Below are 113794 nucleotides of genomic sequence, written 5' to 3' on the forward strand. Positions count from 1 at the left end.
CGGCGCTCGTCGCCGAGCTCGAGTCCGAGCGGGCCGGCAGCGCGCACTTCGTCGCCGCCGACGTGCGCGACGAGACGCAGGTCCAGGCCGCCGTCGACAAGGCCACCTCGCTCGGCGAGCTGCGCATCGCCGTCAACTGCGCCGGGGTCGCGACGCCGGGGCGGGTCCTCGGCCGTGGCGGGCCGCTGTCGCTCGACACCTTCCGGACGGTCGTCGACATCAACCTCGTCGGGTCGTTCAACGTGATGCGCCTCGCCGCAGCGGCGATGCTGGCCAACGAGCCCGTCGACGGCGACCGCGGCGTCATCGTCAACACCGCGAGCATCGCCGCCTACGACGGTCAGATCGGGCAGGCCGCGTATGCCGCGAGCAAGGGCGGCATCGTCGGGCTCACCCTGTCGGCCGCCCGCGACCTCGCCGACAAGGCGATCCGCGTCATGACGATCGCGCCCGGCACGTTCGAGACGCCGATGCTCGCCGGGCTGCCCGGTGAGGTCAAGGAGATCCTCGAGAAGCAGGTGCCGCACCCGTCGCGCCTCGGCAACCCGACCGAGTACGCCTCGCTCGTGCGCCACATCATCGACAACCCGATGCTCAACGGTGAGGTCATCCGCCTCGACGGCGCCCTCCGCATGCCCCCTCGCTGACCCGGCTGAGACCACCCCCGCATCCACCCCAGGAAGTGGGCACTCGACCCTCGAGTGCCCACTTCCCGACGCCCCACCCGTCGAGTGCCCACTTCCCGACGCCCCACCCGTCGAGTGCCCTCTTCCCGACACAATGGGAGCGTGAGCGAGCCGGGCGGAGACCTCGTCCTCGCCGACGGCCCCGGTCTGCGGCGCGGGCTCGTCATACCCGCCTCCGAGCTCCTCGAGCGGTTCAGCCGGGCGTCGGGACCTGGCGGCCAGGGGGTCAACACGGCCGACAGCCGGGTCGAGCTCGTCTACGAGCCGGGCACGTCCGTCGCCCTCTCTGCGGCACAGCGTGAGCGCGCCCTCGCAAACCTCGGCCCTCGTCTCGTCGGAGGCCGGGTCACGGTGGTCGCCAGCGAGCACCGGTCGCAGCTGCGCAACCGCGCCGCCGCCCGCGAGCGCCTCGCCGACCTCCTCCGTGAGGCTCTGGCTCCCCCGCCACCGCCGCGCCGCGCGACGAAGCCGACCAAGGGATCACAACACCGCAGGCTGGCGGGCAAGAAACGGCGCTCCGACGTCAAGTCCGGGCGGGGGCGCATACACCCGGACTGATCTCGGCCGTCGGGGACGGGCACTCGACGGGAAGGGTCGCCTCGGGAACTCGGCACCCGACGGGAAAGGTCGCCTCGGGAAGTGTGCACTCGACGAGGACCTGGTGTCGGGACCTGGGCACTCGACCCGGGAGGCGAGGGGTGCTTGCCGAGTCAGGCGTCGTGGGGTGGCGGGAGGACGGTGGTGTCGACGACGGCGTCGACGTCGATGGGGCCGTAGACGTGGGGGAACGTCTCGCCCGTCGCCGGGTCACCGACCTCGTGCACCACTTCAGGTGTCAGGCGTGACTCGTCGATGTGCAGCAGCACGAGCGGCCCGGCCACGTCGGCGTAGAACCGCGACCGCACGACCGGCCACTGCTGCTCCGACGACGCGTGGATGAAGCCCTCCTCCTCGAGCGAGACCCCGCGCGTCGAGCGCGTGTAGCTGCCGTCGCGCCGGGCCTGCTCCCAGTCGGCCTCCTCGGCCAGGTGGTAGATCATCCGCCAAGCCTGCACCCTTGGGGCCCGGCCGCAGGACACTGGGGAGAGATCTGTCGGCGGACGACAACCTCGGCGCGCCCTCACCGCGTTGAGAGTGCGTCCATCCACGTCGACCCAGGGGGTGTCCGGTGGGAAACATCGATCGCGAGGCCGACTTCTCGGCGTACGTGCGAGCGCGTCAGAAGTCCTTCGCCCGCTTCGCCTACCTGCTCACGGGTGACGCGCATGCCGCCGAGGACCTCGTGCAGTCGGCCCTCGCCAAGGCGTACGCGAAGTGGGACCACATCAGCGGCGTCGAGTCACCCGACGCGTACGTCCGCAAGATCATGGTCAACGAGCACACGTCGTGGTGGCGACGCACGTGGCGCCACCGCGAGCGGACCGACAGCGAGCTGATCCGCGTCATGGACCCGGCGGCGATCGACGCCCCGGCGCATGACAACGAGCTGTGGGCGCACGTGCGCTCGCTCGCTCCGCAGCAGCGGGCCGCCGTCGTCCTGCGTTACTACGAGGACCTCAGCGAGGCCCAGACCGCGGAGATCCTCGGATGCTCCGTCGGCACCGTCAAGAGCCACACGAGCCGCGCGATCCGATCGCTGCGCAGCACGATGAAGGAGGTCACGCCGTGAACACCCACGACCGGGAGCACGAGCTCCAGACCCTGCTGCGGCAGGAGGCCGACCGCGTCGAGGTGCCCGGGGACTTCGCCCCCGTCGCCATCGCCCGACGCCGTCGCGACCAGCGCACCCGCGCCCTCGTCGGCGCGACCGTCGCGGTGGCGGCCATCGCCATCGCGGTGCCGACCGTCTGGTCCGGCCGGGGCAACGCACCGGTGCCGGCCGTCCCCTCGACGACCACGTCGGTGCCGTCGCTTACCGGCTCCGTGTCGACGCCGCCCACCTCGCCGCCGCGGAGCGGCGCACCGGTCCGAGCCGTCGCGACGCGCTCCAACACGTATGCCGTGGACGACACGATCCGCGTCGGCGACACCGTCATCCGTCTCGAGAAGGGCACCGTCGTCGAGAGCTTCGCGGTGCTGGGCAACGGCGGTTTCGTGCTCATGTCGCGGCTGTCGACACCGAACGCGCAGACCGAGCTCGAGATCCTGTCGCCCACGGGCAAGACGGTGCGCGCCGTCCGCGACGGCGGCTCGTACGTCGTGTCGCCCGACGGCTCACGGGTGCTCGTCAAGAGCGGCACGTCGAACGCGGTCGCGGTCTACGCCGCGGACGGGTCGGTCGTGGCGCAGCGCCAGGACCAGCGCGAGGCCGGCGCGGTCGTCGGCGACGTCGCGTACCTGAACGGCGACGAGACCCAGGGCTCGCTCGAGTGGAACCTCACCACCGGCGCCACCCGCAGGCTCCCCGCGCACATCGTGGCGGTCTCGGCCGACCGCAGCCGGGCAGCGCTGTCGTGGAACGTCGCCAGCGACACGTTCGAGGACTTCTGTTGGGCCGTCGTCGACCTGACGCGGCCGGACTTCCCGAAGACGATCGAGCGCTGCGGGCAGAAGGGCAACCCGTCGATGTTCCAGCCGACGGCGTTCTCGAGCCGGGGCACCTACCTCGTCGGGTCGCACTACGTCGACGGCGGGTTCTGGTTCAGCGCCGGTGTCGTGCGGGTCAGCGACGGAGCCGTGGTCGTCGGCGGCGGCGACGCCGCGCGGCTCGTGTCAGGCTGGAGCTGGCACCTCGAGGCCGACGAGTCGACCTTCGTCATCTCGCGCAACACCTCCACCCCGGTGTCCCCGGCGACGCAGAACACCCTCCAGCGCTGCTCGCTCTCGATGCAGTGCCAGCAGGCGCAGCCGCCCCTGCCGGTCAAGGACCCGAACGGGTTCACGGAGCCGCGGTACGTGGTCCCCCGCTGACGACAGTGATCCCGTGCCGACCCGTCCGGCGAACTGAGCACTCGACGGGGGCCGGCCGCTCGGACAACTCGAGGACGTATGCCGTCCGCCCACCTCGGGCGGACGGCATACGCACGCTGTCGTGAGGTCTCAGGCGGTGGCGCGGCGCTCGCGCATCCCGACGAGCGTGAAGGCCAGGGCGCCGAGCGCGACGAGGCACAGCAGCGCCAGGCCGAAGCCGTAGCCGCCGAAGACCTTCTCGTAGGTGGCGCCCATGACGAGCGGCGGGAAGTAGCCGCCGAGACCACCGGCCGCGCCGACGAGACCGGTGACGGTTCCGACCCGCTCGGGCGGCGCGAGCCGCGCGACCCAGGCGAAGACGCCGCCCGTGCCGAGGCCGAGGAAGAACGCGATGGCGACGAAGGCGATGCCGGCGGGGAGCTCGAGCGGCGGCCGCAGGGCGAGCACCACGGCGAGGGCGGCGGTGCCGGCGAGCGAGATGGCGAGCACCGTCCGCGGGCCGATGCGGTCGCTGAGGATGCCGCCGAGCGGACGCGCGACGACCGCGGCGATGGCGAAGCCGGCGGTGCGCGTGCCCGCTGCCGTCAGGTCGAAGGAGTAGATGTCCTTGAGGTAGGTCGGCAGGTAGGTGGAGAAGGCGACGAACCCACCGAAGGCGACGGCGTACAGGAACGACATGCGCCACGTGACCGGCAGCTTGAGGGCGGCGGTCAGCTTCGGCACCACGGGGTCGGTGTTCGGCTTCCACACCGGCGAGTTGCGCATGCCGAACCAGCAGATCGCGGCGGTCGCGACGAGGGCGAGCGACATGATGATGTGCGTCGCCGTGTAGCCGAACCACGTCACGAACCGCGGCGTGAAGAAGGCCGAGAGCGCCGTGCCGCCCATCCCTGCGCCGAACACGCCGGTCGCGAACCCGCGCCGGGCGGGCGCGAACCACGCGTTGACGAAGGGGATGCCCACGGCGAAGGTCGTGCCCGCGATCCCGAGGAAGAAGCCGAAGACGAGCAGCAGCGCGAACGACTTGACGTTGCCGGCGAGTGCGACGAGCAGCACGAAGGGCACCGAGAGCAGCGTGAGCACCGGGAACATGAGACGCCCGCCGAACCGGTCGGTGAGAGCTCCGACGGGGATGCGCCCCAGGGACCCGACGAGCACCGGAGTCGCGACGAGCAGCGCCTTCTGGCTGCCCGACAACCCCAGCTGCTGGGTGTAGCGCACACCGAGCGGCCCGATGAGGTTCCACGCCCAGAAGGTCACGGCGAAGGCGAACGTGGCGAGGGCGAGGTTGCGGGTGTGGCCGGTCAACGGGGTGGTGGCCGTCGACGCGGCGGTGGTGCTGGCACTCATGAGTTCTCCTGTGAGCGATGGTTCGAGGTGGTCATCGGCGTTCCCGGTCGCTCGTGCCGACGCCGGACCAGCCCGGGCGGCTCGCACGCGAGCCGGTGCCGCGGGCGTCGCGCGAGCGGTAGACGATGTAGGGCCGGAAGAGGTAGTGCAGCGGTGCCGTGAAGGCGTGCACCAGCCGGGTGAACGGCCACAGCGCGAAGAGCAGCATCCCGACGATCGCGTGGACGTGGAACTGGATCGGCGCCTCCTCCATGGCGGCGACGTCGGGCTGCAGCAGGAACACCGAGCGGAACCACGGCGACACGGTCTCGCGGTAGTTGTGCGCCTCGCTGCCCGCACCGACGCTCACGAGCGTCGTCCACAGCCCGAGCACGATGGCCGCCACGAGGAAGACGTACATCAGCTTGTCGTTCTTCGTCGTCGCCATGAAGACCGGGCCGGTGCGGCGCCGCCGGTAGACGAGGATGAGGATGCCGACGAGGGTGCAGACGCCGGCGAGGCCGCCGAAGAGCAACGCGTTGAAGTGGTAGAGCCCCTCGCTGACGCCGACCGCCTCGGTCCACGCCTCGGGGATGACGAGCCCACCGACGTGCCCGACGAAGACGAGCAGGATGCCGAAGTGGAAGAGCGGCGAGCCGATGCGCAGCAGCCGGGACTCGTAGAGCTGTGACGAGCGCGTGGTCCAGCCGAACTTGTCGTAGCGGTAGCGCCAGATCGTGCCGCCGACGAGGCTCGCGATGCAGAGGTAGGGCAGCACGCCCCAGAGGAAGGTGCTCATGCTCGTGCCTCCTGGGGTGGGCTCGACGAGACCGGTTGCAGCGGGAGGAGTCTCGGGTCGTACGGCTCCAGCCCGACGCTCTCGGCCGGCTGCGGGCCCGTCATGCCGACCATCGCCATCACAGCCGCGCGGTCGGCCGGGGACTCGCCGGGCAGGGTGGCGCACACGCCTGTGGCCGCGGCGGCATACGGGCTCTGCCTCTCCTGCAGGGCGATCCGCAGCAGCTCGATGCTGGCGCGGTACTCCTGCAGCAGGGCGGCTCCGGCCTCCGCGTCGGCGCACGCTGCGAACTCGAGCACCATCGGCAGGTAGTCGGGCAGCTCCCCGTGCGTGTCGACGAGGAAGCCGCTGCGCCGGTATGCCGTCTTGAACCGTCCCAGCACCTCGCCGCGTCGCCGCGTGTCGCCGTCGGTCCAGTAGGACAGGTAGAGCGCGTGCTTGCGGCTCAGGTCGAACGTGTCGACGTACGCGCGCTGCAGCGACTCGAGCGGCTGCGACCCCAAGTGATCGACGAGGGTCACCAGCTCGCGCGCACCCGGCGAGCCCGCCTGCTCTGCAAGGGCATCGGCCAGCATCGGCAGTGCTGCGAGGAGGTCGCCGGTCGGGTAGTCGAGGCAGCGGGACGCGACGAGGTGCACGACCCGGTGGTCCGCGGACCGGACGCGCCGCTCCTCCGCGCGGCGGGCCCTCGAACGCAGGCCGATCACGGCGCCACCTCCCGCTCGGTGCCGCGATCGGTGCCACGCTCGTTCCCGCGCTCGTTCCCGCGCTCGTTGCCGGGGAAGAGGCCCGGCGGGGTGCCGTTGCCGTCCCAGTTGAGCAGGTTGACGCGGCCCCGCAGCTCCTCGCTCGACGTCGCCGAGTCCGTCGTCTGGCGCTGCTTGAGGGCGTTGAACGTCTCGACCGCGACCGGCGCGGGCCGGCCGCTCGCCTCGCCGAACGGCCCTGACTCGTACATGCCGGGCCCCTCGTCGTAGTCGAGCGAGCAGCCGAGCTCCTCGAGCTCGTGCGCGCGCTCGACGTGCGCGGTCGGGATGACGTAGCGATCGTCGTACTTGGCGATCGCCATGAGGCGGTACATCTCGTAGAGGGTCTCCTCCTCGAGCCCGACCGCGGCCGGGATGGACGGGTCGCCGTCGCGGCCCAGCGACACGTCGCGCATGTAGGCGCGCATCGCGGCGAGCTTGCGCAGCACACCGGTCACGATGTCGGCGCGACCCGCCGTGAACAGCTCGGCGAGGTACTCGACGGGGATGCGCAGCGCCTCGATGGCCCCGAAGAGCACGTCGCGGCTCTCGGCGTCATGGCCTTGTGACGCAAGCAGATCCACGACGGGCGACAGCGGCGGGACGTACCAGACCATCGGCATGGTGCGGTACTCCGGGTGCAGGGGCAGCGCGACGCGGTACTTCTTGGCCAGGGCGTAGACGGGCGAGCGCCGCGCCGCGTCCATCCAGTCGTCCGGTATGCCGTCGCGCCGGGCCGCCGCGACCACCTCTGGGTCGTTGGGGTCGAGCATGAGGTCGAGCTGCGCCTCGTAGAGGTCGCCCTCGTCGGGCGTCGCTGCTGCCGCCGTGACGCGGTCGGCGTCGTAGAGGAAGAGGCCGAGATAGCGCAGCCGGCCCACGCACGTCTCGGAGCAGACGGTCGGCAGGCCCACCTCGATGCGCGGGTAGCAGAAGGTGCACTTCTCTGCCTTGCCGCTCTTGTGGTTGAAGTAGATCTTCTTGTACGGGCAGCCGGTGATGCACTGGCGCCAGCCGCGGCACCGGTCCTGGTCGACGAGGACGATGCCGTCCTCCTCGCGCTTGTAGATCGCACCGGACGGGCACGACGCCATGCACGACGGGTTGAGGCAGTGCTCGCAGATCCGGGGGAGGTAGAACATGAAGGTCTGCTCGAGCTCGAAGCGGATCTTGTCCTCCGACTGGCGGCGCACCTTCTCGACGAGCGGGTCGAGGTGTCCGAGCTGGCTCGTGCCGCCGAGGTTGTCGTCCCAGTTCGCCGACCAGGTGACCTTGGTGTTCTCGCCCGTGATGAGCGACTTGGGCCGCGCCACCGGGAAGTCGTCGCCGAGGGGCGCCTCGACGAGCGTCTGGTAGTCGTAGGTCCACGGCTCGTAGTAGTCGGCGAGCTTGGGCTGCACGGGGCTGGCGAAGATGCCGACCAGCTTCTGCACGCGGCCGCCGGCCTTGAGCTTGAGGTTGCCCCGGCTCGTGAGGGTCCAGCCGCCGCGCCACGTCTCCTGGTCCTCGTAGCGGCGCGGGTAGCCCTGTCCGGGGCGGGTCTCGACGTTGTTGAACCAGACGTACTCGGTGCCGGCGCGGTTGGTCCACGCCTGCTTGCACGTGACCGAGCACGTGTGGCAGCCGATGCACTTGTCGAGGTTCATCACCATGCCCATCTGGGCCATGACACGCATCAGTACGTCACCTCCTGCGAGCGCTTGCGCACGGTCGAGACCATGTCGCGTTGGTTGCCGGTGGGGCCGAGGTAGTTGAAGGTGTAGGACAGCTGGGCGTAGCCGCCGATGAGGTGGGTCGGCTTGACCAGCAGGCGGGTCACCGAGTTGTGGATGCCGCCGCGCCGGCCGGTCGCCTCGGACTTGGGGACGTCGATGGTGCGCTCCTGCGCGTGGTGCACGTAGACGACGCCCTCCGGCATCCGGTGACTGACGATGGCGCGCGCGACGAGCACGCCGTTGGCGTTGGTGCACTCGACCCAGTCGTTGTCGCTGACGTCGATCGAGCCGGCGTCCTGCGGGCTCATCCACACCGTCGGGCCACCGCGCGACAGGGAGAGCATGAGCAGGTTGTCCTGGTACTCCGAGTGGATCGACCACTTGCTGTGCGGGGTCAGGTAGCGCACCGTCACCTGCTTCGCGCCGTCCGGTCCGAGCTTCGGCTCACCGAAGAGCCGGTGCATGTCGAGCGGTGGCCGGTAGATCGGCAGGGCCTCCCCGACGTCCAGCATCCAGTCGTGGTCGAGGTAGAAGTGCATCCGTCCCGTCAGTGTGTGGAAGGGCTTGAGCCTCTCGATGTTGACGGTGAACGGCGCGTAGCGTCGGCCGCCGGTCTCGGAGCCCGACCACTCGGGTGAGGTGATGACGGGGACGGGCTGGACCTGCGTGTCGGCGAAGGAGATCCGCTTCTCCTCGGCACCCTCGGCGAGGTCGACGAGCTTCTTGCCGACCCGCTCCTCGAGGGTCTTGAAGCCCTGCACGGCGAGGTGCCCGTTGGTCGTTCCCGAGAAGGTGAGGATGGCCTCGGCGAGCTTCTCGTCGGTGTCGATCGCGGGCCGCCCGTCGCCGGCGCCGCCGAGCATGACGCCGTTCTTCCTGGCGAGCCGCTGGGCCTCCTCGGCGACCTTGAACGTGACGTTCTTGACGGTGAAGCCGAGGGTGTCGGCGAGCGGGCCCACCGTCGCGAGCTTCTCGGCGATCGCGGTGTAGTCGCGCTCGACCACGTGGAAGACCGGCATGGTGCGCCCCGGCGTGCCCGGCTCCCCGGTGCTGCGCCAGTCGACGACGCGACCGCCCGGCTGGGCGGTCTCGCCGGGGGTGTCGTGCATGAGCGGCACGCTGACGAGGTCCTTGACCGTGCCCAGGTGCGTCTTCGCGAGGTCCGAGAACTTCTGCGCCAGGAGGTGGAAGAGGTCGAAGTCGCTCTTGGCCTCCCACGGCGGGTCGATCGCCGGCGTGAAGGCGTGCACGAACGGGTGCATGTCGGTCGAGCTGAGGTCGTGCTTCTCGTACCAGGTCGCCGCGGGCAGCACGATGTCCGAGAGCAGTGTCGTGGAGGTCATCCGGAAGTCGGCCGACAGGAGGAGGTCGAGCTTGCCCTGTGGTGCCTCGTCGTGCCACTTCACGTCGGCCGGCCTTGGTGTCACGGGGTTCTCGCTACCGAGGACGTTGTGGTGCGTTCCGAGCAGGTTGCGCAGGAAGTACTCGTTGCCCTTGGCGGAGCTGCCCATGAGGTTGCTGCGCCAGAGCACGAGGGTGCGCGGCCAGTTCTCGGGGGCATCGACGTCCTCGATGGAGGCCTTGAGGGTGCCGTCGTGGAGCGCACCGGCCACGTATGCCGCCGCGCTGGGGGCGGTGCCCGCCTCGACGGCGGCCTCGGCGTCCTCGGCGACCTGGATCGGGTTCGTGCCGAACTGCGGGTAGAAGGGCATCCACCCGAGACGCGCCGACTCCGCGATCGTGTCGGCCGTGTGCTTGCCCGCGAGGTGGCCCTTCGCGAGGGGTGACGCGAGCGAGTCGGCGGAGTACCCGTCGTTGCGCCACTGGTCGGTGTGCATGTACCAGTACGCCGTGCCGATCATGGTGCGCGGCGGCCGGCTCCAGTCGAGCGCGTTGGCGAGACTGATCCAGCCGGTGATGGGGCGGCACTTCTCCTGCCCGACGTAGTGCGCCCACCCGCCGCCGTTGCGGCCCATGCAGCCGGTGAGGATCAGCAGCGACAGGATCGAGCGGTAGGTCGCATCGCCGTGGAACCACTGGCAGATGCCGGCGCCCATGATGATCATCGAGCGGCCTTGTGACTGTTCGGAGTTCGTCGCGAACTCGCGCGCCACCCGGATGCACTGCTCGGCCGGGACACCGGTGATCTCGGCCTGCCACGCGGGCGTGTAGGGCGTGGCGACGTCGTCGTAGCCGGTGGGCCACTCCCCCGGCAGCCCGTCGCGAGCCACGCCGTACTGGGCGAGCATGAGGTCGAAGACGGTCGTGACGAGGTGTCCACCGACCCGGCGCGCGGGGACGCCACGGCGCAGGACCGACCCCGACCCGTCGGCCTCGAGGAAGGCCGGCAGCAGCACCTCGACCTGCTCGGCGCCCGGGCCGGCCATCGTCAGGGCGGGATGCACCCCGTCGAGGTCGAGGTTCCAGCGGCCCTTGCCGGAGTCCGCGTAGCGGAACCCCATCGAGCCGTTCGGGACGACCGGCTGGCCGGTCGCCTCGTCGAGCAGCACTGTCTTCCAAGCGTCCTCGTCGGGCGGCGATGCCGGAGAAGCCCCAGCCGCCAGGTCGGTCGCCGTCAGGAACTTGCCCGGCACCGACCGTGGCGCCGCCGTGTCACCCGACCCGGCGGCATACGCCCCCTCGGCGGGGTCGAGGCGGATGAGGAAGGGCAGGTCGGTGTAGGTGCGCACGTAGTCGGTGAAGAAGGGCACCTCGCGCTCGACGAAGAACTCCTTGAGCAGCACGTGGCCCATCGCCATGGCGAGGGCGGCGTCGGTGCCGGCCTGCGCTGGCATCCACTCGTCGGCGAACTTCGTGTTGTCGGCGTAGTCGGGGCTGACCGTGACGACCTTCGTCCCGCGGTAGCGGACCTCGGCCATCCAGTGCGCGTCGGGGGTGCGCGTGACGGGGACGTTGGAGCCCCACATCATGAGGTAGGTCGCGTCCCACCAGTCGCCCGACTCGGGCACGTCGGTCTGGTCGCCGAAGACCTGCGGGCTCGCGACGGGCAGGTCGGCGTACCAGTCGTAGAAGCTCGTCATGACGCCGCCGATGAGCTGGATGAAGCGGGTGCCGACGCAGTGCGACACCATCGACATCGCCGGGATGGGCGAGAAGCCGGCGACGCGGTCGGGGCCGTACTCCTTGATGGTGTGCACGTGTGCGGCGGCGGCGATCTCGACGGCCTCGCCCCACGATGCCCGTACGAGGCCGCCCTTGCCCCGGGCGCTCTGGTAGCGGCGGCGCTTCTCGGGGTCGGTGGTGATCTCGTGCCACGCGGCGACCGGGTCGCCGAGACGCGCCTTCGCGTCGCGGTACATCTCGAGCAGCACACCGCGGACGTACGGGTAGCGCACCCGTGTGGGCGAGTAGGTGTACCAGGAGAAGGCCGCGCCACGCGGGCAGCCGCGCGGTTCGTACTCCGGCCGGTCGGGGCCGACGGAGGGGTAGTCGGTCTGCTGCGTCTCCCACGTGATGATCCCGTCCTTGACGTAGACCTTCCACGAGCAGGAGCCGGTGCAGTTGACACCGTGCGTGGAGCGGACGACCTTGTCGTGGCTCCACCGGTCGCGGTAGAACACGTCGCCGGCGCGGCCGCCCTCCCGGAATACCGCTCTGCCGTCAGCGGACTCGTCCCACCGGGTGAAGAACCGGCCGGCCTTGAGCAAGGCGGCCGACGCGGGGCCGTCGATGCCGGGGGCTCTGGGACCGGGCACGCTCGTGCGTTCTCCGCTCGCCGTGGTCGCTCTCTCAGTCACAGGTCGCACTCCCTTGCGCTCCGTTGCTGGCACACGCCACCCCCGGGGGGCGTCGTCACGAGCACCCTGTCACGGGTGTGGCCTGTGTGACTAGGGCTACGACCCGATGTGGTTTCCACCTGATACTCCTCCTCGAGAGCGGGTGAGGGTGTCGACTTCGGCCCACTCGGGGCCACCGAGATGGATCGCCGCGGCCGGGAAGAGCCCGTTGTCCTCGCGGTCGATGTGCTCGCGCAGCAGCTTCTCGAAGCGGGCGAACTGTTCGACCTGGCCCGACCCGATGCGGGAGAGCAGGTCATCGAGCTCGTCGTGCTCGTCGCAGAGGGCGCCGATGTGGTCGGTGAAGAGCTCGTCGCGCGCCATGACCGTGAAGAGGCCGGCCTCCTCCGACGCCACGTGCGGGTCGAGGTGGGCGGCCAGCTGCTCGACCGCCGCGCACCGGCGAGGCTCGTCGTCGAGCGAGCGCCGGAGCTCGCCGAGGTGGTTGACGATGTGCTCGTGCTCGGCCATGAACCGGCCGATCACCTCGAGGTCGGCACAACCGCAGTAGCTGCACATCATCGGCTCCCGTCGAGAGCGGCGGTCTCGGTCGTGGTCTGTGTGGTCACGGGCGCACCTGCACGACGCCGTGCGCCCCACGTTCGGCGTCGGCCATGACGTGGCTGACGAAGGGGTAGTGGCCGGCCTCGTCGAAGACGGTCCCGACGAACCCGCCCTGGCCCGGGCCGAGCGAGAGCGACTGGCTGCCGCCGCGGGCGGTTCCGGGCCGCAGCAGCCAGGCGCCTTCGGCGTAGGCCGTGTCGAACTGCGCGCCGACGACGTGGAAGCTCGTGGGGCGGTTCGGCCCGGCGTCCAGCACCCAGAGGCGAACTCGCTCGCCGACGCGCGCGTCCAGCGGTGACGTGTCGTACTGTTTCGCGACCCCGTTGAAGGCGAGGAGGTCGGGCGCGTCGGCCTGCGCCTTGGCTGCGTCGACCTCGGCGGCAGACCCGCGGGAGGTGTCCGCGCCGAGGTAGAGCTCCGACTGCACGAGAACGTAGGAGCGGTCGACGGCGGGCAGGCCGGGCGGTTCGATGACGACCGCGCCCACGAGACCCGCGGCGATGTGGGCCGACATCGGCATGGTCGAGCAGTGGTACATCCAGATGCCGGCCCGGCTCGCGGTGAACCGGTAGACGAGGCTGCCTCCGGGCGGCACCGTGCGCATCACGTCGTCGGGCGCCCGCGAGCCCGCGTGGAAGTCGACCGAGTGGCCGATGGAGGCGTGGTTGACGAGGGTGACCTCGAAGACGTCGCCCACGCGCCCGTGCAAGGTGGGTCCCGGACTCGATCCGTTGAACGTCCACCGCCGCTGCCACCGTCCCGGCGCCACCTCCTGCTCGGCCTCTCCGACGGTGATGGTCACGCGGTGGAGGCGCTCGCTCGTCAAGGGCGGCAGCGCGGGGTCGTATGCCGTGTGGCCCGGTGACAGGGCCCCGGTCGCCGGCCCGGAGGTCGGGTTCGCCGTCGCCGCGTGGTCGTGGGGGCCCGCGGCGTCCGCCGGCGACACGTCACCGGAGACGATGACCTGTAGGAGCATTCCCATCTGCCGGTGGCCGACCACGGAGCACCAGCCCTCGAGAGGCCCGCTGACGACACCCGCGTCCAACGTCGCGGAGGCGCCAGGCGCGAGCCGCGGCGTGCGGTGACCGCCGGCCAGCACGAGGTCGTGCGTGGTGGTGCGGTCGCGGTTGGTCAGGCGGATGACGAGCCGGTCCCCGCGCGGCACGGTCACCGCCGAGGGGCTGAACGCCATGCCGTCCGCCGCGACGTCGACGGTGGTCGTGTGCCCGGTGGGCGTCACGGTGTCTCCGGTCCCAGCGCCCGTGGCCGTCCCGCCGAGACCCAGACTCGCGGCGACCACGAGGGCGACGAGGGAGACCGCAGCCGGCAGCTGCGTCGAGGACCAGAACGGCCTCTCCCCCAAGGGAGCTCGTGTCACGCCGGCCGGCGCGGCGGCCGTGGCGGCGGTGTCGGCGGCGGTGTCGGCGGCCCGGCGCGAGCGCACGCTCGCCAGCACGGCGAGCACCGTGAGCGGCAGGAAGGCCGCGACCGAGACACCCACGAGCACCGCAGCAGCCACCCGAGTGGCCGCGGGCAGGGGCAGCAGCCACAGGACGAGGCCGAGGTTGAGCGCGGCGACCCGTGTCGGCGCGGCCCGCTCGAACCAGCCGAGACCGGCGCGGACGGCGGTCGGACCACCTCCGAGGACGCTCGGCACGAGATGGCTCAGGGCCGCGAGCACGAGCTGGAGCGCGAAGCCGACGGCCACCGCGGCGGCGACGCGGTCGTAGCCGTCGCCCACCTGGGGCCAGTCGGTCGCACGAGCGACGAGCACGGCGACACCGACCACGCTCGCGACGAACCACGCGAGCGCGCAGGAGGCGGAGACCGTGGCGAAGCGGCGCGGCGGGTTCCTCCGCGCGGGGGCGAGGAGGGCGCGGGCCCACCAGCCCAGCCCGGCGGCATACGCAAGGAGTGCGGTCGACGTGAGCGCCCGCGAGCCGAGGAGGGCACCGGCTGCGGCCGTGAGCACGGCGAGTGTCAGCACCGGAAGCGCTCGGCGCGACAGCGATTCCGCGCGATCGTCCATGCGCGCACGCAGCATCGTGGGCCAGAGCGTGACGAGCGTGCCCGCCACGGTGAGTCCGAGCCAGCCGAGCGCCATGGTCATCGAGTGGGCGACGAGCAGGCGCGTGTGCCACGGGTCGGCGGGGTGTCGCGCCAGCAGGACGCCGAAGGTCGCTCCGACGGGCATGCACGCGGCGGCCACGAGGTAGTAGCGGATGGTGACCCGGAAGCGGCCGGGCAGCGCGATGCGGAGCCGGCGCCAGAGCTGCGCGCCGTGCCAGGCGACGGCGGCCGCAGCCGTCACGGCGCCGGCGAGCGTGACCCACCACCAGCCGGTCGGCACGCCGACGAGGACGAGGAACGAGCCGAGGAGCAGCATCGCGAGCCGGCGCCCCTGCTCCCTGCGGCCGTCGACGGTCGGGGGCGTCTTCAGCAGGGCCTGCGCGAAGTGCGTGCTCCACACCATCACGGCGTGGGTGACCGCCCCGAGGAGCACGAGGTGGACGACGAGCCAGTCGGCGGCGGGCAGGGCACGGCCGAACGCGGCGACGACGAGAGCGGCGGTCAGCCACAGGGTCGTCGGGTGGTCACGCAGGGCCCAGGCGCCGCGGCCGGGCAGGGCGCCGACCGGTGGGCGCTGGGACGTCGCCGTGGTCGTCTGCGGGTCGGTGGTCGTCACGGGCGGTCGTGGGCTGTCGTGGGCGGTCGCGGTGCGTGGTCGGGCGTCAGGCGCGGCGGCTGAGCCGGAGCGTCCAGGCCTCGGGCCCGCGCTCGAGGTAGGTGACCTCGACGGCCTCACCCTCGCGACCGGCGATCTGGGCGAGCAACGGCTTCGGGTCGTGGGGTGCGACGAGTCGCATGGACGACCCGGCCGGCACGGCTGCCAGGGCGCCGAAGACCGTGCCGTGGCGCAGGGCGTGCGGGATGGCGCGGACGTCGAGCTCGGGCTCACCGCTGTCGGCGCACCCGCAGCCGCACGCGGGCTTGCTGACGTCGGAGACGGGAAGGGGGGCGGGCACGGTCACGGTGAGCTCCTGGGATTGCGTGGGGCCATGTATTTATTACACTGCTTGTGTGAAAACTAGCCGACGGGACGGAGCCGCGCCAGTGAGGGTGCCCTTCCCTGCCGTCCGGCATGCTGGACCGATGGCCGAGCGAACGGGACCCACTCCTCTGCCCGAGGTGTCGTCGGCGAGGGGCAAGGTGCTCTCGGCCCTCGCCACCCACGAGGACGGCGGGCGCCCGGCCACCATCGCCGAGCTCGCCGAGTCGCTCGGCGGGCACCCGAACACGACCCGCGCCCACCTCGGCCGACTCGTCGACGACAGCCTCGTCGAGAGGGTCGGCATCGAGAGCGGCGCACGCGGGAGGCCGGCGCACGGCCACCGGCTCACCCAGCGAGGGCGACTGGCGCTGGAGGCCGCACGCGACGCGCGGCCCGTGTCCACCGACGAGCTGGTCCTGGCGATGGCCGAGCACCTCGCCACGACACCGGACGCCGAGCTGCACGCCCGGGCCATCGGGCGGCACTGGGCGGCCCAGCTCGCCGACGAGGACGCGACCGCCGGCGCCCCCCTCGACCAGGTCGTCTCGCTGCTCACGACCGCCGGCTTCTCGCCGGAGGTCGACGCGACCGGCGACGTCGCCCTGCGCACCTGCCCGGTGCTGCGCTCCGCGCGGGAGCACCCGGAGGTCGTGTGCACCATGCACGCGGAGATGCTGCGCGCCACGCTCGAGCGATCGGGGGGCGGCGACATCGAGGTCGGGCTCGTCCCCTTCGCCCGTGAGGGCGCCTGCCTGGTGAGGCTCACGAGCGCCGCCGGCCAACCGCTCGACCAGGTCGGCAGCGTCGACCGGTAAGAACGAGCTCGCGCGCTGCCGCCAACAGGTCGTGGCCACGTCGGCCACCTGACAGGAGGCACGACATGACCCGCACGAGAACGTTTCGGCGACAGATGATCTCGCTGGTGGCTCTCCTCCTCGGAGCCCTGCTCGGCACGGTCCTGGCATCCGGCATGGTGTCGGCCAGGGCGGGAGACACGACCGTCACGTCCGTCACGGCCCATGCGTCGCATGCGGCCGTCGCCACGACACCGAGGACGTCGCGAGCCGCCTTCCACGACCAGATGCGCAAGCTCTGGGAGGACCACGTGACCTGGACGCGCCTCGCGATCGTGACCTTCGCCGCCGGGTCGGCGGGCTTCGACGCCACGGCCGCCCGCCTGCTCCAGAACCAGCGCGACATCGGCAACGCCATCGCGCCGTACTACGGGACCGCAGCCGGCAACCGGCTCACCGCCCTGCTGCACGACCACATCACCATCGCCGTCGAGGTGCTGCGGGCCGCCAAGGCCGGCGACACGGCCGCGTTCACCGCCGCCGACGCCCGCTGGTACGCCAACGCGAACGACATCGCCGACTTCCTCGCCGCCGCGAACCCGCGGTCCTGGCCCAGGGCCGTCATGCGCGCCGACATGCAGGCGCACCTCGACCAGACCCTCGCCGAGGCGGCTCACGAGCTCGGCGGGCAGTACGCCGCGAGCGTCACCGACTACGAGGCGGTGCACGCCCACATCCTGATGATGGCCGACCAGCTGAGCGCCGGCATCATCGCCCAGTTCCCGTCCCGCTTCCGCTGACGTCACCGGGACCGGAACGCCGCCCTCCGCCCCCTTCTCTCCCTTTCATCGAGAAAGCAATCCGTCCGCGGACGGATTGCTTTCTCGATGAAGAGGGAAGGGACTCACGGGGTGAGATCGGCGGTGCGGAGCTGGTGCACGAGGATGGCCAGCCGGGGCTCGACCCGCAGCAGGCGCACCTTCGACCACGTGTGCAGCAGTGCCGTGAGGAGGTCGATGGTCTCCCACAGCAGCACCCGTGGCTGGGTGACCGGCGCGTGCCCGCGGTACGCGTCGACGAAGAGGTCGCAGAGGTCGTCGAGCAGCTCGAGCCGGTCGGCGAGCAGGTCGGCGCGGTAGCCCTCGGGAGCCGTCGCGAGCGCCGTGACCCCGATGTCGCGCAGCTTGCCGCGGAAGCGTCCGAGGTCGAGTGCCGGCTCGGCCATCGCCGCCCCGTCGAAGTCGATGAAGCCCGGCCGACCGCCGCCGAGGAGCACCTGGGCCGGCCTGAAGTCGTGGTGCGCGCTGACGAGCGGGTCGGGCCCCGTGGCGCGGTCGAGCGCCTCGAGCCGGGTGAGCATCGGCTCCCCCGCCTCCCGCAGGCCGGGGACGGTGAGCGACAGGCGGTCCAGGACCTCGCGCGTCTCGGCGACCTCGTCGGTCCACGCGACCGAGCGGCTGTAGCGGGCGCCGCTGGTGTGCAGTACCGCCAGGGCTTTCGCCGTGCGGCGCAGCTGGGCCCGCAGGTCCTCCAACAGGGCGGGGTCGCTGCGCTCGAAGGCCAGCCGCGCCAGCTCCTTGAGCGTCTGGTCCTCCGGGACGGGACCCTGGAGCAGCACCCGCTCGTCGGGCAGGTAGCCCAGGGGTTCGGCGAGCAGCACCTCGTCGCCACGGGCGAGCCCGGTCTGCCAGAGCGCGGTCATCGCCTCGTGCGCGACCGCTCCCTTGTCGCCTTGGTGCGTCTTCGCGACGACGGGGTTCGGGAACCGGCTGGAGGGCGGGTCGTAGGCGAGGTCGTAGAGGATGGTGCACCGGCTGCCCGGCTTGTAGCGCACGACGTTCGGCGTGCTGGAGGCCACGGTCGCGGTCGGGTAGGCGCCTGCCCGGAGCATCCGCTGGATGATGCGGGCCGAGGCGCCCGGTTGGGTCAGGGCGCCGAGGCTCGGCAGCCCGGGGTCCTCGTCCTCGGTGCGCAGCCGGAGACGCAGGTCGGGCAGGAAGAGCTCGTAGCCCGGCTGCCCGAAGCCGACCCTCTCCGTCGACGTCGCCGGCTGCGCTGGCTGTGACGGCGCCGGGTCGGGTCGCGTCGGCGGGAAGAGCTCGCCCACGAGCACGACCTCGACGGGCTCGCTCTCCTCGGTGGGGCCGCCCGGCTCTGTCGGCGCGCTCGCGGGCGCGACGACGGCTCGGCAGCGAGCGAGCCAGCTCGCCTCCTTGGCACGCAGCCGGTCGGCGCGGCACTCGAGCAGCGCCAGCCGCCCATCTCGGAGCTCGGGCACGTGGGCGCGCAGCGACGCCTCGAGGCGGCCGGGAACCATGAGCGCGGCCAGCCAGTCGGGCAGCTGGGCGAAGGGCCCGAGGGCGTCGACGGCCTCGTCACGGGTGGTCGTGGTCATGGGTGCCTCCCTGGGGCGAGGTCGTTCGGCGGGCCGGTGCTGTCGGGTCGGTGCTGTCGTCGTCGAGCAGGTCGAGCGCCAGCGCGGACCGGGCGCCCTTGATTCGTCGAGCCGCCCGCAGGGCGATGAGCGCGAGGTCGAGCCGGCGGTGGGCTCGGACGCGCGCGTCCAGCGCGCTCGGGTCGGTCGCACCGGTCAGGGGGCCGTATGCCGTGAGGAAGGCAGCGTGCGCCCGTGCCGTCACCGACGCCCACCTCGAGGCCGTCGAGGACTCGGAGGTCAGGGAGGTCTCGGAGGACTCGGAGGACTCGGAGCGGGCCGTCCGGACGTGCTCGTAGGCGAGGAACCTGCCGATGTCGCCGGCCGGGTCGCCGAGCGCCACGGTGTCGAGGTCGAGCAGGCCCAGGCCCCCTGGCACCCTGACGAGCTGGCCCGGCGTGTAGTCGCCGTGGCACAGCACCGCATCGGCGGGGTCGGGCGCGTGCTCGTCGAGCACCGCGGCCGCTCTCCGGATGGCGTCGTCGACGCGTTCGGCCAGCGCGGGCCACAGCGTCCCGACGAGTCGCTGCTCGGCGCGCACGCGGCTCACGTGCTCGGTCGCCGTCACCCTCGGGAGGCGGCCCGACGGGTGATGATCGTGGAAGGCGCGCAGGGCGGTCGCGACATCATCGACCGTCAAGGGCAGCGCCGTGGCCGGGCGATCGTCCGGTGCACCGGCGGGAGCCTCGGGTGCCGAGAGGGACTCGAGGAGGACGGTCCGCAGCGCGGCGTCGACCGCGAGCACCCTCGGCAGGCGCACGACGAGCCCGACGGACGCGAGGAGGCGATCGACGCCGACGGCACGCAGTCTCTGCGCAGCCGTCGTGGCCGCGTCCGCACGCGCGTACACCTTGGCGTACGCCTCCGTGTCGCCCACCTGAACGCGCAGCACGCAGGCCCCCTCGCGGGGGTGGTGCACGACCGTCGCGCGGTAGCCTGATCCCGTTGCGCCGGAACGGGGTCCGAGGCCGGCGGTTCGTAGCAGCGGCTCGAGTGCGCCACCCCTCAGCAGTGCAGCGAGGCTCGGCAGCAGCGGGTCGTCGGGGAGCTCCGAGACCGACCGCGCGCCGCCCTCGTCGTGGACGAGCAGCGTCAGCTCCTCCGCCGGGCCGAATCCGTCGAGCTCGACGCCGACCCGCCACGTCAGGTCGCCGGGTCCCCGGTGGAGCGCGGAGTGGGTGCGCACGTGCGACACCGTGCGCCCGGGGTGGTGCTCGGCGACCCAGTCTGCCGCCAACCGCTCACCCGTCCACGGATCGAGGGCGCCCGTCGTCGACGGCGGCGGAGCCATGGCCGCCCATCGGGGAGGCGTCGACGGCCCGGCGGTGGTCACGTCGGCTCCCCGCCGACGTCGCCGAAGAGGTCGGCGAACGCCCCCGGACTGCGGGCCAGCACGGCCGGACTGCCCTGCTGGACGAGCCGGCCGTCGTCGAGCACGAGGATGCGGTCGGCGCACCGCACGAGGTCGATGTCGTGGGAGATGATGATCGTCGTCGTGCCCTCGATGAGGGTGCGCAGGGCCTCGATGACCTGCGCCGACGCCTCGGGGTCGAGTCCGGTCGTCGGCTCGTCGAGCACGAGCACCGGCGCTTCGCGGATGAAGGCGCGGGCGATGGCGAGCCGCTGCCGCTGGCCGCCCGACAGGGTCGAGGCCCGCTCGCCGAGCACGGTCGCGTAGCCGAGGGGCAGCTGCTCGATGAACTCGTGGGCCTGCGCCAGCCGCGCCGCCCTCTCGATGCGCTGCGGGTCGGGGTCGTCGATGCCGTACGCGATGTTCTCGGCGACGGTGCCGGTGAGCAGCAGGGTCTCCTGCAGCACGAGGCTGACCTGGCTGCGCAGCGAGGCCAGCGTGAACTCCCGGACGTCCGTCCCGTCGATCGCCACGACCCCCGAGTCCGGGTCGTAGAGCCGGGGCACGAGCTGGGCGATGGTGCTCTTGCCGGCGCCGCTGGGCCCGACGAGCGCCACGACCTCGCCCGGGTCGGCCGTGAAGCTGATGCCGCGCAGCACGGTTCGCTGGTCGGCGCGCCGGCCGGTCGCGGTGGCCGTCTCGGACTCCGCCTCGGACTCGGCGGCCTCCGACCGGTAGCTGAAGACGACGTCCGAGAAGCTCAGCCGGCCGGCGAGCCTCGGGGCGGGCGTCGACAGCAGGGTGTCCTCGACCGTGGGCTGCCGCTCGAGCAGCTCGGCGATGCGTTCGGTGCTGGCGATGAGCTTGCCGACCTTGTACCACTCGCTGACGATCTTGCGGGAGGGCTTGAACATGTTCTGGATGAGCAGCACGAAGAGCACGAGCGTGCCCGGGCTGATCACGCCCCCCTCGACGAGCCAGAAGCTGAGCCACAGCACCCCCGCGATGGTCAGGCCCTCGAAGACCGCGATGGCGAAGCTGAACTGCGCCTGGACGGTGGCGATGCGCAGCGAGGCCCGCATGCTCTGGTCGCTCTGTCGTGAGAAGTTCTCGAGGTCGACGTGCCCGCGGCCGTAGCTCTGGACGAGACGGATCGACGAGAGCATCTCCTGGGCCGTCGAGGCGAGGTCGCCCTCCTTGGCCCGCTGCTCCTTGGAGAAGCGCTTGAGCCGCAGCGAGAACCAGTTGGCGACGAGCGCGAGCACCGGCACGACGACGGCCGCGATGATGGCGACCTGCCACGACCGGAGCAGGAGCGCGACGAACGAGCCGACGAGCAGCAGGGCACTGGCCACGAAGTTGCTGAGCGAGGCGACGATGAACTCCTCGACGACGAGCACGTCGCCGGTGACACGGGTGAGCACGTCGCCCGTGCGGCGCTTGTCGTGGAAGGCCATCGACAGCTTCTGCAGCCGGTCGTACATCGTGACGCGGATGTTGTAGCCGAGCTCGCGGCCGCCGCGGGCGAGGAAGACCTCCGAGAGCGAGTCGGCGCCCTTGTTGACCGCGGCGATGAGGATGATGGCGATCCCGAGCAGCAGGATGGTCTCGACCCGCTCGTCGGTGAGGAACGCCGGGAACCCGCGGTCGCGCAGGTTCGGCTCGCGGCCCGTCACGAAGTCGAGGGCGTAGGCGATGGGGAACGGCTCGAGCACGGCCGTCGCCGCCTCGAGGACGAGCAGGAGCAGGCCGACGACGTACGGACGGTTGCTGCCGTGGTAGCGCCTGATGAGCGCGAAGGCACGTGCCGTGTCGGATCGCTTGGCGTGACGGGGCGCCCGTCGTCGACGGGTGCGCTCGGGCGGCGCATCCACCCTCGTGTCAATGGCGACCATCGGCCCTCCCGAGCTCGTCCACGGCCTTCCGGGCGTCGTCCGCGAGCTGCCGGGGCAGGGACGAGACCGGCGACCGCGCCCAGGCGCGCAGCGCCTTGCGCACCATCGAGACGACGGCGTAGTAGCGGATCCTGGCCGTCAGCTCCTGCGTCCGCGCAGGTCGGGCGCTGTCGAGGTATGCCGTCACGAACGTCGCGCCGAGCGCCTCGGCCGCGCGCGCAGCCTCCTTCGCAGGCACGCCACCCGAGCCTGACGCTCGCACCGCTGCTTGGCGCAACGAGGCGACGAAGTTACCCACGTCGTAGGAGGGTTCGGCGATGCCGCAGTGGTCGAGGTCCAGCAGCGCGACCCGGTCGCGGTCCATGAGGAACTGGCTGGGCTTGCAGTCGCCGTGCACGAGCGAGACCGGTCCGGGCGCCGGCCGGAGTCCGAGCACGTCGTGGGCCAGTGCGAGGAGCACGTCGCCGGTCACCGGGTCGACGCTCCGGATGGCCGTCGCGCGGTCGACGAAGCGGCGTAGCTCCCGCTCGACCGGCCGGGGGCGGCCCGCCGGGACCGTCCCGCGGTGCAGCGCGGCGAGCGCCTGCGCCGCCCGGGTGACGTGTGTGCCGTGCCGTGTCCCGACCGTCGGGTCGGCGAGGTCGATCACGAGGTCGCGGCCCGGCAGGTGACGCTGGACGACCACCGCGAGGTCGGGCAGGTGCGCCACGACCGGCGCGAGCACGAGGGGCGGGGGCAGTCGCAGTGCCTGCAGCGCCCGGCCCTCCGCCGCGACGGCGGCCGCCTTGGCGTCGTCGTGGTAGACCTTCGCGACGTACGTCGCCGACCCCGCGGGCCCCGCCGACACCCCGCCCACCGAGACGAGGAGGGTGGCGCGACGACCGGGGCGGTAGCGCAGCAGCCGGGTCGCGACCGGGGAGCCGTCGGGCAGGCCGAGCGCCTGGCCCAGGGCGGCACCGAACCGGGCGGGGTCGAGCACGGTGGAAAGGCTGGGCAGGCCGGGGTCGATCGGGAAGCGCCTGACACCGATGCCGTTCGGCAGCAGCGCCTCACCCCCTGCGACCCCACCCGGCGCGGGGACCGTGACGTGCACGAGACCCGCGCCGAGCAGGTAGAGCACCGTTGCGGTTCGGCCTGGCTCGTACTTGGCGTCGGCGACCAGGCAGGGCGTGTCCGGGTCCTCGCCGAGCGCGACGGCGAGCGCCGGACCAGTCCTGGCGGCGTCGAGCGCCTCCACGACGAGGGCGTGCTGGGCGTGCAGATCGACGTGCTGGTCGGACTGCGGGAGGGCGTGCCGGTCACCCAGGACGACGGTTGCCCGGGGGGTCCGGCCGGTCATGAGGTCACCTCCGCGACGCCGAAGACCTGCACCAGCTGCTCGGCCGCACGGTTCACGTCGAAGGCCCGCTCGGCCGTCTCGCGTGCTCTCGCCCCCATCATCCGTCGTCGCGGTGGGTCGCGCAGCAGGCTCGCGAGGTGCTCGGCGACCGCAGCGACGTCGTGGGCTGGGGCGAGCAGGCCGTTGCGGCCGTGCACGACCGCCTCGGCGACCCCGCCGACGTCGGTGGCGACGACGGGAAGCCCCGCTGCGAGTGCCTCGACGACGACGTTGGGCACGCCGTCGCGGTCGCCGTCCGCGGTGACGAACGGGGTGAGGGCGAAGACATCGGCGTCGCGCAGGGCGTCGACGACGGCGGCGCTGTCCCGCTCGCCGGCGAAGGTCACGGCGTCGTCGAGCCGGAGGTCGCGGCACACGGCCTCGAGCTCGCCACGCATCGGGCCGTCGCCGAAGACGGTGAGGTGGAAGGGTGCGACTCCCCTCAGCCGGGCGCAGGCCCGTAGCAGGTCGGGGAAGCCCTTCTTCTCGACGAGCCGACCGATGGTGACGATGCGGACCACCGGGTCCTCGCGCGGCTCACCGGGCACGAACTGGTCGAGGTCGATGCCGTGGTGGATCACGCGTACCTTGCCCATCGACTCCGGATCGAGCTGCGCGGCAAGGTAGTCCACGTTCGCGGCGCAGCAGGTGAGCACGCTCGTCGACGCGGCGACCCGGGCGACCAGGCTGGCCCGGGGGATCTGGTAGAGGTCGCGGGCGTGGGCGGTGATGCTGTAGCCGACCCCGGTGAGAAGGTGCACGAGGAGGGCGACGAGGGCGGGGTCGTGCGCGAAGTGGGCGTGCAGGTGCGCGACGCGGGTGCCGTCGGCCTCGCTGCGCGCCATCCGTGCGGCCAGCTGGACGGCCACCTCGAAGCACTCGGTCGTGGTGGCGTTCGCGTAGCCGCTGGACAGCTCGGGGCGCTCCTGGGCGAGGCGTGCCGTGTCGGCGTACTGGTGGGGTGCCAGCCCGGCGACGAGCGTGTGGTCGGCGGCCGACGCGACCTGCGCGGGGTGCGAGACGGCGGCGCGGACCCGCGCCACCTGCGGCTGGCGCACCCGCTCCCCCGACGGCGCCATCGCCCAGAGGTCCAGGTCGACGCCGAGGCGCTCGAGGGCCAGCACCTCGTTGACGATGAAGGTCTGCGAGAGCCTCGGCCAGCTCCGCGTCAGGTACATCACCCGCGCAGCCATGCCGCCCCCTGACCGAGCCGCCACCGGGCCACGCCGACGAGCTCGTCGGTGACCTGCCCTGCGAGCGCCTGCCGGGTGATCTTCAGCAGGGTGTAGGCGGTGAAGAAGGCCAGACGGTGCTCGGCGTCGGGTCCGGGCACGGCGCCGTACGCGTCGAGGAACGAGCGCGCGGCGCGGTCCACCGAGGCCGAACGGGCTTCCGCCGCATAGGCGCAGAGGTGCGCCACGTCGAGGGCAGGATCGCCCATCCGCGCCTCGTCGAGGTCGATGACGGTGACCCGGCCGCCCTCTCCCACGAGGACGTGCCCGAGGTGGAGGTCCTTGTGGATGAGCGAGTCGCCCACGGTCGGCAGCCGCTCGGCGTGGGCCTCCAGGAGGTCGGCCAGCTCGCGCGCGGGGGCGAGCAGCCGCGCGTCCACCCGGCCCACCCGCTCGGCCCAGAGGGAGCAGTTCGCGACCTCGTGGACGACGTCGAGCCGGCGGGCGGCCCCCGTGCCCGCCGCGTGGACCGAGCGCAGCCAGCGGCCGAGGTGCCCCGCTGCGATGACGACGTCGTCGTCGGCGAGCGGGCTGTCGTGGCGCGGCACCGCCGCGGCGGCCGGGGTGCGGCGGGGCCCGCCGGGCGACGCGGTCACCGGCTGTCCGGGCGCAGACCGGCACAGCACGATGCCGAGGTGCGGGTGCACGCCGATCGGCCGCTGCGTGCCACACCGGACCGCGGGATCGCGGAGCCTGTCGAAGAGGACGAGGTTCTCGTGGGCCATGACCGCCCGCCCGTGCTCCGCGTACGCCTTGGCGATGACCTCGACCGGGCCGTCGGCGCCGCCGGCCACGCGGTAGCGCACGACGACCCTCCGGCCCGGGGCGAGCCGCAGCGTCTCTGCCGCGACGATGCGGCCGCCTTCGAGCCCACCGGCCCGCAGCTGCTCGCGCAGGAGCGCGGTCATCGAGCGAGGGTCGGTGATCGCGGGCGAGCGCTGCGGGCGCCGGGCGGCCACGGACCGCCGCAGGCTCCGGTCACGCCGTCGCTCGAGCACGCCTGAGGCCGCGGCGACGAGCGACGGCACGGCGTCCCAGTGCGTCACGTCGAGGCTGCGGAAACGGCGCCCACCGATCTTCAGCAGCGATGCGGCGTGCCACCAGTCCACCGAGTCGGGGTCGGCCCGGCCGCCGGCGTCGGCGTAGCCCGCGAGGAGGGCGCCGACGAGGTCGGGCGTGCGGGCAGATCCGGTGCGCAGGCGCTGCCAGTCGAGGTATGCCGTCGCGTTGCCGAGGTCCCTCGCCGGGTCTGCCAGCCCGGCACCGTCGAGGTCGAGCACCGCGAGGCGGTCGTCGTCGACCACGACCTGGCCGGCGCGGAACGACCCGTGGCTGAACACGAGCGACCACTCCTTCGGGGGCTTGTCACCCAGACGGTCCAGCGCCCAGCCGAGCGAGAGCGCCGTCGGCGGGTCGGCGTGCCACGCCGCGGGGAGGTACGAGACGAGCTCGTGGAGCGCCTCGGCGGGCCCGTGCGAGCGGGCCGCGGCCCGGGGTGCGGGTGCGGTGCCGTGGATGTCGGCGAGCAGCCGCCCGAGTGCTGCTGCGAGCCGCAGGCGGTCCCGCACCGGGGTCGACGGGTCGGCCAGCACGGTGGACGCCGTCGGACCCGGCACCCCGGCGGTGACGACGGCCCCGAGGTCCGTCCAGCAGCCCACCAGCGCCGGGACGACGGCGCCGCCGCCACGCCCGCCGGCGAGGCTCCGGAGGCTCTCCACGTAGTCGCCGCTGCCGTCGGCGAGCACCTTGACGAAGACCGTGCGCCGACCCGAGGGCAGGCTCGCGTCGCAGCGGACGACGCAGCGAGACCCGGGCCGGTAGCTGACCGGTGTCACGGTGCAGTCGCCCACCGGGCGGCGGAAGAGCTGTTCGAGCCGGGCCGCCACGCCCACGGGGTCGAGGATCGCCGCGACGCCCGCGAGTGCCGGGTCCTCGCCCAGGCTTGTGCGGTGCAGCGAGCCAGGCCGCGCCTCGTACACGACGACGTCGCCGTCGCGATGGTCGAACGTGACCCTCGTCGACCGCTCCGGCTCCCAACGGATCTGGTGGACGCCGCCCGGTCGGCCCTCACCCTCGACCACCGGCTGGACGAGACCCACGAGCGGGTCGACCTCGGTCCAGACCCACCCGGCGGGTGGGGTCGGCCACGCCGTCGTCATCGCGCCCTCGCCCCCAGCACCCGGCGCGTCTGCCGCGTCGCCTCGCCCGAGCAGCCTCGGGCGCTGTCCGCCGCGGCGGCGAGCCTCTCGTCGACGGCGGCGGACCAGCCGGGCTCGTGCAGTGGGATGCGCCGCCCCAGCGCCCGCAGCTGGAAGAGCACGTCGTAGAGCAGCGCCCGGGTCAGCCGCGTGGGCGGGCACGGGCCGTAGCCGTAGAGGAAGGCGTCCACGAGAGCCGTGGGGCTGCGCCCGGCAATCCGCGACCACCAGCGCAGGTCGGCCAGGAGCTTGCCGAGGTCCAGGGCCGGGTCACCGACCGTGACGCGGTCGAAGTCGAGGAGGACGAGCCGGTCGTCCGTCACGAGGAGGTTGTCGCACTTGTAGTCGCCGTGCAGCAGGCGGCCCGTCTCGTCGGGCAGCTCGGTCAGCCGCGCGACCGTCTCGGAGAGCAGGGACTCGAGCGCCCCTGCGGAGCCGGGCGCGAGGGCAGCCACGTGCTCGAGCGACCGGCGCGTCGTAGCCGCCTCGGCCTCCGGGTCCGACCGATGCCGGCCGTCCCGGGTCGTGGAGGTGCCGTCGTGGACGGCTCGGAGGGCGGCGCCGGCGCGCCCCGCGTGGGCCTGCTGGACGGACGTCCTGACCGCCTCGTCGACGAGGACGTGCGACAGCGACGGCCCCTCGTCACCGTGCCACAGCACGAGTCCGTGAGAGGGCACGTGACCAGCCACCCGGGCGGTCCCGGCGGGTGCGTTGTTCCGTGAGAGTGCCTCTGCCACAGTCCGACTCGCGTGGACCACCTCAGCGCCGGAGCCGTCGCGGTAGCACTTGGCGAACAGCCTGACCTGTCGGTCGAGGCTCTCGACGACCAGGACGTGCCGCTGCCCCGGGCGGTAGCGGAGAGGGATGACCCGGAGGCCGTCCTCGAACCCGGTCACGCCCGCGTCACCGAGGATGCCGCCGAGCCGGGCCGGGTCGTAGACGTCGACGAGCAGGGGAAAGGCGGGGTCGGCCGGCGCCGCGACGACACTGGGCCGCGCACCCGGCACCCAGGTGACGGTGGCGGGGCGTTCTTCCCCGCCGCCGGCCACGGCCACGCTCACCGTCAGCTTGCGACCTGGCTTGAGCTTGCTGCGCGTCACCCGGACCTGCACGGACCCCGCACGGTCGGGACGCTGTCCCTCCAGCACGTCAGCGACCGTCACGGGCACGACCTCGGTCAGGAAGCGGCACACGTCGTCGGGACCACGGCGACCGGCCACCACCTCCTGCACGTCCGTGTCCACGTCCACGGCCTCGCCGGCCGGGCCCGCCGACTGCGCGGCGGTCGCCACCGGCGGCACGGTCATGTGCCGACCGACTCGAGCTCGAGCTTGGGCCAGCTCTCCAGCTGGCTCGTCAGCCGGGACACGGCGGTCTTGCGACCGGCCAGGTCCGGGCTCCGCGAGGGGCACGGCGGGTCGGTCAGCGCCCCGACCACCGCGTCGGCCACCGCGCCGGTGCCGAGCAGGTCGGGGTCGAGCCAGTGAACCCAGTCCCGCTGGCCGAAGAGACTCGCGCGGATGCGCTGCTCCGCGCTCGGGCCGCTGCGCGGGATGAGCAGCGCCGGCGTTCCGTCGTTGAGCAGCTCGATCGTCGTGTTGTAGCCCGCCATCGACACGACGAGGTCCGCTCGGGCGACGCGCCCGCGCCCGTGGATGCGACGCCGCACCTCGACCATCGAGAGGTGCCTCGCCCTCCGTCTCAGCTCTGCGACCCTCGCGCCCGGCATGAACGGGCCGGTGACGAAGAGGAGCTCGGCGCCGGTCTGCCGGTGCACGTCCGCGGCGGCCTCGATCACGCCCGACATCATCGGGTACGCGTCGGCGCCTCCCCCGGCGACCACGAGGACCTGCGGGGCTCCGGGGGTGCGCGGCTGCCCGGCGCCGTCGCGGTTGCCGGCTCCCTGGTCGCCCACCACCGCGAGCCGTCTGGCCCTGCGGTGCGGCTTGGCACACACGTAGCCGGCGTAGGTCAGCCGGTGGGCGGGGCCCTTGGGCCAGGCGTACTCGTGCGCCACGTCGAGCACCTCACGGGAGCCGTAGACGAGCACCTCGTCGTAGTACTCCTCGAGCGCCTCGTACGCGCCCTCCGCCGTCCAGCGGCGCCGCACGACCTCAGGGTGGTCGATGATGTCACGCAGCCCTAGCACCACGTGGGTGCGGTGCCCCCGCAGCTTGCGGAGCGCCGGCACCAGCTCGCCCATCGCGCCGTGCGGCATGTGGTCGACGAGCAGGACGTCCGGGTCGAACTCACGCACCGCGCTCGCGATGAGGCGCCGGCGCAGCGCGAGCACGTCGCGGAAGGACGCCGAGAGCGAGACGGCCTCCCACTCCCCCGGCCCGCTCTTGCGGATGCTCGGCAGCTTGAGGAAGTCGTGCCCCGGCGCCGTGGCGAAGAACTGCCCCAGGGGCGAGTCCGAGATCGTGAGGGCGCTCGCGCCCGGCATCTGGCGCAGGAACTCGGCCGCGAGCAGCGAGGTGCGCCGCATGTGGCCCAGCCCCAGGCCGTCCTGCGAGTAGATGAGCATCCTCGGTTCGTGGCTCACCGGGGCCACCCGCCCTGCGACGTCGCCGGCTGGAGCGGTTGGAGCGGCTGGACTCCCCGTCCGGCCCCGTCGGGGGGCGCCACGCCCTCCTGCTCGGGGTGCTCACGCAGCCTCCGGTGCCAGGCCACCTGGTGCTTGAGGCCGAGCCGGAGGTCGGTCGCGGCCCGCCAGCCGAGGGCCGCCGCGGCAGCCCTGCTGTCGCCGTGGGTCTGCTCGGTGTCGCCGGCCCGGTGCGGCAGCCTGGCCACGGTGGCCTCGCCGTGCACCTCCTCCTCGAGCAGGCGCAGCACCTCCGGCACGGCGACCGGCGCGCCACGCGCGATGTTGAGGACGGTGCCCGCCGGCACCGGCGCCGTGGCCGCAGCCACGACCGCACGGGCGACGTCGCCCACGTACGTGAAGTCGCGCAGCTGCACCTGGTCGCCGAAGACCGACACCTCCCGACCGTCGAGCAGTGCCTCCGTGAAGCGGTGGATCGCCATGTCGGGGCGTTGGCGCGGGCCGTAGACGGAGAAGAAGCGCAACGACACGGTGGGCACCCCGCGCTGGTGGGCGTACGCCCCGACCAGGCACTCGCCCGCCAGCTTGCTCACCCCGTACGGGCTGAGCGGCGCCAACCGGCTCGTCTCGTGCATCGTCTCGAGCGTGGGCCCGTAGACCGACGAGCTCGACGCGTAGACGATGCGCGGCGCATGGGCGACGGCTGCCGCCTCGAGCAGCCTTTGCGTCGCGAGGATGTTGCGCTCCACGTAGGTCGAGAACGCCTCTCCCCACGACGTGCTCACGCCCGGCTCGGCGGCGAGGTGGATCACCGCGTCGACGTCCTCGACGAGAGGCGCGAGGTCCGTCGTCGTCAGGTCCTCGTGCACGAGCGAGAACGCCGGGTTGTGGCGCATGCCCGAGACGTTGCGCAGCTTCGCAGCGGGATCGTAGTTCTCCGTGAGGGCATCGACCCCACGGACATGCCAGCCGTCGCTGAGCAACAGTTCGGCGACGTGGCTTCCGATGAATCCTGCTGCACCGGTAACCAGTGCAAATTTCACGAGACCCCCCCTGGGTCGCGTCAGTCAGGGCTCACGGCCCCGCCCCCAGGTCCCGTGACGTTCAGTTCTCGGTCCAGTGTGGCACCGGTGAATTCCAGATGTCACTCAAATGAACGAACTCGGTGCGAACCGACCCGACCCGCGCCTATCCTGTCGGCACTACAGAGGGGGGAAGATGGATGCGACGTGGTTCGAGCGCGGCGTTCGTCCCGACAGCGTCTCGTCCGCGCTCAAACGAGAAGTGCCCGAGTTGCGCTCTGGCACAGTCGATCTCGTCGACTGCCGCGTGACACGACTCAGGTCGTCCGATGACGGCGAGTGGACGGCCACCTACCTCTTCGAGCTCGCGGGCCCCACCGAGACGCACCGCACGGTGTCGGCGCACGGCACCCTCGTGCCCGACGGCGGCACGGTGCCCCCGACCGGCAGCACCGCACCCTTCGGTGAGGACGGATGGTCGCACTGGCTGCCCGAACTGCGCCTGCACCTCAACGTGTGGTCCGCCGACGCCGGCCTGCCCGGTCTCCAGGCCGTCACCCAGGAGCGGACGGCGCTGCCCCTGCTGCAGCAGCTGCTGGAGGCCCACCGTCCGACCGGTGGCAGGGCGCAGCTCGTCGGCTGCGAGACCTCGGTGCTGACCTACAAGGCAGGTCTCCGGGCGACCGTTTCGTGCGACGTCGCCGTCTCGCCGTCCCACGCGTCGAGCGTCTGGCCCCGCACGGTCGTGGCCAAGGTGCACCGCGTGGACGACGGGCGGGCCTGCCACGAGGTGCTGGAGGCGCTGTGGGCCTCGCCGATGCGCGACAGCCCGGGCCTGCGCATCCCCGAGCCGGTCGGCTACGTCGACGACCTCGGGATCTCGGTGCAGACGCACCTCGACCACCGGGGCACCCTCAAGGACCTCCTCGCCGACGCCTTCTCCGGAGCCCTCGCACCGGCGGATGCGGCCCGAGCCGTCGGCACCACTGCCCGCGGGCTCGCGGCGCTGCACACCAGCGCCGTCTCGACCGGCGCGCCCGTCACGTGGGCCGACGAGCTCGCCGCCGTCGAGGGCAAGCAGGCGAAGCTGGCGGCGCTGCTGCCCTGGCTCGACACGCTGACGGGCGCCGTCCTCACGCGCATCGGCCGCGACGCCTCGCTCGCCGACCCGGACCCGGCCGTCCCGTCCCACGGCAGCCTGCGCCCGGCGCAGGTGCTCGTGCTCGACGCCGGCGGGCTGGGCCTCATCGACTTCGACAAGGCGGCCCAGGCGGAGCCCGCGCGAGACATCGCCATGTTCCTGGTGAAGCTGCGGCACTCGGCGGTCAACAAGACCGGTGGAGAGGTAGCGGCCGGCTCGAACGCCTTCGAGGAGCGCTCGTCGCACGTCGACGCCCTCGCCGACGCCTTCCTCGCCGCCTACCGCGAGCACGCGGCGGTGACGGAGGAGCGCGTACGCGTGTGGGAGGCCCTCGAGCTGTGCTCGCTCGTCCTCAGCGCGGCGAAGAAGATGCTGCCCGACCGGGCCGCCAGCTGCGCGGCGATGCTCGACCGCCACCTGACGGCCCACCTCGTCGCTCGCTAGGTGGTGCCCCCCTCCGATCAGGTCGGTCACGGGCCGGCGTGTTGCCCTGCAGGGCACGGGCCGCGTCATGGCATGCTCCTGCTGCGTGACCGTCCGTCCCCCTGGTTCGACGGTCACGCTCACGCTCCGGCGCACCCCCCCTCCGCCGGAGCCACCGGCGCGGCCCGTCCACCCCCCACCCGGACGGGCTGCGCCACTCTCCGGCGGGAGACCTACAGGGCCGCCTTTTCGGTGGCGAGCAAGAGCGCGATCTCCTCGTGGACGCCGAGCTTCTGCGCCAGTGGCGCCTGCCGATACGCCTGCCGGAGGTGGTCGACTGCGTCTCGGGTCGAGAGGTGGCTCGAGTTAGCAGGGTGCGGATCCGGCGCGGGACTGGCGCCGGCCGAGGCGGCGGGCACCGTGAGCGCCACGCAGGCCGCGACGACGGATGTGGCGGTGCGAAGGCACCTGGGAACCGAGTGCAGGCTGTTGTTCGTCATCCCTCGACGGTCGACCGGCGCCGCCCTCCGGGGAATTCGATCTTTCGCGTACGCGGTTGAACGCATTCCCGCGCCGTGCCCGTGGGCCTAGCCTTGAGGGATGGAGCCGACCGGTGCCATGACGAAGAGCCGCTGGACGCTGACCGACCAGGACGTGGGGGGTCTGCTCGACGTCCTCGAGCCAGGGCCGGCGGTACCGGCCGACGACATCTTCTACCCCGATGTCCTCGCAGGGCTGCGGCGGCTCATCCCGTGCGACGAGCTCAACTTCCAGCTCATGGATGTCGGGGACCAGCGCATCCGCCTGCTCTCCGTCGGCGGCGACGGTGTCGAACGGGAGGAGAACTTCGGCACGGAGGACGACGAGTTCACTCGCCTGTTCTGGCAGGAGTTCTGGAAGTTCGACGGCTGCGCGGGTCCGCTGCTGAGCAACGACTACACGACGGTGCAGCGCAGGTCGGACCGCTGGACCACTCGCGACTACGCCAATACCCCGCTCGGCTCGGTCTTCGTCAACATGCTGGGGATCACCCACGAGGTGCTCGTCCCTTTCACGCCCCATGGCGGCACTGATCGCCGGGTTCTCCTCTTCCGCCACGGCGGTCCTGACTTCAGTGAACGCGAGCTGATGATGCTTCGGCTGGTGCGTCCGCACCTCGCCGAGCTGCATGCCCGTCGCGAGCGCGAGGTGCGGGGCGAGCCGAATCTGACACCACGCCAGTGGGAGATCCTCCGGCAGGTCGCCACCGGCGCCAGCAACGCCCGGATCGCCCGCAACCTGCGGCTCTCGGAGGGCACCGTCCGCAAGCACCTCGAGAACATTTTCCTGCGGTTGGACGTGCTGAGCCGCACGGAGGCGCTGGCTCGGGTCCGGCCCTTCCTCGACGTCGCCTGATCGCGCGGGGTCAGCCGCCCGTGGAGCCGGCGACCTCCGCGCGGTGCTTCGCGAGACGGGTCCACGTCTCGACGACGGTGTCGGGGTTGAGCGACATGGACTCGATGCCCTGGTCGAGCAGCCACTCGGCCAGGTCGGGGTGGTCCGAGGGCCCCTGCCCGCAGATGCCGACGTACTTGCCGCGGTCGCGGCAGGCCTTGATCGCCATGGCGAGCATCTTCTTGACCGCAGGGTCGCGCTCGTCGAAGGAACCGGCGACGAGCGATGAGTCACGGTCGAGACCGAGCGTCAGCTGCGTCATGTCGTTGGAGCCGATGGAGAAGCCGTCGAAGTGATCGAGGAACTCGTCGGCGTTGACGGCGTTGCTCGGGATCTCGCACATCATCACGACCTGCAGGTCGTTCTCGCCGCGGCGCAGGCCGTGCGAGGCGAGCAGGTCGATGACGCCCTTTCCCTCGGCGACGGTGCGCACGAAGGGGATCATGATCTTGACGTTGGTCAGGCCCATCTCGTCGCGCACGTACTTGAGCGCCTCGCACTCCATGGCGAAGCACTCGGCGAAGTCCGACGAGAGGTACCGCGCGGCGCCGCGGTAGCCGATCATCGGGTTCTCCTCGTGCGGCTCGTAGCGCTCGCCGCCGAGCAGCCCGGCGTACTCGTTCGACTTGAAGTCCGACATGCGCACGATGACCGGCTCGGGCGCGAAGGCCGCTGCGATGGTCGCGACGCCCTCGGCGACGCGCTGCACGAAGAACTCGCGCGGCCCGGCATACGCGGCGATGTGCGCCTCGATCTCGGCCTTGAGCGCGGGCTCCTGGTCGTCGAGCTCGAGCAGCGCCTTGGGGTGGATGCCGATCTGGCGGTTGATGATGAACTCGAGGCGGGCGAGTCCGACACCCTTGTTGGGCAGGCGCGAGAACTCGAAGGCCTGCTCGGGGGTGCCGACGTTCATCATGATCTTGACCGGCACCTCGGGCATCTCGTCGAGGGCCGTCTCGGTGACGGTGAACTCGCGCAGCCCCTCGTAGACGAAACCGGTGTCGCCCTCGGCGCACGAGACCGTGACCTCCTGCCCCTCCGTGAGGGCCGAGGTCGCCGAGCCGGTGCCGACCACGGCAGGGATGCCGAGCTCGCGGGCGATGATCGCGGCGTGGCAGGTGCGGCCGCCACGGTTGGTGACGATGGCGCTGGCGCGCTTCATGATCGGCTCCCAGTCGGGGTCGGTCATGTCGGCGACGAGGACCTCGCCCGGCTGGAAGTCGTGCATCGCGTCGATGGACTGCAGCACGCGTACGGCCCCGGCACCGATCTTCTGACCGATGGCGCGACCCTCGACGACCACCGGCCCGCGCTCGTCCATGCGGAAGCGGCGCATCGTCGACCCCGTCTGGCGCGACTGCACCGTCTCGGGACGCGCCTGCAGGATGTAGAGGCCGCCGTCGACGCCGTCCTTGCCCCACTCGATGTCCATCGGGCGCCCGTAGTGCTCCTCGATGCGCAACGCGTGCGTGGCCAGCTCGGTGACGTCCTCGTCGGTGATCGACAGCAGCGGGCGCTGCTCCTCCGGCACCGGCACGAACTCGATGGTGCGCCCGACGCTCGCGTCGGAGGTGTAGACCATCTTCGTCGCCTTGCTGCCGACCCCACGCTTTAGGATCGCCGGGCGGCCCGCGCGCAGCGCCGGCTTGTAGACGTAGAACTCGTCGGGGTTCACGGCGCCCTGCACGACCGCCTCGCCGAGGCCGTAGCTGCTCGTGATGAAGACGGCGTCGCGGAAGCCGGACTCCGTGTCCATCGTGAACATGACACCGGAGGCGCCGATGTCCGAGCGCACCATGCGCTGCACGCCCGCCGACAGCGCGACCACCGAGTGGTCGAAGTCGCTGTGCACGCGGTAGGCGATGGCGCGGTCGTTGTAGAGCGAGGCGAAGACGAGCTTGATGGCGTGCAGGACGTTGTCGATGCCGCGCACGTTGAGGAAGGTCTCCTGCTGCCCGGCGAAGGACGCGTCGGGGAGGTCCTCGGCGGTCGCGCTCGAGCGCACCGCGAAGCTGACCTCGTCGGCGCCGTCGCCGCCCTGTCCGCCGCCCTGCTCGCTGACGAGCCGGTCGAACGCCTCACGGATGTCCTGCTCGAGGTCGGCGGGGAACGCCTGCTCCTCGACCTGCTCGCGGATGCTGGCGCCGACCTCGGCGAGCTTGCGGGTGTCGTCGACGTCGAGGTCCGACAGCAGCGCGTTGATGCGGTCGGCGAGGCCGTCCTCGGCGAGGAAGCGGCGGTAGGCGTCGGCCGTCGTCGCGAAGCCGTCGGGCACGGTGACGCCGGCCTTGGACAGGTGCTGGACCATCTCCCCGAGGGAGGCGTTCTTGCCCCCGACCAGCTCCACATCGCCCAGTCCGAGGTCGGCGAACCTCTTCACGTTCTCGGTCACAGCAGGTCCTTCCGGTAGGTGGTGCGGCTCGGTGGTCGGGTGGGTCTGTGGTTCTTCGGGGGCCGTCAGCCGTTGCCGAGCCGGCGGCTCTGCATGATGACGGCGGCGATCTCCTCGACGGACATCGCGGAGGAGTTGACGACGGGCACCTTGTGCGCGCGGTACATCGCCTCGGCGCGGCGCAGCTCGTAGCTGCACTGGGCGAGGCTGGCGTACCGAGAGCCCGGGCGCCGCTCGCCGCGGACCTGGCTGAGGCGGGCGGCGGTAGACAGCAGTCCGAAGCACTTGGCGGCATACGGCCGGACGGGGCGCGGGAGGTCGCTCGACTCGAAGTCCTCCTCCACGAGCGGGTAGTTCGCGACCTTGATGCCGTGTTGCAGCGCGAGGTAGATCGAGGTCGGCGTCTTGCCGCAGCGCGAGGGTGCGATGAGGATCAGCTGCGCCTGCTCGAGGTTGCGCATGCTCTGGCCGTCGTCGTGCTCCATCGCGTACTCGACCGCCTTCATGCGGGCCTCGTAGCGGCCGACGTCACCGACACCGTGGAGCGCCCCGACGCTGTGGACGGCATTGACGTGCAGGACGTGCTCGACGGTGGCGAGGTGCGACCCGAAGAGGTCGATGAAGGCGCACCGCGTCCGCTGCAGCTCGGCACGGATCTCCTCGTCGGAGACGGTGGAGAAGACGAGCGGCGTCACGGTGTCGGTCATGGCGGCGTCGAGCTCGGCGACGACCTGGCGCGCCTGCTCGACCGTCGTGATGAACGGGATCTTGCGCCGGGTGAAGCTCACCGACGGGAACTGCTGGAGCATCATGTTCCCGAGCGTCTCCGCAGAGATGCCGGTGCCACCGGCGAGGAAGAAGGCCGGGGTCGGCTGGGGCGAGGACGCGGGCGTCGTCGATGAGGCCACGAGAGGAACTGTGGCACATCGTGACGTACGACTCGTCCCACGCAAGGCGCCGATGTGACCCACGACTCAACCGACTTCCATGGGTCGAGACCACCACCATCAGGTATGCCGTCGCGCAGCGCCCGTGGGGTCCAGCCCCCAGGGCACGTGGACGCCATCCCGAGGTCCGACGATTCCGCCAGCGCGAAGTCCTGTCACGGCGGATGTCACAACTGGCGGCCCGTCGGCGTCTGGATGTCGAAACCGGATGGAACCGACAGCAGGAGGACGACATGACCGACTCGACCCGCATCCCCGCCGCCCCGATCACCGGCCTAAGGGGGCCGTCCTCAAACGCATCGCACGCGCGGCACTTGGGCGCGTGCCGAGCTCCCTCGGCGTCTACTGGCACAACCAGAAGGTGCTCATGGGGATGACCGCCGTCGGCGGCAAGGTGCAGAAGTGGGACGCGTGCGACGAGCAGCTGAAGTCCTTCGCCCACATGGCGGTCGCCTCGCAGGTCGGCTGCAGCTGGTGCCTCGACTTCAACTACTTCGAGGCCCACAACAAGCACCTCGACCTGGCGAAGGCGCACGAGATCCCGAGGTGGCGAGAGTCGGACGCCTTCTCCCCGCTCGAGCGCGAGGTGCTGGCGTACGCCGAGGCGATGACCGGGACGGAGCCGACGGTGACGGACGAGATGGTGGCCTCGTTGCTCGCCCAGCTCGGTGAGGCCGCGGTCGTCGAGCTCACGGCCGTCGTCGCCTTCGCCAACTTCACGACCCGCGCGAACGTCGCTCTCGGCATCGAGTCCGACGGCTTCGCGACCGCGTGCGGTCTGAAGCCACTTGCGGGGCGGCCGGCCGTAGGGTCGACGCCGTGACGCAGAACGACGACCCGTTCATGGCCAACCGCGGGCTGCTCTTCACGGTGGCCTACGAGATGCTCGGGTCGGCGGCCGACGCCGAGGACATCGTGCAGGAGACGTGGCTGCGGTGGGACGCCATCGGCGACGACGGGCGAGGAGACGTGGAGCACCCGCGCGCGTTCCTCGTGCGGATGGTGACCCGCAAGGCACTTCACCGGCTCCGGGCGAACGCCCGTCGGCGCGAGGACTACGTCGGCGCCTGGTTGCCCGAGCCCCTGCTCACGGCCCCCGACCTGGCCGAGGACGCCGAGCTCGCCGAGAGCGTCTCCATGGCGATGCTCACCGTGCTCGAGACGCTGACGCCCACCGAGCGGGCGGTCTTCGTGCTGCGCGAGGTGTTCGACACCCCCTACGACGAGATCGCCGACGCCGTCGGCAAGTCCGCGGCCGCGGTCCGTCAGATCGGGCACCGCGCGCGTGACCACGTCGCGGCACGCCGGCCGCGGATGGACGTCGGGCGTCGCGAGCAGCAGGAGGTGGTGGAGCGGTTCCTCGCGGCCGTCACCGGTGGCGAGCTGCAGGCGCTGCTCGACGTCCTCGCCCCCGACGTGGTGCTCGTGGCCGACGGCGGCGGCGTGGTCCAGGCGGTCGTCAACCCGGTGGTCGGTGCGAAGAAGGTCGCCAACCTGCTGCGCCCGTTCGGCAGGCTCGCACCGGGGGCGCAGATCCTGCCGGTGCTGCTCAACGGCGCCGCCGGTGCGCGAATCGTCGGCACCGACGACGGCTACGACACGGCGATCAGCTTCGTCGTCGAGGACGGCCGGATCAGCCGCATCTACGCCGTGCGCAACCCGGCCAAGCTCGGCCAGATCGACATCGAAGTGACCATCAGCCGGTAGGTGCGAAGGAGATGCGGTTCCCGGAGCACCGACGAGGCGGCGGCTCACGGCTCGATGACGTCCGGCGCACCGGGTGCTGTCGGCGCGTGGAGTGACCGCGTCTCACAGCGCGCCGAAGCGAGGCTGTGCTCAGTCGGCCGGGCCCTGCCCAAGAGAATGAGCATCGCCTCGGCGCGCGACCGCGCACCCACGATGCGCATCAGATGCGCGACGTCCCCCGCCACCGTGCGCACCGAGACGCCCAGCTCACGCGCGACGACGGCATCCTTGGCCCCGAGAGCCATCCGCCGTGCGATGTAGCACTGTCGCGGTGTGAACGGTGGGGCTCCGCCCGGAGCGAGCCCGGGCGTGGAGTTCGCCCAGGTCCGCTCCCAGATATCCGTAACCCTGCGCACCACGTCCAGGGATGTGGTGAACCAGGCGGTCGGTGCCCCGAAGTCGTCGATGGGGCCGGGGACGATGGCTGCTGCCCCGTCGATGAGCAGGAAGTGTGTCCGCGCCGGGCCGAAGCGGACCTCGGGGATCTCCGAGGTGAGAAGCGGATAGAGCTCGAGCGAACGGCGGTTGGTGAGCAGCTGGGTGTCCAGCCCACGTCGACGCGATCGCTCGGTCAGCTCCATGACCGTGCTTGCCGGCTCGAAGTGCACCACCTCCTGCATGTTCCACACGCTCACCCGCACCGACGCCTCCAGACCGACCATGGCCTGCTCGACCTGCGCCAGCCCGGTGCCGAACCGACGAAAGCCCGAGGGTGCCCTGTCCCGCTGCCACGCTGCCACGCTGTGGCGGACGACGCTCGCCAGCTCCTCCACAGCGGAGTCGAGGCCCGGATCTCCTCCTGACCGCGCCATCTGGCTATCGCTCACGTGCTCCCCAAGTGCGACATCGACCCCGGTGCCGGAGCCTGCGTCCTGGCCTCCGCACTACCGTGGACAAACTACCGGCGTGCTCGGACGGTGCGCGTGTGACAGACGGTCGAGGGCCTCGGCAAGAGCCGTTGCACGATCCTGCAACCCGGACACGTGACCGTGTCTTGTGAGTGGCGTCATTGCTATCTTCGCGCCACATTGACCGGACGACGTCAGGTCGCTGGTCGCAGGAACGGCAGGAGAGCTCAGACATGGTGTTTCGCAGGTTGGCCACCGCCGCGGTGGCAGGAGCAGTGTGCACGCTGGTTGCGGGGGTCGGCCCTGCTGGAGCCGTGACGGATCCCGGTGGGGGCTCCGGTTGTGGCGACGTCGCCGTCAGCCAGTCGTACACGTCGGGCTACGTGAACATCAGCTTCCAGACCTACTGCTCCTTCGACGTGTACGGCATGGAGCACAACTTCACGGGGCAGCGCAACGGCACGGCCGTGATCACCAAGAGCGCCCAGTACTGCCGGTCTGCGAGCAACACGCTGAGGAACTGCACGAAGACGATCTCCATCCCGGACCCCGCCGGCACCCAGAAGTTCCAGGCACTGGACGAGTGGTTCGTCTGGCAGAACCCCTACACCAACCGCACGATCGCTTCCGGCAAGACCTTCTCCAACGTCTTCTACCACTGAGACAGCGCCGAGTCGTCGGGGGAGCGGACGGCAAGCCGTCTGGTGCTGCGCGCAGACGCAGCACCAGACGGTTCAGCACTCGATCACGTTGACGGGGCCCGGGACGGCGGCTTCTTCCCGACCGGCGTCACGGGCTTCGCCCCCGGCTTCCAGATCGCCGTCTTCGCCTTCGTCGGGCTCGCGCTCGTCGGGACGACCGCCGCCGAGACCAAGAAGGCCGAGCGGACGCTGCCAAGACGATCAACCCGATCCCGATCCGGATCATGCTCTTGTCCGTGGGCGCGCTCGTCGTCATCATGGCCGTCACGCCGTGGCGGCAGATCGTGGCCGACACGTCGCCGTTCGTCGGCATGTTCAGCCTTGCCGGCCTCGGCATGGCCGCGTCGCTCGTCAACTTCGTCGTGCTCACCTCGGCCGCGTCGTCCACGAACTCCCGCATGTACTCGGCGCCGCGGATGATCTACGGCCTCGCCCTCGAGAGCGACGTGCCGTCGCGGTGCGCCGGCTGACGAGCCGCAAGGTGCCCGCGAGCGCCCTGGTCTTCTCGGGCGCGTTCCTGCTCGGCGGGGTCGCCCTGCTCTACGCCGGCACCTCGATCATCGAGGCCTTCACCGTCGTCACGACGATCTCGGGGCTGCTGTTCATGTTCGTCTGGACGATGATCCTCGTGTCCTGCTTGGCCTACCGCCGGAAGCACCCGGAGCGGCACGCGGCCTCGAGCGTCCGCATGCCGGGCGGCATCCCGACGGTGTATGCCGTCGTCGCCTTCTTCGCGTTTCTCTCTGGGCCCTGACGCAGGGGGCCGACACCCTGCACGCGCTGCTCGTGACGCCGGTGTGGTTCGCGGTCCTCGGCATCGGGTGGGCCGTCGTGCGCCGCCGACCGCACCACCTGGAGCCGTACGAGGAGTTCCGCCGTTCGCTGGGCTCGACCCACGACAGCGAGGCAGCGCAGTCCCGCTGACCCGCCCGCCGTCACGTCGGCCTACCCTCCACCATCGGCGAAAGTGCTTGGATGACGGACATGGAGCACGTCGACGCCAGGACCGAGACCGACCCCTCGGAGCACGGTGCTGCCGTGTCCGACCCGCGCGACCCTGCCGAGCGCGAGCCGACCGAGATCAGCTACTCCGAGCACTTCTTCGCCGCTCGCCCGCAGCCGCTGCGGATGCGACCGCGGGCCCGCCTGCGCGCGCAGGGCACCCCCGAGCCGAGCGAGCGCGTCGGCGAGCCCGTCGGCACCAACCCGGCATACGTCGCGTGGCTGCGACGGGAGTCGATGCTCGCGGACGCGAAGGCGATCGCCGCCCAGTTCTCCGGCAAGGGGTCGATGTGGCAGAACCCCTACGCGCGACCCAACCCCGTCGCTGCGGTGCAGGCGGCACCCGTGTGGTTCACGGCATACCCCATCTCGATGGTGACCAAGGGCGGCACGTCGTTCCTGGGCACCCTCGCCGACCCCGACCTCTGGGACGTCTTCGCGCAGATCGGCATCCGCGCCGTGCACACGGGCCCCGTCAAGCGGGCGGGCGGGCTCTCCGGCTGGGACCCCACCCCCAGCGTGGACGGGCACTTCGACCGCATCTCGACGCAGATCGACGCGGCGTTCGGCACCGAGGACGAGTACCGCTCGATGTGCGACGTCGCGGCGTCGCACGGCGGCACGATCATCGACGACATCGTCCCCGGCCACACCGGCAAGGGACCGGACTTCCGCTTGGCGGAGATGAACGTCGGCGACTACCCCGGCATCTTCCACATGGTCGAGATCGACCCCGCCGACTGGCACCTGCTCCCCGAGGTGCGCCCCGGGCGCGACTCGGCCAACCTCGACGGCGAGGCGGAGGCGGCCCTGGAGAGGGCCGGCTACATCATCGGCCGGCTGCAGCGCGTCATCTTCTACGCGCCCGGCGTCAAGGAGACGAACTGGTCCGCGACCGGCGAGGTCGTCGGCGAGGACGGCGTCACGCGCCGCTGGGTGTACCTGCACTACTTCAAGGAGGGGCAGCCCTCCATCAACTGGCTCGACCCGACCTTCGCCGGCATGCGCCTCGTCATCGGCGACGCCCTCCACTCGATGGGCGACCTCGGCTCGGGGGGCCTGCGGCTCGACGCGAACGGCTTCCTCGGCGTCGAGAAGTCGAGCGAGGGCGAGGCCGCCTGGTCCGAGGGCCACCCGCTCTCCGAGGCGGCCAACCAGCTCATCGGCTCGATGGTGCGCAAGGTCGGCGGCTTCAGCTTCCAAGAGCTCAACCTGACCGTCGACGACATCCGCGTCACCGCCGAAGCCGGTGCCGACCTCTCCTACGACTTCGTCAACCGGCCCGCCTACCACCACGCGCTCGCCACCGCCGACACCGAGTTCCTGAGGCTGACCCTCAACATCTCGCTCGAGTCCGGCGTGCACCCCATCTCACTCGTCCACGCCCTCCAGAACCACGACGAGCTCACCTACGAGCTGGTCCACTTCGAGACGCTGCACCACGACGACCTCTTCACCTTCCACGGCGTCGAGGTCACCGGTGCCGCACTGGCCGCGCACGTGCGGGGCCAGCTGGTCGAGCACCTCACCGGCGAGGCCGGACCGTACAACGCGATCTTCACGACCAACGGGATCGCGTCGACCACGGCGACCGTCATCGCGGCCGCGCTCGGCTACCGCGACCTCGACGTCGTCGACGGGCTCGACATCGACAACATCCGGCAGGCCCACCTGCTGCTCGCGATGTTCAACGCGCTCCAGCCCGGCGTGTTCGCATTGTCCGGGTGGGACCTCACGGGAATGACCACGGTCGACCGCGACGAGATCGGTCACCTCCTCGCCACCGGTGACACGCGGTGGCTCCACCGCGGGGCCTACGACCTGATGGACTACCGGCCCGACCTCGCGCAGTCGGCCTCCGGCATGCCGCGTGGCCGGTCGCTCTACGGGTCGCTCCCGGCCCAGCTCGACGACCCCGACTCGTTCGCGTCCCGGCTCACCCACGTCCTGCGGGTGCGTGAGGCATCGGGCATCGCCACCGCGACCCAGATCGAGGTGCCCGCCTGCAGCCACCCGGGAGTGCTCGTCATGGTGCACGACGACCTGCCCGGCGTGCTGCGCCAGGCCACGGTGCTCAACTTCAGCGCCGACCCGGTCGACGTGCGGGTCACGAGCAACCACTTCACGCCCGGGTGGAGCGTCGTCGACGAGCTCACCGGCGAAGAGCTCGGCGAGGTCGACGAGCTGCACGGCCTCGACCTCTCGCTCGAGGCCCACCAGGGCCGGTTCCTCACGTTCAGCGCGGGCGCCGCTGGGGCCGAGTGAGCGCCGTCGACGGGCGACGTCGCCCGCAGCGCAGACCAGCGGCAGGGCGGGCAGGTCACTGCCAGGGACCCGGCCGGGTGGGGGCAGGACCTCAGACGTAGTAGCCCCAGAAGGCGCCGGTCTCGTCCTTCTGCAGCTGGATCCCGTCGGGCTCTTCGAGCCGGAAGCCGACGCTCATGAGGACCTCCTCGTAGAGGTCTGCGTCGCCCGACGCGACGGTGTGCACCGTCGGCCTGTCGGGCCCCGCGGTCGTGTGCCAGGCATGGCAGTAGAAGAACGGCCCTCCCTGGCTCTCGTCGCGCAGCTCTTGGGCGTCGCCGCGGCTACCGGACACGACCTGGATCAGGTCGGGCTGGATCAGGAGCCACGCCCCGGCATCGCCGGTCGGTACATGCCCGACCATGTCCGACGCGTCGCGCCACCCGGGCCCGGAGAAGAGGTTGACGACAACCAGGCGGCGCATCAACGGGGGAAGCTCATCCGTGCCATCGCTGTCGGACCCTCCGGTAGTGGTGTGTGCGGGCTGGATCGGCGGACGTCGCGCCACCTAGCCACGGCGGTGGCCCCGGATGCTGCGCTGGAGACGGAGGTCGTCACGCAGCCTCGTGGGGACCGGCAGGCTGAGGGCGGCAAGCTCCGCCGCGTATCGCTCCATCGCCACCAACAGCGACTCGTGCGCAGACGCCAAGGACCGTGGTGGCACGGCGACACCTCGCAGCTGCCTCACCTCATGGCGAGCACGGCGCAGGTCCTCGGCCAGAACCGTCAGCGAACGGCTACGGGGCGTTGGTGGGTCGTCGGACACTCCAGACCTCGACTCCCCCGCGGCCCGAGACTTTTCCGGTGTGCGAGACGTTCCCATGCTAGTCCGCCATGTCACCGAGCGGGTGCGTCTGCTCGGTTCGACCCTCACGCGCCGTCGTCGACGTCGAGCAACGTCGGCGTGTGACGTCGTCCCCTGTGGCGACCTACCTCAGGGTCCCGGTGACCCATGTTCGTGGCTTGACGGTCGGTGCACACTGAAGTGAGGTCGCCCGACGCCAACCCGGCCGTTGCGTTGTCGTTCCCGCGACGGACTGGAGTCGACGATGAGCTCGCCACCTGAGGGCCCTGACCGCGAACTGCCCGACTGGGCTCTGGCGCAGGCCATGCACGGACGCGAGGAGGCCGACGACCTCGGCCGGGATGAGCGGGCACGGCTGCTCGTGCAGGCCGTGGAGAACGAGCGCCACGACGACGAGGACGACGAGGACCAGGGCGGCGAGGGATAGTCGCACCGGCAGAGGGATTGCTGCTGCGCCCCATCGCGCGGCTTGATCTGCGCCACGTATCCGCAGGTCAGAGAGCTGGCGGGGGACTCGAACCCGGGTCTGCTGCACGAACTGGTGACAGGTTGGGTCAGGCTGCCTGAATGGCAGGTGTGGTCATGATGGTCTCGAACTCGATAGGGGTCGATCGGCCCAGAGCGTCCTGACGGCGTTGGCGGTGTTGTCACCGGCTGCCCCGACCTTGCCCATCGAACCGACGATGCCGTGGCCGTGTAGGGCGTGGACGAGCTCCTTGACCTGAACTGCGATCCGCGATCGGTGTGCGGGATGCAGCCGGCGACCTGCCCGCGGCGGGCAACCGCGCTGGCGAGGGCGTTGACGGCCAGCCGCGACTTCATCCGGTCGCTGATGGAGTAGCCGACGATCCGGTTGGAGTAGACGTCCTTGACCGCGCAGAGGTAAAGCTTGCCCTCGCCGGTGCGGTGCTCGGTGATGTCCGAGCCACAGCCGGTTGGGCGCGGCGGCGGTGAAGTCGCGTTTGACGAGGTCGTCATGGACCGGTGGCCCTGGCTTCTTGCCGTCCTTGCCGCGCTTCTTGCCGAACGCGCTCCACCAGCCGTTGGCCGAGCAGACCCGCCACATCGTCCGGTCGCAGGCCTGCTGGCCGGCGTCGCGGGCCTTGTCGGCCAGGTACCGGTCGCCGAACTCCGGGTCGTCCCGGTGGGCGTCGAACAGCGCGTTGGCCAGGTGGGCCTCGGCCCGCTCGGCCTTCGTGACCGGCGCAGCGAGCCAGCGGTAGTAGGGCTGGCGGGCGATCTTCAGGACCCGGCACGTCAACGCGACGGGGATCTCGTCGGCGGCGAGCTCACGGACGAGCGGGTACCTCATCTTCCCGCAGGTTCGCCTGGGACAGGTAGGCCGCGGCCCGTCGAAGCACCTCGTTCTCCTGCTCGAGCAGACGGATGCGTTTCCTGGCCTCGCACAGCTCAGCATTCTCGGTCGCGGTGGTTCCCAGCTTGACGCCGTCCTCGACGTCGGCGTCACGCATCCAGTTGCGAAGGCAGGACTCGGCGATGCCGAAGTCGGCTGCGATCTGTTTGAGCGACTGGCCCGGCTCGCGACTGTCGGCGACGTTCACGACGTCGTCACGGAACTCTCTCGGGTAGGGCTTGGGGAGGGTGCACATCCTTCCAGCGGCGCCTCGTGGCGCCACAGATCAGATGTCACCTATTCGTGCAGCAGTCCCATTACCGCAGACTTGGCACCAGCGCGCCGGACACCACGTCTTGGTAGAAGTGCACACTAGGTCCCTGTGCAACGTTGGCGAGTGTGTCCACGTGGGTGGCGAAAACCACCACCAGCCCCTTGTCCGGGACCGCTTCGATGAGCTGCCCGCCGAACCCAAGGGCTGCGTACGCGGGGTGGCCGCCGGCGGTGGTGACCCACCACTGGTACCCATAGCGGTCCGCACCTTGGGTTCCCGGTACGTCCACCTGCCCGGTGGTGGCCTCCTGCACCCAGCTCTGGGGCACGATCTGTTTGCCCTGCCACGTGCCCTGGTCGAGGTAGAGCTGCCCCAGCTTGGCCATGTCCCGGGCCCGCAGCTTCAGAAAGGAGGCCCCGTAGTTGATGCCTTGGTGGTCGACCGGCCAAGCGAACTGGGCCTTGTCGTAGGCCGCGGCCGAGGCCTTGACCAGGAGCGGCTGCGCGGCGCCGCTCATCTCGATGCCCAGTGGCCCGAACAGCTTCTCGGTCGCGTAGTTCAACACGGAGCGGTGGGTGGCTCTGGCCAGGATCGCCGCCAGTAGGTGCGAGCTGGCCGAGGAGTAGGCGAATACGCCGGGCTTCCCGATGACGCCCTGCCGCAGGATGCCCTCGACGAAGTGGTCGCTCTGGATCCACGCCCCGACCGAGCTGTCAGGTAGGTCGGCGTCCAGACCCGCCGTCATGGTCAGGAGCTGGCGCAGCTTGATGCGCGCCACCGCCGGACTCATCACGCTTCGTTCCTTGGGAAGCAACTCGCCCAAGGTCTGGTCGAGGCTTTTCAGGGAACCGTCGGCCAAGGCGATCCCCATCAGGGTCCCCACGACGCTCTTGGTGACCGAGTGCACGTTGTGGGTGTCGTCCGGCGTCGAGGCTCGGTACTCCTCATGGACCGGCGCACCGCAGACGTAGACCAGCACGGCCCGCAGTTCGCGGAGCTGATAGTCGCTCAGCAGGGCCAGCTGCTCCCTGAGGGCGGCGGAGATTCTCGCCTCCAATGCTTGGCGCTGCACGTCTCCTGCGGGACACGGCGCCAAGGAGGACGCAGGGTGCGGAGCGAGGGAGTCGCCCGTACAGCCAGTCACAAGCAGCAGCCCCACCACCAGTCCGGCAACCCCAGCGACACGGCGCCCCCGAGCGCGCGCGGCGGATCGCGCCCCAATGGAATCCGGCCAGGCGGCGGCAGTACTGGCTGCGGCTGCTCCTGCGTGCCGCGTTCGGTGAAAGACGAGCATGTCCTCGTCGGCGGGCCCCGCGCGGAACACAGGGCCCGCGACCCAGCACAGGAAGTTCCTGAGTCGCACTCTTCGAGTCTCCTCCACCTGCGCCGCTCGCGTGCCTGGTTTGGTCAGCCCGTTGTGGTGTCGATAAAGGCGTCCGTCGCGCGCCCTAGGGGCAGCTCGGTCCCAGCCGCTGCAGTCTGCGGCTGACCGTTTGGGTGTTGACACGAGGACAGTACGGCGGTGGATCGCAGCGGGCCGGCTCAAGGCCTACCGCACCGGGCCGAGGATGTAGCGCGTCGACATCGAAGAGGTCGACCGTCTCCTTCGGCCCGTTCCCGACTACGCGGACACTGGGAGCTAGCGAATCCCGCCCGTCAGGCCTCGGGCTCGCACTGGCCAGACGACTGAGCAGGGCCGCGGCCTCGTCGACCCTCGGGTGCCGGCGGTGCTGGAGTCGGTGGACCCGCTCCGTGGCCTCGCCACGGCCGAAAATGGTGGGCAAAGCGGTGGGTGACGCAAGTCGGAGTGCGACTCGCACCACGTTTCCGCAGGTCAGAGAGCTGGCGGGGGGACTCGAACCCCCAACCACCTGTTTACAAGACAGGTGCGCTGCCAATTGCGCCACGCCAGCACGCCCGCGACGCAGACGCCGCGGACGGGCGAAAGCGTAACCGAGGCGGACGGCATACGCCCAAAAAGAGGGGACGGCCCCGCGCAACCCAGGGGTTGGTCGCGCGAGGCCGTCCGGTTCAGTTCTACCAGCAACTCAGGGCAGTCGCAGGACCTGCCCCACGAAGATGAGGTTCGGGTTGGAGACGCGGGAGGCGTTGGCCTTCCAGAGCGCCTTCCAGCCGCCGGCGACGTGGTAGCGCGCGGCGATCTTGCCGAGGGTGTCCCCGCTGCGCACGGTGATGCGCGCACCCTTGCCGGTCGACACGGCGGGCTTGGCGTAGGACTTCTTCTTGACGACCTTCTTGACGACCGGCTTCTTCGCCGCGACCGGCTTGCGCACCGTGGAGCGCGAGACCGGTGCGGAGGTGGCGCCACCGTTGGCGCGGGTGAGACCGGCGCGCTTCGAGCACACGGGCCAGGCACCCGGGCCCTGCGACGCGAGCACGCGCCGCGCGACGGCGATCTGCTCGGCCTTGGTCGCGAGGTCGGCGCGCGGGGCGTAGGCGCGGCCACCGTAGCCGGCCCACGTGCTCTGCACGAACTGGAGGCCTCCGTAGAAGCCGTTGCCCGTGTTGATAGACCAGTTGCCGCCGGACTCGCACGCGGCGACGCGGTCCCAGACGGAGGCGGCCTTGGCCGACCCCGCGGTCGTGATGCCGCCGACGATGGTGGCGGCTCCGGCGATCCCGACTCCTGCGATGCGCTGCTTGACCGAGATCTTCTTGGCGGCAGCGTGCTTGGAAAGGTACTGCATGAGGTTGTTCCTTCCTGACGCGCGCCTGCGGGGTTAGCTGTCGGGTTAGGGCGTCAGGTGCCCCGTCGCTCGCGCGACCTCACCCCAAGGCCAGATCTCGTCCTCTTGTCATGCGCTCGAACACACATGCACTCACTGGCCACACTGGGTCCCCCGTCCTCGCCCGGCCCACGGGTGTGGGCTGCATCCCTGGCTGGCGAGGCTCGGCGCACGCAGGGAACGGTTCTCTTGATGGGTGTCCATGTGAAGTTGTGGAGCGTTCGTGTGGAGCCGGACGCCAGGAAAGCGGCACGAGGTCTTCGCATGGATCGCCCTTGTTCCCGTGAGGGTGGGAGCCGCCGAGCACAGACGGTACGTGACGCCTGCAGCGCCGCACAAGGCAACCCGAGATAGTTTCGTGATCTTTTCGCGATACGAGCGAGATCTGGAGGCCGAGGTCGCTACCGTCAGCGGCCGAGCGGGTTGCTCCCGAAGGGTGCCCAGGTGAGGCTCTCACCGGCCTGCAGCGCGACGAGCGCGACGACGACGCCGGCGACGGCGAGCACCAGGGTGACCGCCTGGTTGGCGATGCCGGCGGGCACGATCCGGCGCGCCATCGAGCGCGACCCGCGACGCAGCGACGCCCCTCCGGGCCCCCACCAGAGCACGAGCAGACCGACGGCGCCGCCGACGGCCAGCGTGAGCGGCGCGCCCGGCCCGAGCTCGGTGCCCTGCGTGCCGGCGAGCAGCAACGCGACCGCGTAGATGCTGGCCAGTGCGACCGCGACGGGGAGCAGGAGACCGACGGCCGTCGCCACGGTGCCGACGACGAGGTGCCAGGGGCTCGAGACGACCGCGAAGGGCACGTCGCTGCGCCTGCGGCCGTAGTCGTAGCGGCGCAGCACGAGTGCCGTCACCGAGCGGTCGGTGGCGCGGGCGAGCGCCGAGAGCACGACGAGCGCGACGAGCGCTGCGCCCGGCCAGGCCATGAGTGCCCCCGTCCAGGCGACCGCGACGGCCGCGAGCAGCCCGCTACGCATCGGCAGCCCGATGCGAGGGTCTCCCTCGCGCTCGACGACCTCGTCGTCGCCGTCCCACTCGTCCTCGGGCCAGTAGTCGGAGGCGCCGTGTCGCTCGTCGTAGACCTCCGCGCCGCCCCAGTCGCCGTCGGGCTCGTCGTCCCACCTGCCTGCGTATGCCGCCTGCCCGGGTGCCGCCGCCGGCACCCCGCTCGGGGGTGGTGCCCACCGCGCAGGGTCGGCTGCGGGCTGGACGGCCGTCGCGCCGACCGGTGGCATGACGGCGGTGCTGTGCCCTTCGACGACCTGGGTGTCCCCCGGCCCCGACGGTGGGGCACCGGCTCGGCCGGTGTCCCAGACCCCACCGCTCGGCGTCGGCACGGTCGCGGCGCGTCCGGCGGCGTACAGCTCGAGGGCTGCGAGCACCTCGTCGGCGTGGGGTCGGCGCGACGGGTCGGGCGAGAGGGACGCGCGCAGCAGCGGGACCAGGCGCGGGTCGACGCCCTCGAGATCGACGTCACCCGCGCGGACGCGTGCGAGCACGGCGTCCATGCGGGCGCGGCCGAACGGCGGGCGCCCCGACGCGGCATACGTGATCGTGGCGGCCCAGCCCCACCAGTCGGTGGCGTCGGTGATCGCGGCCCCCTCGACGAGCTCGGGCGACAGGTAGCCGGGCGTGCCCATGACCAGGCCGCCCACCGTGTGGCGCACGTCGTCCTGCAGGTGGGCGATGCCGAAGTCGATGAGCACCGGCTCGCCGTCCTCGATGAGGACGTTGCCCGGCTTGATGTCGCGGTGCACGACACCGCACGCGTGGATGGACCGGACCGCCTCGGCGATGCCGCGCGCGACGCGCACCAGCTGCGCCGGTTCCATGGGCCCGTGGTCCTCCACGACCTCGTCGAGGGCGGGACCGGGCACGTAGCGGGTGACGATGTAGGGACGCGGGGCCATGACGTCGGCGTCGATGACGGTGGCGACGCGGGCGTCGCGGATGCGCGAGAGCGTCTCGACCTCGCGGGCGAGCCGCTGGCGGGCGTCGGCGTCGTGCGCGACGTGGGCCCGCAGGACCTTGATGGCGACCGCGCGACCGCGCGGGTCGAGGGCGAGGTGGACCACACCCATGCCGCCCTCGCCGATCTCCTCGATGAGGCGGTAGCGCCCGATGCGCGGGGCGGTTCCCGGGCCGCCGGGTGCGCCCACGGGCACACCGCCGGTGCGTGCGCCGGCGCGCGGGCTGGGAACCCGCTCGGTCCGGTCGTACGCAGTCATGCCCCTACGGTATGCGACCAACCCGTGCACGCCGGAACCCCGCGACAGCGTGCCGCGGTTGTCCTGGTTCGTCCGGCCTGTCGTGGCAGGCCTGCCGCCCGCTGAGGCGGCCTGCGTCAGCGTGGCATCTCGTCGGCGCGTCGGCTGGTCGGCGCCCCTGTGTCAGCTCGTGATGTAGTCGCGCAGCTGGTCGCGCTCGGACTGCAGCTCGGACAGGCGGTGCTTGACGATGTCGCCGATGCTGACGATCGCCGCGAGGCGGCCGTCGGCGTCGACGATGGGCACGTGGCGCACCCGCATCTCGGTCATCGTGCCGGCGAGGTCGGCGATGTTGTCGCTCGCCTGGCCCGTGGTCACGTCGCTCGTCATGATCTGCGAGACGGGTGCGTCGAGGATGCTCGGGCCGGTGCCGTGCAGGTGACGCACGATGTCGCGCTCGCTCACGATGCCGTCGACAGCCCCACCATCGGTGCTCACGACCACGGCGCCGATACCGTGCTCGTCGAGCAGGGCGAGCAGGGTCGCCACGGTCTCGTCGGGCTTGATGGTGATGACCTCGCTGCCCTTGTTGCGCAGCACGTCGGAAATCTTCACGGCGACTCCTTCACCTCGGCGCGTTGCCCTCGGCGGTCGTGCGACGACCGCCAGAGATGCCCTGACTTGACCCTAGAGCGGGACCGCATCGGGCGCCACCGTTCCGTCGTTAGAGTGAGACCGAATCGCCGTGCCCTCGTCGTCCGGACTGCCCCGGGAGGGTACGCACCGGGTTGAGTCCCCCTCGAACCGCAGGAGCTGATTGGGTGCCGTCCGAAAGTCCGACCTTCGATCTCGTCATCGCGGCGAACCGGCTCCCTGTCGACAAGGTCGTCACTGACGCCGGGGAGGTCGAATGGCGCCGCAGCCCCGGCGGCCTCGTGACCGCGATGGAGTCCGTCATGCGCAGCCAGCCCGGCGCCTGGGTCGGTTGGGCCGGCGACGCGGGCGAGGCTCCCGAGCCGTTCGACGAGGACGGCATCCACCTGCACCCCGTCGCGCTGTCGGCCGAGGAGGTGCGCGACTACTACGAGGGCTTCTCCAACGACACCCTGTGGCCGATCTACCACGACGTGATCGTGCCGGCGACGTTCCACCGCGAGTGGTGGGCCGCCTACCGCGCCGTCAACGAGCGGTTCGCGCATGCCATCGCCGAGGTGGCAGCCGAGGGCGCCCGCGTCTGGGTGCAGGACTACCAGCTGCAGCTCGTGCCGGCGCTCGTGCGCAAGCTGCGCCCCGACGTGCGCATCGGCTGGTTCAACCACATCCCGTTCCCGCCCGTCGAGCTCTTCGCGCAGCTGCCCTGGCGCACCCAGCTGCTCGAGGGGCTGCTCGGCGCCGACTTCCTCGGTTTCCAGCGCCAGGCGGACGCCCGCAACTTCGTGCGCGCCTGCCGCCAGCTCCTCGGCGCACCGACCAAGCGTGACCTCGTCACCGTGGAGGGCCAGCACCGTCGCGTCCGCGCCGCAGCGATCCCGATCTCCGTCGACTTCCGGGGGCTCGAGGAGCTCGCCAAGCGGCCCGACGTCATGGCCCGGGCCCGAGAGATCCGCGAGAGCCTCGGCAACCCCGACGTGCTGATGCTCGGGGTCGACCGCCTCGACTACACCAAGGGGATCCGGCACCGGCTCAAGGCCTACGAGGAGCTGCTCTCGGAGCGCCGTCTGGGGCCCCCCGACGTCACCCTCGTGCAGGTCGCGACCCCGAGCCGTGAGCGCGTCGAGGCCTACCGGCAGCTGCGCAACGAGATCGAGCAGACGGTCGGGCGCATCAACGGCGAGCTCGGCCAGATCGGCGCCCCGGCGGTGCACTACCTGCACCACTCCTACCCCCGCGAGGAGATGGCAGCCCTCTTCCAGGCGGCCGACGTCATGCTCGTCACGCCCCTGCGCGACGGCATGAACCTCGTGGCCAAGGAGTACGTCACCTGCCGACACGACCTCGGCGGGGCCCTCGTGCTCTCGGAGTTCACCGGTGCCTGGCACGAGCTGCACCAGGCCTTCGCCTGCAACCCCCACGACATCGAGGGCCTCAAGCAGACGATCCTCCGCGCGATCAACACGCCCGCCAAGGACAAGCAGCGCATCATGAAGGCGCTGCGCCGGAGGGTGGCCGACCACGACGTGCAGCGCTGGGCCGCCCGCTACCTCGCCGCGCTCGACGCGGCTCCCGACCAGCCCACCCCCGAACCACGCGGCCGCTCCACCGCGCACACCGAGACGCCGCCTCTCATGCCCTCCCCGAACGAGCAGACCCGCGCTGCAGGGCAGTCCGGTTCGTCGCAGACCGGGTGGCGCTCATGAGCGCCGAGGTGCCGAGCAGCGAGGTGCTCGAGCGCGCGGCCGGCGCGTCGACGCTGCTCGTGGCCACCGACTTCGACGGCGTGCTCGCGCCCTTCGAGGCGGAGCCGATGGACGCCGCCCCGCTGCCGGGCACCATGGACACCCTGCGCGCCCTCGCAGCCCTCCCCCACGTCCACGTCGCCGTCGTGTCCGGCCGTGACCTCGAGACCCTGCGCACCCTGACGGGACTCGAGCCCGACGAGGAGATCGTGCTCATCGGCAGCCACGGCGCGGAGTCGTCCAGCGAGGCGGTGCGTGATGCGATGGAGGCCGCCGCCGTCACGCCCGACGACGAGGTGACGCTCGCCGAGCTCCGTTCCGACATCGAGGCGCTCGTCAAGGAGTCGCACCCCGAGGCCGGCATCGAGTACAAGTCGGCGGCCGTCGTCGTCCACGTCCGCGGTCTGCCGCGCGAGGTCGGCGACGCGGCCATCGCCGACGCGCGCCGGGTCGCGCTCGACCACTCGGGCGTCAAGGTGCTCAAGGGCAAGTCGGTGCTCGAGCTGTCGGTCTCGCACGCCGACAAGGGATCTGCCGTGACCGCCCTCGGACGTCATGTCGGCGCCACGGCCCGGGTCTATCTCGGCGACGACGTCACCGACGAGGACGCCTTCATGCGCATGACCCGTCCCGCGGACGTGACCGTCAAGGTCGGCACCGGCTCGACCGCGGCTCGCTACCGCGTCGCCGACGAGGCCGCCGCCGCCGAGCTGCTCACCGAGCTCTGCCGCCTGGCCTCAGCCACCCACGTCGCCGGCTGACGGTCGCCGCACGGACCGCGCAGGGCCTTCGTGGGCCTGGGCGTATGCCGGCCGGCCGGGTCAGGTGCGTGCGCTCAGTGGCGCCGGACGGCGCCGGTCGAACCGCGCACGACCAGCTCGGGGCGGAAGACGTACTCCGCTCTCGGGGAGGGCTGCCCGGCGATCTCGTCGAGCAGGGCACGCACCGTGGCGGCGCTCATCGCGTTGACGCTCTGGCGCACCGTCGTCAGCGGCGGGTCGGTGAAGGCGATCAGGGTGGAGTCGTCGTAGCCGACGACCGAGAAGTCGCGCGGCACGTTGAGCCCACGCTTGCGCGCCTCGCGGATCGCTCCGAGCGCCATGAGGTCCGAGCCGCAGACCACAGCCGTCGCGCCCCGGTCGAGCAGCCGACCGGCAGCGGAGGCACCGCCCTCGACGCTGAAGAGCGAACGCTCGATGAGGTCGTCGACGTCCGAGCGCCCGGTGAGCTCCTGCATCGAGTGCCGGAACCCGGTGATCTTGCGGATGACCGGCACGTAGCGGTCGGGCCCGACGGCCAGGCCGATCTCACGGTGGCCGAGGCTGACGAGGTGCTCCAGCGCGAGACCCATCGAGGCGACGTCGTCGTTGCTGATGAACGGCGCGTCCACCCCCTCGATGAAGCCGTTGACGAGCACGAGCGGCAGGTTGCGGTCGCGCAGCGCGATGTAGCGGTCGGGGTCGGTCGTCGTGTCGGCGTGCAGGCCGGAGATGAAGATGATGCCGGCGACGCCGCGCTCGAGCAGCATCTGCACGTAGTCGTCCTCGTGCACGCCGCCCGCGACCTGGGTGCACAGCACCGGCGTGTAGCCGTTCTGCGCGAGCGAGTTCTCGATGATCTGCGCGAACGCCGGGAAGATCGGGTTCGTCAGCTCGGGGACGATGAGCCCCACGAGCCCGGCACTCTTGCGCCGCAAGCGACTCGGCCGGTCGTAGCCCAGCACGTCGAGCGCCGTCAGCACCGCCTGCCGGGTCGACTCGGCGACCCCCGGCTTGCCGTTGAGCACGCGCGACACGGTGGCCTCTGACACGCTCGCCTGGTCGGCGATGTCCCGCAGTCGTGCCTTCACGTCACCTTCCCCTTCGGCGCGCATGACGCGGCCCGTCGTCCGCGGGTCTCCACGTCCAGATGCTGACGCCCGGACCCGTGGCGCTCAGTGTGACAGCACGCTTCCCGATCTTCGGCCGGGGTCCGTATTCCGATGTGCCCGACCCGATTCCGGCGAGGTGTCGCGCGTCCAGGACGACGGGTTCGTGAGCGGCGCGGGCGACGTGGACGAGCGCGACCTCGTCGAGGGTCTCGCGCAGGTAGACCATGGCGTCACCGTCGGCGTGCACCCAGCGCAGACCACCGCGACGGAGCGCGACCGAGCGCTGGCGAGCCGCGATGAGCCCACGGTAGACCTCGAGCGTCTTTGCGTCCCAGTCCTTCTCGTCCCACGGCATGGGCCGCCGACCGTCCTCGCCGAAGGTGCCCTCCATGCCGATCTCGTCACCGTAGGTCAGCATCGGCATCGACGGGAAGGTGAAGAGCAGGCCGGCTGCGGCCTCGACGGAGTCCGGGCCCACGAGGGTGCGGATGCGGGGCACGTCGTGCGAGCCGACGAGGTTGAAGGAGTGCACCAGCGACTGCCAGGCGATGCGCGAGGTGAAGTCGCGCATCGTCTCGACGACCGAACCGGCGTCGAGCAGGGGCAACGGAACGGGTGCCCCGAGGAAGCGGGGGTCCTTCGGCTCCTGCCGCAGCCACGTCCAGGCCGGCTTGCAGAACCCGGCATAGTTCATGACACCGTGCCAGCCGTCGCCGGGCATGTCGACGGTGTAGTCGTGGAAGTGCTCGCCGACGAGGAGCGCGTCGGGGGCCACGCGACCCATGACGTCGCGCATCTGCCGGGCGACGTCGTGGTTGACGTCGGTGTCGCGCCAGCGGCCGGTCATGTTGGCGACGTCGACGCGCCACCCGTCGAGGCCACCGGAGCGACCGAGCCACTTGCGCACGACGCCCTGCGGGTCCTCGAAGATGCGGCGTCGCAGCGCGGCGTTGAGGTGGTTGAGCTTCGGCAGGGAGGGCACGCCGAGCCAGGCGACGTAGTCTCCGTCCTCCCAGATGTAGTAGTCACGCTCGGGCTTGCTCTTTCCGCCCGGCCCGGCCGCTGCGAGGAACCACTCGTGGGCGTTGCCCGTGTGGTTCGTCGTGAAGTCGCCCATGACCTTCATGCCGCGCTCGTGCGCCGCCTTGGTGAGCCGGCGCAGGGCCGGTGCGCCGCCGAGCAGCGGGTCGATCTGCTCGAACGACGAGGCGTCGTACCGGTGGTTGGAGCGCGCCGGGAAGAACGGCGTCATGTAGACGACGTCGACGCCGAGCGACTCGAGATGGTCGAGGTGCTCGGTGATGCCGTCGAGGTCACCGCCGTAGAGCTGGTGCGCGACTCCCTTCGAGCTGATGTCGACCGGGTCGGACCACTCGGCCGGGATCGCCCAGTCGGGCGTCTCGTGCCGGTCGGCACCCTTCGAGCGCGCGAAGCGGTCGGGGAAGATCTGGTAGACGACCGACCCCAGCGCCCACTCCGGCGGCGGCGAGTCGTGCGCGACGAGCCGAAAGTCTCCGGCGTCGGGCACGTCGCGCCGGTGCACGCCGGCCCCGTTGAGCCACGCGTACTTCGTCGGGCCCCCGGTGAGCAGGAAGCGGTAGTTGGTGACGGGGTTGTGGCACGTCAGGCTCGCGCGCCACCAGTCGTCGCTCGCCGTGGTGCGCACCCTCTTGGCAACGGTGAACGTCGCCTCGCCGTCGGGTGCCGTGCGCACGTGGACGGCATCGACCTCGGCCTCGAGGGGCACGCGTACCAGGACGTCGACGCGGTCACCCAGTCGCGGGGCGAGGTTCGAGACGTACCGCCCCGACCCGTCGTGGTGCGGCTGGCTCAGCCACGTGGCGCGGCGGGTCGGGGCAGGGCTCACTTGACGGATCCGGTGGTGAGACCGCCGACGAGCTGCTTCTGGAAGGCCAGGTAGAGCAGCATGACGGGGATCGAGCCGAGCAGGGCGCCGGCCGCGAACGGACCGAACAGCTCGTTGGCGTTGTTGCCGAGCGTCATGCCGTAGAGGCCGACACCGAGCGTCTGGGTGTCGACGTCGGTGAGGAAGACGCTGGCGAGCATGAACTCGCCGTAGAGGCCCACGAAGACGAGCATGAAGACCGTGACGAGGATCGGCATGACCAGGCGCAGCGTCATCGTGAAGAAGATGCGCACGTGGCTGGCGCCGTCGACGATGGCCGCCTCGTCGAGCTCGCGGGGCACCGTGTCGAAGTAGCCCTTGAGCAGCCAGACGTTGGCGCCGAGCGCGCCGCCGAGGTAGGCGAGGATGAGGCCCGTCAGGGTGTTGAGGCCGAACGACGGCAGGGCGTCACCGATGCCGGCGAAGATGATGTACATCGCGACGATGGCGAGCAGCGCCGGGAAGAACGTCGTCAGCAGCAAGAACATCATGCCGCCGCGACGGCCCTTGAACCTCAGGCGCGAGAAGGCGAACGCCGCGCAGGCGCCGATGAAGACCGCGCCGATCGCCCCGACGAACGAGATGATCATCGAGTTCTTGTACCAGGACCAGAACGGCCGTGAGGTGTCGCTGAAGAGGGTGTTGAAGTTCGCCGTCGAGAAGCCCGACGGCCACAGGCTCGCGGTGTTGAGCGTGCCGCTGGGGTTCGTCGCCGCGGACCAGATGAAGAGGATCGGGAAGAGCGCCCACGCGAGGGCCACCAGCCCCAGGGCGTGACGCCACCACACCCGGCCGCCGAGGCCCGAACGCTTGGGCGACGCGGGGGTGCTGCTACCGGTCTCGGACCCGACGCGAGTGTCGAGCCGTGGGTCGGTGGGGACGGGAGCGTTGACGGTGGACATCAGTTGACCTCCTCGAGAGCCTTGGTGCGGCGGAAGCCCGGGATGCTCATGAGAGCCACGAGCAGGAAGATCACGACCGAGACCGCGGCGGCGAAGCCGTAGTTGGGGGCACTGCCCGAGAAGGCCAGGCGGTACGCGTACGTGATGAGCAGGTCGCTCGACCCGATCGAGGTGTCGGCGCCGTTGAACGGACCACCCTTGGTCAGCAGGTAGATGAGACCGAAGTTGTTGAAGTTGAAGGCGAACGACGCGAGCAGCAGCGGTCCGACGGCCACCAGCAGCAGCGGCATGATGATCGACCTGAGGGTGCGGAAGGCGTTGGCCCCGTCGATGGTCGCCGCCTCACGGACGTCCTGCGGGATGGACTGCAGCGCACCGGTGCACACGATGAACATGTAGGGGAAGCCCAGCCAGAGGTTCGTGATGAGGATCGCGGCCTTGGCTCCGAAGTCGGTGCCGAGCCAGTCGATGGAGAGCCCGAGGGTCTGGTTGATGATGCCGTAGTCCTGGTTGAACATGCCCTTCCACACCAGCGCCGTGACGAAGCCGGGCAGCGCGTACGGGAGGATCAGCAGCGAACGGTAGATGCCCTTGCCGCGCAGCCTCGGGTCGTTGAAGAGCAGCGCGATGAGCATGCCGAGCAGGAAGGTCGAGAGCACCGAGACGATGGCGAAGACGACGTTCCAGATGAAGATCTTGATGAAGCCGGCGCGGATCGTGTCGTCGGTGAGGATGCGCGTGTAGTTGGAGAGGCCGATGTTCTCCTTCCAGCCCTGGGGGAAGGACTGGCTGGGGTCGGCGACGTTGACCCAGCGGGCGTCGCGCGGCTCGTACACGGTCGGCGGCTGCGTGGAGCTGTCGGTGAGGCGGTCGGCCTTGGCGTCGTAGCTCACGCTCGACTTGCCCTCGAAGGCCTCCGAGAGCCCGACCGGCTTCACGCCGCCGCCGTCACTCGTGGGGACGGCGAGCTTCTGGAGCTCCTTGCGCGCGTTGACCTGCCTCGCGTTGAGGATCGTGTAGCCCGGCGCCTTGGTGATCTTGCCGACCGGCGTCTTCTCGACGCCTGCGGGGTCGAGGGGCTTGAGGCCCGTGCTGTCCCCGACGAACGACGAACCGTCGGGCTTGGTCAGCAGCAGGACGAGGTCGCCGGTCTCGGCGCTGTCGCCCTCCTTGGTCGCGACCGACATCTTGTAGCGCGGCGTGTTGGGGACCTCGCGCACCGACTGGGCGATGATGTCGGTGACCGACTGCTCCTTGGTGTTGAGGTGGCCGTCGCCGTAGTTCGTCAGCGAGAGGTTCGCGGTGTAGAGCACCGGGAAGAGCTGGAAGAGGGCCATGAAGATGAGGCCCGGCACGAGGTACTTCAGGGGGACGGCGCGTCGGGTCGCGTAGACGGCGAGGATCCCCATCCCCACCAGGCCGGCGACGACGACGGCCGTCACGTTGCCGGCGGCGGCGAGCTTGGTGGCGATCCACAGGATGCCGGCCAGCGTCGCGATGATGAGGACCCACTTGATCGCGAGCGCGATGGGCTTGGTCATGGTGACACGTCCTTTTGCGCCGAGCCGGCGCCGTTGCCGTAGGTGCACGGAGGGGGGTGGACCCTGCTCGAGCTCAGGACCTCGAGAGACTCCGGGGGCGGTCGGGACCGATCCGGGACCGATCCGGGCCGACCGGGACCCCGGGGCCCGCCGCATGAGCGGGCCCCGGAATCCCATTCAGATCAAGGGAGCTCAGCCCTTGGCGATGTTGGCCGCGATCTCCTTGGCCGCTGCGTCGAGACGCTCCTTGGCACCGGCCTTGCCGGAGATGATGTCGGCGGTCGCCTGGCCGAAGGGGCCCCAGACCGAGTTCATCGCCGGGATGTTCGGCATCGGCTTGCCGTCGACGCCGGCCTCGTACCAGGCCTTGACGTCGGGGTCGGTGGCCGAGACCTCGTCATAGGCCTCCTTGAGGGCCGGCGGACGCTTGCCGACCTCGAAGAGCGCGAGCTGGACGTCCTTGCGCGGGATGTAGTTCGTGACGAACTCCTGCGCGAGGGTGGCGTTCTTGGCCTTGCTCGAGACGTAGAACATCTGGACGCCGAGGAACGGCTTCATGGCGCCGCCGCCGGAGAGGCTGGGCAGCGGGGCGATGCCGTAGTTGATGCCGGCGGCCTTGGCCTTGGCGACGCTCCACGGGCCGCTGATCATGAACGGGGCGGCCTTCGAGTCGAAGAGTGCGTCCTGGTTCGTGTCGTCGACGTTGGTGGAGAGCACCTTCTCCTTGCCGAGCGCGGCGAGGGCCTCGCCGCCCTTGACGGAGCCGGCGCTGTTGACGAGCAGCTTGTTCGGGTCGTAGTCGCCGTTGGGCTTCGTGGCGAAGATGCCGCCGTCGGGGAACGCCGCGAGGTACGGGTAGGCGAAGTAGGCATTGCCGACCTTGGAGACGAACTGCGACATGACCTGCTTGGCCTTGCCCTCCTTGACCAGCTTCTGGCCGACGGAGACGAGCTCGTCCATGGTCTTCGGCGGGTTGGGGACGAGGTCCTTGTTGTACATGAGGCCGATGTTCTCGACGGCGTAGGGCACGCCGTAGCTCTGGCCGTTGAACTTCGTCGCCGCGATGGCGGTCGGGAGGAACTTGCCGGCGACGTCGGCCGAGAGGTTGACCGGGGCGACGGTCGAGTTCTGGACGAGCTCGCCGAGCCAGTCGTGCGCGCCGACGATGACGTCGGGGCCCTTGCCGACCTTCGTGGCGTCCTTGAACTGGGTGCGGGTGTCGGTGGAGATCTGGACCTTGACGGTGATGCCGTTCTCGGCGGCGAACTGGTCGGCGTACTTCTGCACGGCCTTCGAGCGGTCGGCGTCGGTCCAGATGACGAGGTCGACGTTCGCGTCGCGGACAGGAGCGGCGGTGCCGCTCGGCGTCTCCGGGGTGCCGGTCGTGGTGGCGGCGGCCTTGCTCGTGCCGGCGCCGCCGGTGTTGGACGGGGTGGTGGGGCTGGACCCACCGCAGGCGCTGAGGGCCAGGGCGGCAACACCCGTGACGGCAGCAGCGCCGAGCGCACGCTTGTGCATGGATTCTCCTTTGAAGCCAGGTGGCACACGCCGCCACCGGTTTGTGCCACGGACCTTAGCAAGAACTTGCAGGACGTCGGAACCTCCTTGCAGCAAGTTTTTGCAACGTTCTGGACACAGCCGTTGGACAGGCGAAGAAGGTCGTCGCGGGGCAGCCGCACCGGGGACCTCGACTGCCAGACGGACCGGGGGTGGCCAAGCCGCCACGCTTGGGACATGATGACGATGCCTGCTCACTCGGGCAGGCGCACCTTTACAACGGATCGTCCGGCACGTTCCTGCCGGTGAAGGAAGGCAATGAAGCCATGGCAACTGTGACGTTCGACAACGCGACGAGGCAGTACCCCGGGAACCCCGTTCCCTCCGTCGACAAGCTCAACATCGACATCGCGGACGGGGAGTTCCTCGTCCTGGTCGGTCCCTCCGGGTGTGGCAAGTCCACCTCCCTGCGCATGCTCGCCGGCCTCGAGGAGGTCAACGGCGGACGCATCCTCATCGGCGACCGCGACGTGACGAACCTGTCCCCCAAGGACCGCGACGTGGCGATGGTGTTCCAGAACTACGCGCTCTACCCGCACATGTCCGTCGCCGACAACATGGGCTTCGCGCTCAAGATCGCCGGCGTCGACAAGTCCGAGATCCGCAAGCGCGTCGAGGAGGCAGCCAAGATCCTCGATCTCACCCCCTACCTCGACCGCAAGCCGAAGGCGCTCTCCGGTGGCCAGCGCCAGCGCGTCGCCATGGGCCGCGCGATCGTCCGCTCGCCCCAGGTGTTCCTCATGGACGAGCCACTGTCCAACCTCGACGCCAAGCTCCGCGTCCAGACGCGCACGCAGATCGCCTCGCTCCAGCGCCGCCTCGGCGTCACGACGGTCTACGTCACGCACGACCAGGTCGAGGCCATGACGATGGGTGACCGCGTCGCGGTGCTCAAGGACGGCATCCTCCAGCAGTGCGACAGCCCGCGCCGCATGTACGACCACCCGGCCAACGTCTTCGTCGCCGGCTTCATCGGCTCGCCGGCCATGAACCTCATGAACGTGCCCGTCACCGACGGCGGCGTCGACCTGCACGGCCACACCGTGCCGATCTCCCGGGAGGACCTCGGCGGGGTGGGCAAGGACGTGACGCTCGGCGTGCGTCCCGAGGACCTCGAGCTGTCCTCCGACCAGTCGGGCATCCCCGTCACGGTCGACGTCGTCGAGGAGCTCGGCGCCGACGCCTACATCTACGGCTCGACCGAGCAGAAGCTGCTCGAGGCCACCGGTGAGAACGCCGGCGCCGTGCCGTTCATCGCGCGCGTCGACGGTCGGCGCCCCCCGGAGAAGGGCGAGAAGATCTACCTCAAGCCCAAGACCGGTCACGTCCACGTCTTCAACTCGGAGTCGGGTCTGCGCGTCGGCGACTGACCCGAGGCGCCTCTGGCGCATGCAGATCGCGTATGCCGCCGGGCCGGCACCCCTCGTGGGTGCCGGCCCGGCGTCGTTGTCTCGCAACGCTGGACAGGGCTCCGCCACAGCGCCCGCCGAGGCTCTAGGCTCCGCGTGTGACGACATCGCGGATCGGACGCGCCTGGCACACCCTGACGCTGCTCGTGGCAGTCATCGCCCTCGTCCTCCAGCTCTACCTCGTCGTCACCGGCGAGAACATCCTCGACTCGAGCGCGGTGACGACCGCCCTCCCCGAGCAGGTGCGCCGCTACTTCAGCTACTTCACCATCCAGTCCAACATCCTCGTCGCCGTGTCGATGTTCCTCATCGTCCGGGACCGCCTGGACACCCAGGTCGCCCGCGTCGTGCGGCTCGCCTCGCTCATCGGCATCACCGTCACGGGCATCGTCGCGGCCGTCGCCCTGCCGCCGTCGCCGACCTACACGACGGCCAACCTCGTCTGCGACCGTCTGCTCCACATCGTCGTGCCGTCGCTGACCTTCGTCGGATGGGTCGCGTTCGGACCGCGCGGGCACGTCACGCGCGCCGACGTCCTGCCCTCGCTCATCTGGCCGGTGCTGTGGCTCGCGGCGACGCTCTCGCTCGGCCCCCTGGTCGACTGGTACCCGTACCCGTTCCTCAACGTAGGCGCGATCGGCCTCGGCCGCACCCTCGTCAACTGCGCCCTCGTCGCCGTTCTCTTCCTCGCCCTCGGGACCCTTGCGCTGTGGGCAGATCGACGGCTGTCGCGCGACCGTGCCACGATGACCGTGTGACCCTCGAGATCACCACCGCGCGACCCGAGTCCGCCCTGCTCGACCTGCCCTGGTCGACCCCGCTCGAGGAGTGGCCCGAGAGCTACCTGGCGGCCCTCCCCCGCGGCATCTCCCGCCACGTCGTGCGCTTCGTGAAGCTCGGGCCACGGGTGCTGGCCGTCAAGGAGATCAAGGACGACATCGCGGACCGCGAGTACGCCATGCTGCGCAACCTGCGCCGGCTCGACGTGCCCAGCGTGGAGCCGTTCGGCGTCGTGCACGGCCGCACGACCGCCGACGGCGAGCCGCTCGACGCGTGTCTCATCACGCGCCACCTGCAGTTCTCCCTGCCCTACCGCGCGCTCTACAGCCAGAACCTCCGACCCGACACGGCGGTGCGCCTCATGGACGCCCTCGCCCTGCTGCTCGTGCGCCTGCACCTCGAAGGGTTCTGGTGGGGCGACGTGTCGCTCTCGAACACGCTGTTCCGGCGCGACGCCGGATCGTTCGCGGCCTACCTCGTCGACGCCGAGACGGGCGAGCTGCACGCGAGGCTCTCCGACGGCCAGCGCGAGCACGACCTCGACATCGCCCAGGTCAACATCGCCGGCGAGCTCATGGACCTCGACGCGGGCGGCTTCCTCGAGGAGGCTGCCGACCCGTTCGAGGTGGCCGCCTCGATCATCGAGCGCTACCACACCCTCTGGGACGCCCTCACCGGCACCGAACGCTTCGAGGTGGGCGACCGCTGGCGTGTCGACGAGCGCATCCGCCGCCTCAACGAGCTCGGCTTCGACGTCGACGAGCTCTCGATCACCACCGACATCGGCGGCACCGAGATCGTCATCACGCCCAAGGTCGTCGACGCAGGCCACCACTCGCGCCGCCTGCTGCGCCTCACGGGCCTCGACGTCGGCGAGAACCAGGCACGCCGACTCCTCAACGACCTCGACGCGTACGCCGCCGCGACCGACCGCCAGGGAGAGGACGAGGAGATCGTCGCCCACGACTGGCTGTCGCGCTGTTACGAGCCGGTGGTGCGGGCGGTCCCCCGTGACCTCAAGACCCGCCTCGAGCCGGCCGAGATCTTCCACGAGGTGCTCGAGCACCGCTGGTACATGAGCGAGAGGGCCGGTCACGACACCCCGATCGAGGACGCCCTGCAGGACTACCTCGCGACGGTGCTGCCCGCCAAGCCGGAGGAGAAGGCGGTGCTCGGCGTCGACACCGAGGAGATGCCGGTCATCAGCAGGTTCGACTGACCCGCCCGCTCACTCGTCGGCGGGTCCGGACAGGATCTGGCCGAAGAGCACGGCTACCCAGAGCGCGAACGTCAGCACGTGCACGACCGTGCACCACAGGCAGATGGCGTGGATGCGGAACAGCTCGGCCCACACGAGGTAGAGCGCCATGCCGAGGCCGACCGTCAGCCAGGCGAGGCGTGCCGGGTCGAGCCATCCGTCCGTGCGACGCCACGTGGCGGGCAGGCAGAGCCACAGCGTGACGGCGAAGAAGACGAGCCCCAGCAGCGCGACCGGCACACCCATGAAGGTGCTCCACGGCGAGCTCGTCACCTTGGCGCAGTCGACGACGCCGCCGATGCTGCAGGCGAGGGTCGAGTTCGCGGTGAAGTGCTCGAAGGTGAGGTACGCCGAGACGAGCAGGCCGAGGACGCTGAGCGTCACGGTCACGGGCGCGAGCCACACCGGCCGCACGCGTACGGCCGTGGTGGACACCTGCCCCGTCACGTCACCGCGAAGGGAGCCCATGGAGCTCACCGCTTGAGCAGCACGGACGCGGTGACCACGCCGCTGCTCTTGCAGACGTTCGCCGGCTGGTTGTCGGTCTGTGCGCAGATCTGGGCCGTCAGCATGTTGATGGCCGGCAGGACCGTCTTGCCGACGTCGGACTTCGGGTCGGAGATGCCGGCGATGATCTGGTCGTAGGTCTTGCCGTCGAAGACGTTCGCGTCGACGGTCGCGCCGTTCGTCGCGTGGGTGCCGCCGTAGCTGACCCACGGGATGCCGCCCTCGGGGTTGAACTTCTGGAAGAGCGCGAGGTTCTCGCCCTCCAGCGTCTGCAGCGGCTTGTTGTTGCGGTCCTGGGTCTCGACCGCGTCGAAGGACACGTAGTCGCTGGTGTACTTCGCGTCCTTGAAGGAGAACGTGGGGGTGTCGGGGTGCACGTCGCTGCTCGAGCTCGTCGTGTCGGTGAGCCCGGTGAAGCTGCCGAAGCGCGAGAGCGCACCGATCATGGCCCAGCGCTCCATCGCGCAGAACGGGCAGAACTCGGCGCCGACGTAGAGCACCTTGGTCTTGGCGCCGTCCTTGAGCGGCGTGCCGCCGTTGAGCTTGGCGGGTGCCTGCGACGGGGAGGGCGCCGGGGCGGAGTCGAGGAGCGTGGCCGGCAGGGTCTCGAGCTTCTGCAGGGCGGCCGCCCCACCCGAGGCCGCAGGCGCCGGCGCGGGACGGTTCGCGATCGTGATGCCGACGACGACGGCGATGACGACGACCACCACCGCGACGACCGCCGCGATGACCTGCGTGCGCTGGCGGTCCTTGCGGGCGGCCTCGGCGCGCAGCTGCGCTGCCCGGGCCGCCGTCTCTGCGCGGTTGCTCTTCGCCACGGGTTCCGTCCTCCGTCTGTCTGCTGCCGTCCCGGCACTTGTACTACGCGCTGTAGTTGACACCGCCAACTCTAGCGAGGTCCCCCTGACCAGCGTCGGGCGGTTCGGCGGAGTTCCCGGGAGTCACCGGTCACACCCGGACCACCGCGCGGCCCAGCACGTATGCCGTCCGGTCGCCGGACGGCATACGTCAGCCGCGACGCTGGCGGGCGATCTCGTAGAGGGTGACGCCCGTGGCGATGCCGGCGTTCAGCGACTCGACCGCCGAGCTCATCGGGATCGAGACGATCTGGTCGCAGGTCTCGCTGACGAGGCGCGAGAGACCCTTGCCCTCGGAGCCGGTGACGATGACGAGCGGCTCGGAGGCCAGGGTCAGGTCGGGCAGCTCGACGTCCCCGTCCATGTCGAGGCCGAGGATGAAGAAGCCGGCCTTCTTGAACTCCTCGAGGGCACGGTTGAGGTTGCTCGCCTTGGCGACCGGCACGCGCGCGGCAGCACCGGCCGACGTCTTCCACGCCGAAGCGGTCATGCCGACCGAGCGGCGCTCGGGCACGACGACGCCGTGGCCGCCGAAGGCCGCGACGGAGCGGATGATCGCGCCGAGGTTGCGCGGGTCGGTGATGCCGTCGAGCGCCACGACGAGCGGAATGCCGGGCATCTCGGGGTCGATGAGGTCGCTCGGGTGCGCGTAGTCGTAGGGCGGCACCTGCAGGGCGAGGCCCTGGTGCACGGCGCCGTCGGTGAGCCGGTCGAGCTCGCCGCGCGGGGTCTCGAGGATCGGCAGGCCCCGCTCGGTCGCGATCTTGAGAGCCTCGCGCACGCGGTCGTCGGAGTCGATGCGGCCCGCGACGTACATCGTCGACACGGGGATGTCGGCGCGCAGGGCCTCGACCACCGAGTTGCGCCCGGCGACGATCTCGCTCGAGCCCTTGGTGCGTCGCTGCGGTCGGGCCGGTCCGCGGGAGGACCCGCCGCCCGGGCCACCCTGACGCTTGGCCACGGCCTTCGCGCGCTTGTGCGCCGGGTGGTACTCGCGGTCGGCGGCCTTCGGCGTGGGCCCCTTGCCCTCGAGGCCGCGACGACGCTGGCCGCCGGAACCGACGGTCGCGCCCTTGCCGCCCTTCCGGATGGCGCCGCGCCGCTGGGAGTTGCCTGGCATGTCAGCCCTGTGCCTTCTCGGCCCCGAGGGCCGCGTTCGTGGAGTCGGTGGCGTCGGCCGCGGCCCTCGTCGGGCGCGCGAGCGACCACTGGGCCCCCGACTGGGTGTCGGTGATCTCGATGCCGACCGCGGTCAGCTGGTCGCGGATCTCGTCGGCGCGCTCGAAGTCGCGCTCCTGCCGGGCGACCTGGCGGGCATCGAGCTGGGCGCGGACGAGCGCCTCGAGCGCGAGCTCGACGGCAGCCTCCTCGCGCGCGTCGCCCGAGCCCCAGTGGGCCGCGAGCGGGTTGACGCCGAGCACGTCGGTCATCGCCACGACGGCGGCCGCGGCCTCGAGTGCCGCCTCGTCGTCGTCCTCGTCGAGCGCCGTGTTGCCGGCCCGCACCGTGTCGTGCACGACGGCGAGCGCCCCACTGACGCCGAGGTCGTCGTCCATCGAGGCGACGAAGGCCTCGGGCAGCGCCGCCACGTCGAGCGGCACGATGGCGCCCCGCCGCGACGCCCGCTCGAGGAAGCCCTCGATGCGGTCGACCGCGGCCGACGCCTCGTCGAGCGAGCCGGGGTGGTACTCGATCATCGAGCGGTAGTGCGCGGCCGTGAGGTAGTAGCGCAGCACGATCGGGCGCGTGTCCTCGAGCAGGTGGCGCACCTCGAGCGCGTTGCCGAGCGACTTGCCCATCTTCTGGCCCTTGACCGTCACCCAGGCGTTGTGGAGCCAGTAGCGGGCGAAGCCGAGGCCGGCCGCGCGCGACTGCGCCAGCTCGTTCTCGTGGTGCGGGAACCGCAGGTCGATGCCACCACCGTGGATGTCGAACTCGTCGCCGAGCCAGCGCCGGGCCATCGCCGAGCACTCGAGGTGCCAGCCCGGGCGGCCCGTGCCGAACGGCGTCGGCCACGAGGCGCTCTCGGGCTCGTCGGCCTTGCGGCCCTTCCAGAGCGCGAAGTCGCGCGGGTCGCGCTTGCCGCGCGGGTCGGCGTCGTCGGCGCTCGCCATGTCGTCGATGGACTGGCCCGTGAGCGAGCCGTACTCGGGCCACGAGCGCACGTCGAAGTAGACGTCGCCGCTGCCGTCGGGGGCGGCATACGCGTGCCCCTTCTCGATGAGCGTCTCCATCAGCGTGACCATGTCGGGCACGTGCCCGGTGGCGCGCGGCTCGTAGGTGGCCGGCTCGACGCCGAGGGCGTCGAGCGCCTGCGCGGTGAGGCGCTCGTTGCGGTAGGTCAGGGCGAACCAGTCCTCGCCCGCCTCGGCCGCCTTGCGCAGCACCTTGTCGTCGATGTCGGTGACGTTGCGCACGAGCGTCACGTCGTAGCCGTGACCCGTCTCGAGCCAGCGGCGCAGCACGTCGAACGCGACGGCGAACCGGATGTGCCCGATGTGCGGCGCACCCTGCGTCGTGAGACCACAGATGTACATGCCGACCTTGCCCGCCTCGCGCGGCGTGAACTCGCGCAGCTCCCGGGTTGCGGTGTCGAACAGTCGTAGGGTCACCCGCCGAAGTCTATCGGCGCACGACGTCGCACCCGACCACGCGCACCCGAGCACGTATGCCGTCCGGCCGGCAGACGCTCTCGGCCTCCTCGCGCGTCCCCGCGGCTACGCTCGCGCCATGGCGGAACCGCGGCTCACGAGCTACGAGCGGCTCGACGGCGCAGAGGTGCGGGCCGTCATTACCTACCTCGGCGAGCGCATCGACACCTACCTGCCGCGCCACCCCGGGCTGCGCGCGGCGACCGACGAGCTCGGCAAGGTCGTCGACGGACTGCAGGAGCGGTCGCTGAGCGCACCCCGGCAGCGGGCCGCACTCGTGCTCGTCGCCCGCGCGCTCATCCTCGTCGTCGCGGCCGTGTCGGTCGTCGCCGTGGTGACGGCCGTGCGCGACGCCCTGACGCGGGTCGGCAAGCTGGCCGCGTTCGAGTGGCTGCCCGTGCTCGAGAGCCTCATCAACGACCTCGTCTTCGCCGGCATCGCCATCTGGTTCCTGCTCTCGCTCGCCGACCGGGTGGTGCGCAACGACCTCATCCGGCGGCTGCACCGGCTGCGGTCGCTCGCGCACATCATCGACATGCACCAGATGAGCAAGGACCCCGCGCCCGTGCTCGGCCGCTCGGTGCCTGCGGAGCCTGCCGCCCCCGAGCGGGTCAGCCCGCGCACGATGTCGGCCCGCGACTACGGCCTCTACCTCGAGTACTGCTCGGAGCTGCTGTCGCTGACCTCGAAGGCGGCCGCCCTGTGCGCCGAGGAGTCCACCGACGCCCTCGTGCTCGACACGGTGAGCGAGATCGAGAACCTCACGACCGGGATGAGCCGCAAGATCTGGCAGAAGATCAGCCTCCTGCGCGAGACCCCTCACACCTGACCGGGTCAGTGGCCCCGGCGGACCCACTCGTCGAGGTCGGGCTGCTCGGCGCCGATCGTCGTCGAGTCGCCGTGGCCGGTCAGCACCACGGTCTCGGGTGGCAGGCTCAGCAGCCGGTCGCGGATCGAGTCGACGATCGTCGGGAAGTCGGAGTACGACCGCCCCGTCGCGCCCGGCCCGCCCTGGAAGAGGGTGTCGCCGGTGAACACGACGCCGAGCGCCGGAGCGTGGAAGCAGCAGGCGCCCGGGGCGTGACCCGGCGTGTGGAGCACCCGCAGCTCGACGTCGCCGACCGTGATGACGTCGCCGTCCGCGAGGTCCTGCGTCGGCTCGAGGTCCGGGTGGCTCTGGCCCCACAGCACGCGGTCGTCCGGGTGCAGAGCGACCTGCGCGCCGGGGTGGGCCGCGAGCAGCTGGGGAACGACGGTGACGTGGTCGTCGTGCGCGTGGGTCAGCAGCACGTGCGTCAGGCGCCGGTCGCCGACGAGCCCGAGGATGGGGGCGGCGTCGTGCGGGGCGTCGACGACGACGCAGGTCTCCTCGTCACCGACCACCCACACGTTGTTCTCGACGTCCCACGTGCCGCCGTCGAGGCTGAAGGTGCCCGACGTCGTCGTGTGGTCGAGGCGCACGCCTCCCGCCGAGGGCTGGATGTCTGCGGCCGTCGTCACAGCTCGACCACCGATCGCAGCACTTCGCCGGCGTGCATCTTGTCGAACGCGGCCTCGATGTCGCCGAGGCCGATGCGCTCGGTGACGAACGCGTCGAGGTCGAACCGGCCCTGCTTGTAGAGCTCGACGAGCATCGGGAAGTCGCGGCTCGGGAGGCAGTCGCCGTACCAGCTCGACTTCAGCGCGCCGCCGCGGCCGAAGATCTCGATCATCGGGAGCGTCACCTGCTTGTCGGGGGTCGGCACGCCGACGAGCACGACGGTGCCGGCGAGGTCGCGGGCGTAGAACGCCTGCTCGTACGTCTCGGGACGCCCGACCGCCTCGACGACGACGTCGGCGCCGTTGCCGCCCGTGAGCCCCCGGATCGCCTCGACCGGGTCGGTGGTCGCGCTGTTGACGGTGTGCGTGGCACCGAAGTGCCTGGCCTGCTCGAGCTTCCGGTCGTCGATGTCGACGGCGATGATCGTCGTCGCGCCGGCCAGCTGCGCCCCCGCGACGGCGGCGTTGCCGACCCCACCGCAGCCGATGACGGCGACCGAGTCGCCGCGGGTCACGCCGCCGGTGTTGACGGCCGCGCCGAAGCCGGCCATGACACCGCAGCCGAGCAGGCCCACGGCGGCCGCGTCGGCCTCGGGCACCTTCGTGCACTGGCCCGCCGCCACCAGGGTCTTCTCGATGAACGCGCCGATGCCGAGTGCTGGCGTGAGCTCGGTGCCGTCGGTCAGCGTCATCTTCTGCTTCGCGTTGTGGGTGTCGAAGCAGTACCAGGGCTTGCCCTTGGCGCACGCGCGGCACTGGCCGCAGACGGCGCGCCAGTTGAGGATGACGAAGTCCCCGGGCGCCACCTCGGTGACGCCCTCGCCCACGGCCTCGACCGTGCCGGCAGCCTCGTGGCCGAGCAGGAACGGGTAGTCGTCGTTGATGCCGCCCTCGCGGTAGTGCAGGTCGGTGTGGCACACGCCGCACGTCTTGATCGCGACGACGGCCTCACCGGGCCCCGGGTCGGGCACGACGACGTCGACGACCTCGACGTCGGCCCCCTTGGCCCGGCTGATGACACCCTTGACGGTCTGCGGCATGACGGCTCCTTCTGCCTCGTCGGTACGGTCCGTTCGATCCTGCCAAACGCCGAGACGGTCCCGTCGAGCGGTCGCCGAGTGCAGCCTCGAGTGCTCAGTTGCTGCGCCGGCGTGCCGTGGAGGAGCCGAGCTGGCTCATGTCGCTCCTTGTCGATGAACACCGAGTCTTCCCCCCGAGTCGAGTGCTCGGTTTCCGACGTGCTCGGCGTGCGAGGAACTGAGCACTCGACTGTCTGCGTGAGTCGAGTGCTCAGTTCCCTTCGTCTTGGGTCAGCGACCGAGGTCCTCGCGCGTCGGGTCGTCCCTGTCGGCCTCACGCAGCCGCTCGTCTCGCTCCCGACGCACCTTCTCTGCGCCACCGCTCCGGTCGCGCGCCTCGGCCTCCAGCCGCTCGGCCTCGACCTGGGCACGCTGTGCCTGGGCGCGGGCCATCTGCGACCGGGCTTGGGCCTCGGTGGCGGCGGCCTCTTGCTCGCGCAGCTCTTGGTCGTGTTCGCGGGCCTGCTCGCGGATGTCGGCGGCCCGTTCGCGCTGCGCCTCGACTCGGTGGCCCCGGCCGCGAGCGGCGACGAAGCCGATGACGGCGAGAACGACGACGATCGCCACGACGATCCAGATGATGGTGCTGACTTGCATGCCGGACCTCCTCGGCGGGCCACGCGCCGATGCGTCGCCCTACACCGTGGGCGTACCCGCCGCGGCCGCCGTCAAGCGCCGCCCGTCGTCGAGGACGCCTGGTCCACGGCGACGACGAGGGCGGTCGCGATCGCCGCGACCCCCTCGCCTCTGCCGGTGAGCCCCAGGCCGTCGGTAGTGGTGCCGCTCACCGACACCGGGGCGCCGGCGGCCTCCGACAGCGCGGCCTCGGCCTCACCCCGACGCGTGCCGATCTTCGGCCTGTTGCCGACGACCTGCACGGCGATGTTGCCGATCTCGTAGCCGGCCTCCCGCACGAGCCGGGCCCCCTCGGCGAGCAGCGTCACTCCGGACGCGCCTGCGAGCTCGGGCCGGGCGGTGCCGAAGTGGGCGCCGAGGTCACCGATCGCCGCGGCGGAGAAGATCGCGTCGCACGCTGCGTGCGCGGCGACGTCTGCGTCGGAGTGGCCGTCGAGGCCACGCTCGCCCGGCCAGTGCAGCCCGGCCACCCACAGCTCGCGGTCGGAACCCTCCGGGGCGTACGCGTGGACGTCCACCCCGACGCCGACGCGCGGCAGCGTGGTCATCGGTCCTGCTTCCAGTCGATGGGCCCGCGGTGCACCTTGTGCGGCGCGGCCTGGGCGACCGGCTTGATCACCATGGTGTCGATGTTGACGTGCTGCGGCAGCCCCACGACGAAGCCGACGCACTCGGCCACGTCGTCGGCGACGAGGGGCCGGTCGACGCCCTCGTAGACCTTGTCGGCAGCGGCCCGGTCGCCGTGCAGCCGGGTGAGGGAGAACTCCTCGGTGCGCACCATTCCGGGGCGGATGTCGATGACGCGGATGTTCTCGCCGTTGAGCTCGAGCCGGAGGGTCTCGGAGACCACCGACGTGCCGTGCTTGGCCGCGACGTAGCCGGCTCCGCCCTCGTAGACGCGCTCGCCTGCGATCGAGCTGATGTCGACGATCGTGGCGCGAGCCGACCGCCGTAGCAGCGGCAGTACGGCCTGCGTGACACGCATCGTCCCGACGACGTTGCTGGCGTACATGCGCTCCCACTCGTCGGGGTCGCCGTCCTCGACGCGGTTCACGCCGAGGGCGCCGCCGGCATTGTTGACGAGCACGTCGCAGCGGCCGAGGCCCGCGACGGCGCTCTCGACGGATGCCGCGTCGGTGACGTCCATGACGACGGCCCGCGCGTGTCCGCCTGCGCCCTCGACGGCGGCGACGACCTCGTCGAGCTTCTCGCGCCGGCGGCCGGCGACGACGACCTCGAAGCCGTCACCGGCAAGGCGGCGCGCGATGGCCGCGCCGATGCCGGTGCCGCCACCGGTGACGAGGGCGAGGGGTCGGGACTGGTCAGCCGTCTGCTCGGTCATCTGCTCGGTCATCTGCTCGGTCATCTGCTCGGTCACGCTGCCGAGGATAGGCAACTCCCCCGTTGGATGTTGTGCGCGGTCACCGGTGACCGCGCGACGCGTCGAACGGGAGCGTTCGGGTCAGGTGCTCTCGGCGAGCAGGCGCGCGGCTGTCTCGAGGTCGGCCGGCGTCGTCACCTTGAACGCGCGAGCGTCACCGTCGACGACGAGCACTGGCTCACCGAGACGCTCGACGAGCCCGGCGTCGTCGGTCGCGTCGCTCGACGCTGCGTGGGCGCGCACGAGCACGTCGCGGCGGAAGCCCTGGGGCGTCTGGACTGCCCGCAACGACGAGCGATCGGGCGTCGCGACGACCAGACCGTCGACGTCCACCTGCTTGACCGTGTCGACGACCGCCGTGCCCGGTACGACGGCAACGGCCCCCGCCGTGACCGCAGCCACGACCCGGTCGAAGACCTCGACCGGGGTGAGGCACCGTGCCGCGTCGTGCACGAGCACGACCTCGACGCCCGCTGACAAGGCACCGAGCCCGGACGCCACCGAGTCGCCCCGCTCGGCGCCACCCACGACGACCGTCACGGCGCCCGCCGGCCCGACCTCACGGCATACGGCCTCGGCGATCGCCTGCGCGCTCTCGACGTGGGACGCGGGGACGACGAGCACGACCTCGGAGACGGCCACGCACGCAAGAACCCCCCGCAGGGCGTGCCCGAGGAGGGGCACCCCGGCGAGGGGCACGAACGCCTTCGGGACCGAGGCCCCCAGACGTGAACCGGAGCCGGCCGCGACGACGATGACGCCGACGCGACCGGCTCCGGTCATGTGGTGTGAGCTGCTCAGGACGCGAGGACCTCGTCGAGGATGGTCTCGGCCTTCTCCTCGTCGGTCTTCTCCGCGAGCGCGAGCTCGGAGACGAGGATCTGGCGGGCCTTGGCGAGCATCCGCTTCTCACCGGCGGACAGGCCGCGGTCCTGGTCACGACGCCACAGGTCGCGCACGACCTCGGCGACCTTGATGACGTCACCCGACGCGAGCTTCTCGAGGTTCGCCTTGTAGCGGCGCGACCAGTTGGTCGGCTCCTCCGTGTGCGGGGTGCGCAGCACCTCGAACACGCGGTCCAGACCCTCCTGACCCACGACGTCACGAACGCCCACGAGGTCGCAGTTCTCGGCTGGCACTTCGATCGTCAGGTCACCCTGAGCGACCTTGAGCTTGAGGTAGAGCTTGTCCTCTCCCTTGATCGTGCGTGTGTTGATCTCTTCGATGAGTGCAGCCCCGTGGTGGGGGTACACGACCGTCTCGCCGACCTTGAAAACCATCTGCTGTTTTCCCCTTTCGCGACCTCCAGATTATCACGATCCAGCGCCCATCGCGATTTGAGGAACCGGCATCATCGCAGGTCAGAGCCACAGTCCGGCCCCAGGACGTCATGCCGGACGTCTTGACAGAGAGCCCTTTGGCGTGCATCGAGCGGCCCTCGCCACGGCCTTCCGGCGGCCCCACGGCGGCCCCACGGCGGCCGTCCGGTCGGCTCCGGGACACCCGAACCCACCCTCCGGTGCGGTCGCCGGCGCCCGAGGGGCACCTCGCGGCGGGTGCACGACGCTCCCGACGCGGCCGCCGGTAGGCTGTCGCCCGTGAAGCGTCGAATCCTCGCCCAGGCCCCCGCGCGTCGCCCGTCCACCCGTCGGGTGTCGACGGTGCTGGCCGGGGTGGCCCTCGCCGCCGTGACGGCCGGCTGCCAGGTCAACTCCCCCGTGCAGACCGACGTCCAGTACGTCCCGGCCGACGGCGTGCCCGCCGACGTGGGCCAGCTCGCCGTGCGCGACCTCGCGCTGATCGGCGACGGCAAGGGCACCGTCGTCATCTCGGGCTCGGCCGTCAACCTCGGCCAGCAGGAGATGACGGTCCAGATCGCCGCCCAGGCCGACCCGAACGCGACGACGCAGCCCACCGGCTCCGAGGTGCAGCTCCGCCCCCGCGAGCAGGTCAGCCTGGCCAGCAAGGGCCTGCAGCTGACCGGCGTCACGGCGAAGCCCGGCGGCGTCGTCCCGGTCACGGTCACGTCGAGCACGGGCGGCACCGCGGTCGTCAAGGTCCCCGTCCTGCCGGCCACCGGCTACTACGCCACGGTCACGCCGGCGCCGACCGGCGCCTGACCACACCCACCCGGCCTGCGCCTGGGAGCAAGGCCCAGCACGTACGCGAGGAGCGGCCCACCGCACGGTGGGCCGCTCCTCGTGCGTCAGGTCGTCCGGTTCAGCTCGCCTCGAACTTGTAGCCGAGCCCACGCACGGTGACGATGTGCACCGGGTTGCTCGGGTCGGGCTCGATCTTGGCCCGCAGGCGCTTGACGTGGACGTCGAGGGTCTTGGTGTCGCCGACGTAGTCGCTGCCCCACACCCGGTCGATCAGCTGCATCCGGGTGAGCACCCGGCCCGAGTTGCGCAGCAGCATCTCGAGCAGCTCGAACTCCTTGAGCGGCAGCGACGCCGACCGCCCGTCGACGCTCACGGTGTGGCGCTCGACGTCCATGCGCACCGGGCCCGACTCGAGCGTCGAGGGCAGCAGGTCCTCCGGCTCGGCCAGGCGCCGCAGCACCGCCTTGACCCGCGCCAGCAGCTCGCGGCTCGAGTAGGGCTTGGTGACGTAGTCGTCGGCGCCGATCTCGAGCCCCACGACCTTGTCGATCTCGCTGTCCTTGGCGGTCAGCATGATGACGGGCACCGAGGAGCGCTGCCGCAGGGCCCGGCACACGTCCACGCCCGAGAGGCCGGGGAGCATGAGGTCGAGCAGCACGAGGTCGGCGCCGTTCTTGTCGAACTCCGCCAGCCCGTCGGGGCCGGTCTCGGCCACGGCGACGTCGTAGCCCTCCTTCTTGAGCAGGTAGGACAGCGGGTCGGAGAACGACACCTCGTCCTCGACGATCAGGATGCGACTCAAGACGGGCCTCTCAGGGTCAGGTGGGCTGGCCGGCGGGGTGGGTCGGGTTCGAGGGTTCAGGCGTTGACGGTCGGTCCGGAACCGGCCCGGCGCGCGTCGGTCTCGGCATCGGTCTCGACGTCGGACTCGGCTCTCGTGACGGCTTCGGAGCCGGCCGAGGGCGCCGGTGCCGTCGGTGCGGCGACCGGCCCGGCGGCATACGCCCCGGGTGGGTCTGTGGAGGGAGGGGCGGGCGCGGGCTCGGTGGCGGGCTGGATGGAGGCCGACGCGTTGGCGGCCGGCAGCTCGATGGTGAACGTCGAGCCGCGGCCGACCTCCGACCACACCGACACGTTGCCGCCGTGGTTGTCGGCCACGTGCTTGACGATGGCCAGGCCCAGGCCTGTGCCACCGGTCGCGCGCGAGCGGGCCGTGTCGACGCGGTAGAAGCGCTCGAAGATGCGCTGCTGCTCGTCGGCCGGGATGCCGAGGCCCTGGTCGGTGACCGAGACCTCGACGACTCCGGGCCTGCCGCGGCGCACCTTGACGCCCACGCGGGTGCCGTTCTCGGAGTATGCGATCGCGTTGCCGATGAGGTTGCTGATGGCTGTCGTGATGAGCTCGGCGTCGCCCCAGACCTCGCAGCCCTCGTCGACCGCAGCGGCGAGCTCGATCCGGCTCTCCTCGGCGAGCAGGCGGCTGCGGTCGGCGGCGTCACGCGCGCACGCGCCGACGTCGATGATGGCGGGGTCCTTGACGACGTCGGCACCCTGCAGGCGCGACAGCTCGACGATCTCCTTGACGAGGCGCGTGAGGCGCGTGGACTCGACGCTGATGCGCTTGGCGAAGCGGGCGACGGCCTCGGGGTCGTCGTGCGCGTCGAGCACGGCCTCGGCGAGCAGCGAGATGCCGCCCACCGGTGTCTTCAGCTCGTGGCTGACGTTGGCGAGGAAGTCGCGGCGGATCTCCTCGACGCGCGCCGCCTTCGACCGGTCCTCGACGAGCAGCAGCACGTGGTCGCCGCGGAGGGGCGCCACGCGGGCCGCGACCACGAGGCGGCCGTCGCCGAGACCCTTGCGCAGCACCATCTCGGCCTCACGGATGACGCCGTCGCGCCGGACCGCACGGGCGAGGTGCAGCAGCTCCGGGTGGACGAGCTCCTGGCCGCGGACGAGGCCCTGGGCCACGGCGGCCGGCGAGTTGTTGACGACGCGGTCGGAGGAGTCGACGACGATGCCGCTCGAGCGCAGGACCGCGATGACCTCACCGACGCCCGGGGGCAGCGGCGGGTCGGGCGGCGCCGGGTCGTCGGCCGCGGTGGACCGGTCCGACAGGCGCACGGCGACCATCGCCAGGCCGCCCAGGGCGAGGCCGGCGATGCCACCGAGCGTTGCCGCGGTCGTCGGGTCCACGACACTCAGCGTACGCATCGATGGGGGACGCTCAGACCATGCACGTACGCGTCGTGCGCGGCACGAACCCAGTGTTCACCTGAGCGTCCCCACGCATTCACGAAGCCCTGCGAGCCTCTGCACCAGCGGGGCTGGTGTCTCGCCGCGCGGTGTGCCTCCCGCGGGCCCGCGTGGTGGCAGGCTGGAGGACGACGAAGCCAGACACGACCAGCGCCGCGCCCCGCACCAGAACCACTATGACCAGCGACTGACAGCCACGACGGCGCGACTGAGCCGCCATCGGCACCATCGGCACGACCGGCAACTGACAGGAAGACCATGCGCGACCAGTTCCACGAGGACCTCGACACGATCTCGGACCAGCTCGTCGAGCTGACCCGCCTCGCCGGGTCCGCCATCTCGCGCGCCACGACCGCGCTCCTCGACGCCGACGTCCATCTCGCCGAGTCGGTCATCGAGGCCGATCGCAAGCTCGACGACATCCGCATCGAGCTCGACGAGATGTCCATCGACCTGCTCGCCCGCCAGCAGCCGGTCGCGACCGACCTGCGCATCGTCGTCACGGCGATGCACATGAGCTCGGACCTCGAGCGGATGGGCGACCTCGCGCGCCACGTCGCCAAGGTCGCCCGCCTGCGCACGCCCGACTCCGCGGTGCCGCCCGAGCTGCGCTCGCACATCCTGCAGATGGGACAGGTCGCCGAGGCCATCGTCGCCAAGTGCGGATCGATCATCGCCAGCAAGGACGTCGCCGCCGCCATCACCCTGGAGAAGGACGACGACGCGATGGACGAGCTGCACCGGCAGCTCTTCGCCGCCCTGCTCGACGAGAACACGAGCTGGTCGCGCAGCGCGCTCCTCGACCTGACGCTCGTCGGCCGCTACTACGAGCGGTTCGCCGACCACGCCGTCTCGGTGGCCCGCCGGGTCGTCTACCTCGTCACGGGTGAGTACGACTCCGAGGTCAGCTACGACCACGAGGACGCCGAGGACGCCGACGTGCTCGAGTCCATCGAGCACGACAGGCACGCCTGACCAGACCGCGCCCGTCCCGAGGAGGGTTGACGTTGCCAGGGCAGCGTCAACCCTCCACGCGTATGCCGTGCCGTATGCCGTATGCCGTGTGCCTGGGGACAGCGCGCCCGGCCACCCGGTCGACCGCGGCAGGCTCGACCCATGCGCCGAGACCTCCGCGCCGTCGCCGGCTCGCAGCTCGGGCTCGTCACCCGCGCCCAGGCACTCGAGTCGGGTCTGACCGACGCGGCGATCCGCTGGAAGGTCGAGTCCGGTCGGTGGGTCCAGGTGCAGCGCGGGGTCTACTCCACGACGCCCGGTCGTGACGACTGGCACGCCCGGGCGCTCGCCGCGCTGCTGCGGGTCGGCATCCCGTCAGCCCTCTGCGGGCCGAGCGCAGGGTTCCTCTGGGGGCTCGTGCCACAACCGGCGCGCGACGTGCACCTGGTCGTCCCGGTCGACCGCCGGCCCGAGACGACCCCAGGCATCGTCGTCAGCCGCAGCCGCCACGCCTACGAACGCACCGACGAGCGGGCCTGGCCACATCGGATCGGCATCGACCACACGGTGTTCGACCTCGCGCAGGGCCAGCCGCTCGACCGCGCCGTGGCTCTCGTGGCCAAGGCCGTGGGGACGCATCGGACGACCGTGCGCAACCTGCGCCTCGCCCTGGCTCAGCGGCCGAACCAGTCGCACCGCACGCTGCTGCTCGAGGTTCTCGCCGATGTCGCCGCCGGCACCGAGAGCCCGGCCGAGCGTCGCTTCACGCGCGACGTGGAGCAGGCCCACGGGCTGCCGGCCTCGGTGCGCCAGGCCGACGGGCCCGGCGGCACCCGGTGCGACAACGACTACCCGGACCTGCGGGTCAAGGTCGAGGTGGACGGGCGGCTCGGGCATGCCGGCTGGGCGAACCAGCAGCGGGACGGCCGTCGCGACCGTCGCAACGCGGCCGGCCGCTGGCTGACGGTCCGGGTCTACTGGAGCGACGTCGCCGTGACGCCGTGCGAGACCGCGCTGGAGCTCGAGGCGATCTTCCACGGCCGCGGATGGCGGGGGTCAGCCCGCCGCTGCCGACGCCGGGCCTGCCCGGTGGGTTGAGGTGTGGAGGGTTGACGTCGCCAGGGCAGCGTCAACCCTCCACGGGCCGGACGTGGTGCGGGTCAGCGACCCTGGTTGGCGACGGCCTCGGCCGCAGCCTTGGCGGCCTCGGGGTCGAGGTAGCGCCCACCCCGCGTCACGGGACGGAACTGCTCGTCGAGCTCGTAGACGAGCGGCATACCCGTGGGGATGTTGAGGCCCGCGATGTCCTCGTCGGAGATGCCGTCGAGCGTCTTGACCAGGGCCCGCAGCGAGTTGCCGTGCGCTGCGACGAGCACGGTCAGCCCGTCGGCGAGGTCGGTCTGGATCTCGTTCTCCCAGTAGGGCACGAGACGGGTGACGACGTCCTTGAGGCACTCGGTCGACGGCATCGCGGCGCCGAGCCCGGCGTAGCGCGGGTCGTTCGTCTGGGCGTACTCGTCGTCGGGGTCGATGGGCGGCGGCGGCACGTCGTAGGAGCGACGCCACAGCATGAACTGCTCCTCACCGAACTCGGCGAGGGTCTGCTTCTTGTCCTTGCCCTGGAGCGCGCCGTAGTGGCGCTCGTTGAGGCGCCAGTCGCGCTTGACCGGGATCCAGTGGCGGTCGGCGGCGTCGAGCGAGAGGTTGGCGGTGTTGATGGCCCGGCGCTGCACCGACGTGTGCACGATGTCGGGCAGGATGCCGGCGTCCCTGAGCTGCTGGCCGGCCCGCACGGCCTCGGCCCGGCCCTTGTCGGTGAGGTCGACGTCGACCCACCCGGTGAAGAGGTTCTTGGCGTTCCATTCGCTTTCGCCGTGGCGGACGAGGACGAGCGTGTAGGTCATGGCGGCCAGCCTAGCGACGGCCGGTCAGGCGCCCGAGCCGTCGTCCAGCAGGTGACGGAACGCGTCGAGGTTGCGGGTCGACTCGCCGCGCGAGACGCGCCACGCCCACTCCTTCTTCATCGACCCGAGGAAGCCGAGCGCGAGCAGCTCGTTGAAGACGTCGTCACTCGCGGCGAGCACGATGCCGAAGAGCTGGTCGAGGTGTTCGGCGTCGAGCGCGACCGTCGGCACCTCGCCGCGCAGGTAGACGTCGCCGTCGTTGTCGATGGCGTACGCGACTCCCTGCAGCCGCAGGTTCTTGCGGAGCAGGGTGCGGTAGAACGCCTCGTGGTTCTCGTCGGGGTTGCGGATGACGAAGGCGCTGAGGCTCGTCGTGCGGTCGCGCACCAGCACCGAGAGGACCGTCTTGAGCTTCTTCTCGCCGGGCAGGGTGACGACGTACTCCCCTGGCCGCCCGCCGAGCTCCCACTCGAGCCCGACCGAGCCGAGGTATGCCGTCAGGCGGGCCTCGGCGTCGGGGCCCGGTCCGCGACGGGCCGCGTCGGGGCGGCTGCCGTTGCTGCCGTTGCTGGGGGCGCTCACGGGATCACCGCCGTGGGCACGCCGACGAGACTCTGCCCCTCGTCGATGGGCGACTCGGCCGACCCGGTGGCGCGCTCGCGGATCGCCTGGCGGTAGACGTCGAACAGCCGGTCGGTCGTGGCCGCCCAGCCGAACTGGGCTGCGTGACGGACTGCGGCGTCACCGAGCTCGAGGCGCCGGCGGTCGTCGTGCAGCAGCGACTCGACGGCGTCGGTCCAGTCGGGGATGCCGTGGCCGTCGACCAGCACGCCCGCGTCGCCGACGGCCGTGGGCAGCCCACCCACGCGGGCCGCGACAACGGGGGTGCCGCACGCCTGGGCCTCGATGGCGACGAGCCCGAACGACTCGGAGTAGCTGGGCACGAGCACGAGGTCGGCGGCGCGGTACCACTGCGCGAGCACGGGCCGGCCGACCGGGCGCACGAAGCGGACGACGTCGTCGATGCCGAGCGCGCGCGACAGCTCCTCGAGCTCGTGCGGACGCGTCAGGCCGCTGCCGCTGGGCCCGCCGAGCACGGCGACGGTGAGGTGCTGGCGGCGTGACGGGTCGCGGCGCAGTAGCTCGTCGGCCACGCGCAGCAGCACGTCGGGCGCCTTGAGCGGCTGGATGCGCCCGACGAAGAGGAGCAGCTGTCCGTCGACGGGCAGCCCGAGCTCGCGGCGCGCGGCGAGCCGGTCACCGGGGGTGAAGGTCGACAGGTCGACGCCGGGCGGGACGACCGACACCTTCGCCGGCGGCGCGGCATACAGCTCGACGAGCTCGCGGGCCTCGTCGTCGGTGTTGGCGATGAGCCGGTCGGCGGCCTCGACGACCTGGACCTCACCGATCTCGCGGCCGCGCGGCTCGGGGCGGTCGCCCTCGGCGAGGTGGAGGTTCTTGACGCGGGCCATGGTGTGCATCGTGTGGACGAGCGCGACGCGCCAGCGGTCGGCGGCGAGCCACCCCACCTGGCCCGAGAGCCAGTAGTGCGAGTGGACGAGGTCGTAGTGGTCCTCGGGCACCGACAGCCCTGCCTGCATGATGCCGGCCGAGAAGGCGCACAGCTGGCCGGGGAGGTCCTCCTTGGCGAGCCCCTCGTAGGGCCCCGAGGTCACGTGGCGCACCGTCACCCCGGGCGTGAGCTCGACCTCGACCGGGGTCTCGCCCGTGGTGCGCCGGGTGAAGATGTCGACCTCGACGCCGCGTGCGGCGAGCTCCCTCGCGGTCTCGGCCACGTAGACGTTGAGGCCGCCCGCGTCGCCCGTGCCCGGCTGCTCGAGCGGTGAGGTGTGGACGCTGATCATCGCCACCCGTCTCGGATCGGCCACCGTCGGCATCCCTTCGTCGTGCACACGTGCTCTCCCCGACTCAACCACACCACCGATTCGATGTATTCCGGCGGCCTCAGGGCCGCGCCGATACATCGACCGGGGGTGGCTAGGCTGCGGGCGTGGCCCGCCCAGCACGCCCCGTGGGGACCATCACGCGCGGGACGACCAACCCGAACCGGCTGCGCCGCTGCGACCGGTGGATCGCCGGGCCGCAGGGGTGGCGACTGCGCCGCTCCCCCACCCCGCCGGTCGTCGTCGACCTCGGCTACGGCGCCTCGCCCATCACCGCCGTCGAGCTGCACGACCGGCTGCGACAGGTGCGTCCCGACGTGCAGGTGGTCGGCATCGAGATCGACCCGGAGCGCGTCGCCGCCGGACGGCCACTCGAGCGTGACGGGCTGACGTTCCGGCTCGGCGGCTTCGAGGTGCCGCTCGACGACGGAACGCGCCCCACGGTCGTGCGCGCCTTCAACGTGCTGCGCCAGTACGCCGAGCACGAGGTCGCCGACGCGTGGGCGATGGTGCAGGACCGCCTGGCCCCCGACGGTCTGCTCGTCGACGGGACGTGCGACGAGATCGGCAGGCGTGCCGCCTGGGTGGCCGTCGACGCCTCCGGGCCGCTCAGCCTGACCATCTCGCTGCGGATGGGAGGGCTCGAGCGGCCCTCCGACGTCGCCGAGCGGCTGCCCAAGTCGTTGATCCACCGCAACGTGCCGGGCGAGCCCGTGCACGCCTTCCTCGACGACCTCGACGGCGCGTGGGCCCGGAGCGCTCCGCAGTCCTCGTGGGGTGCCCGCCAGCGCTTCCTCGCCATGTGCGAGGACGTGCGCGCGCGCTGGCCACTGCTCGACGGGCCGTCGCGGTGGCGGCTGGGTGAGGTGACCGTCGACTGGTCCGCCGTGGCACCGACCACCCGTTGACCCTCGTTCGAGGTGATGGCGCGTCACGGGTGACGCGCCATCACCTCGAACCGGCTGGCGCGACTTCCGGCGAATTCACAGGCGAAACACTCGACCTGCCCGCCCGTCGTCGGCGTAGCATCGGCACCATGTCGCTCGACGGCATGACCGCCTGGGGGCGAGGCCATGCAGTGAGTTTCTACGCACTCGACAGTGAGGGTATCGACGCCGTCGCGCGATTCGTCGCGGACGGGTGGGACCGCGACGAGTGCGTCGTCGTCGTGGCCACCGAGCAGCACCGCCACGCCGTCGCCGAGCTGCTCGCGCAGCGCGGCTACGACCCGGCCGCCCGCACCGAGCACGGCCGCTACCTCGCTCTCGACGCCGAGTCGACGCTGCAGCAGATCATGCTCGACGGGCGCATCGACCCCGACCGCTTCCTCCTCCGGGCCAACGAGGTCATCGCGCAGGCCTCGTCCGCCGGGGTCCCGATCCGGGCCTTCGGCGAGATGGTGTCGCAGCTCTGGCAGAACGGCCTGGTCGAGCCTGCGATCGAGCTCGAGCTGCTGTGGAACCAGCTGCTGCGCGCACACGACTTCACGCTGCTGTGCGCCTACCCCACCGGCGCGTTCGAGCACGCCGAGCTCGTCGACGTGCGCCGGGTCTGCGAGCTGCACACCGACCTGCTGCCGCCGAGCGCCGTCTGGGAGGAGGGCGGTGTCGTGGAGGCGGGGCACGCCTGTTCGCGCGTCTACCTGCCCATCCCCGAGTCGGTCCCGGCGGCACGGCACTTCGTCGTAGACGTGCTCCGGTCCTGGGATCACGGCGAGCTCGCTCCCGACGCCGCGCTCATCGTCTCCGAGCTCGCGACGAACGCCCTGCGCCATGCCGACTCGCCGTTCCGCGCCGTCGTCGACCAGCGCCGCGGAAGGCTGCGGGTCGGCGTCGAGGACACCACGGAAACCCCGCTGGAGCGGCGCGAGATCACCATCGACGACGTGAGCGGCCGCGGTGCGCACATCGTCGAGGCGCTGGCCGAGCGGTGGGGATCCAGCCCCCTGCCGGGCGGCAAGGTGGTCTGGGCCGAGCTGACGGCGCGCCCGACCAGCACCCGCGCCGGCTGACCCGCGGGTCGAGGGTCTCCGCTCCAGGCTGTGGACCGGTCTGCGCGCGGGAGGGGCCCCGAGCATGCGTATGCCGCCGGGCCGAGCCCGGCGGCATACGTGGTGTGTTGCTCGTGGACCCGCGTCAGCGGACGTAGTCGTCCTCGAGGCGCTCGATGTCGGCCTCGTCGAAGTGGCCGAAGCCGACCTCGAGCAGGCGTCCGGGACGGTCACCCGAGTTGCCCATGCGGTGGATCGAGTTGCGCGGCACCCACACGGTCTCGCCGGGCTGCGCGCTCCACGACCGGTCGCCGACGGTGACGTCGATCGGCACGTCGAGCACCTGCCACATCTCGCCTCGGTGGTCGTGGCGCTGGAGCGAGAGCCGGTGGCCCGGCTGGACCGTGATGATCTTGACCGTGACCTGCTCGTTGGAGACGAACTGCTGGAACTGACCCCAGGGTCGCTCGGCCACGAAGATGTCGTCGGCGGGGTTGCGGTCGCCGAGGTCGTAGTCGTCGGGCGTGTGCGTCGGCCCCAGCTCGTGCTCGTGCTGGTGCGGGTCGAGCGCGGAGACGCTGCCAGCTCGGTGCTGGTCGGTCATGGTTCCCCCATCGTCGGTGAGTGCCCAGTGTGCCCTACCGGGACGGCCCACCCGAACCGGACGCCGGAACGACGACCGGTGTTCACCAGCCCCCGCTGGACCGGCCGCCGATGCCGCGCACCTGGCGCAGGGCGGGGCGGACGTCGGCGAGGTAGACGGCCGCGCCCACGAAAGCGAGCAGGCCGAAGAGGCTGAGCGGGTTGAAGAGGGTGACGAAACCGATGGCGAGCGCCACGCCGAGGATGGCGAGCCAGAACGTGCGCGTGCGCTTGCCGGCGGCGACGTAGGCCTTGTCGGGGTGGCGCAGGGCGTCGACGAACGCGAAGACCTCACAGCCGAGCGCGACCGCCCCGAGCACGAGGAGGACGACGTTCTGGAACCCCGAGTACAGCTGCATGGACGAAGCGTAACCCGCGCCGCTGAGAGCTCCCAGCGTTCTCCCAGACGCGGCTACGCGTCGATCACGAGGGTGACCGGACCGTCGTTGACCAGCGAGACCTCCATCATCGCGCCGAAGCGTCCCTGCTCGACCTCGACGCCCCGGGCACGCAGTGCGTCGACGAGCGCGGCGACCAGCGGCTCGGCCACCGGGCCGGGGGCTGCCGCGCTCCACGACGGCCGGCGACCCTTGCGGGTGTCGGCGTAGAGCGTGAACTGGCTGACGACGAGTACCGGTGCCCCGGCGTCGACGAGGCTCTGCTCGTCGCGCAGGATGCGCAGCTCTGAGATCTTGCGAGCCATCCGCTCGACCTGGTCGGGCCCGTCGTCGTGGGTCACGCCCACGAAGGCGAGCAGCCCGGCGCGGTCGATGGCGCCGACGACCTCGCCGTCGACCTCGACGCGCGCGCTCGTGACGCGCTGGAGGACCGCCCGCACCGGACCGGCCTCAGATGCCGACGGCGACGACGGCCCCGACGGGCTGGCCGTGGCCCAGCACCGGCGCGTGCTCCAGCACCGAGAGCACCTCGTCGCTGCCGACGCCGATGCGGCGCAGCACGGCGGCGAGCACGACGCTCCGTGCCCGCGACGTGCCGTCTGCGACCTTGACGGCGATGCCGCGCCCGTCGCGCAGACCGACGGCGTAGACGGCCTCGGCGCCGTCCTTGGCGACCAGGCCGTCGACGCCGCGGATGAGCGTGGTGACGTCGCGGTGGGTGCCGCCGAGGTACTCGGGGAAGTCGCGGACGGCCCGGGCGATCTTCGCCTCGGCGCCGTCGGTGGCCGACGCGATGCGGCCGAAGGCCCGCGCCAGCGCGCTCAGCGGAACGGCATGGATCGGAGCCCCGCAGCCGTCGACGGCGACGGCCGCCGGCTCGGCGCCGGTGAGCTCGCGCACCGTGTCGGCGACGGCCACCTGCAGCGGGTGCGACGGGTCGCGGTAGGTCTCGAGGTCCCAGCCGTTGGCGACGCAGGTCGCGAGCATCGAGGCGTGCTTGCCCGAGCAGTTCTGCACGATCGACTGCTTGGGCTTGCCCTCGGCGATCCAGGCGATGCGCGCGGCGTCGTCGTAGGGGTAGTCGGGCGTGTTCTGCAGGTCGGTCTCGGCCAGGCCCGCGCCGGCGAGGATCTCGCGCGCCGCATCGACGTGGAACTGCTCGCCGGAGTGGCTCGCGCAGGCGAGCGAGAGCAGCCGGCCATCCGTGTCGAGGCCGTGGCGCACCATGGCGAGCGCCTGGATGGGCTTGCTCGAGCTGCGGGGGAAGACGGGCCCGCTCGGGTCGCCGATCTCCAGCTCGACGGAGCCGTCGGGCGCCGTGACGACGGCGGTGCCGTGGTGCACCGACTCGACGAAACCGGCTCGCACGACGTGGGCGACGACCGGCGCTGCCGAGAGTGCCGCGCTGACGGGGGTGGACGTGGTGGCTGCGTGTTCCGACACGCCCCGCAGTATGCCGGAGCGTGCCGCAGGTGCCTGCGGCGAGGTCGCGGGTGCGCCGTTCGTGACGCAGCGGGCCGCGGATGCGACGAGGCCGCCACCCCATCGGGTGACGGCCTCGTGCGGAGGGGACGCCGTGGCGTCGACCGGTGCTCAGGACTCCGTGGAGGTGGCGGCGGTCTTCTTGGCGGGCGTGGCCTTCTTCGCGGCGCTCTTGGTGGCGGCCGTAGCGGTGGTCGTCGCCTTCTTCGCCGTCTTCTTGGCGGCGCGCTTGGCCGGGGCGGTCTTGCGGGCCGCCGTGGCCTTCGGGTCGTCGGTCGTGGCCGAGGAGCGGGCGGCGACCTTGCGGGTCGTCGTGGCCTCGACCTCGTCGGCCTTGCGCGTGGCGGCAGCCTTCTTGGCGGAGGAGCTGCGGATGGCCTTCTCGTGGGCGGCGGTGCGCTTCGGCTCCACCGGGGCAGCGGCGGCCTCGACGGCCTCGGCCGACTTCTCGACCTGCGCGCCGACCTTCGAGGCGTCCTTGACGACGACGTCCATCAGGCTCTGGGCGACCTTCTCGCCCTCGCTGACCGCCGTCTCGGCGACGCGGCGGCCGCGGGTCACCGTGGCGGTGCCGCGCTCGGCGAGACCGAAGGCGGTGCGCTCACCCTGGGCGCGCAGGTCGGTGACGACCTTCTCGCCGCGGGCAGCCGCGGCGTCGTACTGGTCCTTGGCGTTGCTCGCGATGACGAGGCCCTCGTTGAGGACGCGGGCCGGGAGGTCCTGTGCCTGCGTGACGAAGCGGTCGGCGTACTTCGTGGCCAGCTTCTGCAGCTCGATGGTGCGGCCCTGGAGGTCGACGATGCGCTTCTGGAGCTCCTTCTGCAGCTGGTCCGCCTCCTTCTTGGCACCCTTGCGCAGGTCGACCTGCTTGGCCTGCTTGCGGGCCGCGTCGAGCTGCTCGCTCGCCGAGCGCACGGTGTCGATGGCGATGTTGGCGGCGCCGACGACGGCGTAGAACGGCGTCGGGTCGACCGCGACCTCCGGCAGCTTGCCGTCGATCTGGCCGAGCTGGCCGCGCACGTCGGCCACGGCGGCCTCGGCCTGCTTCTGGGCGTCCTTGACGGCCTTGCTGATCTTCTTGCTGAGAGCCATGTCAGTTCTCCTTGTGGATGGACTCGTTGAGCTCGGGGGTCGCGTCAGCGACGCTGCTGCGCGCGGGGCGCCGGCGGGCTGCCGGCTTCTTGCGAGGGGTCTGGGGTGCTGACGTCTCGTCCTCGCCGACGAACGACAGGTAGATGTCGACGAGCACCGCGCGCTGCCGGTCGGTGAGGACCGGGTCTGCCGCGATGGCGGAGAGGACGTCGGGGCGGGCGGCAGGGTCGTGGTCGACGACCCGCTCGTCGAGGATGCCGGCCCGGACGTAGAGCGACTCGGCAGAGACCTGCAGTCCCTTGGCGATCTGCTGCAGGATCTCGGCGCTCGGGCGCTTCAGCCCTCGCTCGATCTGCGACAGGTAGGGGTTGGAGATGCCGGCCATCTCGGCAAGCTGGCGCAGCGACAGCTGGGCACCCTCGCGCTGCTCGCGCAGGTAGGCCCCCAGGTCGGGTAGCGGAAGCTTGCTCATGCCTCCATTGTGCTAACTAAAGCAAGCAGAATGCAAACTCTGGGCAGCGTGAGCCGCCCCACACTCTCGCGTCAGCGCGTCCGGCGGTCCTTGATGGCGAGCATCGCCCGCGCCTCCGTGGTCGTCATGGCCGGGCGCTGCATGACCTCGGCGATCTGCGCCGCGCGCGCCACGAGCTCGCGGTTGTGCTCGACCGGGCGACCCTTGGCGTACATGAGGTTGTCCTCCATGCCGACCCTCAGGTGGCCCCCGGCGGAGAGGGCTGCGGCGACGATCGGCAGGTGCGCCCTGCCGATGCCGGTGGCCGACCAGCTCGTGACCTCCTCGGGCAGCATCGCGACGCCGGCCATGAGGGCCTGCGGGGTGCCGGGCATCGACCCGGGCACCCCGGTGACGAAGTCGACGTGCACCTTGCCGCCGTAGGGCAGGCCGCACTCGTCGATGAGGCGGCGCAGCGCGTGCACGTGGCCGAGCTCGAACAGCTCGAACTCCGGCACGACCTCGCGCTCCTGCGCCTGCTTGTAGAGGTCGACCATGAAGCCCCACGGGTTGAGGAAGACGCCGTCGCCGAAGTTCGTCGTGCCGCACGTGAGCGAGCACGAGTCGGGGTCGGCGTCGAGCACCGTGAGGCGCTGGTCGAGCGGGTCGGTGACGGCGCCGCCCGTCGAGAGTTGCACGATGAGGTCGGTCGCCTCGCGCACGCCGTCGACCGCCTCCTTGAGGAAGGCACCGTCGAGGGTGGGCTGGTGCTCGCGGTCGCGCACGTGGATGTGGATGAGCGCCGCGCCGGCCTGCTCGCAGGCGATCGCCGTCTCGACGAGCTCCTCGGGTGTCGTCGGCAGGGCCGGTACGTCGGTCTTGGCGGTCTCGGCGCCCGTCGGGGCGACGGTGATCAGGGTGCTCGCGGCGGTGCGTGCGGTGCTCATGCCGCACATCCTGCCAGCGCCCGGGGGCGCCTCGGTCAGGGGGCGACGATCGTCGTCTGGGCCGCCGAGAGCCCCTCGACGAGCAGGTCGAGCGTGGGGTCGGTGTTGCGCTTGATCACGGCAAGCGCGATCGGCCCGTCGACGTGGTGGCGACCCACCGAGGTCAGGTGGCCGACGACGCGGTCTCCGGCATACACATCGCTCCCCCGCGCCGGCAGCACGTGGCCCGAGCCGTCGAGGTGGAGGAAGACCAGGCGCCTCGGCGGCCGGCCGAGGTTGTGCACGCGGGCCACCGTCTCCTGGCCCCGGTAGCAGCCCTTGTGCAGGTGCACGGCGGTGCGCAGCCAGTCGACCTCGTGGACGATCGTGCGGTGGTCGGTCTCGAGCCCGAGCCGTGGCCGCCAGGCGGCGATGCGCAGCGCCTCGGCCGCCCACAGGCCGGCGAGGGGTCGATCGCCCACTGCGGCAACGAGGTCGGCGCGCGGCACGAGCACCTCGCGCCACGAGCGCTCGGTTCCCGGGTGGTCGTCGACGGGGCCGTATGCCGTCGTGTCGCCGACGAGGTCGGGCCACGGGTCGCGCCACGCGAGGGGCTCGCCGTCGGCGGACTCGCTCGCGTGCGGCTCGCCGAGCACGGCCCACGCGTCGGTGACGAGGGCGACCTCGACGCGCAGCATGAAGCGCATCCGGTCGAGCCATTCGCCGAGAGCGCCGCCCGCGCCGGGCTCGGTCGTGACCCACGTCGTCCCGCCGTCGTCAACGAGGTGGAGCGAGTGCTCGACGTGGCCCTTGGGTGTGAGGATCAGCGCCTCGCGCGACTGGCGTGGCTCGAGGTCGAGCAGGTGCTGGGTGGTGAGCGAGTGCAGCCAGCTGAGGCGGTCGGGCCCGGTGACGGTGACGACGTCGCGGTGCGACAGGTCGACCACGGCCAGGCCCTCCTCGAGGAGGCGCTGCTCGCGCATCGGGTCGCCGTAGTGCAGGGCGACACCCGCCTCGAGGCCTTCGCCCGCGACCGCACCCGGCCGCGCGAGCAGCGGGCTCGGGGCCGTCGTGGGACGCGTGGGCAGCTCGACGTCGCTCATGCTCGGGGCAACGCTGACGGCACACGGCTCATTCCGAAGGCCACCGACGTCACTCGACGCGCTTGAGCGTGGCGGACACGTGGCTCTGCATCTCCTGGCCGACCGCCGCCATGTCCATGACCCACATGAGCTGCGACTCGACGAGGCCGTACATGCGCGTCGCCGCGTTGTACTCCTTCGCACCGGGCGCGCGCAGCACGCCGTCGGTCTTGAGCTGCACCTTGGCCGGCTGGATCTCGCCGTAGTAGAGCTCGAGGATGCCGGTCGGGTGGGCGAGCAGCAGCTCGACCTCGCCGTTCTCGAAGGGGCGCCAGAAGCCGGACTCGACGGCAGCCGGGCGCACCTTGGCGCCGTTCTCGGAGTCGAGGATCCAGGCTCGGCTCTCCCACTTGAGGAAGCCCCGCCCGTCGTGGGTCACCTCGATCTCCTGGCCGAAGTGCGCCGACTCGATCGTGGGGTAGCCGACGACCCCGGCGCCCTCCCAGCGTCCGATGAGCCACGCGAGGGGACGCAGCGGCTCCGGGATGTCCTGGTCGAGGTTGAACATGCGCCCGATCGTAGCCTGATCCCATGGACACCCCCGCGCGCTCGCTCGTCGTCAAGGTCACCGCCGGAACCGAGGCGCCGGAGCGTCTCTCGCAGGCCTTCACGGTGGCCGCGACCGCCGTCGCGAGCGGGGTCGACGTGTCGCTGTGGCTCACCGGCGAGTCGACGTGGATGGCCGTTCCGGGGCGGGCGGAGGAGTTCGAGCTGCCGTATGCCGCCCCGCTCGCCGAGCTGCGCGACGCCGTCATCGCGGGCGGCCGGCTCACCGTCTGCACGCAGTGCGCGGCCCGGCGCGAGCTCACCGAGGACCAGCTCGTCGAGGGCGCGGTCATCAAGGGCGCGGCCGTCTTCGTCGAGGAGGCGCTGGCCCCGGGCGCCCAGGCCCTCGTCTACTGACACGGGACCTCGAACTGGCCTCTCGACGGTTGAGGTGCGCGTCAGGTGAGGACGGAGAAGAGGTGCACGACGGCGCCGACCACGAGCACCGAGCCGACGCCGGAGCCGACCTGGCCGCGGCGCGTCAGCATCGCCGGCTGCAGCGACAGCACGCGCCGGAACGACCACGACACCGTGCCGACGGCCGCGCCGATGCCGAGCGCCTCGAGCGCGGCGACCTCGTCGAAGAAGCTGGCCGCCACGAGCGCGGCGACGACGGACACCGCGAGCGCCACGAGGCCGAGGAAGGGCGCGAGCACCTTGACGCCCGGCAGCAGGTCGACCGCGACGGCCGCACCCACGGCGGCCATGGCGACGACCGCGACGGCCTGACCGCGGTCGCTGTTGGCCGCGACGACGGCGGTCGTGCCCGACGCGATGACGGCGAGTCCGCCGAACGCCGAGAGCAGGGTGAGCACGAGTCCCTCTCGGCCGGTGCGGCGCACGAGCTGGCCGAAGAAGGCGAGCAGGATGCCGAACGCGACGGCCGCGGGCACCCAGAGCAGGTCCTGGCGCAAGGCGCTCAGCACGATCGCCACCGAGCTGACGCCGAGCGCCACGGTGGTGGCCATCGGCGTGTAGGAGCCGCTCAACAGCGGCCAGCCCCACGCCACGGCGAGAGCGAGCACGAGGGTGACACTCAGCGTGGCGGCATACCCCGTGCCCTGGGCGACGAGGAGCGCAACGGCGGCCACGAACGTCGCGACGACGCCGAACCAGCGGATGCGGTCGGCGCGGACCGGCGACAGCGGCACGCGGAGCGTCCCCTCGGGGGCTCCCGCGCGGGCTGCGTCGTCGTCAGGCACGGGGGCCATTGTGCATCACCCTCCGGCGAACGGCGGCAGCACCTCGACGGTGGCTCCCGGGTCCACGACCTGCTCCCGGGTGACCTTGCGGCCGTCGAGCAGGAAGCTCGCCACCCTCGCCACGCGCCCGAGGTCCGGGTGCGCCTGCACGGCAGCGTCGACGACCTCGCCGACCGTCGCGCCCGAGCGCTCCTCGCTGTCGGTGCCGGTCGCCGCGCGCGCGGCCGCCCAGTAGCGCACGGTGACCGTCGGCGCGGCCGCTGTCGTGGGCATCTCGCTCCGTCTCATGGCAGGTGTCTCATCGTTGGTGTGGTCCCGTCCCCCGGTGACCAGTCTCGCCTATCCTGCATGAGATGGCCCGACTGCTGCTGCTCACCAACGCGCTCGCCCCGAGCGCCGAGGTGCTGCCCGCGCTCGGGCTGCTGAGCCACACGGTGCGCATCCTGCCTGCCGAGGCCACCGCGCTCGTCGACTCCCCCGACTGCGACGTCGTCATCGTCGACGCGCGACGGGAGCTCGCGAGCGCCCGGTCGCTGTGCCGGGTGCTGCGCACCACCGGGATCGGCACCCCCCTGCTGGCCGTCCTCACCGAGGGCGGCCTCGCCGGCCTCACGGCCGAGTGGGGCCTCGACGACGTGCTGCTCGACTCCGCCGGGCCCGCCGAGGTCGACGCGCGGCTGCGCCTCGCGATGACGAAGGGCCAGGACGACGAGGCCGACCTCGACATGCCGATCACGTCGGGTGACCTCGTCATCGACGAGGCGAGCTACTCGGCGAAGTTCCGCGGCCACCCGCTCGACCTGACCTACAAGGAGTTCGAGCTCATCAAGTACCTCGCGCAGCACCCCGGCCGGGTCTTCACCCGGGCCCAGCTGCTGCAGGAGGTGTGGGGCTACGACTACTACGGCGGCACCCGCACCGTCGACGTGCACGTGCGGCGACTGCGGGCCAAGCTCGGCCCCGACCACGAGGCCCTCATCGGCACGGTCCGCAACGTCGGCTACCGGCTCGTGCCCGACCGTCCCGAGGCTCCCGCAGCCCAGCCCGCCGACGCCTGAACCGGTCGAGCCGGTATGCCGAACGGTCCGGCTCCCGAGGGAACCGGACCGTTCGTCGGTCCACCGTCGTCAGGCGGTCACGGCGTGTACGTGACGCGGTCCAGCGGCGGTGCGGTGTAGGGCGAGTGCTTCTCGAGGTAGTTCGAGAAGGCGTCGATGTCGAGCCCGCCGAAGTACCGGTCGGTGCCACCGCGGAAGGCCGGGAAGCCGTCCCCGCCGTCGGCGAGGAAGTTGTTCGTCACCACGCGGTAGGTGGCCGTGGGGTTGACCGCCACACCGTTGATCTTGACGTCGCTGACCGAGACCCGGTTGTGCGTGTACGTCAGGCCGGCGCTCGTGGCGAGCACGTAGGGCCGGGGCGGCGCGCCGGACGAGTTGATGAACTGCTGGTTCAGCACATCGATGATCTGCTGGCCCGTGAGCGTCAGCGACACGAGGTAGTTGTTGAACGGCTGGACCGTGAACGCCGCCTCGTAGGTGACGTTGCCGTCGGAGTTCTCGACGAGGTCGGCTCGGATGCCGCCGGCGTTCATGAACGACACGACGGGCGTCTGGCCGCCCGTCACGACCGACGGGTCGGCGAGCTGGGCATCGGCGATGAGGTCACCGAGCGGGGACTCGCCCGCGGCGTTGGGAGTGCGGCTGACCACCGAGCCCGCGACCTGGCCGATGACCTTGTTCGCGATCGTGGAGACCAGAGTCTTGTACCGGGCGATGAGGGCCGTCTGGGCCGGGTCCTTGGCGACGGTGCGCTCGACGATGTGGTTGGCCGAGGTGGCCGTCGTCGGCCGGACGATGTCGGAGGTGCGGCGGTCGTACGTGAGCGTCGTGTCGGTGTAGAGGCGACCGAACGACGAGGCGGACGTGACGAGACGCGGCTTGCCGGCAGGGTCGGGCAGCGCGCAGACATAGGGCTGGTGCGTGTGGCCGGAGACGACCATGTCGATGGCCGGGTCGAGGTTCGCGTTGATGTCGACGAGCGCGCCGGAGATGGAGCCGCCGGTCTGGCAGGCCCAGTCGTAGGACTGGCCGCTCTTCGTCGGAGCCGCGCCCTCGTGCAGCAGCACGACGATGGCGTTGACGCCCTGCGCCTTGAGCACGGGCACGAGAGCGTTGGCGGTCTCGGCCTCGTCCTTGAACGACAGGCCGGCGACACCGGAGGCGGTGACGATGCTGGGCGTGCCCTCGAGCGTCATGCCGATGAAGCCGATCTTGGCCCCGTTGAACTTCTTCACGGTGTAGGCCGGCAGGATCGTCTTGCCGCTCGAGGTCTCGACGACGTTGGCCGCGAGCATGTCGAAGTCGGCTCCGCCGAACACCCCGTCCGGGCAGGAGTTCTGGTTGTTCTGGCCCGCTCCGTCGTCGATGCACCCGCCGTGGGCGAGGCGCTGGAGCTCCTTGTAGCCCTCGTCGAACTCGTGGTTGCCCACCGACGTGACGTCGAGGCCGAGCTTGTTCATCGACTCGACGGTCGGCTCGTCGTGGAAGGCGGCGGACAGGAGCGGGGAGGCTCCGACGATGTCACCGGCGGCGACGGTCAGCGAGTAGGGGTGGCCCTTGCGTGCCTGGGCGAGCTCCGTCGCGAGGTACTCCACGCCGCCGGCGTTGACGAAGTTGATCTGCTCGGTGCGGTTGCCGTCGCCGTCGATGTCGTCCACGTCCGTGTAGAAGTGGTCGATCGTGATGCGACCGCCGGAGCCGCCGGGCGCCTCCAGGTTGCCGTGGAAGTCGTTGAACGACAGCAGCTGGATGTCGAACTGGGTCTTGCCGGGGGCGCTACCGGTGCTCGACCCCGCGGTGGGTGCGGCGAGGGCCGGGGCCGCGAGCGCAGCGGCGCAGGCACCTGCGACCGCGACGCCGGCGATGCGGCGGGTGGAACGGGACATGTCTTCCCCTTGCTCATGGATGGTGAACGTGCCCGCGGGCACCCGGGGAGGGTATCTCCGCACACGGGCGATTTGGGGTTTGCGAGGCAATGGTTCGGTAAAGGCCGGATGTCCAGTCGGACCCGGGCGGGGAGTCCGGACCGTCGGCGCCGGGAGCCGCACGCGTCGTGGTGGAATCGCCGTATGCCGCGCCCGACGATCGCCCGCCACGACGCCACGCACCCGCTGACCCACGAGGCGGCCGAGGCGGTGCTGGCGCTCGCCCTGGCGGCCGCAGCGCACGACGGCGCGCAGCCCCTCTCGGAGCAGTTCCTCCTCTCCGTGCGGGCTCGCGAGCACGACGGCGTCGAGCACGTCCTCGCGCTCGCCGACGACGGCACGGTCGTCGGCTACGCCCAGTCCCGCACGGGCGAGGCGCCGGACGGGGCGCCCTCGGGTGAGCTCGTCGTCGCCCCGACCGCCCGCCGCGCCGGCGTCGGCACGGCACTGCTCGAAGCCCTGCCGGACGGCATACGCCTCTGGAGCCACGCGGTGGGGGCGGCCGCCGACGCGGCCACGGGCTTCGCCGCAGCGCGCGGGCTCGTGCCCGTGCGCTCGCTGCACGTCATGGGTCGGTCGCTCACGGGTGGCGACCCGTGGCCCGAGGCAACGGTCGACCCGAGGTATGCCGTGCGCACCTTCGAGCCCGGACGTGACGAGGAGGCGTGGCTGGCACTCAACGCCGCCGCGTTCGCGCACCACCCGGAGCAGGGCTCGCTGCGCCGGACCGACCTCGACCAGCGGATGGGCGAGCCGTGGTGGGACCCTGCCGGCCTCATCCTCGTCGTCGAGGCCGACCATCCCGACACGCTCGTGGCCTCGCACTGGACGAAGGTCGACCCGCCCGGCGGCGACGTCGGCGAGGTCTACGTCGTCGCCGTCTCACCCGACCACCAGGGCGAGGGGCTCGGCCGCGCCGTCACAGTGCTCGGCCTCGACCACCTGCGCTCCCTCGGGCTCGACAGGGTCGTGCTCTACGTCGACGAGGAGAACACGGCGGCCGTGCACACCTACCGCCGGCTCGGGTTCGAGGACGTCGAGGTGCACCGGCAGTACGCCCGTGCGACCTCGGCCCGGCCCTCGGACGGTGACCGGACCGCCCACGGCTGAGACGAGTTCACCCTCCGGTCGCCCATCGGTGCCACGATGGGCAGATGAGCACCGGCAGCCTCACGACCACCGACCTCGACGAGCCCGAGGCAGCGTCCGCCCAGGAGACGACGACCGAGGAGACGACGACCGAGGCCGCCGAGGTCAGCTCGTTCGCGGCCACCGTCCCGACGCGGCGCGTCCCGGCGCGTGCCTCCAACGGTCGCTTCGTCGGCACCGGCGCACCCGAGGACGAGGGCGAGCTGCCGGCCGACCGCTACCTCGAGCGCGAGCTGTCCTGGCTGCAGTTCAACGAGCGTGTGCTCCAGCTCGCCATGGACCCCGCGGTCCCCCTGCTCGAACGCACCCGGTTCCTCGCGATCTTCTCGAACAACCTCGACGAGTACTTCATGGTGCGCGTCGCGGGCCTCAAGCGCCGCATCGCCACCGGGCTCGCGGTGCGCACGGCCGCAGGTCTCGAGCCGCGCGAGCTCATCGAGCGCATCGCCCGGCTCGCGCACGAGCTCATGCTGCAGCACGCGTCCGTCTTCCAGCACGACGTGCGTCCGGCGCTCGAGGACCAGGGCATCACCATCGTGCGCTGGGACGACCTCGATGACGACGACCGCGAGCCGCTGCACTACTTCTTCGCCGACCGTGTCTTCCCGGTGCTCACCCCGCTGGCCGTCGACCCTGCGCACCCCTTCCCCTACATCTCGGGGCTCTCGCTCAACCTCGCCGTGCTGCTCCAGAACCCCAAGACCGGCAGCGAGCACTTCGCGCGCGTCAAGGTGCCGCCGAGCCTGCCCCGCTTCATCCTCGTCGAGGAGGACGTCGACGCGGAGGTCGAGCGCAAGCGGTTCGTGCCGCTCGAGGACGTCATCGCCAGCCACCTCGACCAGCTCTTCCCCGGCATGATCGTCATGGAGCACTTCTCGTTCCGGGTCACCCGCAACGAGGACCTCGAGGTCGAGGAGGACGACGCCGAGAACCTCCTGACCGCCCTCGAGAAGGAGCTGACGCGGCGCCGCTTCGGCCCGCCGATCCGGCTCGAGGTCGAGGACGAGATCGACCCGAAGGTCCTCGACATGCTCGCGCGCGAGCTGCAGATCAGCGACCGCGAGATCTACCGCCTGCCGACGCCGCTCGACCTGCGGGGCCTGTTCACCATCGCCGACGTCGACCGCAGCGACCTCGAGTTCGCCAAGTTCTTCCCGCGCACCCACCCCGACTTCGCCCCGACCGAGAGCGCCAAGGCCATCGACCTGCTCGCGGCGGTGCGACAGAAGGACGTGCTGGTCCAGCACCCCTACAACTCGTTCTCGACGTCGGTGCAGGCGTTCATCGAGCAGGCGGCGAACGACCCCAAGGTGCTCGCGATCAAGCAGACGCTCTACCGCACCTCGGGCGACTCCCCCATCATCGACGCCCTCATCGACGCCGCCGAGGCGGGCAAGCAGGTGCTCGCGGTCGTCGAGATCAAGGCCCGCTTCGACGAGGTCAACAACATCTCGTGGGCCCGCAAGCTGGAGGAGGCGGGCGTCCACGTCGTCTACGGCGTCGTCGGCCTCAAGACCCACGCGAAGCTCTGTCTCGTCGTGCGCCAGGAGTCCGAGGGCCTCGTGCGCTACTGCCACATCGGCACCGGCAACTACAACCCGAAGACGGCGCGCGTCTACGAGGACTTCGGCCTCTTCACCACGGACCCCCAAGTGGGAGAAGACCTTTCGCGCCTCTTCAACCTCCTCTCCGGCTTCGCGCCCCGCAGCAAGTTCAAGCGCCTGCTCGTCGCGCCCCGCTCGGTGCGCTCGGGCCTCATCGACCTCGTCGACGAGGAGATCGAGCTGCACCGCAACCGGTCGAAGGACGCCCCGCCCGGACGCATCGTCTTCAAGGCGAACTCCATCGTCGACGAGGCCACCATCGACGCGCTCTACCGCGCGAGCATGGCCGGCGTGCGCGTCGACATCTGGGTCCGCGGCATCTGTGCGATCCGGCCGGGCGTCGAGGGCCTCTCGGAGAACATCCGCGTGCGGTCGGTCCTCGGGCGCTTCCTCGAGCACTCCCGCGTGTTCTGGTTCGAGCACGGCGGCGACCCGCAGGTCTACATCGGCAGCGCCGACATGATGCACCGCAACCTCGACCGCCGCGTCGAGGCGCTCGTGCGCATCGCCGACCCGGGCCACATCGTCGAGCTGGCCGACCTCATCGACCTCGCGTTCGCCGAGACGACGTCGCGCTGGGACCTCGGGTCCGACGGCCGCTGGGTGCGCCACCACCTCTCCGAGTCGGGCGAGCCGCTCGACGACCTGCAGGAGAAGCTCATCGAGCGCCACGACAAGCGGCGCCGCAAGGCGCGCCGGCGCTGACCGGCATACGGGCACCTGCGACGCGTGGGGCGACCCGCCGGGCCCACGTCGGGCAGACTGGCGCGCGTGGCCTCCGTGATCCCCGCAGCCGGCACCTTGCCGTGGCGCCGCCGTGGCGGACGGCTCGAGGTGGCGCTCGTGCACCGGCCGAAGTACGACGACTGGTCCTGGGCCAAGGGCAAGCTCGACCCCGGTGAGCACCCGAGCGTCGCGGCCGCGCGCGAGACGCTCGAGGAGACCGGTCTCGTCGTGCGTCTCGGCGTGCCCCTCCCGTCGGCGGAGTACCCGGTGCTCGACTCGACCGGGGGTCCCGCGACGAAGCAGGTGCACTACTGGGCCGCGCGGGTCACCGGGGGCACCGGCGTGCTCGAGAACGAGATCGACGAGGTCGCCTGGGTCGACGTGCGCTCGGCGAACGACCGCCTCGACTACGCCCGCGACCGCGAGCAGCTGCTCGCCCTCGTGCGGGCCGAGCGTGCCGGCGAGCTGCGCACGTGGCCCCTTGCCCTCGTGCGGCACGCCAAGGCGGTCCCGCGCGGCAAGTGGGAGCGCGACGACCGCCTCCGCCCGCTGGATGCCGTGGGGCGAGCCCAGGCGGGCACCGTCGCCGCCGTGCTCGGTGCCTACGGGGTCGAGCGAGTCGTGTCGTCCTCGTCGTCCCGCTGCGTCTCGACGGTGGAGCCGTATGCCGTCGGGCGGGGACTGCGGCTGCGCACGCGCGACAGCCTCTCGGAGGAGGGCTTCGCCGAGAGCCACGACGGCGCTCTCGCACAGGTCGAGCGCCTGCTGCGCAAGGGTGACCCGGCGGCGCTGTGCAGCCACGGGCCGGTGCTGCCCACCCTGATCGAGGTGCTCGGCAGCCGGGTCTCGCACTCCGACGACCGTGGTGACGTCGCCGAGCTGCTGCGCCAGGCCGCGGCCGAGTCGATGCGCAAGGGCGAGGTGCTCGTCTGCCACGTCGTCGGCAAGGGTGACGACGCGCGCGTCGTCGACGTGGAGCGCATCGACACCTGAGGGCACGCCGACCAGCTGCCCGAACCCTCCATCGTGGGCGCGTTCCGACTGTCGCGCATCCCGGGCCGGGGCCGCACCCCAAGCCGTCGACCTGCGTTCACCCTCCGTTAACCGCACGTGGACGGCCCGTCACCCAGCGGACCTATCTTCGCGATGGATCAACCGTCAAGCAGCGTCGCTCGACAAGGTCCGCTCCACCTGGTCGACCGACCACCGGAACAACTCCAAGCATCCTTTTCGAGAGGGAACACACTCGTGTCTGTTTCGCGTATCAGCGCTCTCGGCGCCATCGCCCTGTCCGGCGCTCTTGCGCTCTCCGCCTGCGCGTCCGAGAACAACGGCGCCCAGCCCGGCGCGGGTTCGACCGGCGCCGGCGGCACCTCCGCCGGCGCGGGCGACTGCTTCTCCGGCGACCTCAAGGCCGAGGGTTCGTCGGCGCAGAAGAACGCCATCGACGAGGCCATCAAGGCCTACCAGACGGCCTGCGCCGACGCCACGATCGACTACCAGCCCACCGGCTCGGGTGCCGGCATCAAGCAGTTCATCGCCAAGCAGGTCGACTTCGCCGGTTCTGACTCGTCGCTCAAGACCAAGCCCAAGGACGGCGTCATCGAGTCCGACGCGGCCAAGCAGGCCTGTGGCTCCGAGGCCTGGAACCTCCCGATGGTCACCGGCCCGATCGCGATCGCCTACAACGTCAAGGGCGTCGACAAGCTCGTGCTCAACGCCGAGGTCGCCGCGAAGATCTTCGACGGCAAGATCACCGCCTGGAACGACCCGGCCATCGCGGCGCTCAACAAGGGCGTCACGCTCCCCTCGACGCCGATCAAGGTCTTCTTCCGCTCCGACGAGTCGGGCACGACCGAGAACTTCACCAAGTACCTCAAGGCCGCCGCGCCCGGCGCCTGGTCCTACGAGACCGGCAAGAAGTGGACCGGCAAGGGCGAGGGCAAGGAGAAGTCGGCCGGCGTCGCCACCGCGACGAAGGGCCAGGACGGCGGCGTCACGTACGTCGAGCTCTCCTACGCCCAGCAGAACCAGCTCCCGATGGCCCAGATCGACACGGGCGCCGGCCCCGTCGAGCTGACGGCCGAGTCGGCCGGCAAGACGGTCGCCACCGCCGAGCAGACGGGCACGGGCAACGACCTCGCCCTCAAGATCGACTACGCGACCAAGGAGGCCGGCGCCTACCCGATCGTGCTCGTGACCTACGAGATCGTCTGCTCCAAGTACGCCGACGCCGAGACCGGCAAGAAGGTCAAGGCCTTCCTCAAGTCGTTCGCCTCCGACGAGACGCAGAAGGGCCTCGAGGCCAAGGGCTACGCCCCCCTGCCGGCCGAGGTCGCCGCCAAGGTCAAGACCGCGGTCGACGCGATCTCCTGATCCACCGCCCGGCTGGTCCGGAGCACACCGGACCGGCCCACAACGCAGGGGCGGGCGCCGCACTCGGCGTCCGCCCCTTGCGCCAGTTCTCCCCCGACCAAGGAAGAGGCCCCACGTGTCGACAGTGACAGGTGTATCAGCCGCCGACGAGCTTCCCGGCCCCGACGGCGGCACGCCGCTGCGGGGCGACCGCGCCTCCACCGGACGCCTGGGCGACCGCCTGTTCGGTGGTTTCGCCACGTTCAGCGGCGTCCTCGTCATCGCCATCGTCACCCTCATCGCGGTGTTCCTCGTCGTGCAGGCGATCCCGGCCCTGACGAACAACTCCGAGAACTTCTTCACGAGCCGCGTGTGGTCCCCCGGCGGCGAGAAGCCGGCGTTCGGCATCCTCGAGTTCCTCTGGACCACCGTCGCCGCCTCGACGATCGCGATGCTGATCGCGGTGCCCGTGGGCGTCGCGGTGGCTCTCTTCCTCACGCAGTACGCCCCGGTGTGGATGCGCCGGCCCGCGGCCGGTCTCGTCGACCTGCTCGCTGCCGTGCCCTCGATCGTCTACGGCCTGTGGGGCCTCATCGTCTTCTTCCCCGTGTGGAAGCCGGTCCAGCAGTGGGTCGAGGACAAGCTCGGCTGGTTCCCGCTCTTCGGCACCGCCGGCATCACCGGCGGCACCATCGCCTTCATCGGTGTGGTGCTCGCGATCATGGTCCTGCCCATCGTCACCGCCCTCTCGCGCGAGGTGTTCGACCAGACGCCCGCCACGCACAAGGAGGGCGCGCTCGCCCTGGGCGCCACCCAGTGGGAGATGATCCGCACGGCGGTGCTGCCCTTCGGCAAGCCCGGCGTCATCTCCGCCGCGATGCTGGCCCTCGGCCGCGCCCTCGGCGAGACGATCGCGGTCACCTTCCTCGTGTCCGCCCTGCCCGACGGCGCCAAGTGGACGTGGTCGCTCTTCAACGGCGGCGAGACCTTCGCCTCCAAGATCGCGAACAACGCGTCCGAGTTCAGCAACCCGAGCAAGACCGGCGCCTACATCGCGGCCGGTCTCGTGCTGTTCGTGCTGACCTTCGTCGTCAACAGCATCGCCCGCATCGTCATCGAGCGCAGGAAGGCCTTCAGCGAATGAGCACGGTGACCGAGAGCCGCGGGCCCGCCGACGGCGTGACGCCCGACACCACTCCGCCCGGGGGCAAGGGTGGGCGCGACGTCCTTCGCGAGATGGACAACCCGCACCGCGTCCGCGCCGTCAAGGACGTCGTGGCCAAGGTGGTCATGTGGTTCGCCTTCGCGCTGGCCATGATCCCGCTCGTGTGGATCCTGACGACCGTCGTCGCCAAGGGCGTGCACATGCTCGGCTCCGCCACGTGGTGGACCGGCAACCAGCGCAACATCAACTCCGACGACTTCGGCGGCGGCGCGCGCCACGCCATCGAGGGCACCCTCGAGATGGTCGGCATGACGACCCTCATCGCCGTGCCGATCGGCATCATGACCGCGGTCTACCTCGTCGAGTACGGACGCGGCGGCCTCGCCCGGGCGATCAGCTTCATGGTCGACATCCTCTCGGGCATCCCGTCGATCGTCGCCGGCCTGTTCATCTACGCCGTCGTCGTCACGACCTTCGGCCTGCGCCAGTCGGGCTTCGCCGCCTCGCTGGCCCTCGTGCTGCTCATGATCCCGGTCATCGTGCGGTCCACCGAGGAGATGCTCAAGCTCGTCCCGAACGAGCTGCGCGAGGCCTCGTACGCGCTCGGCGTGCCCAAGTGGGTGACCGTCGTCAAGGTCGTCCTGCGCACGGCGTTCTCGGGCATCATCACCGGCGTGCTGCTCGGCGTCGCCCGCGTCATGGGCGAGACGGCCCCGCTGCTGATCCTCGCGCCGTACACGAAGAACTTCCAGCGGGATCTCTTCAACGGCAACTTCCCCACCCTGCCGATGATGATCAACCAGGACCGTGGTGACCTCGCCCTGCCCGCGGCCGCGGAGCGCATGTGGGGCGCCGCGCTCACCCTGATCCTCCTCGTCCTGCTGCTCAACGTGATCGGCCGCGTGGTCGCCCACTTCAACGCGGTCAAGAAGTAAGAGAAAGAGAAGCCTTCTCATGGCAAAGCGAATCGACGTCAGCGACCTCAACGTCTACTACGGCTCCTTCAAGGCCGTCGAGGGTGTCTCGATGACGGTCGAGCCCCGGTCCGTCACGGCCTTCATCGGCCCTTCGGGCTGCGGCAAGTCGACGTTCCTGCGCACCCTCAACCGCATGCACGAGGTCATCCCCGGCGGCCGCGTCGAGGGCAAGGTCATGCTCGACGACCAGGACCTGTATGCCGCCTCGATGGACCCCGTGACCGTGCGCCGCACCGTCGGCATGGTCTTCCAGCGCCCGAACCCGTTCCCCACGATGTCGATCTACGACAACGTCGCGGCCGGCCTCCGGCTCAACGGCGTCAAGAACAAGAAGACGCTCGACGGCATCGTCGAGAGCTCGCTCAAGGGCGCGAACCTCTGGAACGAGGTCAAGGACCGCCTGAACAAGCCGGGCGCGGGCCTCTCCGGCGGCCAGCAGCAGCGCCTGTGCATCGCCCGCGCCATCGCGGTACAGCCGCAGGTGCTGCTCATGGACGAGCCGTGCTCGGCGCTCGACCCGATCTCGACGCTCGCGATCGAGGACCTCATCAACGAGCTGAAGAACGACTACACGATCGTCATCGTCACCCACAACATGCAGCAGGCAGCGCGCGTCTCCGACCGCACCGCCTTCTTCAACCTCAAGGCGACCGGCGAGCCGGGCCGCCTCGTCGAGGTCGACGACACGACGCGGATCTTCAACAACCCGTCGCAGCAGGCCACCGAGGACTACATCTCCGGCCGCTTCGGCTGACCCGCGCGTTCCGCCCCGCACAGCACAGTGCCCACTCGCCCGGGTTCGACCGGTCGAGTGGGCACTTTTGTGTGCGCCCCGAGGAGGCTCAGCGGAAGACCGCGGTGATGTACCAGGCGACGACGGCCACGAGGCCGGCGCCGGGGAAGGTCAGCACCCACGCGCCGACGATGTTGCCGGCCACGCCCCAGCGCACCGCGGAGAAGCGCTTCGTGGCGCCGACGCCCATGATCGACGACGTGATGGTGTGGGTCGTCGAGATGGGCGCGCCGAAGGCGAGGCCCGCGACGTAGAGGATCGCCGCGGCCGTGGTCTCGGCCGCGAAGCCCTGCGGGGGCGTCATGTGGATGATGCGCCGACCCAGCGTGCGCATGATGCGCCACCCACCGGCATACGTGCCCAGCGAGATGACGACGGCCGAGAGCACGAGGACCCAGAGCGGGATGCTGTCGTCGCCGTGGTGGCCCGAGATGTTGAGCGCGAGCACGACGACGCCCGCCGTCTTGGCGGCGTCCTGCAGACCGTGGCCGAAGGCCATGGCCGCGGCCGACGCCGTCTGCGCCGTGCGGAACCCGCGCGACACGCGGCCGGGGTTGGCGTTGCGGAACATCCAGAGGATGGCCGTCATCACGAGGTATCCGAGCACCAGTCCGATGATCGGAGAGGCGATCATCGGGATGATGACCTTCTCCCAGATGACGGTCCACTGCACGTTGACACCCGCGACGAGCGCGGCGCCGCCGAGGCCACCGATGAGGGCGTGCGACGACGACGAGGGCAGGCCGAACCACCACGTGAGCAGGTTCCAGCCGATGGCGCCGACGAGTGCCGCCGCGACCAGCCAGAGGCCGTTGACGCCCACCGGCTGCTCGATGATGCCCGAGCCGATGGTCTTGGCCACCTTGGTGCCGAAGAAGGCGCCGAAGAGGTTGGCGACGGCCGCCATGCCGAGGGCGACGCGCGGCGTCAGCGCCCGCGTCGAGACAGAGGTCGCGATCGCGTTCGCCGCGTCGTGGAAGCCGTTGGTGTAGTTGAAGCCCATGGCCAGTGCGATGACCGCACCGACCCCGAGGACGGGGATGGTCGTGTCCATCAGCGGGTCAGGACTCCTTGACCGCGATGCCCTCGACGACGTGGGCCACCTTCTCGAACGCGTCGGCGGCGTTCTCGAACCCGTCGACGATGGCCTTGACCTTGATCACCTCGACGGCATCGTGGGCGTTGTTGAAGAGCGCGGCGACCTGCTTGCGGTGCAGCGAGTCGGCCTGGTTCTCGAGGCGGTTGATCTCGATCCAGTAGCTCTTGAGGTCCTTGAGGGAGCGCAGGCGCGGCATCGCCTCGGCGGTGACCTCGGCCATGCGCGCGAGGATCTCGAACTGGTCGGCCAGGCCCTCGGGGATGTCACCGAGGCGGTAGAGGACGATGAGGTCGGCGGTCTCCTCGATGAAGTCCATGCAGTCGTCGAGGGACGCGGCGAGGTTGTGGATGTCCTCGCGGTCGAACGGCGTGATGAACGAGGTGTTCACCTTGTTGATCAGCTCGTGCGTCGCGTCGTCGGCGGCGTGCTCGAGCTCCTTGAGGCGGTCGGCGACCGCCTGGCGCTTCGAGGGCTCGACCTCGAGGAAGCGGGTCAGCTCCCGGGTCGCCTCGACGAGCAGCTCGGCGGATGAGGTGAAGAGGGTGAAAAAGCTCGTGTCCTGGGGTGTGAGGCGAAAACCCACGAGGTTGCTCCGGTCGATCGGGTGGCTGGTCCGGGGACGATGCTACGGCGTAGGAGCGACCCGGACGCAACCCGGCGGTCATCCGGCGTTCGCCCCGTGTTCGGCAACCGTCGCCGGTGGACCGCCGACAGGCTGGTGGGCCGACGCTCAGGCAGGCGTGCTGCGCGACGGGCTCGCCGCGGCGGCCTCACCCGTGATGCCGAGCAGCTCGTCGACCTCGTCGGGGGTGAAGTGGCGTGGGCTGGACGACGCAGCGACCACCAGGTCGCTCACGAGCTCGATCTCATCGGCCAGTGCGACATCGAGCAGGTCTCCGGAGCGTTCCTCCTCGGGCGTCATGAGATCACTGTAGGCACCTGCGCCGGGGCTCGTGTGGGGAAGGGCCGATCGAGATGGGCGGGCGGCTCGACAGACGCTGGACACGCTACGGACAGACGTGTGACAGGACCCCGACACCCGCCGACACGCCCCGCGCCGCGCACCCGGGAGCGCCCGTGGACGCGGCGACGTGGGGGAAGAGGTTGCGTCGGGCCGGGAGCGCCTCTCGGCACTGGGCCGCTCGTAGCGGCTGAATTTGGGACCCGGGGCTACCGCGACCCGACGCGCGTCAAGAATAGATCGGCGCGAACGGATCGCCAAAGACGACCGGACGCACGACCGTGTTCCGGGCCACCGCCGGGAGCGGGGCGGCCTCAGTCCAGCGCGTCGGCCCGCCAGAGACGGGCGCAGACGGCGAGGTCGTCGGCCATGACGAGGACGTTGGCGGCCTGTTCGGCACTGTCGTCGCCCGACGAGATGTCGGCCCGACCGGCGGACACGACGCGGCAGAAGGCAGCGGCACGCTCGAGGGCGACGGCGAGGTCGCCCTCGAAGACGCCGCGCATCACCTCGTCGATGACGCGCCCCATCTCCTGCGGGCCGGGTGGCTCGGCGGCGCCGGCGACGGCGTGGTTCGGGCCGGTGAAACGGATGCCGGCGGCATACTCGCGGCTGGCCTCGTCGGGGGCGCGCCGGACCCACTCGCGCAGGACGTAGAGGCGCCACAGGGCGCCGGGCAGGGACCGGGCCGGGCGCTGGGACCACAGCTCGGCCAGGGTCGACAGGCCGATGTCGTCGACGAGCGCGACGAGCTTCTGCGTGACGGCGGGGTCGGCCGCAGCACGACCGGCGTGCACGAGGGCCAGCGCCGTCTCGTGGGCGACGTGGATCTGCTCGGTCGGGTCATAGGCGGGCCCGTGCGCCTCGAGGGCGGACTCGCTGAAGAAGGCGGGCCGCCGGTGGGCGCGATGCTCGCTCTCGCTCATCCCTGAAGGCTAGCCCCCGCCACCCACGGCACGGATGATGCCGAGACGCCCCAGACCTTGGACAAAGCTGAATTTCTTGTCGAGCCCTTGTGCAATGTTGAGTCTTTGTCTAGGGTTTCGGTGTCGGTCAAGAAAGCGCCGCCGCCCACTCTGGATGGAGCTGACATGACTGACCCGTCGTACGGTCCGCGCAAGGACGCACGTACTCGTGAGCTGATCACCGCGGTCCGCACCTCCTCGTCGGACGCCGAGCGCTCCGAGGCGCTGGAGGCCGTGACCCGCCTGCACATGCCCCTCGCGCGGTCCCTCGCGCACCGCTACTCCGGCAAGGGCCTCGACCGCGAGGACCTCGAGCAGGTCGCCTTTCTCGCGCTGCTCAAGGCGATCCAGCGCTTCGACCTCGACCAGTCGACCGAGTTCGGTGCCTACGCGACGCCGACGATCACCGGGGAGCTGCGCCGCCACTTCCGCGACCACGGCTGGCTCGTCCGCCCGCCGCGCGGCCTGCAGGAGCGCCGCCAGGTCGTCGCCGACACGCGGACCCGGCTCGAGCAGCAGCTCGGCCACGAGCCCGGCGCCGCCGACATCGCCAGCGCCCTCGACCTCACCCTCGACGAGGTCAAGGAGGCTCAGGTCGCCTCGACCAACCTGCGCCCCGCCTCGCTCGACGCCACGACGACCGAGGGCGGGCGCCCCGTGCTCGACCTGGTCGACGCTCGTGCCGACCACGACTCCGACCCCGCCCGCGACGAGGGCATCGTCGTGCGCACCGCCCTGATGCGCCTGCCGGCGCGCGAGCAGCGCATCATCGAGCTGCGCTTCGAGCACGACATGACCCAGGCCGAGATCGCCGACACGATGGGTCTCAGCGCGATGCAGGTCAGCCGCCTGCTGCGCCGCATCCTCGCCGAGCTGCGCGAGCAGCTCGAGTCCGCAGAGCTGCTCAGCGCCTGACGTCCTACCTCGGCCCGGCGGCCCATCACCGGGCCCGGTCGACGTCGACGTGCTGATGGTCTGCCTTGTCGGTGGGGTGGTCACCACACCGACAGGCAGACCATCACGCGTCCCACCCGCGCGGCGGCTGGCGCGAACGGTCAGCTCGGACGGTCGGCTAGGACGGTCAGTGCTGGAAGGTGCCGTGCAGGATCGCCCTGCCGAGGGTCTTGAACGCGAGGTTGAACGAGACGACCGCGGGCGACGCGGAGTCGTCGACGCCGAGCGTCGGCTCCGACACTGCGTGCACCACGAAGAAGTAGCGGTGCGGCATGTCGCCCTCCGGAGGGGCTGCACCCATGAAGCCCTTGTCGCCGCCGTCGTTGCGCACGTGGAAGGCCTTGCCGGGCAGCGAGTTCGCGGCCGCCCCCGTGTCGAGGGACGTCACGTCGGCCGGCAGGTCGACGAGCACCCAGTGCCAGAAACCGGACGGCGTCGGCGCGTCGGGGTCGAAGCACGTGACGACGTAGCTCTGGGTCCCCTCGGGTGCGCCGCTCCACGACAGCTGGGGCGAGGTGTTGCCCTCGGCAGCGACCTGGTCGTCCTTGAGGGGCGCTCCGTCCGTAACGTCGTCGCTCGTCACCGTGAAGGAAGCCACCCGGGGCAGCAGCTCGTAGGGGTTGGGGGCGACCGGGCGGTCGAGGCTCATGCGGTCCTCCTGCGTCTCGTTGGCACTTGCACCGTACCCGCGCACCCGCACCCGCCGACCCCTCTCGACGCACCGACGTGCGAGCCGTGGACGTCCGAGCACAGGCGGAGCCTGGTCGTTACCCTGAAGACGAACCGGGCAAAAGGGACAGGGGGCCGGGATGCGGGGAGAACACAGGGCACCGCGCAAGACGGGGCAGCAGCAGCCGAGATCGACGCAGGATCCCTTGCGCCCCAACGACTTCCCGGTGTTCGCCGTGCGTGAGTGGGCCTCGCGCTTCTACGAGCAGCGACGGCTGGAGCGCGACGGCGCCTGGTGGCGGCTCGCGTGGCCCTTCGGCGTCGCGCTGCTCCTCGGCGGGCTCGCCGGGGCGGTGGCGACGCGCTGGCCGCTCACGCAGAACGACGTGGCTCTCGGCGCCGCCGTCGTCCTCACGGCAGCAGCCGCAGGCGTGTGCGTCGGCGGCATCATCCGCTGGCGTGCAGTCGGCCTGCGCCGCAAGGCCGCCCGGTCACGGCCCGCGACCGTCGACGAGCTGCCGAGCGCCGCCCGCGCCCTGGTGCTCGACTCCCCGCGGCTTCGCTTCCGCCGACCGGCCGACGCTGCGGGCATCGCGGCCGTACGCGACGACGTGGCGTCCCAGGCGCCGCTCGGCCGGTTCGCAGCGACCGTCCTCGTGTGGGCGCTCGTGGTGGACGACGACGAGGCCACGCTCGAGGACTGGGTCCGCGGGCGCGCGGGCTGAAGCGGCAGACGAGACCGGCCGCGCCGACCGCCTTCAGCCGCCGGAACCGAGCGCCCCGACCGCCCTGGCGACGACGAGCAGCGACGTGAGCAGGGCTGCCGTCGCCTCGAGCCCCATGAGGCACTTGGCCCGCGGCGAGAGCGGCATCGTGTCGGTCGGGCTGAACGCGCTGGAGTTCGTCAGCGAGACGTAGAGGTAGTCCACGAAGTGGGGGCGCCAGTTGGTGCTGATGCTCGACCCGGCCGCAACCTCACGCACCGCGTCCTGGTTCTCGTCCTGCGAGAAGCGCCAGTCCGCGGGCGGGAGCCGATCGCGGGTCACGGTCTGTCGGGCCACCGGCCCACCGCGGTCGATCTCCCAGAAGAGCAGCCCGAACCCGATGACGTTGGTCAGCCACACCTGCATCCCCGCCACGAGCAGCGGCATCCCGCCGCGGTCGGAGGCGGAGAGCGACGCGACGAGCATGCCGAGGGCCACGAGGTTCGTCGCGATCACGAGGCACGCCAGCACGATCGACACCGCCCTCGACCAACGGGTCTGGCGCACGAGCCGTCGCGGGTTGGTCACGAGCAGCGCTGCGAGCAGTGCGATCTCGACGACGGGGATCGCCAGACGAGGGCCGACGAGCAGCGACTCCGGCAGGCCGGCATACGCGACGGCTGCCACGACCACCGCAGCGGCAGGCGGGAGCCGGTTCTCGCCGCGGCTCGACCGCGGCTCCCGGCGGTGACGGGACGGGGTGCGAGGCATGCGCTCAAGGTAGCCCGGCAACCATGGACCGAGGCTTGCGCGCGCCGAGGAGCGACCTCATCCTTGGACCGTGGACCGCACGGACGAGATGAGGGCCCTGGCCGACGTGCAGGCGCGTCTGCAGGCACGCTTCCCCGACCTCGACTCCGAGGTGGTCGAGGCGGCCGTGCGTCTCTCGCACTCGAAGCTCACCGGACGGGTGCGCGACTTCGTGCCCGTGCTGGTCGAGCACGCCGCCCGCGACCGTCTCGCCTTCGCCGCCCGGGAGGGTGACAACGACACCCTGCGCGACATCGACCCGGGGGCGCCGCCGGCGCCCGCGACCACGGACCCGCATGGTCAGTCCGGGGACTGAGGCCCGCGTCGACCTCTGGCTCCGCGCACCTGACGCCGCCACGCGCGGCGAGGCGTCCGACGTGGACGTACTCGACGTGGTGGAGCTCCAGCGCTGGCAGCGCTTCAGGCACGTCGAGAGCGCCCGGGCGTATGCCGCAGCGCATGCTCTGGCACGCAACGAGATCGGGCGCCTGCTGGGCCGGGAGCCTTCGTCGCTCCGGTTCGACCGGACGTGCACGACCTGCGGCGCGCCACACGGTCGACCGCGCCTGCTCGACGACTCCGCACTGCACCTCTCCCTGAGCCGCACCCCCGACCTCGTCGCGCTCGCGGTGTCGCGCTCCGGCCCGGTCGGCGTCGACGTCGAGCGGCGACAGGCGGCCTCGTTCGACGGCTTCGCCGAGGTCGCGCTCCATCCCGGGGAACGGGCCACCGGCGCAGCGGCGGCGTCGCCCGACAGTGCGGTCGCCTGGGTGCGCAAGGAGGCAGCGCTCAAGGCTCTGGGGGTGGGGCTGCGGGTCGACCCGGCGAGCATGCGCACCCCGACCGAGGGGCAGGCGGGCGAGGTCGTCGCCGGGCTGCCGCCCGTCACGGTCGTCGACGTGCGGGCAGAGCCCGATCCGGCCGGACACGCGGTGGCGGTCGCCCTGGTCGGCAGCGACGCACCCCTCGTGGTGCGCCGGCACTGACCCGGACGAGCGGCAATACCGAAGGAGCACTGTCCCCGAACGAGCACTGGGGCCCCGGCGACCCGAGGCCGCAGGCGTCAGGGCCGCGCGTCCAGCGGAGGCAGCGGCTCGGTCCACAGCCACACCTCGAGGAGTCGCCGCACCTCGTCGCCTCCGTCGTCACCGTGGGCCCTCGAGGCGTGCGCCTCGGCGAGCGCGACGAAGTCCTCGGTGGTCACCGACCCGTGCCGATACGTCGACACCCAGTCGCGCACCAGGGCGAAGAAGACCCCGTCACCGAGTCGTCGCCGCAACGCGTGCAGGGTCAGGGCTCCGCGCTTGTACACGCGGTCGTCGAACATCAGGTCGGGCCCCGGATCGGCCAGGACGAGGTCCTGCGGCAGTCGCAGCAGCCGCGCCCAGTGCGTCGTGGCGTTGAGGTGGGTGGACACACCGTCGGCGTGCTCGGCCCAGAGCCACTCGGCGTAGCAGGCGAAACCCTCGTTGAGCCAGATGTCGGCCCACGTGGCGGTCGTCAGGCTGTTGCCGAACCACTGGTGGGCGAGCTCGTGGGCCACCAGCCGCTCGTGGCGACGGTTGCCGTCGAGCCAGTTCGGGCCGAACGTCGCGAGCGCGTGCGCCTCGAGCGGGATCTCGAGGTCGTCCGCCGTGACGACGACGGTGTAGTCGTCGAACGGGTAGTCACCGAAGAGCTCACCGAAGTGGAACGTCATCCGGGGCAGTCGGCCGAGGTCGTGCATCACCGGCCGTTCGCACGCGGCCGGCATCGCGACCCTCACCGGCACGGCTGCCGGGCCGAGCTCACGGTGCACGTAGCGGCCGACGTGCACGGTGGCGAGGTAGGTGGCCATCGGCACGTCCTGCACGAAGACCCGTCGGGTGCGGCTGCCGCGCACCCGGGTCGAGACCAGGGCGCCGGTCGCGACCACGTCGAAGGGCGAGTCGCACTCAAACGACAGGCGGTAGCTCGCCTTGTGCCGTGGGTGGTCGTTGCAGGGGAACCAGGTCGGCGCCCCGTTCGGCTGCGCGGCCACGAGCGCGCCCTCGGTGAGCTCCTCCCAGCCGACGTCGCCCCAGCGCGTCGACACGGGACCGGGCGTGCCGGCATACGTGATCGCGACCTGCGTGCGCTCTCCGCGCGTCAGCGGGGAGGCGGGGGTCACGACGAGGCGGGCTCCGCGGTGCACCCAGCGAGCGGGGGCACCGCCGACGGAGACCTTGCTGACGCGCAGTCCGACGAGGTCGACGACCAGGCGTCGGGTGTCGCGGGCCGCGCGGACGTCGAGCACCGCCCGGCCGGACAGCCGGTTGCTCGAGACCTTGTAGTCGAGGTCGAGGTCGTAGTGGGTGACCACGTATGCCGGGTCGCCCCGGTCGGGCGTGTAGGGGTCGGCGAGCGCGTGGGCCTCGTGGGTGACGCCACCACCCATCAGGCGAGGCTCCCGGCGGTGCCGGCCGGCTGTCCCTGCGGGGCCGCTGCTCCCGTCGCTCCCGTCCACGGCGCGATCGGGTTGCCGGTCCAGCGCGTGCCGTCGGGGACGGCTTCGCCACGCAGCACGAGCGACCCGGGGCCGACGGTGGCGCCGCTCCCGATGGTCGCTGCGGGGAGGATGACCCCGTTGGGGCCGAGCGTGGCGCCGTCCTCGAGCGTGACCGTGTCCATGCTCATGATTCGATCATGGAAGAGGTGGGTCTGGAGGACGCAGCCGCGGTTGACCGTGGCGCCCTCACCGAGGGTCACGAGGTCGGCCTCGGGCAGCCAGTACGTCTCGCACCAGACGCCGTGCCCGATCGTGGCGCCGAGGGTGCGCAGCCACACGTTGATGGCCGGGGTGCCGGTCGCCGTCCACGCGAACCACGGGCCGGCCACCATCTCGACGAAGGTGTCGACCACCTCGTTGCGCCACACGAACGGGCTCCACAGCGGGTGCTCCACGGCGCCGATGCGCCCGACGACGACCCACTTCGCCAGGGTCGTCACGGCAGCGGCGACGGCGCCGGCCGCGGCGAGCACGACCCCGCCGAGGGCGGCCGTACCGGCCAGCCCGACCTTCAACATGAGCCACCCCAGGGCGGCGAGGACGGTGACCGCGATGGCGACGGTGACCATGACGGGGACGATGCGGCACAGCTCGACCAGTCCGCGAAACACCTTGAGCCGCAACGGTGGAGCGAACGTGCGCTCGTCATCGGAGCCCTGCGGGGGCCGGCGCAGGCGCACGGGCGGGCTGCCGAGCCAGCTCGACCCCGCCTTGGACTTCTGGGGTGCGGCCGAGAGCACGGCGACGAGACCGTGCTTGGGCACGCGCCGGCCGGGTGCCGCCATGCCGCTGTTGCCGAGGAAGGCCCGCTTGCCGATCTTCGCCGGGCCGATGCGCACCCACCCGTGGGCGAGCTCGTAGCCGGCGACCATCGTGTCGTCGGCGAGGAAGGCTCCGTCGGCGACCGTCGTCATCGAGGGCAGCAGGAGCACCGTCGACGCCTCGACGTCACGCCCGACGCGGGCTCCCAGCAGCCGCAGCCACGTCGGGGTGACGAGGCTCGCGTAGATCGGGAAGAGGAGTGTGCGGGCCTGGTCGAGCAGCCGCTCGGTGGACCAGACCTGCCAGCCGACGCGGCTGCGCACGGGGTAGCAGCCCTCACGCAGGCCCAGCCCGAGCAGGCGGACGAGCACGGCGGTGAGCAGCGCCAGCCCGAGGAGTCCCAGCACGGTCACGACGGGCACGGCCGCGTATGCCGCCGCGGCCGCCTCCGTGCCCGTGCGCGCCCGGGCGATCGCTCCCCCGACGAGCACGACGCCGGGCAGCAGGGCCAGGAACGGCAGGATCGAGAGGAGCACGCCCGACAGGCCGTAGACGGCGA

At 71.4% G+C, this 113794-nt stretch carries 107 protein-coding genes, 1 tRNA gene, 2 pseudogenes and 1 riboswitch (2 of these 111 running past the window's edge); of the genes and pseudogenes, 40 read left to right on the forward strand and 70 right to left on the reverse strand.

Annotated elements, in window-relative coordinates; translation table 11 throughout:
- Positions 1–647 carry the 3' portion of an SDR family NAD(P)-dependent oxidoreductase gene (locus ACXR8F_RS03450; RefSeq protein ID WP_045190877.1) on the forward strand. Its footprint begins 130 nt before the window's first position, so only the last 647 of its 777 coding nucleotides appear in the window; the start codon falls outside the window, past its left edge; its stop codon occupies positions 645–647.
- A gap of 141 nt (positions 648–788) precedes the next feature.
- Positions 789–1244, forward strand: a complete 456-nt coding sequence (gene arfB, locus ACXR8F_RS03455; RefSeq protein ID WP_045190878.1) for an alternative ribosome rescue aminoacyl-tRNA hydrolase ArfB — start codon at positions 789–791, stop codon at positions 1242–1244.
- A 152-nt stretch (positions 1245–1396) separates the two neighbouring features.
- On the opposite strand, the gene ACXR8F_RS03460 is transcribed toward arfB, so the two are convergent.
- Positions 1397–1726 (reverse strand): DUF952 domain-containing protein, encoded by a 330-nt coding sequence (locus tag ACXR8F_RS03460; protein ID WP_045190879.1) that lies wholly within the window; start codon positions 1724–1726, stop codon positions 1397–1399.
- Positions 1727–1854: 128 nt separating this feature from the next.
- On the opposite strand from ACXR8F_RS03460, the gene ACXR8F_RS03465 reads away from it, so the two are divergent.
- Positions 1855–2355: a SigE family RNA polymerase sigma factor gene (locus ACXR8F_RS03465; RefSeq protein ID WP_458798735.1), complete on the forward strand. Its 501-nt coding sequence runs from the start codon at positions 1855–1857 to the stop codon at positions 2353–2355.
- Entirely contained in the window at positions 2352–3596 is a 1245-nt protein-coding gene (locus ACXR8F_RS03470) for a hypothetical protein (RefSeq protein WP_458798736.1), read from the forward strand. The genes ACXR8F_RS03465 and ACXR8F_RS03470 overlap by 4 nt, the downstream gene beginning before the upstream one ends.
- 129 nt (positions 3597–3725) lie before the next feature.
- Here ACXR8F_RS03470 and ACXR8F_RS03475 read toward each other — a convergent pair whose 3' ends face one another.
- The 8 genes from ACXR8F_RS03475 to ACXR8F_RS03510 form a co-directional block, all read right to left on the reverse strand.
- Positions 3726–4946: a nitrate/nitrite transporter gene (locus ACXR8F_RS03475; protein ID WP_458798737.1), complete on the reverse strand. Its 1221-nt coding sequence runs from the start codon at positions 4944–4946 to the stop codon at positions 3726–3728.
- A gap of 31 nt (positions 4947–4977) precedes the next feature.
- The gene (narI, locus tag ACXR8F_RS03480) at positions 4978–5724 is read right to left on the reverse strand and encodes a respiratory nitrate reductase subunit gamma (protein WP_045190883.1); all 747 of its coding nucleotides are present in this window, start codon (positions 5722–5724) and stop codon (positions 4978–4980) included.
- On the reverse strand, positions 5721–6431 hold the full coding sequence (gene narJ, locus ACXR8F_RS03485; protein ID WP_458798738.1) for a nitrate reductase molybdenum cofactor assembly chaperone: 711 nt from the start codon (positions 6429–6431) through the stop codon (positions 5721–5723). Before narJ ends, narI begins: the two co-directional genes overlap by 4 nt.
- On the reverse strand, positions 6428–8146 hold the full coding sequence (gene narH / locus ACXR8F_RS03490; protein WP_458798739.1) for a nitrate reductase subunit beta: 1719 nt from the start codon (positions 8144–8146) through the stop codon (positions 6428–6430). The genes narJ and narH overlap by 4 nt, the downstream gene beginning before the upstream one ends.
- Positions 8146–11901 carry a nitrate reductase subunit alpha gene (locus ACXR8F_RS03495; protein ID WP_458798740.1) on the reverse strand — a complete coding sequence of 1252 codons (3756 nt, stop codon included), beginning with the start codon at positions 11899–11901 and terminating at the stop codon, positions 8146–8148. Before ACXR8F_RS03495 ends, narH begins: the two co-directional genes overlap by 1 nt.
- A 138-nt stretch (positions 11902–12039) precedes the next feature.
- Complete coding sequence (locus tag ACXR8F_RS03500; protein WP_045191083.1) at positions 12040–12501, reverse strand: hemerythrin domain-containing protein; 462 nt, start codon at positions 12499–12501, stop codon at positions 12040–12042.
- Positions 12502–12547: 46 nt separating this feature from the next.
- The gene (locus tag ACXR8F_RS03505) at positions 12548–15232 is read right to left on the reverse strand and encodes a multicopper oxidase domain-containing protein (RefSeq protein ID WP_458798741.1); all 2685 of its coding nucleotides are present in this window, start codon (positions 15230–15232) and stop codon (positions 12548–12550) included.
- A 46-nt stretch (positions 15233–15278) separates the two neighbouring features.
- Complete coding sequence (locus ACXR8F_RS03510; protein WP_045190886.1) at positions 15279–15578, reverse strand: DUF2249 domain-containing protein; 300 nt, start codon at positions 15576–15578, stop codon at positions 15279–15281.
- A gap of 121 nt (positions 15579–15699) precedes the next feature.
- Between ACXR8F_RS03510 and ACXR8F_RS03515 the strand changes: the two genes are divergently transcribed.
- Positions 15700–16413 (forward strand): helix-turn-helix transcriptional regulator, encoded by a 714-nt coding sequence (locus tag ACXR8F_RS03515; protein ID WP_458798742.1) that lies wholly within the window; start codon positions 15700–15702, stop codon positions 16411–16413.
- A gap of 65 nt (positions 16414–16478) precedes the next feature.
- A complete protein-coding gene (locus ACXR8F_RS03520) occupies positions 16479–17192 on the forward strand; it encodes a hypothetical protein (protein WP_458798743.1) in 714 nt (237 codons plus the stop codon).
- 104 nt (positions 17193–17296) lie between these two features.
- On the opposite strand, the gene ACXR8F_RS03525 is transcribed toward ACXR8F_RS03520, so the two are convergent.
- The 9 genes from ACXR8F_RS03525 to ACXR8F_RS03565 are packed head-to-tail and all read right to left on the reverse strand — an operon-like array spanning position 17297 to position 30468.
- A complete protein-coding gene (locus tag ACXR8F_RS03525; RefSeq protein WP_458798744.1) occupies positions 17297–18787 on the reverse strand; it encodes a phosphotransferase in 1491 nt (496 codons plus the stop codon).
- Positions 18768–20117, reverse strand: a complete 1350-nt coding sequence (locus ACXR8F_RS03530) for a phosphotransferase family protein (RefSeq protein WP_458798745.1) — start codon at positions 20115–20117, stop codon at positions 18768–18770. Before ACXR8F_RS03530 ends, ACXR8F_RS03525 begins: the two co-directional genes overlap by 20 nt.
- A gap of 38 nt (positions 20118–20155) precedes the next feature.
- Complete coding sequence (locus ACXR8F_RS03535) at positions 20156–22072, reverse strand: ABC transporter ATP-binding protein (protein WP_458798746.1); 1917 nt, start codon at positions 22070–22072, stop codon at positions 20156–20158.
- Complete coding sequence (locus tag ACXR8F_RS03540) at positions 22059–23411, reverse strand: aminoglycoside phosphotransferase family protein (protein WP_458798747.1); 1353 nt, start codon at positions 23409–23411, stop codon at positions 22059–22061. Before ACXR8F_RS03540 ends, ACXR8F_RS03535 begins: the two co-directional genes overlap by 14 nt.
- Entirely contained in the window at positions 23408–24643 is a 1236-nt protein-coding gene (locus ACXR8F_RS03545; RefSeq protein WP_458798748.1) for a glycosyltransferase family 4 protein, read from the reverse strand. The genes ACXR8F_RS03540 and ACXR8F_RS03545 overlap by 4 nt, the downstream gene beginning before the upstream one ends.
- Positions 24628–26841, reverse strand: a complete 2214-nt coding sequence (locus tag ACXR8F_RS03550) for a phosphotransferase (RefSeq protein ID WP_458798749.1) — start codon at positions 26839–26841, stop codon at positions 24628–24630. The genes ACXR8F_RS03545 and ACXR8F_RS03550 overlap by 16 nt, the downstream gene beginning before the upstream one ends.
- Positions 26838–28187, reverse strand: a complete 1350-nt coding sequence (locus ACXR8F_RS03555) for a phosphotransferase family protein (RefSeq protein ID WP_458798750.1) — start codon at positions 28185–28187, stop codon at positions 26838–26840. Before ACXR8F_RS03555 ends, ACXR8F_RS03550 begins: the two co-directional genes overlap by 4 nt.
- Complete coding sequence (locus ACXR8F_RS03560) at positions 28184–29425, reverse strand: glycosyltransferase family protein (protein WP_458798751.1); 1242 nt, start codon at positions 29423–29425, stop codon at positions 28184–28186. Before ACXR8F_RS03560 ends, ACXR8F_RS03555 begins: the two co-directional genes overlap by 4 nt.
- Positions 29422–30468, reverse strand: coding sequence for an NAD-dependent epimerase/dehydratase family protein (locus ACXR8F_RS03565; protein ID WP_458798752.1), 1047 nt, complete (start codon positions 30466–30468; stop codon positions 29422–29424). The genes ACXR8F_RS03560 and ACXR8F_RS03565 overlap by 4 nt, the downstream gene beginning before the upstream one ends.
- A 286-nt stretch (positions 30469–30754) precedes the next feature.
- Here ACXR8F_RS03565 and ACXR8F_RS03570 point away from each other — a divergent pair, with 286 nt between their 5' ends.
- Positions 30755–32032, forward strand: a complete 1278-nt coding sequence (locus tag ACXR8F_RS03570) for a phosphotransferase family protein (RefSeq protein ID WP_458798753.1) — start codon at positions 30755–30757, stop codon at positions 32030–32032.
- 212 nt (positions 32033–32244) lie between these two features.
- Here the strand turns inward: ACXR8F_RS03570 and ACXR8F_RS03575 are convergent, their stop codons facing one another.
- Complete coding sequence (locus ACXR8F_RS03575; protein ID WP_458798754.1) at positions 32245–32511, reverse strand: hypothetical protein; 267 nt, start codon at positions 32509–32511, stop codon at positions 32245–32247.
- 100 nt (positions 32512–32611) lie between these two features.
- Between ACXR8F_RS03575 and ACXR8F_RS03580 the strand changes: the two genes are divergently transcribed.
- Positions 32612–33406, forward strand: coding sequence for a helix-turn-helix transcriptional regulator (locus ACXR8F_RS03580; RefSeq protein ID WP_458798755.1), 795 nt, complete (start codon positions 32612–32614; stop codon positions 33404–33406).
- A gap of 10 nt (positions 33407–33416) precedes the next feature.
- Here ACXR8F_RS03580 and ppsA read toward each other — a convergent pair whose 3' ends face one another.
- On the reverse strand, positions 33417–35837 hold the full coding sequence (gene ppsA, locus ACXR8F_RS03585; RefSeq protein WP_458798756.1) for a phosphoenolpyruvate synthase: 2421 nt from the start codon (positions 35835–35837) through the stop codon (positions 33417–33419).
- A gap of 65 nt (positions 35838–35902) precedes the next feature.
- Positions 35903–36745 (reverse strand): pyruvate, water dikinase regulatory protein, encoded by an 843-nt coding sequence (locus ACXR8F_RS03590; protein WP_045190889.1) that lies wholly within the window; start codon positions 36743–36745, stop codon positions 35903–35905.
- Between the two features lie 361 nt (positions 36746–37106).
- Here ACXR8F_RS03590 and ACXR8F_RS03595 point away from each other — a divergent pair, with 361 nt between their 5' ends.
- The gene (locus ACXR8F_RS03595; protein ID WP_458798758.1) at positions 37107–37607 is read left to right on the forward strand and encodes a carboxymuconolactone decarboxylase family protein; all 501 of its coding nucleotides are present in this window, start codon (positions 37107–37109) and stop codon (positions 37605–37607) included.
- The gene (locus ACXR8F_RS03600; RefSeq protein ID WP_458798759.1) at positions 37604–38491 is read left to right on the forward strand and encodes an RNA polymerase sigma-70 factor; all 888 of its coding nucleotides are present in this window, start codon (positions 37604–37606) and stop codon (positions 38489–38491) included. The genes ACXR8F_RS03595 and ACXR8F_RS03600 overlap by 4 nt, the downstream gene beginning before the upstream one ends.
- Positions 38492–38535: 44 nt before the next feature.
- On the opposite strand, the gene ACXR8F_RS03605 is transcribed toward ACXR8F_RS03600, so the two are convergent.
- Positions 38536–39357: a helix-turn-helix transcriptional regulator gene (locus tag ACXR8F_RS03605; protein ID WP_458798760.1), complete on the reverse strand. Its 822-nt coding sequence runs from the start codon at positions 39355–39357 to the stop codon at positions 38536–38538.
- A gap of 335 nt (positions 39358–39692) precedes the next feature.
- On the opposite strand from ACXR8F_RS03605, the gene ACXR8F_RS03610 reads away from it, so the two are divergent.
- The 4 genes and pseudogenes from ACXR8F_RS03610 (at position 39693) to treS (ending at position 43346) form a co-directional block, all read left to right on the forward strand.
- Complete coding sequence (locus tag ACXR8F_RS03610; protein WP_458798761.1) at positions 39693–40040, forward strand: hypothetical protein; 348 nt, start codon at positions 39693–39695, stop codon at positions 40038–40040.
- Positions 40041–40082: 42 nt separating this feature from the next.
- Positions 40083–40833, forward strand: a pseudogene (locus ACXR8F_RS03615) (amino acid permease).
- Positions 40834–40865: 32 nt separating this feature from the next.
- Positions 40866–41003 carry a hypothetical protein gene (locus ACXR8F_RS03620; protein WP_458798762.1) on the forward strand — a complete coding sequence of 46 codons (138 nt, stop codon included), beginning with the start codon at positions 40866–40868 and terminating at the stop codon, positions 41001–41003.
- Between the two features lie 60 nt (positions 41004–41063).
- Positions 41064–43346, forward strand: coding sequence for a maltose alpha-D-glucosyltransferase (gene treS / locus ACXR8F_RS03625; protein ID WP_458798835.1), 2283 nt, complete (start codon positions 41064–41066; stop codon positions 43344–43346).
- Between the two features lie 91 nt (positions 43347–43437).
- Here treS and ACXR8F_RS03630 read toward each other — a convergent pair whose 3' ends face one another.
- A complete protein-coding gene (locus tag ACXR8F_RS03630; RefSeq protein WP_045190894.1) occupies positions 43438–43809 on the reverse strand; it encodes a hypothetical protein in 372 nt (123 codons plus the stop codon).
- Positions 43810–44434: 625 nt separating this feature from the next.
- Here ACXR8F_RS03630 and ACXR8F_RS03635 point away from each other — a divergent pair.
- Positions 44435–44617 (forward strand): hypothetical protein, encoded by a 183-nt coding sequence (locus tag ACXR8F_RS03635; RefSeq protein ID WP_045190895.1) that lies wholly within the window; start codon positions 44435–44437, stop codon positions 44615–44617.
- A 127-nt stretch (positions 44618–44744) separates the two neighbouring features.
- On the opposite strand, the pseudogene ACXR8F_RS03640 reads toward ACXR8F_RS03635, so the two are convergent.
- Both ACXR8F_RS03640 and ACXR8F_RS03645 read right to left on the reverse strand, forming a co-directional pair.
- Positions 44745–45800 (reverse strand): annotated as a pseudogene (locus tag ACXR8F_RS03640) (IS3 family transposase).
- Between the two features lie 61 nt (positions 45801–45861).
- On the reverse strand, positions 45862–46890 hold the full coding sequence (locus tag ACXR8F_RS03645) for a serine hydrolase domain-containing protein (RefSeq protein ID WP_458798763.1): 1029 nt from the start codon (positions 46888–46890) through the stop codon (positions 45862–45864).
- Between the two features lie 421 nt (positions 46891–47311).
- On the opposite strand from ACXR8F_RS03645, the gene ACXR8F_RS03650 reads away from it, so the two are divergent.
- Positions 47312–47392 carry a hypothetical protein gene (locus ACXR8F_RS03650; RefSeq protein WP_458798836.1) on the forward strand — a complete coding sequence of 27 codons (81 nt, stop codon included), beginning with the start codon at positions 47312–47314 and terminating at the stop codon, positions 47390–47392.
- 266 nt (positions 47393–47658) lie between these two features.
- Here ACXR8F_RS03650 and ACXR8F_RS03655 read toward each other — a convergent pair.
- The 4 genes from ACXR8F_RS03655 to ACXR8F_RS03670 form a co-directional block, all read right to left on the reverse strand.
- Positions 47659–47731: transfer RNA gene (locus ACXR8F_RS03655), tRNA-Thr, on the reverse strand.
- Positions 47732–47866: 135 nt separating this feature from the next.
- Complete coding sequence (locus tag ACXR8F_RS03660; protein ID WP_458798764.1) at positions 47867–48526, reverse strand: transglycosylase family protein; 660 nt, start codon at positions 48524–48526, stop codon at positions 47867–47869.
- A 5-nt stretch (positions 48527–48531) separates the two neighbouring features.
- Positions 48532–48705, reverse strand: a riboswitch (cyclic di-AMP (ydaO/yuaA leader).
- A 267-nt stretch (positions 48706–48972) separates the two neighbouring features.
- A complete protein-coding gene (locus tag ACXR8F_RS03665; RefSeq protein WP_458798765.1) occupies positions 48973–50796 on the reverse strand; it encodes a serine/threonine-protein kinase in 1824 nt (607 codons plus the stop codon).
- A gap of 162 nt (positions 50797–50958) precedes the next feature.
- Positions 50959–51390: a CBS domain-containing protein gene (locus ACXR8F_RS03670; protein ID WP_045190907.1), complete on the reverse strand. Its 432-nt coding sequence runs from the start codon at positions 51388–51390 to the stop codon at positions 50959–50961.
- A gap of 206 nt (positions 51391–51596) precedes the next feature.
- Here ACXR8F_RS03670 and ACXR8F_RS03675 point away from each other — a divergent pair, with 206 nt between their 5' ends.
- Both ACXR8F_RS03675 and otsB read left to right on the forward strand, forming a co-directional pair.
- The gene (locus tag ACXR8F_RS03675; protein ID WP_458798766.1) at positions 51597–53132 is read left to right on the forward strand and encodes an alpha,alpha-trehalose-phosphate synthase (UDP-forming); all 1536 of its coding nucleotides are present in this window, start codon (positions 51597–51599) and stop codon (positions 53130–53132) included.
- Positions 53129–53932, forward strand: coding sequence for a trehalose-phosphatase (otsB, locus tag ACXR8F_RS03680; RefSeq protein ID WP_458798767.1), 804 nt, complete (start codon positions 53129–53131; stop codon positions 53930–53932). The genes ACXR8F_RS03675 and otsB overlap by 4 nt, the downstream gene beginning before the upstream one ends.
- Positions 53933–54006: 74 nt before the next feature.
- Here otsB and ACXR8F_RS03685 read toward each other — a convergent pair whose 3' ends face one another.
- From ACXR8F_RS03685 to ACXR8F_RS03705, 5 genes are all read right to left on the reverse strand, one after another.
- Positions 54007–55020, reverse strand: coding sequence for a LacI family DNA-binding transcriptional regulator (locus ACXR8F_RS03685; RefSeq protein ID WP_458798768.1), 1014 nt, complete (start codon positions 55018–55020; stop codon positions 54007–54009).
- Position 55021: 1 nt separating this feature from the next.
- Positions 55022–56908 carry a glycoside hydrolase family 13 protein gene (locus ACXR8F_RS03690; protein WP_458798769.1) on the reverse strand — a complete coding sequence of 629 codons (1887 nt, stop codon included), beginning with the start codon at positions 56906–56908 and terminating at the stop codon, positions 55022–55024.
- On the reverse strand, positions 56905–57849 hold the full coding sequence (locus ACXR8F_RS03695) for a sugar ABC transporter permease (protein ID WP_458798770.1): 945 nt from the start codon (positions 57847–57849) through the stop codon (positions 56905–56907). Before ACXR8F_RS03695 ends, ACXR8F_RS03690 begins: the two co-directional genes overlap by 4 nt.
- A complete protein-coding gene (locus ACXR8F_RS03700; RefSeq protein WP_458798771.1) occupies positions 57849–59390 on the reverse strand; it encodes an ABC transporter permease subunit in 1542 nt (513 codons plus the stop codon). Before ACXR8F_RS03700 ends, ACXR8F_RS03695 begins: the two co-directional genes overlap by 1 nt.
- Before the next feature lie 192 nt (positions 59391–59582).
- Positions 59583–60908: a sugar ABC transporter substrate-binding protein gene (locus ACXR8F_RS03705; protein WP_458798772.1), complete on the reverse strand. Its 1326-nt coding sequence runs from the start codon at positions 60906–60908 to the stop codon at positions 59583–59585.
- A 305-nt stretch (positions 60909–61213) separates the two neighbouring features.
- On the opposite strand from ACXR8F_RS03705, the gene ACXR8F_RS03710 reads away from it, so the two are divergent.
- From ACXR8F_RS03710 to ACXR8F_RS03720, 3 genes are all read left to right on the forward strand, one after another.
- Positions 61214–62317 carry an ABC transporter ATP-binding protein gene (locus tag ACXR8F_RS03710; protein ID WP_045190913.1) on the forward strand — a complete coding sequence of 368 codons (1104 nt, stop codon included), beginning with the start codon at positions 61214–61216 and terminating at the stop codon, positions 62315–62317.
- A 137-nt stretch (positions 62318–62454) separates the two neighbouring features.
- Positions 62455–63114 carry a Pr6Pr family membrane protein gene (locus ACXR8F_RS03715; RefSeq protein WP_458798773.1) on the forward strand — a complete coding sequence of 220 codons (660 nt, stop codon included), beginning with the start codon at positions 62455–62457 and terminating at the stop codon, positions 63112–63114.
- Positions 63111–64355, forward strand: coding sequence for a DUF4032 domain-containing protein (locus tag ACXR8F_RS03720; protein ID WP_458798774.1), 1245 nt, complete (start codon positions 63111–63113; stop codon positions 64353–64355). Before ACXR8F_RS03715 ends, ACXR8F_RS03720 begins: the two co-directional genes overlap by 4 nt.
- Before the next feature lie 9 nt (positions 64356–64364).
- Here ACXR8F_RS03720 and ACXR8F_RS03725 read toward each other — a convergent pair whose 3' ends face one another.
- The 4 genes from ACXR8F_RS03725 to cysS form a co-directional block, all read right to left on the reverse strand.
- Complete coding sequence (locus ACXR8F_RS03725; RefSeq protein ID WP_458798775.1) at positions 64365–64862, reverse strand: vitamin K epoxide reductase family protein; 498 nt, start codon at positions 64860–64862, stop codon at positions 64365–64367.
- A gap of 5 nt (positions 64863–64867) precedes the next feature.
- Positions 64868–65719: a DUF929 family protein gene (locus tag ACXR8F_RS03730; RefSeq protein WP_045190916.1), complete on the reverse strand. Its 852-nt coding sequence runs from the start codon at positions 65717–65719 to the stop codon at positions 64868–64870.
- Between the two features lie 190 nt (positions 65720–65909).
- Positions 65910–66878 carry a 23S rRNA (guanosine(2251)-2'-O)-methyltransferase RlmB gene (rlmB, locus tag ACXR8F_RS03735; protein ID WP_045190917.1) on the reverse strand — a complete coding sequence of 323 codons (969 nt, stop codon included), beginning with the start codon at positions 66876–66878 and terminating at the stop codon, positions 65910–65912.
- Between the two features lies 1 nt (position 66879).
- Positions 66880–68370 (reverse strand): cysteine--tRNA ligase, encoded by a 1491-nt coding sequence (gene cysS, locus ACXR8F_RS03740; protein ID WP_045190918.1) that lies wholly within the window; start codon positions 68368–68370, stop codon positions 66880–66882.
- 118 nt (positions 68371–68488) lie between these two features.
- Between cysS and ACXR8F_RS03745 the strand changes: the two genes are divergently transcribed.
- A complete protein-coding gene (locus ACXR8F_RS03745) occupies positions 68489–69238 on the forward strand; it encodes a hypothetical protein (RefSeq protein WP_045190919.1) in 750 nt (249 codons plus the stop codon).
- A gap of 5 nt (positions 69239–69243) precedes the next feature.
- Here the strand turns inward: ACXR8F_RS03745 and ACXR8F_RS03750 are convergent, their stop codons facing one another.
- The 7 genes from ACXR8F_RS03750 to ACXR8F_RS03780 form a co-directional block, all read right to left on the reverse strand.
- Positions 69244–69909, reverse strand: coding sequence for an MBL fold metallo-hydrolase (locus ACXR8F_RS03750; RefSeq protein WP_458798776.1), 666 nt, complete (start codon positions 69907–69909; stop codon positions 69244–69246).
- The gene (locus ACXR8F_RS03755) at positions 69906–70988 is read right to left on the reverse strand and encodes an S-(hydroxymethyl)mycothiol dehydrogenase (protein ID WP_458798777.1); all 1083 of its coding nucleotides are present in this window, start codon (positions 70986–70988) and stop codon (positions 69906–69908) included. Before ACXR8F_RS03755 ends, ACXR8F_RS03750 begins: the two co-directional genes overlap by 4 nt.
- Before the next feature lie 270 nt (positions 70989–71258).
- Entirely contained in the window at positions 71259–71624 is a 366-nt protein-coding gene (locus ACXR8F_RS03760; RefSeq protein ID WP_458798778.1) for a hypothetical protein, read from the reverse strand.
- A 71-nt stretch (positions 71625–71695) separates the two neighbouring features.
- Positions 71696–72211 (reverse strand): 2-C-methyl-D-erythritol 2,4-cyclodiphosphate synthase, encoded by a 516-nt coding sequence (gene ispF / locus ACXR8F_RS03765; protein WP_458798779.1) that lies wholly within the window; start codon positions 72209–72211, stop codon positions 71696–71698.
- Positions 72208–73005 carry an SDR family oxidoreductase gene (locus ACXR8F_RS03770; RefSeq protein ID WP_458798837.1) on the reverse strand — a complete coding sequence of 266 codons (798 nt, stop codon included), beginning with the start codon at positions 73003–73005 and terminating at the stop codon, positions 72208–72210. Before ACXR8F_RS03770 ends, ispF begins: the two co-directional genes overlap by 4 nt.
- 120 nt (positions 73006–73125) lie before the next feature.
- On the reverse strand, positions 73126–73827 hold the full coding sequence (gene ispD / locus ACXR8F_RS03775; RefSeq protein WP_458798780.1) for a 2-C-methyl-D-erythritol 4-phosphate cytidylyltransferase: 702 nt from the start codon (positions 73825–73827) through the stop codon (positions 73126–73128).
- A gap of 14 nt (positions 73828–73841) precedes the next feature.
- Positions 73842–74324 (reverse strand): CarD family transcriptional regulator, encoded by a 483-nt coding sequence (locus tag ACXR8F_RS03780; RefSeq protein ID WP_030199704.1) that lies wholly within the window; start codon positions 74322–74324, stop codon positions 73842–73844.
- A 318-nt stretch (positions 74325–74642) separates the two neighbouring features.
- Between ACXR8F_RS03780 and ACXR8F_RS03785 the strand changes: the two genes are divergently transcribed.
- Positions 74643–75164 (forward strand): hypothetical protein, encoded by a 522-nt coding sequence (locus tag ACXR8F_RS03785; protein ID WP_458798781.1) that lies wholly within the window; start codon positions 74643–74645, stop codon positions 75162–75164.
- A gap of 100 nt (positions 75165–75264) precedes the next feature.
- On the opposite strand, the gene ACXR8F_RS03790 is transcribed toward ACXR8F_RS03785, so the two are convergent.
- The gene (locus ACXR8F_RS03790; protein WP_045190924.1) at positions 75265–75948 is read right to left on the reverse strand and encodes a response regulator transcription factor; all 684 of its coding nucleotides are present in this window, start codon (positions 75946–75948) and stop codon (positions 75265–75267) included.
- A gap of 56 nt (positions 75949–76004) precedes the next feature.
- Positions 76005–77339, reverse strand: coding sequence for a sensor histidine kinase (locus tag ACXR8F_RS03795; RefSeq protein ID WP_458798782.1), 1335 nt, complete (start codon positions 77337–77339; stop codon positions 76005–76007).
- A gap of 318 nt (positions 77340–77657) precedes the next feature.
- Here ACXR8F_RS03795 and phoU point away from each other — a divergent pair, with 318 nt between their 5' ends.
- Together phoU and ACXR8F_RS03805 are read left to right on the forward strand one after the other, a co-directional pair.
- The gene (gene phoU / locus ACXR8F_RS03800; RefSeq protein WP_045190926.1) at positions 77658–78374 is read left to right on the forward strand and encodes a phosphate signaling complex protein PhoU; all 717 of its coding nucleotides are present in this window, start codon (positions 77658–77660) and stop codon (positions 78372–78374) included.
- A gap of 141 nt (positions 78375–78515) precedes the next feature.
- Positions 78516–79451 (forward strand): type IV toxin-antitoxin system AbiEi family antitoxin domain-containing protein, encoded by a 936-nt coding sequence (locus ACXR8F_RS03805; protein ID WP_458798783.1) that lies wholly within the window; start codon positions 78516–78518, stop codon positions 79449–79451.
- Between the two features lie 62 nt (positions 79452–79513).
- Here the strand turns inward: ACXR8F_RS03805 and ACXR8F_RS03810 are convergent, their stop codons facing one another.
- From ACXR8F_RS03810 to mshA, 3 genes are all read right to left on the reverse strand, one after another.
- Positions 79514–80257, reverse strand: a complete 744-nt coding sequence (locus ACXR8F_RS03810; RefSeq protein ID WP_045190928.1) for a phosphoglyceromutase — start codon at positions 80255–80257, stop codon at positions 79514–79516.
- Positions 80258–80281: 24 nt separating this feature from the next.
- On the reverse strand, positions 80282–80758 hold the full coding sequence (locus tag ACXR8F_RS03815) for a YbjN domain-containing protein (protein ID WP_045191098.1): 477 nt from the start codon (positions 80756–80758) through the stop codon (positions 80282–80284).
- Between the two features lie 77 nt (positions 80759–80835).
- Complete coding sequence (mshA, locus tag ACXR8F_RS03820) at positions 80836–82155, reverse strand: D-inositol-3-phosphate glycosyltransferase (protein WP_458798838.1); 1320 nt, start codon at positions 82153–82155, stop codon at positions 80836–80838.
- Between the two features lie 113 nt (positions 82156–82268).
- On the opposite strand from mshA, the gene ACXR8F_RS03825 reads away from it, so the two are divergent.
- Complete coding sequence (locus ACXR8F_RS03825; protein WP_458798784.1) at positions 82269–83069, forward strand: methyltransferase domain-containing protein; 801 nt, start codon at positions 82269–82271, stop codon at positions 83067–83069.
- A gap of 170 nt (positions 83070–83239) precedes the next feature.
- Positions 83240–84172, forward strand: a complete 933-nt coding sequence (locus tag ACXR8F_RS03830; RefSeq protein WP_458798785.1) for an MEDS domain-containing protein — start codon at positions 83240–83242, stop codon at positions 84170–84172.
- Between the two features lie 124 nt (positions 84173–84296).
- Here ACXR8F_RS03830 and ACXR8F_RS03835 read toward each other — a convergent pair whose 3' ends face one another.
- The 9 genes from ACXR8F_RS03835 to ACXR8F_RS03875 form a co-directional block, all read right to left on the reverse strand.
- A complete protein-coding gene (locus ACXR8F_RS03835; RefSeq protein WP_052677284.1) occupies positions 84297–84755 on the reverse strand; it encodes a phosphomannose isomerase type II C-terminal cupin domain in 459 nt (152 codons plus the stop codon).
- A gap of 82 nt (positions 84756–84837) precedes the next feature.
- Positions 84838–85152, reverse strand: coding sequence for a DUF2516 family protein (locus tag ACXR8F_RS03840; RefSeq protein WP_045190931.1), 315 nt, complete (start codon positions 85150–85152; stop codon positions 84838–84840).
- Positions 85153–85205: 53 nt separating this feature from the next.
- The gene (gene dtd, locus ACXR8F_RS03845) at positions 85206–85631 is read right to left on the reverse strand and encodes a D-aminoacyl-tRNA deacylase (protein ID WP_458798786.1); all 426 of its coding nucleotides are present in this window, start codon (positions 85629–85631) and stop codon (positions 85206–85208) included.
- A 10-nt stretch (positions 85632–85641) separates the two neighbouring features.
- Complete coding sequence (locus ACXR8F_RS03850; RefSeq protein ID WP_458798787.1) at positions 85642–86634, reverse strand: asparaginase; 993 nt, start codon at positions 86632–86634, stop codon at positions 85642–85644.
- Positions 86635–86784: 150 nt separating this feature from the next.
- Positions 86785–87765 carry a hypothetical protein gene (locus ACXR8F_RS03855; protein WP_045190934.1) on the reverse strand — a complete coding sequence of 327 codons (981 nt, stop codon included), beginning with the start codon at positions 87763–87765 and terminating at the stop codon, positions 86785–86787.
- Between the two features lies 1 nt (position 87766).
- Complete coding sequence (locus ACXR8F_RS03860) at positions 87767–88237, reverse strand: helix-turn-helix domain-containing protein (RefSeq protein ID WP_045190936.1); 471 nt, start codon at positions 88235–88237, stop codon at positions 87767–87769.
- Between the two features lie 71 nt (positions 88238–88308).
- Complete coding sequence (locus ACXR8F_RS03865) at positions 88309–89163, reverse strand: beta-keto acid cleavage family enzyme (RefSeq protein ID WP_458798788.1); 855 nt, start codon at positions 89161–89163, stop codon at positions 88309–88311.
- 35 nt (positions 89164–89198) lie between these two features.
- Positions 89199–90245, reverse strand: a complete 1047-nt coding sequence (gene ygfZ, locus ACXR8F_RS03870) for a CAF17-like 4Fe-4S cluster assembly/insertion protein YgfZ (protein WP_458798789.1) — start codon at positions 90243–90245, stop codon at positions 89199–89201.
- A gap of 49 nt (positions 90246–90294) precedes the next feature.
- Positions 90295–90792 carry a heme-binding beta-barrel domain-containing protein gene (locus tag ACXR8F_RS03875; RefSeq protein WP_458798791.1) on the reverse strand — a complete coding sequence of 166 codons (498 nt, stop codon included), beginning with the start codon at positions 90790–90792 and terminating at the stop codon, positions 90295–90297.
- Positions 90793–90815: 23 nt separating this feature from the next.
- Here ACXR8F_RS03875 and ACXR8F_RS03880 point away from each other — a divergent pair, with 23 nt between their 5' ends.
- Positions 90816–91187 carry a DsrE family protein gene (locus ACXR8F_RS03880; protein ID WP_458798792.1) on the forward strand — a complete coding sequence of 124 codons (372 nt, stop codon included), beginning with the start codon at positions 90816–90818 and terminating at the stop codon, positions 91185–91187.
- Between the two features lie 41 nt (positions 91188–91228).
- Here the strand turns inward: ACXR8F_RS03880 and ACXR8F_RS03885 are convergent, their stop codons facing one another.
- Entirely contained in the window at positions 91229–92041 is an 813-nt protein-coding gene (locus tag ACXR8F_RS03885; protein WP_458798793.1) for a hypothetical protein, read from the reverse strand.
- 6 nt (positions 92042–92047) lie between these two features.
- Positions 92048–92305 (reverse strand): MoaD/ThiS family protein, encoded by a 258-nt coding sequence (locus tag ACXR8F_RS03890; RefSeq protein WP_458798794.1) that lies wholly within the window; start codon positions 92303–92305, stop codon positions 92048–92050.
- An 80-nt stretch (positions 92306–92385) separates the two neighbouring features.
- Between ACXR8F_RS03890 and ACXR8F_RS03895 the strand changes: the two genes are divergently transcribed.
- Positions 92386–93090 (forward strand): response regulator transcription factor, encoded by a 705-nt coding sequence (locus ACXR8F_RS03895; RefSeq protein ID WP_458798795.1) that lies wholly within the window; start codon positions 92386–92388, stop codon positions 93088–93090.
- 77 nt (positions 93091–93167) lie between these two features.
- Here ACXR8F_RS03895 and ACXR8F_RS03900 read toward each other — a convergent pair whose 3' ends face one another.
- The gene (locus ACXR8F_RS03900; protein WP_458798796.1) at positions 93168–94976 is read right to left on the reverse strand and encodes a bifunctional metallophosphatase/5'-nucleotidase; all 1809 of its coding nucleotides are present in this window, start codon (positions 94974–94976) and stop codon (positions 93168–93170) included.
- Between the two features lie 183 nt (positions 94977–95159).
- Here ACXR8F_RS03900 and mshD point away from each other — a divergent pair, with 183 nt between their 5' ends.
- The 7 genes from mshD (at position 95160) to pstB (ending at position 103745) form a co-directional block, all read left to right on the forward strand.
- The gene (mshD, locus tag ACXR8F_RS03905; protein ID WP_458798797.1) at positions 95160–96125 is read left to right on the forward strand and encodes a mycothiol synthase; all 966 of its coding nucleotides are present in this window, start codon (positions 95160–95162) and stop codon (positions 96123–96125) included.
- Between the two features lie 44 nt (positions 96126–96169).
- On the forward strand, positions 96170–98473 hold the full coding sequence (locus ACXR8F_RS03910) for an RNA degradosome polyphosphate kinase (protein ID WP_458798798.1): 2304 nt from the start codon (positions 96170–96172) through the stop codon (positions 98471–98473).
- Positions 98474–98539: 66 nt separating this feature from the next.
- Positions 98540–99487 carry an NUDIX hydrolase gene (locus ACXR8F_RS03915; protein ID WP_045190947.1) on the forward strand — a complete coding sequence of 316 codons (948 nt, stop codon included), beginning with the start codon at positions 98540–98542 and terminating at the stop codon, positions 99485–99487.
- 255 nt (positions 99488–99742) lie between these two features.
- The gene (gene pstS / locus ACXR8F_RS03920) at positions 99743–100870 is read left to right on the forward strand and encodes a phosphate ABC transporter substrate-binding protein PstS (protein ID WP_458798799.1); all 1128 of its coding nucleotides are present in this window, start codon (positions 99743–99745) and stop codon (positions 100868–100870) included.
- Positions 100871–100985: 115 nt separating this feature from the next.
- Positions 100986–101993 carry a phosphate ABC transporter permease subunit PstC gene (gene pstC / locus ACXR8F_RS03925; RefSeq protein ID WP_458798800.1) on the forward strand — a complete coding sequence of 336 codons (1008 nt, stop codon included), beginning with the start codon at positions 100986–100988 and terminating at the stop codon, positions 101991–101993.
- Entirely contained in the window at positions 101990–102949 is a 960-nt protein-coding gene (pstA, locus tag ACXR8F_RS03930; RefSeq protein WP_045190952.1) for a phosphate ABC transporter permease PstA, read from the forward strand. Before pstC ends, pstA begins: the two co-directional genes overlap by 4 nt.
- Positions 102950–102968: 19 nt before the next feature.
- Complete coding sequence (gene pstB, locus ACXR8F_RS03935; protein WP_045190954.1) at positions 102969–103745, forward strand: phosphate ABC transporter ATP-binding protein PstB; 777 nt, start codon at positions 102969–102971, stop codon at positions 103743–103745.
- Positions 103746–103833: 88 nt separating this feature from the next.
- On the opposite strand, the gene ACXR8F_RS03940 is transcribed toward pstB, so the two are convergent.
- The 4 genes from ACXR8F_RS03940 to ACXR8F_RS03955 form a co-directional block, all read right to left on the reverse strand.
- The gene (locus tag ACXR8F_RS03940; protein WP_458798801.1) at positions 103834–104838 is read right to left on the reverse strand and encodes an inorganic phosphate transporter; all 1005 of its coding nucleotides are present in this window, start codon (positions 104836–104838) and stop codon (positions 103834–103836) included.
- Between the two features lie 7 nt (positions 104839–104845).
- Positions 104846–105466 (reverse strand): DUF47 domain-containing protein, encoded by a 621-nt coding sequence (locus ACXR8F_RS03945; protein ID WP_045190956.1) that lies wholly within the window; start codon positions 105464–105466, stop codon positions 104846–104848.
- Between the two features lie 147 nt (positions 105467–105613).
- Positions 105614–105805 carry a hypothetical protein gene (locus ACXR8F_RS03950; RefSeq protein ID WP_045190957.1) on the reverse strand — a complete coding sequence of 64 codons (192 nt, stop codon included), beginning with the start codon at positions 105803–105805 and terminating at the stop codon, positions 105614–105616.
- Between the two features lie 353 nt (positions 105806–106158).
- Complete coding sequence (locus ACXR8F_RS03955; protein ID WP_458798802.1) at positions 106159–106770, reverse strand: hypothetical protein; 612 nt, start codon at positions 106768–106770, stop codon at positions 106159–106161.
- 165 nt (positions 106771–106935) lie between these two features.
- Between ACXR8F_RS03955 and ACXR8F_RS03960 the strand changes: the two genes are divergently transcribed.
- On the forward strand, positions 106936–107724 hold the full coding sequence (locus ACXR8F_RS03960; RefSeq protein WP_052677286.1) for a sigma-70 family RNA polymerase sigma factor: 789 nt from the start codon (positions 106936–106938) through the stop codon (positions 107722–107724).
- 166 nt (positions 107725–107890) lie between these two features.
- Here the strand turns inward: ACXR8F_RS03960 and ACXR8F_RS03965 are convergent, their stop codons facing one another.
- A complete protein-coding gene (locus ACXR8F_RS03965; RefSeq protein WP_458798803.1) occupies positions 107891–108412 on the reverse strand; it encodes a YbhB/YbcL family Raf kinase inhibitor-like protein in 522 nt (173 codons plus the stop codon).
- A 226-nt stretch (positions 108413–108638) separates the two neighbouring features.
- Between ACXR8F_RS03965 and ACXR8F_RS03970 the strand changes: the two genes are divergently transcribed.
- The gene (locus tag ACXR8F_RS03970; protein ID WP_458798804.1) at positions 108639–109157 is read left to right on the forward strand and encodes a hypothetical protein; all 519 of its coding nucleotides are present in this window, start codon (positions 108639–108641) and stop codon (positions 109155–109157) included.
- 33 nt (positions 109158–109190) lie between these two features.
- On the opposite strand, the gene ACXR8F_RS03975 is transcribed toward ACXR8F_RS03970, so the two are convergent.
- A complete protein-coding gene (locus tag ACXR8F_RS03975) occupies positions 109191–109907 on the reverse strand; it encodes a hypothetical protein (RefSeq protein WP_045190961.1) in 717 nt (238 codons plus the stop codon).
- A 70-nt stretch (positions 109908–109977) separates the two neighbouring features.
- On the opposite strand from ACXR8F_RS03975, the gene ACXR8F_RS03980 reads away from it, so the two are divergent.
- Positions 109978–110262 carry a three-helix bundle dimerization domain-containing protein gene (locus tag ACXR8F_RS03980; RefSeq protein ID WP_458798805.1) on the forward strand — a complete coding sequence of 95 codons (285 nt, stop codon included), beginning with the start codon at positions 109978–109980 and terminating at the stop codon, positions 110260–110262.
- Positions 110263–110323: 61 nt separating this feature from the next.
- A complete protein-coding gene (locus tag ACXR8F_RS03985; RefSeq protein WP_458798806.1) occupies positions 110324–110932 on the forward strand; it encodes a 4'-phosphopantetheinyl transferase family protein in 609 nt (202 codons plus the stop codon).
- A 77-nt stretch (positions 110933–111009) separates the two neighbouring features.
- Here the strand turns inward: ACXR8F_RS03985 and ACXR8F_RS03990 are convergent, their stop codons facing one another.
- Both ACXR8F_RS03990 and ACXR8F_RS03995 read right to left on the reverse strand, forming a co-directional pair.
- Positions 111010–112362 carry a M1 family metallopeptidase gene (locus ACXR8F_RS03990; protein WP_458798807.1) on the reverse strand — a complete coding sequence of 451 codons (1353 nt, stop codon included), beginning with the start codon at positions 112360–112362 and terminating at the stop codon, positions 111010–111012.
- Positions 112362–113794 carry the 3' portion of a Pls/PosA family non-ribosomal peptide synthetase gene (locus ACXR8F_RS03995; RefSeq protein WP_458798808.1) on the reverse strand. Its footprint extends 2554 nt past the window's final position, so the window shows 1433 of its 3987 coding nt (coding positions 2555–3987); its start codon lies beyond the right edge, outside the window — the gene reads right to left on this strand; it ends in the stop codon at positions 112362–112364. Before ACXR8F_RS03995 ends, ACXR8F_RS03990 begins: the two co-directional genes overlap by 1 nt.

The organism is Terrabacter sp. AAH1 (genome assembly GCF_054456855.1).

Excerpts from the sequence above, each read along its gene's own strand:
- narH (WP_458798739.1), bottom strand. The coding sequence starts at position 8,146 with ATGCGTGTCATGGCCCAGATGGGCATGGTGATGAACCTCGACAAGTGC.
- otsB (WP_458798767.1), top strand. The coding sequence starts at position 53,129 with ATGAGCGCCGAGGTGCCGAGCAGCGAGGTGCTCGAGCGCGCGGCCGGC.
- ispD (WP_458798780.1), bottom strand. The coding sequence starts at position 73,827 with ATGACCGGAGCCGGTCGCGTCGGCGTCATCGTCGTCGCGGCCGGCTCC.
- mshA (WP_458798838.1), bottom strand. The coding sequence starts at position 82,155 with ATGCCGACGGTGGCCGATCCGAGACGGGTGGCGATGATCAGCGTCCAC.
- ACXR8F_RS03520 (WP_458798743.1), top strand. The coding sequence starts at position 16,479 with ATGACCCGCACGAGAACGTTTCGGCGACAGATGATCTCGCTGGTGGCT.
- ACXR8F_RS03550 (WP_458798749.1), bottom strand. The coding sequence starts at position 26,841 with ATGACGACGGCGTGGCCGACCCCACCCGCCGGGTGGGTCTGGACCGAG.
- ACXR8F_RS03535 (WP_458798746.1), bottom strand. The coding sequence starts at position 22,072 with ATGGTCGCCATTGACACGAGGGTGGATGCGCCGCCCGAGCGCACCCGT.
- rlmB (WP_045190917.1), bottom strand. The coding sequence starts at position 66,878 with ATGCCAGGCAACTCCCAGCGGCGCGGCGCCATCCGGAAGGGCGGCAAG.
- ACXR8F_RS03515 (WP_458798742.1), top strand. The coding sequence starts at position 15,700 with ATGGCCGAGCGAACGGGACCCACTCCTCTGCCCGAGGTGTCGTCGGCG.
- pstA (WP_045190952.1), top strand. The coding sequence starts at position 101,990 with ATGAGCACGGTGACCGAGAGCCGCGGGCCCGCCGACGGCGTGACGCCC.
- ACXR8F_RS03700 (WP_458798771.1), bottom strand. The coding sequence starts at position 59,390 with ATGACCAAGCCCATCGCGCTCGCGATCAAGTGGGTCCTCATCATCGCG.
- ACXR8F_RS03530 (WP_458798745.1), bottom strand. The coding sequence starts at position 20,117 with ATGGCTCCGCCGCCGTCGACGACGGGCGCCCTCGATCCGTGGACGGGT.
- ACXR8F_RS03990 (WP_458798807.1), bottom strand. The coding sequence starts at position 112,362 with ATGGGTGGTGGCGTCACCCACGAGGCCCACGCGCTCGCCGACCCCTAC.
- ACXR8F_RS03545 (WP_458798748.1), bottom strand. The coding sequence starts at position 24,643 with ATGGCTGCGCGGGTGATGTACCTGACGCGGAGCTGGCCGAGGCTCTCG.
- ACXR8F_RS03710 (WP_045190913.1), top strand. The coding sequence starts at position 61,214 with ATGGCAACTGTGACGTTCGACAACGCGACGAGGCAGTACCCCGGGAAC.
- ACXR8F_RS03900 (WP_458798796.1), bottom strand. The coding sequence starts at position 94,976 with ATGTCCCGTTCCACCCGCCGCATCGCCGGCGTCGCGGTCGCAGGTGCC.
- ACXR8F_RS03665 (WP_458798765.1), bottom strand. The coding sequence starts at position 50,796 with ATGACTGCGTACGACCGGACCGAGCGGGTTCCCAGCCCGCGCGCCGGC.
- ACXR8F_RS03890 (WP_458798794.1), bottom strand. The coding sequence starts at position 92,305 with ATGCCCACGACAGCGGCCGCGCCGACGGTCACCGTGCGCTACTGGGCG.
- ACXR8F_RS03575 (WP_458798754.1), bottom strand. The coding sequence starts at position 32,511 with ATGACGAACAACAGCCTGCACTCGGTTCCCAGGTGCCTTCGCACCGCC.
- treS (WP_458798835.1), top strand. The coding sequence starts at position 41,064 with ATGGAGCACGTCGACGCCAGGACCGAGACCGACCCCTCGGAGCACGGT.
- ACXR8F_RS03810 (WP_045190928.1), bottom strand. The coding sequence starts at position 80,257 with ATGACCTACACGCTCGTCCTCGTCCGCCACGGCGAAAGCGAATGGAAC.
- ACXR8F_RS03885 (WP_458798793.1), bottom strand. The coding sequence starts at position 92,041 with ATGGCCCCCGTGCCTGACGACGACGCAGCCCGCGCGGGAGCCCCCGAG.
- ACXR8F_RS03540 (WP_458798747.1), bottom strand. The coding sequence starts at position 23,411 with ATGACCGGCCGGACCCCCCGGGCAACCGTCGTCCTGGGTGACCGGCAC.
- phoU (WP_045190926.1), top strand. The coding sequence starts at position 77,658 with ATGCGCGACCAGTTCCACGAGGACCTCGACACGATCTCGGACCAGCTC.
- ACXR8F_RS03500 (WP_045191083.1), bottom strand. The coding sequence starts at position 12,501 with ATGTGCAGCTACTGCGGTTGTGCCGACCTCGAGGTGATCGGCCGGTTC.
- ACXR8F_RS03805 (WP_458798783.1), top strand. The coding sequence starts at position 78,516 with ATGCGCCGAGACCTCCGCGCCGTCGCCGGCTCGCAGCTCGGGCTCGTC.
- ACXR8F_RS03965 (WP_458798803.1), bottom strand. The coding sequence starts at position 108,412 with ATGAGCCTCGACCGCCCGGTCGCCCCCAACCCCTACGAGCTGCTGCCC.
- ACXR8F_RS03950 (WP_045190957.1), bottom strand. The coding sequence starts at position 105,805 with ATGACGCCCGAGGAGGAACGCTCCGGAGACCTGCTCGATGTCGCACTG.
- ACXR8F_RS03475 (WP_458798737.1), bottom strand. The coding sequence starts at position 4,946 with ATGAGTGCCAGCACCACCGCCGCGTCGACGGCCACCACCCCGTTGACC.
- ACXR8F_RS03875 (WP_458798791.1), bottom strand. The coding sequence starts at position 90,792 with ATGTTCAACCTCGACCAGGACATCCCGGAGCCGCTGCGTCCCCTCGCG.
- ACXR8F_RS03660 (WP_458798764.1), bottom strand. The coding sequence starts at position 48,526 with ATGCAGTACCTTTCCAAGCACGCTGCCGCCAAGAAGATCTCGGTCAAG.
- ACXR8F_RS03630 (WP_045190894.1), bottom strand. The coding sequence starts at position 43,809 with ATGCGCCGCCTGGTTGTCGTCAACCTCTTCTCCGGGCCCGGGTGGCGC.
- pstB (WP_045190954.1), top strand. The coding sequence starts at position 102,969 with ATGGCAAAGCGAATCGACGTCAGCGACCTCAACGTCTACTACGGCTCC.
- ACXR8F_RS03865 (WP_458798788.1), bottom strand. The coding sequence starts at position 89,163 with ATGAGCACCGCACGCACCGCCGCGAGCACCCTGATCACCGTCGCCCCG.
- ACXR8F_RS03745 (WP_045190919.1), top strand. The coding sequence starts at position 68,489 with ATGGCGGAACCGCGGCTCACGAGCTACGAGCGGCTCGACGGCGCAGAG.
- ygfZ (WP_458798789.1), bottom strand. The coding sequence starts at position 90,245 with ATGAGCGACGTCGAGCTGCCCACGCGTCCCACGACGGCCCCGAGCCCG.
- ACXR8F_RS03525 (WP_458798744.1), bottom strand. The coding sequence starts at position 18,787 with ATGACCACGACCACCCGTGACGAGGCCGTCGACGCCCTCGGGCCCTTC.
- ACXR8F_RS03705 (WP_458798772.1), bottom strand. The coding sequence starts at position 60,908 with ATGCACAAGCGTGCGCTCGGCGCTGCTGCCGTCACGGGTGTTGCCGCC.
- ACXR8F_RS03580 (WP_458798755.1), top strand. The coding sequence starts at position 32,612 with ATGGAGCCGACCGGTGCCATGACGAAGAGCCGCTGGACGCTGACCGAC.
- narI (WP_045190883.1), bottom strand. The coding sequence starts at position 5,724 with ATGAGCACCTTCCTCTGGGGCGTGCTGCCCTACCTCTGCATCGCGAGC.
- ACXR8F_RS03695 (WP_458798770.1), bottom strand. The coding sequence starts at position 57,849 with ATGTCCACCGTCAACGCTCCCGTCCCCACCGACCCACGGCTCGACACT.
- ACXR8F_RS03855 (WP_045190934.1), bottom strand. The coding sequence starts at position 87,765 with ATGGCTCTCAGCAAGAAGATCAGCAAGGCCGTCAAGGACGCCCAGAAG.
- ACXR8F_RS03895 (WP_458798795.1), top strand. The coding sequence starts at position 92,386 with ATGGCCCGACTGCTGCTGCTCACCAACGCGCTCGCCCCGAGCGCCGAG.
- ACXR8F_RS03835 (WP_052677284.1), bottom strand. The coding sequence starts at position 84,755 with ATGACCGACCAGCACCGAGCTGGCAGCGTCTCCGCGCTCGACCCGCAC.
- ispF (WP_458798779.1), bottom strand. The coding sequence starts at position 72,211 with ATGACCACGCTGCCGCGCGTCGGCGTCGGGGTGGACGTCCACGCGTAC.
- ACXR8F_RS03940 (WP_458798801.1), bottom strand. The coding sequence starts at position 104,838 with ATGGACACGACCATCCCCGTCCTCGGGGTCGGTGCGGTCATCGCACTG.
- ACXR8F_RS03960 (WP_052677286.1), top strand. The coding sequence starts at position 106,936 with ATGACTGACCCGTCGTACGGTCCGCGCAAGGACGCACGTACTCGTGAG.
- ACXR8F_RS03635 (WP_045190895.1), top strand. The coding sequence starts at position 44,435 with ATGAGCTCGCCACCTGAGGGCCCTGACCGCGAACTGCCCGACTGGGCT.
- ACXR8F_RS03725 (WP_458798775.1), bottom strand. The coding sequence starts at position 64,862 with ATGGGCTCCCTTCGCGGTGACGTGACGGGGCAGGTGTCCACCACGGCC.
- ACXR8F_RS03460 (WP_045190879.1), bottom strand. The coding sequence starts at position 1,726 with ATGATCTACCACCTGGCCGAGGAGGCCGACTGGGAGCAGGCCCGGCGC.
- ACXR8F_RS03955 (WP_458798802.1), bottom strand. The coding sequence starts at position 106,770 with ATGAGCGAGAGCGAGCATCGCGCCCACCGGCGGCCCGCCTTCTTCAGC.
- ACXR8F_RS03780 (WP_030199704.1), bottom strand. The coding sequence starts at position 74,324 with ATGGTTTTCAAGGTCGGCGAGACGGTCGTGTACCCCCACCACGGGGCT.
- ACXR8F_RS03760 (WP_458798778.1), bottom strand. The coding sequence starts at position 71,624 with ATGCAAGTCAGCACCATCATCTGGATCGTCGTGGCGATCGTCGTCGTT.
- ACXR8F_RS03770 (WP_458798837.1), bottom strand. The coding sequence starts at position 73,005 with ATGACCGAGCAGACGGCTGACCAGTCCCGACCCCTCGCCCTCGTCACC.
- ACXR8F_RS03975 (WP_045190961.1), bottom strand. The coding sequence starts at position 109,907 with ATGCCTCGCACCCCGTCCCGTCACCGCCGGGAGCCGCGGTCGAGCCGC.
- ACXR8F_RS03860 (WP_045190936.1), bottom strand. The coding sequence starts at position 88,237 with ATGAGCAAGCTTCCGCTACCCGACCTGGGGGCCTACCTGCGCGAGCAG.
- mshD (WP_458798797.1), top strand. The coding sequence starts at position 95,160 with ATGCCGCGCCCGACGATCGCCCGCCACGACGCCACGCACCCGCTGACC.
- ACXR8F_RS03755 (WP_458798777.1), bottom strand. The coding sequence starts at position 70,988 with ATGCCGCAGACCGTCAAGGGTGTCATCAGCCGGGCCAAGGGGGCCGAC.
- ACXR8F_RS03555 (WP_458798750.1), bottom strand. The coding sequence starts at position 28,187 with ATGACCGTGCCGCCGGTGGCGACCGCCGCGCAGTCGGCGGGCCCGGCC.
- ACXR8F_RS03880 (WP_458798792.1), top strand. The coding sequence starts at position 90,816 with ATGGACACCCCCGCGCGCTCGCTCGTCGTCAAGGTCACCGCCGGAACC.
- ACXR8F_RS03840 (WP_045190931.1), bottom strand. The coding sequence starts at position 85,152 with ATGCAGCTGTACTCGGGGTTCCAGAACGTCGTCCTCCTCGTGCTCGGG.
- ACXR8F_RS03910 (WP_458798798.1), top strand. The coding sequence starts at position 96,170 with ATGAGCACCGGCAGCCTCACGACCACCGACCTCGACGAGCCCGAGGCA.